This is a genomic window from Bacillus sp. FSL K6-1366, from assembly GCF_037976695.1.
GTDB lineage: Bacteria > Bacillota > Bacilli > Bacillales > Bacillaceae > Bacillus > Bacillus subtilis.
The window spans coordinates 3,180,172-3,294,726 of record NZ_CP150268.1 but is presented as its reverse complement, the minus strand read 5'-3'; the positions used below and the strand labels follow the sequence as shown (position 1 = coordinate 3,294,726).

The window sequence follows — 114,555 nt, the reverse complement described above, 5'->3', positions numbered from 1 at the left end:
CCTGCGCCGAGCAATTTTGTACTGATGCGTGATACAGTCGCTTTTGTCGTATTCATTTTTTCTGCTATCGACGTGACATTAATTGGTTCATTGTCCCCGACACAAGATAGAACATGAATTTCTGTCATCGTCAATTGAGATTTACTCCCGTGCTCTACATCCAGCTTCCTCAATTCGTCAGATAAAAAGGCTTTAATAAGCCCCTCCCATTTCTCCTGCTGATGAATGAGCTCCGCATACAATTCAAAAAGATTGCGTTTTGTATGATCTGTGTTCATCGGGTTTTCCATCCTTTTTCATTCGATTGTTTCTTCTATCATACCGTTTTGTTACAGATGAAACAATCGAATTGAATTATACTCGGCTGGTGACGGAAAACCAGCGGCTGATTCCTTTTTGAATCACCTCGGTACAATCGGGCGCTGAGGCATCCACCGCCCAGGCTACATGTCCATCGGGACGAATCAATATGGTATGCACATCCCGCAACTTTTCATTCGGTTCTGCAAGCGAGGCGGTTACCGTACGTAAGCCTTTCACTTCGATATGATCATCAGCTTCCTGCCTCAATGACAGCAAAACGAATGTCCCGTTTTGGAGAAAGCTGTACAGCCGTTCCGAATTGCCGTCGGAAAGAATCAGCTTCATGTCAGGGAGCCTTGCCCCGTTCAAACGATTCGGCGGCATGGTACGATCAGCTTCATATCTGACATCGAGCGCAGAAATTTGCCCCGCTACATATCGATTCACATCAGGGAAGGCCAGCAGCTCCGACATCATGCTTCGCAAATGGAGGCCTGCTTGAGTGAAATCGATCAGCTTTGTCTGTGCCTCCGTGTTTCTCAGGAGACCTTCAGCTGCCGGGTGCCGCTCGTCATGGTAGCTGTCCAAAAGCCATGAAGGCGCAGAGCCTTTGATGGCCGCCGCCAGCTTCCACCCAAGGTTCATCGCATCCTGAAGGCCGACATTCAGTCCTTGCCCGCCCGCCGGAAAATGAATATGCGCGGCATCACCCGCAAGAAAGATTCTGCCGTCCCGATACCGTTTCGCTTGGCGCGCGGCGTTCCCGAACCGCGACATCCACGAAGGGTCGCTTAAACCAAAGTCAGTTCCGCAAATTCGCAGGAGGTCAGCTTTCAGCTCTTCCTCAGTCATAGGCACATCTTTCGGTGTTTGCGTGCGATAAGGGCTGATCACAACGACACGATATCGGTCTGAAGATAACGGAACAATCATAACACCGCCCTCTTTTGTGCAAAGGGACAGCACGCCTGACGCCGGCGGAGAAAGGAGCGCCACATCCCCAAGCGCAGCGGTGACAGTGCTGTCTGTTCCCGGAAACTCAATTTTCGCCTGTTTCCGGACGGTACTCCCGGCGCCATCTGCCCCAACGGCAAACTTGCTTGTGATCGTCCGTACACTGCCGTCCCGATCCTTAAAAATTGTTTGGACCGCTTCCCCGTTTTGCGTAACCGCCAGCGCCTCGGCACCCCGAAACACCTCTGTTCCCAGGCTTCGTGCATGATCTTCAAGAAGCTTTTCTGTTTTGGACTGCGGGAGCAAAAGCGTGTAAGGACAGCTCGTATCCAAGCCTGAAAAATCCAGACGGGTATCCAGCATTGAAAAATGTCCGGTAGGTATCTTGCTTCCCTTGGATACGAACCGCTCTAAAATCCCTCTCATCTCAAGAAGCTCCAGCGTTCGGGGGTGCAGCGTCAACGCCTTGGAATGCGGAACAGGTTTTTCAAGCCGTTCAATCACACATGTTCCCACTCCGGCCATTGCAAGCTCAGAAGCCAGCATAAATCCAACCGGCCCTCCTCCTATAATCACTGCTTCATATTTCATCATCATTCACCACTCCTTTTGTTTCATGAAAAACGAACAAAAACCAATAAAAACGGCCCTCCAGTCAAAAAAATATATAAATTTTGTTACACAGGTAACAATTTTGATTATAGCTCCTTACAAATTTTTCTTCAACACATTTTTCCAAACGGCATACAAAAAGACGCCTCTTCAATTAGCGTCTTTTTATTCGGCATCAGAAATCACACCGACAATATTTTTTTCTCTTATCGGACCAAAATGCCGGCTGTCGAAGCTGTATATGCGATTATCTCCAACGACAAAATATTTTCCTTTCGGCACCTTGCTTGTTCCCGTCACATCTTTCAAAGAAAAATCACCCGTTACATGGCTGCCGGCAGAAACAGATTTCAAATGCTTCAAAAATGGCTCAGCAACCTGCTTTCCGTTCACATACAGCTGATCATCTTTATATTTGATCGTTTCACCGGGCAAGCCGATTACCCGTTTAATCAGCACTTTATGATCAGGGCCTTTAAAAAGGACGATGTCAAAACGATGGATGGTTTTAAATCGATGCGAAAATTTATTGACCAACAATTCGTTTCCTTCCTGGAAGGTCGGGTTCATACTGACGCCTTCTACCTTGTAATCAATAAAGACAGCATTTTTAACCTGAATGGCGAGAACAACGGACACTACACCGGCAAGAAACCAAAACCGTTTTTTCATGTTACTGTCTCCCTCCATCATGCTCACGCTGACTGGCTCTTACATGCAGATACCGCTCCACCTTTTTGCCGACATACCATAAGACAGTGATCACCAATACGGCGATGACCGTTCGAATCGGCTGTGTAATCAGCGCGTGCAGATCATATCCGATGAAGCTGATCATAAAAATCATGACAAGCTTCCCCGAGGCTGCCGCCAAAATAAACGGCCGCGTTCCGATCCTTGACAAACCGGCAACAACATTCACCGCGGCTGACGGTGTAAATGGAAAACAAAGCAGAAGAAACATGGGACCGAAGCCGTGTCTTTCCACCCATAACATCAGCTTTCTGACAGACGGATGACTGCGGATAAATCCAAGCAATTTTCTCTGTCCGTATTGACGGACAATCAAAAAGACGAGAATGGAACCAGCAGTTGATCCCGCCCAGGACAGGATGAATCCTTCCCACAAGCCAAACGAGTTCGTATTCGCCACCACAAACACGATCAGCGGCAAAAACGGGAGAAATGCTTCAATTAAAGGCAGCAGCACAGCAATGAGCGGACCGAAAGCCCTATAGCTTTGAAATAATTCAGTTAAATGTTCTTGTGTCAAATAGGATAAAAAATGCTCCAACATTTATACTCCTTACCGGGTTTGTCTATCCTTATTCTACACATTATCAGCAGAAAACTAAAAAGTTTTGGTGATTTTTTCTGTCTTGAAACATTTCACCAGCCGATATAGAATACAAATAGAACAAACGTTCCCTTAGAAAGAAGGAGTCAACATGCCAAATCTGCAGGAGGAAATATACGATTTAATTGAACGGGCTCTCTTTTTGCCCATGGCCATTACGATTTTTAACCGTGATCTCGCCGGAATTGAAGAAAGCACATTAAAATTGAAGCATCCTTATAAACAGCTTATCAGCGAATCATTAAAAATAGCACAAAAGGATTTGATGGAGGTCAGAAAAGAACTGAGGAAAAGAAAAATTGCAATCCGCGAGACGGAACGCGATGAAGCCTTTACGCTCTATACATTTGTCATCGACGGTTATGAAGAAAACCATCGCTATTTTAATCCGCGAATCCGTGAGCAGGTCAGCGAATTATTAACATACTATCTATTTGCCCCGGACAGACTCCGAGCCTTTTGAATCATACTGCCCGTTCCCTCTTCGGGCGATTCAGAGCATTAATTTCAGACAATTCACACTATACAAACAAAATAAATTTATTTATAATTCGAACCACAGCCTTTCACCCTAAAAAGTGACATGTTCTGCCATATCTGCGACATCATTTTCATTACGCTTAGGCTTGTACACCCCAATCCTAAATAGAAGGAGGATTCTATGAAACTGATTCACGTTCTTGCCGCTTTGCCCTTTATCGGAATCTTACTCGGCATCCCTTTTGCAAATAAGGTGACCCCCTATGTGTTCGGCATGCCGTTTATTCTTGCCTATATTGTGATGTGGGCTCTTTTGACCTCTGCGCTGATGGCGATTGTGTATGTCCTCGACAAGGAAAATAAAAAGGAGGAAGCAGAATGAATGCAGCTCTCATCATCATCTTCGGTGTCCTGCTCTTGAGTATTTTTCTCGGTATACGCGCCCAAAAAGGAAAAGACATGAACCTGGAGCAGTGGACGGTCGGAGGGCGCGGCTTCGGAACTGTTTTCGTCTTCCTTTTGATGGCAGGCGAAATTTATACTACTTTTACGTTTCTCGGCGGCAGCGGCTGGGCCTACGGAAAAGGCGGTCCAGCCTTTTATATCATCGCCTACGGATGTCTGGCCTACATCCTTTCTTACTGGCTTCTTCCAGCAGTTTGGACGTACGCGAAACAGCATAAACTGATGTCGCAGTCTGATTTTTTCACAAAAAAATACAACAGTCCGCTGCTTGGCATTCTCGTTTCACTGGTCGGCATCGCCGCACTCATTCCCTATCTTGTACTGCAGCTGAAAGGCCTCGGGCTGATTGTATCGGAAACCTCGTACGGCAAAATCACCCCGACCGCTGCCATCTGGATCGGCGCTGTTTCCATCACGGTTTATGTTATGGTTTCAGGCATTCACGGGTCTGCCTGGATATCGGTTGTGAAGGACATCATGATTCTGGTTGTCGTTCTGTTTTTAGGTGTGTATTTGCCAATTCATTACTACGGCGGATTTCAAGACATGTTTCAGCAGATTGAAACGGCAAAGCCTGGCTTTCTTACGCTACCCGAATCGGGACAAAGTGTAGCCTGGTTCAGTTCAACCGTACTCTTGACAGCGCTCGGGTTTTACATGTGGCCTCACACGTTTTCCGCCTCGTATTCAGCCGAAAACCCAAAAGTCTTTCGTAAAAACGCCATCATCATGCCTTTGTACCAGCTGGTCCTGCTCTTCGTCCTTTTCGTTGGCTTTGCGGCTATCCTGCAAGTTCCAGATCTGAATGGCGCAGACGGGGATTTGTCGCTTTTGAGACTGTCTCTGCAAGCATTTGACCCTTGGTTTGTCGGAATTATCGGTGCTGCCGGACTGCTGACAGCACTTGTGCCAGGGTCTATGATCTTAATGTCCGCCTCCACATTGTTTGCAAAAAATGTGTACAAGGTAATCGCGCCCCGCACGACAGAACAACAGGTATCGGCGCTTGCTAAGTTTTTAGTGCCGGTGATTGCGCTGATTTCGGTGTATTTTACCTTCAAAGGCGGGAATACCATCGTTACGCTGCTTTTGATGGGCTACAGCCTTGTCACACAGCTATTCCCCGCCCTTTTGTTCAGCCTGTTCAAGCATAATATGGTGACAAAGCAAGGAGCCTTCGCCGGCATTATTGCAGGTGTCGGAGCAGTTACTTATATTACAATGACGGAAACGACGATCGGCACTTTATTTCCGGCTCTGCCGCAAGCCGCAAAAGACTTGAATGTAGGAATCGTCGCCCTGCTTTTGAATATCACGGTCATGATGGCAGTCAGCCTTATGACAAGGAAGGCGAAAAGCGCTGCGGCCGATCAGGCGGCTTAAGCAATAGAAAAAGCAATCTGGACACCAGATTGCTTTTTCTTATTTACCGTTCACAGGCGATAAGATCTTTATCGCGGTCTTTCTTTTTATTGGCATCATAAAGGTCCTTAGAGACGTAAGGCTTGTACTTTGTTTTTCCGCCTTTGTTTTTCGCCTTCGAAGTGCGGGCCACTCCGCCTTTGTATACTTTGTTTAGCTCCTTGCAGTTCTTATAGACCTTCACCTTTGTTTTGGCTTCCGCCACATGGTCAGCTCCGTATGAAAAACCGAAAACGAGACCGAGTGACAGCAAAACCGCCGCCGCTTTTTTCATGACGATTCACTCCCCCAATACCCAATATTTAGTTGATTTATAGCTCGAATTTATCATAATTCATATAGTCTTATTTGACAAGATAAATATGGAAGAAGGCTTTGTTTTTTCTTGTTTTCTTTGGTCCTTCAGTGTTCAAACTGCCAAAACATGTTTTTCTGCTTATGCTCAGGGGTACACATACGAATGTACACCAAACAGAAAAGGAGCGTTGCTGATGTCTGATTCAAATCTTACGAATCCTATAAAAGCATTTTTTCATGATGAATTTCCCGAACAATATCAAGAATCGCCAGGACTGCAAAAGAACATGAAGCCTGTCCCTGATTGCGGAGAAAAAAGCTACAAAGGATCAGGTAAACTAACGGGTCGAAAAGCGCTTGTCACGGGCGGCGATTCCGGTATCGGCCGCGCTGCCGCGATTGCTTACGCCAGAGAAGGTGCCGATGTGGCCATTAACTACTTGCCCGAGGAACAGCCAGATGCTGAAGAGGTAAAAGAGCTGATTGAAGCAGAAGGCCGAAAAGCAGTGCTGATCCCCGGAGATTTGAGCGACGAATCCTTTTGCCAAGATCTAGTCAAACAGTCGCATCACGAACTCGGCGGACTTGATGTTCTAGCGCTCGTTGCAGGCAAACAGCAAGCGGTCGAAAACATCGAAGATCTGCCTACTGAACAAATCTATAAAACATTTGAAGTGAACGTCTTTTCCCTTTACTGGGTTGTAAAAGCGGCGCTTCCGTATTTGCCGGAGGGAGCTTCAATTATCACAACTACCTCAGTTGAAGGCTATAATCCAAGCCCGATGCTGTTAGATTACGCAGCAACGAAAAACGCCATTATCGGCTTTACCGTCGGACTGGGAAAACAGCTTGCTTCCAAAGGCATCAGAGTAAATTCAGTTGCGCCCGGACCAATTTGGACACCGCTGCAAATTTCCGGCGGACAGCCGACGGAAAACATCCCGAAATTCGGACAAGGCACGCCGCCAGCTCCATTAAATCGTGCTGGGCAGCCAGTGGAATTGGCCGATGTTTATGTATTTCTAGCTTCAGAGAATTCAAGCTATGTGACATCTCAGGTATATGGAATCACCGGAGGAATTCCGACGGCATAGGTTTATGAAAGGAGCTGCCCGGTGGGTCAGCTCCTTTCTATTTTCTAATACCGCTCCCCGAGCTCACGCAAAATAAAATCATAAATCATCTTCGTCCGCTCTTCCTTCGGGTACAGCATAAATTCCTGCCTTTTCGGCACGCGGTGGTCGATTCTGTCTTGGAATTTGGTTCTAAGCCACGCTGTTCGATATACCTGGTTCTCGAACGAATTATAAGAGATCGGCAGCTCCATCGTTTTCCCATTCGAAAACGTCACTTCCGTATCGTCGAATTCAGTCGCTTTGAATTCTTTTACATGCACATGGGAAATCCAGCCGCATTGGGGTCTTGTCGAAGAAAGTGTAGGGAATAAAAAGATTTGGTTCGAAGGGTCCACCATGATTGGCGGCTTGTGTGAAATTTTTGTCACTTCATAAGTTCCTGCTTTTCTTCCCGCATAGCTTGATCCAAAAAATCGGCAGCTTCTGTCGACAATTTGCAGCGGCTTCATGTTGACATAAAACACGCAATCTTTTTCAATAATTTTGGAACAGATTTTGCCGTCTATTTCTTCTGGCAGCACGGCAATTGTTGCGCCGTTCACTTCATACGATTCTAAAGGTGCGTCTGTTTTCTGACTCATATTATGGCCTCCATCCTTTTTCTGCAAAATTTATACTAATAATCTATCATCTGTTTTTATAAAACGACAGGTTTTTTTAACATTTAAGATAAAATCATCTTTTAATGATATTTAATGGTATTAAATGACTAGTAATAAATCGATTTTACTTTCATAAGACTTGCCGGTTTACGGCATTTTGCAGGATATGTCGATAGATTGCCAAGTATTAGTTGTCTAAAAATTATAAAAATTTATTGATTTTTTCGACCGTTATCCATATACTATAAAAAAGGCATTGGGGGGATTCTTTATGAAAGAGAAAAAATCGTACACTGAGCTCATGAAGTCCCGCAACACGCAAAAAACAAAAGAATTCGATGTCACAATGACGGATATCTACATTCAAATGGTGCTCGATGAATCCTTGTATAACCGTCGGCTTGCCATGCTGACGGACCAAATTAACAAAGCCTTGGACGAAAAAGATAAAGATGCGTTTCTTACGCTCTCTAAAGAATATGCAGCGCTCAAGCAGAGCGAATAAGCCAATCCTTCAAGGATTGGCTTTTTATTATCCGTTCACAATGGTTCCGCCATTGACGTGAATCGTCTGTCCTGTGACGTATGTGGAATCGTCGCTGGCAAGGTATAGATAGCTTGGCGCCACTTCGACCGGCTGTCCCGGGCGTTCCATCGGCACGTCTGAACCAAACACTTCCACGTCTTTTGCGGCAAAGCTGGCCGGGATAAGCGGTGTCCAAATGGGACCCGGTGCCACTGCATTGACCCGTATGCCCTGCTGAACAAGCGACTGGGAAAGGGACCTTGTAAACGTAACGATCGCGCCTTTTGTCGCTGAATAATCGATCAGCGTTTTATTGCCTTTATAGGCGGTAATTGAAGCGGTATTAATAATAGAGCTCCCTTTTTTTAAATGAGGCAGCACTGCCTTTGTTAAGTAAAACATGGAAAAAATGTTTGTTTGGAAGGTTCTGATCAGCTGGTGGCTGGTGATTTTTTCAATGCTGGGCTGGACATGCTGCTCAGCTGCATTGTTAACCAATATATCAATGGATGGAAACACTTGGCTTGCCTGCCCGACCACATCATTGCAAAACGCTTCATCCCCGACATCTCCTGCAATCAGCAGGCATTTTACCCCTTCCTTTTCTACATACTGCTTTGTTTCCTCGGCGTCCTGATGTTCATTCAAATACACAATGACCACATTAGCCCCTTCTTTTGCGAATAACACCGAGACAGCGCGTCCAATCCCGCTGTCTCCTCCAGTAATAATAGCGGTTTTGCCCTCTAATTTTTTCGCTTTCTTCGGCTTATCAAAAACCGGACGCGGGTCCATCAGATATTCAAAACCAGGCTGCTGGTTCTGGTGCTGAGGCGGTAATGTTTTCTTTTTTTGATTCGCCAATGAAATCACTCCTTTTCAACCTTATTATGTTATGAACAATGCCTGCTTCCTATGTATGAAAAGATAGAATATGGAAAAATTAAGAATAAATCTGATTGGAGGTATAACGGCTTGGCTAATCAACATTTTGCAAAGGAAGCACCTGAAACATACTGGAAAACATCAACTGACCTGCCTTCTTTTCCTGCGCTTCAAGAGGACACTGAATGTGACGTCACCATTATCGGAGGCGGGATTACGGGAATCACAACGGCATATGAACTTACGAAGAGAGGCTTCCGTGTCGTTTTGATTGAAGCAAATCAGGTTCTTAACGGAACCACTGCGCATACAACTGCTAAAGTTACCGCACAGCATGACATGATATACGACGAATTTATCCGCCATTTCGGATTAAACCATGCGAGGCTTTATTATGAAGCAAACCAAAACGCAATTGATTACATAAAAGGCATTGTGGATGAACATCAAATTGATTGTGAATGGATCGAGCAAGACGCATATCTTTATACGGCAAATGAAAACGCTGTTCAAAAAATCCGCACCGAGCATGAGGCATACACAAAGCTCGGAATTGAAAGAGACCTTATCAAGGATCTTCCAATTCCCTTAGGTTCTAAGCTGGCGCTTGTCATGAAGAATCAAGCTCAATTTCATCCGCTTCAATACTTAAAAGCGCTTCTGGAGCAAATTGTTCAAAAAGGCGGCCGAATTTATGAAGAGACCGTTGCGCTTGATATCAAAAAAGGCGAAAGGCCCGAAGTGGTAACAAAAAGCCGGCACGCCATTAAGAGCCGCTTTATCATATGCTGTTCCCACTTCCCTTTTTATGACGGAGGCGGATTATATGCTGCGAGAATGTACTCCGACAGATCTTATGTCCTTGCCATCAAGCCGAAGATCGAGTATCCCGAGGGCATGTATTTGAGTATCGATCAGCCGTCAGTGGCGCTCCGCTATACGGTTGTAAACGGTGAAAAGCTGATTCTCTTCAGCGGAGTAAGCCATAAAACAGGCCAGGGAAAAGCCATGTCTACACATTATGAAACACTGAGACAACTGGCCGAAAGCACAATCGGCATCGAAAGCATTCCATATTATTGGTCCACACAAGATCTAGTGACGATCGACAAAATCCCGTTTATCGGGCCGATGTCGGAAAATGAGGACAATATTCTAGTAGCGACCGGGTTCAAAAAATGGGGCATGACGTCCTCAGCAGTCGCAGCCACTCTATTGTCAGACCTTGTGGAGAAAAAAGACAATCCATACGAAAGCATTTTCACTCCGTCCCGTTTCCATCTGAATCCCGGGTTGCAGAAAGTGATTTCCTACAATGCCGATGTCGCCAAGCATTTGATTAAAGGAAAGCTTGAAAAGCCTGATGTCCAATTTGAAGACATTTCGCCAGGAGAAGGGAAAGCCGTCACCATAAACGGCAGGCGAGCGGGAGCATTTCGGGATGAGACAGGCTGCCTCCATCTCGTTGATACGACTTGTACCCATTTAGGCTGCGAGGTCGAGTGGAACGACAGTGAGCATACGTGGGATTGTCCGTGCCACGGATCACGCTTTAAGCCATCTGGCGAAGTTGTAGAGGGTCCGGCCATTAAACCATTAAAACAAATAGATCTCGATTAAACCGTTCATTTTAATGAACGGTTTTTCAAATATTTTTCATCTGCAGCTTCATTCATGTTTCCCTTGGCCGATAAAAAAGAAAAAGGCTTAAAAAGCCAAAAAGTAAAAATTATATTTTTCCCAAGGGGGATCATTGTATTGTTATTTAAAAAAGACAGAAAACAAGAAACAGCTTACTTTTCAGATTCAAACGGACAGCAAAAAAACCGCATTCAGCTCACAAACAAACATGCAGATGTCAAAAAACAGCTCAAAATGGTCAGGTTGGGAGATGCTGAGCTTTACGTGTTAGAGCAGCTTCAGCCACTCATTCAAGAAAATATCGTAAATATCGTTGATGCGTTTTATAAAAACCTTGACCATGAAAGCTCATTGATGGATATCATTAATGATCACAGCTCAGTTGACCGCTTAAAACAAACGTTAAAACGGCATATTCAGGAAATGTTTGCAGGCGTTATCGATGATGAATTTATTGAAAAGCGTAACCGAATCGCCTCCATCCATTTAAGAATCGGCCTTTTGCCAAAATGGTATATGGGTGCGTTTCAAGAGCTTCTTTTGTCAATGATTGACATTTATGAAGCATCCATTACAAATCAGCAAGAACTGCTAAAAGCCATTAAAGCAACAACAAAAATCTTGAACTTAGAACAGCAGCTTGTCCTTGAAGCATTTCAAAGCGAGTACAACCAAACCCGTGATGAACAAGAAGAAAAGAAAAACCTTCTTCATCAGAAAATTCAAGAAACCTCTGGATCGATTGCCAATCTGTTTTCAGAAACAAGCAGATCAGTTCAAGAGCTTGTGGACAAATCTGAGGGCATTTCTCAAGCATCCAAAGCCGGCACTGTAACATCCAGCACTGTTGAAGAAAAGTCGATCGGCGGAAAAAAAGAGCTAGAAGTCCAGCAAAAACAGATGAACAAAATTGACACAAGCCTTATCCAAATCGAAAAAGAAATGGTCAAGCTGGATGAAATCGCGCAGCAAATTGAAAAAATCTTCGGCATCGTCACAGGCATAGCTGAACAAACAAACCTTCTCTCGCTCAATGCATCTATTGAATCCGCCCGCGCCGGAGAACACGGCAAAGGCTTTGCTGTCGTGGCAAATGAAGTGCGGAAGCTTTCTGAGGATACGAAAAAAACCGTCTCTACTGTTTCTGAGCTTGTGAACAATACGAATACACAAATCAACATTGTATCCAAGCATATCAAAGACGTGAATGAGCTAGTCAGCGAAAGTAAAGAAAAAATGACGCAAATTAACCGCTTATTCGATGAAATCGTCCACAGCATGAAAATCAGCAAAGAGCAATCAGGCAAAATCGACGTCGATCTGCAAGCCTTTCTTGGAGGGCTTCAGGAAGTCAGCCGTGCCGTTTCCCATGTGGCCGCTTCCGTTGATTCGCTTGTCATCCTGACAGAAGAATAACCATCAAAAACCGGTCTGCCATACGGCCGGTTTTTTTGCGTTCATTATGTAAACTTAAATTAAAAATCAGTTGACATAATAATTACCTGCATTTATTGTATAACCATATTTGATTACTGTTTGGAGGATTTCACATGCTGAAATTAATCGACATGATGCATATTGCTATTTTCACCGCACTGATGGCAGTGCTCGGCTTTATGCCCCCTCTCTTCTTATCCTTTACACCCGTTCCGATTACATTGCAAACGCTTGGTGTCATGTTGGCAGGCAGCATCCTCAGGCCAAAGTCTGCTTTCTTAAGCCAGCTTGTCTTTTTGCTGCTCGTCGCCTTCGGAGCGCCGCTGTTGCCCGGCGGACGAGGCGGTTTTGGTGTGTTTTTCGGACCGAGCGCAGGCTTTTTGATTGCTTATCCCCTCGCTTCATGGCTGATCAGTTTAGCCGCTAACAGGCTGCGGAAGGTGACAGTATCGCGTCTCTTTTTCACTCATATCGTATTCGGCATCATCTTTATTTATCTGCTTGGTATACCGGTACAAGCTTTTATCATGCATATTGATTTGTCACAGGCCGCCTTCATGAGCCTTGCATATGTGCCTGGTGATTTGATAAAAGCGGCTGTATCTGCATTTCTGGCGATAAAAATCACTCAAGCCTTGTCTCTTTCTGATACGATGTTTACAAAAGGAGGATGACACTACATGACAATTACCCATACCTATTCATCTACCGCCGAAACATCGCCCGGCCGTGTAGCGATCCAGACTGAATCGGAGCAAATCACGTACCAGGATTGGGATCGGCTTGTCTCTCAAACCGCAAATTGGCTGCGGTCACAGCCGAGCATGCCGAATCGTGTGGCGATCCTGCTCCCAAATAGTCTGGCGTTTTTACAGCTGTTTGCCGGAGCCGCAGCGGCTGGATGTACGGCAATTCCCATCGACACACGCTGGAGCGCGGCAGAATGTAAGGAGCGGCTGTCCATAAGCAATGCGGATCTTGTGGTTACTTTAGCCTTTTTTAAAAACAAACTGACAGATAGCCAGACACCTGTTGTTTTGCTGGATAACTGTATGGCAGATATTTCTGAGGCAGCCGCTGATCCCTTGCCTACCATTGATCCGGAGCACCCTTTTTATATGGGATTTACGTCGGGCTCGACAGGAAAACCGAAGGCCTTTACGCGATCTCACCGCTCATGGATAGAGAGCTTTACCTGTACAGAAACAGATTTTTCAATTTCATCAAATGACACGGTATTGATTCCCGGGACGTTAATGTCCTCTCACTTCTTATACGGGGCAGTCAGCACTTTGTTTCTCGGAGGAACCGTTTGTTTGCTGAAAAAGTTTTCTCCTGCCAAAGCGAAGGAATGGCTGTGCCGTGAATCCATCAGTGTTCTCTATACCGTACCGACGATGACAGACGCCCTCACAAGGATTGAGGGTTTTCCCGACAGTCCCGTCAAAATCATTTCATCCGGCGCAGACTGGCCGGCAGAATCCAAGGAGAAGCTTGCCGCTGCATGGCCTCATCTCAAGCTGTACGATTTTTACGGCACATCAGAGCTTAGTTTTGTGACGTTTTCTTCACCGGAAGACAGCAAACGGAAACCGCATTCAGCGGGCCGCCCTTTTCATAATGTCCGGATCGAAATCCGCAACGCTGAAGGAGAACGCTGTCAGCCAGGCGAAGTCGGAAAAATATTTGTCAACAGCCCGATGCGGTTTTCCGGCTATGTGAACGGCAGCACACCAGATGAATGGATGACAGTGGATGATATGGGCTATGTTGATGAAGAGGGCTTTCTATACATATCAGGAAGAGAAAACGGGATGATCGTGTACGGAGGATTAAATATTTTCCCAGAAGAAATTGAACGTGTGCTTCTCGCCTGCCCAGAGGTTGAAAGCGCGGCTGTCGTTGGCATTCCCGACGAGTATTGGGGAGAAATCGCTGTAGCTGTCATTCATGGAAACGCTAATGCCAGAACACTGAAAGCCTTGTGTAAACAGAAATTAGCCTCCTATAAAATTCCGAAAAAATGGGTGTTTGCAGACAGCTTGCCGGAAACGAGCAGCGGAAAAATTGCCCGTTCCAGCGTGAAAAAATGGCTGGAAGAGAGTATACAGTATAAATGAATGCGGTTATTGTTGATGCAAAACGAACGATCTTTGGAAATCAAAACGGACTGCTGAAGCCCTTCCTGCCGGAGGATTTGTCAGCTCCCATCATCCGCTGTCTCAGCCGAAAGCTAGAGGATCAAATTGACGAGGTCATTCTCGGAAACGCTACCGGCAGAGGCGGCAACCTCGCCAGACTGTCAGCCCTTCAAGCCGGACTGCCTTTATCGGTTCCCGGAATGACAATTGACAGACAGTGCGGCTCCGGCCTTGAAGCTGTGCGCTATGCCTGCAGCCTTATTCAAGCGGGAGCCGGCACGATGTATATCGCGGGCGGCTCAGAAAGCAGCAGCCAATCCCCTTTTTCAGAACGGGCCCACTTTTCTCCAGATGCCATCGGCGATCCAGACATGGGCATTGCGGCAGAATATACGGCTGCACGCTATTCCATCAGCAGAAGCATGCAGGATGAGTACGCCCTTCTCAGCCATCAACGCAGCAGGAACGCGCATGATGGAGGATTTTACCGTGAAGAAATTGTTGCTCTTGGGGAATTGGAGATGGACGAAGCATTTTTGAAAACGCGGCCGATAGAAGCGATTATTCCCCGTGCAAAGCCGGTTTTCGACACCAGCTCCGGAACAGTCACAGCAGCCAACAGCAGCGGCATAGCAGACGGAGCAGCCGCTCTTTTGGTAATGGAAGAAGAAAAAGCGGCAGCCCTCGGACTTAAGCCTGTGCTTCGGTTTATCGGCAGCGCTGTCAGCGGCATTCACCCCAACTATCCGCCCGCGGCACCGGTTGATGCGATCCGTAACCTCTTACATACACACGATGTAACACCTGAGGATATCGGTTTATTTGAAATCAATGAAGCCTTTGCCGTCAAAATTTGTGTCTGCTCGCAAGAACTCGGCATTCCCTTTTCAAAAATCAATGTGCGCGGCGGCGCATTAGCTCTTGGCCATCCATACGGTGCATCAGGTGCAGCTCTGGTAACCAGATTGTTTTATGAAGCGAAAAGACGGACAGACTGTCAATATGCTGTTGCAGCCATCGGAAGCGGCGGCGGAATCGGGCTGGCGTTATTATTTGAAGTTCTTGCATAGGCTTTTTCATAGGATGCACGCTTTCGATTTAGTATAATAGTGATATGATAAAGTCAGGAAGGGGATTTTATGACAGCCGTTTGTTTAGTAAGACATGGAGAAACCGATTGGAACCTGCAGCAAAAATGCCAAGGCAAAACCGATATTCCGCTAAACGCAACAGGTGAACGCCAAGCCAGAGAGACCGGAGAATATGTAAAGGACTTTTCTTGGGATATTATTGTGACGAGCCCGCTGAAAAGAGCGAAAAGAACCGCGGAAATTATTAATGAATATCTGCATCTTCCGATAGTCGAGATGGATGATTTTAAGGAACGCGATTACGGCGACGCGGAGGGCATGCCGCTGGAGGAACGGACAAAGCGCTATCCAGATAACACCTATCCGAATATGGAAACGTTAGAAGAACTCACTGACAGGCTGATGGGCGGTTTGGCAAAAGTGAACCAGGCGTATCCAAACAAGAAGGTGCTGATCGTGGCGCACGGTGCGGCAATTCACGCCCTGCTGACGGAAATATCCGGCGGTGACCCAGAGCTTCAAAGCACCCGTCTCGTCAACGCCTGCCTCAGCAACATTGAATTTGCAGAAGAAAAATGGCGGATAAAAGACTATAATATTAACAGCCACTTATCCGGCTTTATCAAATAAGAAAAAGACAGGCGTTTGCCTGTCTTTTCTTTTATTTCTTAGCAGCCGGCATCTCTTTTTGAAGCTCGTCCAAAATGGCATTCGCCCCGTCTACACTGCGGCGCAGAGACCACACCGCACGATCCACGTGGTATACATGCCCGTTTTTCACTGCCTTCAGTTTTTTCCAAAGGACATTCTTTTCGATCGGGCGTTTACCGTCGGCGTCGAGGTCATCTGTTTTTCCTGTCATCAGGATGATCACATCCGGATCTGTTTTCAGCAGCTGCTCCAGTGTCATTTTCATATTCACAGAGTCGCCGCCATTGCTTGAATCGCTATTGCCTGACGTACTGATTGCATATCGATAGCCGACCTGTGTTAAAAGTCTCGATGTAAAGAAGTTTTCATCCCTGGCCATAATCGTATCATTTGTATTTCCGATCAAAAGCACGGACTGGCTGTTCGCGCTGATTTTCTGCTTTGTCTCGCTAAGCTTTTCTTCATGCGCCGTCAGCTTTTTCTCCATTTCCTTCTCCTTGCCGACTGCTTTTGCAATCGTAAGCGAAGCGTCAATTGTATCCTGATAATCAGCATTTAAATTATTAAGCGCAATCGTCGGCGCTATTTTTTTCAGCTGATCGTACACCTTCTTATGCCGGGTCGTGTCAGCAATAATTAAATCGGGTTTTAATGAAGCAATCTTTTCCATGCTTGGCTGTGAGCGAGTGCCGACAGATGTGTAGCCGTCAATTTTCTTCAGCACATCCTTGTTGATCAGCTGCTTCGCTTTGTTGTCATCGGCAACCCCGACAGGCGTAATGCCGAGATCAAGCAGTGTATCAATAAAACCTAGCTCAAGAACAACAACCCGCTTCGGATGCTCAGGCACATTTGTCTTCCCTAAATCATGTGTTACCGCCACTTTATGTTCTTTACTGTTTTGATTGCCGCTTGAAGACGAGCAAGCAGCCGTTAAGACAGAAAGAAGTAAAACTGTAAGAATAATCAGTGTTTTTTTCATATGTTCCAGTCTCTCCTGTTGGTAGTTTCTATGGTTAAGATGTCCAAGAGTAGTATAACACGGAATGAGAATCATTATCACCAATTATTTTTAAAATGAGAAGAGAAAGTTCGGCTTACAGGAAAATCTTGTTTCGCGACACAGCAGTTCAGCAGCTGATCATCCTGTCCACAAAAAAGCTTGCAGAAAAATAACATTCTCTGCAAGCTGATCCTGTTAAAGCTTCACAATCACTCTTCCTTGAATGCGATTTTGCAAAATATCTTTTAACGCACCCGGCGTTTCTTCCAATGATACTTCCCTGTCCACGATGGTCAGCAGCTGATCAGGCTTGAGATCAGAAGACATGCGCTCCCAAACAGCGGCTCTGACGTCCATCGGACAATATACTGAATCGATTCCGAGCAGGCTTACTCCGCGAAGAATAAAAGGATACACGGTTGCCGGAACTTCTCCTCCGCCGGTTAAGCCGCTCACTGCGACAGATCCGCCGTATTGAATTTTGCTTAAAAGCGAGGCAAGCTGTTTTCCGCCGACTGGATCAACCGCTCCCTGCCATTGCTGCTTGGACAGCGCCTTAAGCGTTCCGTCATAGACATCTTCCCTGCTGATTACTTCGCTTGCACCAAGCTGTTTCAAATAATCAGCCGCCTCCCGGTTTCCGGTACTTGCCACCACATCATAACCCCGCTTGTTCAGCATCGATACCGCAATTCCGCCGACACCGCCGGTTGCTCCTGTGACTAGCACGCTGCCTTTTTCCGGAGACAGACCGTTCTGTTCAAGCCGATGCACTGATAACGCCGCAGTAAATCCCGCCGTTCCGTACACCATCGCTTCTTTTAACGAAAGATTCTGTGGCAAAGGCACCAGCCAGTCACCAGGCACCGAAGCGTATTCACTTAATCCGCCATCACGGGAGACACCGAGCTCATAGCTTGTCGCGATCACCTCATCCCCCTCCGCAAAATGCGGATCATTGGAAGAGACGACCGTACCCGCAGCATCAATGCCTAAAATAAGCGGATACTCTCTGACGATATTGCCTCCTGCTTTTCCGGCCAGACCATCTTTGTAATTAATGCCGGAATAAGCAACTTTAATCAGGACACCATCCTTCGGCAAATCCTCTGTTGATATGGTTTTCACATGGACTGAAACATCATCGGCATTTTTTTCTGCCTGCAAGGCTTGAAATAACGTTGACATTCGGCACACTCCTTTTCATTTATATCGTAACCGAAGAACGTTCAAAAAACCAAATCATCAAGCCGCCATTTTCACTTCGCCGGCACATTGAGACAATAATGGACAAATCCGGTATCCTCTTCATAGCCGTTTTGCTCATACAAGCTTCTTGCCTTCCGGTTGTGGTGCTCAGTCTGAAGCGTGCCCCGTTTTCCCCTGCATAATCCTTTGCGGCAGAAAGCAGCCGGCCGCCGGCTCCCTTTGTACGCGCATGAGGAACGACAAATAAGTCATTTAATATGTAGATCCTTTTCATTGACACAGAAGAAAACGTTGGATAGAGCTGGGTAAAACCTATGAATTCTCCATTTTCTTCTGCTATCAAAATAACAGACTCGTGATTTTCCAAACGAGCTTTCAAAAAAGCCTCTGCCCCTTGCAAATCGGATGCCTGTCTATAAAATTCCCGATATTGGTTAAACAACGGCGCAATGTCGGCCGCATCTGATGTCTTTGCTTGGCGAATGTTCATCTTATTTCTTCCTCTCTCTCAATAATTTTTTCATTCTATCCCTTTTCTGTAAAGTTTATTTTTCAGAATACTTTTATCATCATGCTTTGAAAAAATATCACGATAATATCCATTGTTCTCACGGAAGCACACGCAGGTCATTTGAACGAATTTTTTCGACAGAAATTTGCCGGGACTCAGGAGCATTTAACCTAAAAAAGCATGACATTTCAGCATAATGAACATTTACTCATGTCTATTTTCGTTCTTTTCTGTATGAAAATAGTTATTTCGAGTCTCTACGGAAATAGCGAGAGATGATATACCTAAATAGAGATAAAATCATCTCAAAAAAATGGGTCTACTAAAATATTATTCCATCTATTACAATAAATTCACAGAATAGTCTTTTAAGTAAGTCTACTCTGAATTTTTTTAAAAGGAGAGGGTAAAGAGTGAGAAGCAAAAAATTGTGGATCAGCTTGTTGTTTGCGTTAACGTTAATCTTTACGATGGCGTTCAGCAACATGTCTGCGCAGGCTGCCGGAAAAAGCAGTACAGAAAAGAAATACATTGTCGGATTTAAACAGACAATGAGTGCCATGAGTTCCGCCAAGAAAAAGGATGTTATTTCTGAAAAAGGCGGAAAGGTTCAAAAGCAATTTAAGTATGTTAACGCGGCCGCAGCAACATTGGATGAAAAAGCTGTAAAAGAATTGAAAAAAGATCCGAGCGTTGCATATGTGGAAGAAGATCATATTGCACATGAATATGCGCAATCTGTTCCTTATGGCATTTCTCAAATTAAAGCGCCGGCTCTTCACTCTCAAGGCTACACAGGCTCTAACGTAAAAGTAGCTGTTATCGACAGCGGAATTGACTCTTCTCATCCTGACTTAAACGTCAGAGGCGGAGCAAGCTTCGTACCCTCTGAAACAAACCCATACCAGGACGGCAGTTCTCACGGTACGCATGTAGCCGGTACGATTGCCGCTCTTAATAACTCAATCGGTGTTCTGGGCGTAGCGCCAAGCGCATCATTATATGCAGTAAAAGTGCTTGATTCAACAGGAAGCGGCCAATATAGCTGGATTATTAACGGCATTGAATGGGCCATTTCCAACAATATGGATGTTATTAACATGAGCCTTGGCGGACCTTCTGGTTCTACAGCGCTGAAAACAGTCGTTGATAAAGCCGTTTCCAGCGGTATCGTCGTTGCTGCCGCTGCCGGAAACGAAGGTTCGTCCGGAAGCTCAAGCACAGTCGGCTACCCTGCAAAATATCCTTCTACTATTGCGGTAGGTGCGGTAAACAGCAGCAACCAAAGAGCTTCATTCTCAAGCGCAGGTTCTGAGCTTGATGTGATGGCTCCTGGCGTATCCATCCAAAGCACACTTCCTGGAGGCACTTACGGTGCTTACAACGGCACGTCCATGGCGACTCCTCACGTTGCCGGAGCAGCAGCGCTAATTCTTTCTAAGCACCCGACTTGGACAAACGCGCAAGTCCGTGATCGTTTAGAAAGCACTGCAACATATCTTGGAAACTCTTTCTACTATGGAAAAGGGTTAATCAACGTACAAGCAGCTGCACAATAATAGTAAAAAGAAGCAGGTTCCTCCATACCTGCTTCTTTTTATTTGTCAGCATCCTGATGTTCCGGCGCATTCTCTTCTTTCTCCGCATGTTGAATCCGTTCCATGATCGAAGGATGGCTGCCTCTGAAAATCTTCACAAGCACCGGAGGATCAACCTGGCTCAGCCCCGTCACGGCCAAATCCTGAAACGTTTTAACAGCGGCTTCTCTGTTCTCTGTCAACTCGATCCCATACTGGTCAGCCTTATTCTCCTGATAACGCGAGACAGCATTAGAAAAAGGCGTCACCGCAAAGCTCAAAACAGAAAACAAAAGCAATAACAGCGGAAGTGCCGCAAGATCATGCCGTCCTTCTAAATGAAACATGCTGCGGGTTAGGCGAACCGTCCGCTTGTAAAGCTTATCAATGACATAAAATCCGGCGAGCGACACGAGCAAATAACCAGCCAGACCGATGTAAACGTGCTTCATGACATAATGGCCCATTTCATGGCCCATAATAAACAGGATTTCTGAATCGTCAAGTTTGTTCAGCGTCGTATCCCACAATACAATCCGTTTATTGGCCCCAATTCCTGTAACATAGGCATTCAGCGCATTTGTTTTTTCTGACATGTTCACTTCATATACATGGTCAGCCGGAATATTGGCTTCATCTGCCAGCTCTAAAATTTTGCTTTCAAGCTCTTTGTTTTTCAGCGGATAAAAATCATTGTATAAAGGATCGATAATGACCGGCTGAATAAAAAACAGAAACAGCGAAAACGGCACTGTTAACAGCCAGGCGTATAACCACCATTTTTTTTCATGCCTTTTGATCAGCCAATAAAAAACGAGAACGCAAAGCGTAAAGATTGGAAAGCTGATCCAAAAGCTGATAACCTGATCCTTAGCCCAGCTGGCCGTTGTCTGTGTGGAAATGTTATAGTCAAGCGATACTTGATAGCCTATCCAATCTAAAGGCAGCGTCACCAATGTTGTAATCAGCGAAAGCACAAACACAAAACCAACGGTCTGCAAAAACCGAAAAGGCACGGCCGCTTCGATCCATTTCTTGATTTTCTTTGAAACACCGCTGACAAGCAGAACAAAAAACAGAAACCAATCAAGTGGTACCCCGATAAAAAATAAAAAATTCTTGACATTCGAATACTGCTCGGCCACTGCCAACTCAGACGGCTTCATGAAAGAAGCCGGATCAGCCTGCGTCCCTTTCACGGCTTCCGGTATTGCGGAATCACCCGACAGGAAAAAATACCAATAAAAAAACAGCCCGTACAGCACGTAAGCAAGTCCTGCTGCCGCAATCCACTTGCGCATAACGCCTCACTCCTCACATCAACCCGTTACTTCTATTGTAATCATAAATTCAAATTCTTAGAACCAAGCTGTGTTCCGCACTTTTCCACCCTTTTAAGCATGGAAAGCCCGATCGCTGGGAAAACTAACAATGTTTGGAGTGATGCAAATGAAAAAAATAGTGGCAGCCATCGTGGTAATCGGTCTTGTGTTTATCGCATTTTTTTATCTTTACAGCCGATCAGGCGATGTGTATCAATCGGTAGACGCGGATTTGATCACACTGTCTTCAAGCGGCCAGGAAGATATCGAGATTGAAAAAAGACAGCACGTCAAAGATATGCTGGATATTATGAATCAGGGAAAACAGGTGAAGACAGAAAAAACATCAGCCCCTGATTACGAAGGGACAATCAAGTTTCATAAAGACCGGTATGACTCATTCAGACTATGGATTGACGGCAGCCAGCAAGCCGTTTTTTTGAAGGATGGCACATACTACAAATTAAGCAAAAATGATACAAAGGCGCTGCTAAATATTATTAAAAAAGAAGCAAAGGATTGAAAATGAAAAAGCGAAGCTAACCGCTTCGCTTTTTCATTTTATTGGGGCAAAATATCTCTCAGTGCCCGTCTGAGCATTTTCCCCGTCGCATTTTTCGGAATATCGTCAAGAAACGTAATGGCGGCAGGCCGCTTGTATTTTGCCAGATGCTTTTCACAGTGCTGCATGATGTCCTCCTCTGTTACCCCAGAGCGTTTCGGCACCACATATCCCTTTACCGCTTCCCCGCTTTGGGGGTCCGGCACGCCGATGACAACCGCCTCCTTGACGTCCGGATGGCTGTACAGCACCTCCTCTACCTCCCGCGGATACACATTGTATCCTCCTACAATGATCATGTCTTTTTTCCGGTCAACAATGTAAAAATAGCCGTCCTCATCCCGTCTTGCCAAGTCCCCCGTATAAAGCCACCCGTCTTTTAATGCATGCTCTGTTTCCATCGGCATTTTATAATAGCCCTTCATCACATTGGGGCCTTTCACGATCAATTCGCCGACCTGGTGAGCGGGCAGCTCGCGTCCGAGCGGATCTACGACCTTGTTTTCGACATGTAAGATACTTGTCCCGATGGAGCCCGGTTTTCTGCCCCTGTCAAATGGGTTAAAGCACGTGACGGGTGATGCTTCCGAGAGCCCGTAGCCTTCCAAAATGGTAACACCGAATTTTTCTTCAAACGCCGTCAGCAACGCGACTGGCATGGCCGCGCCTCCCGAAATGCACAGCCGGATGGAAGAAAAATCATCTTTCTTTCCGTTTTCATGCTGAAACAAGTAGTTATACATTGTAGGCACACCGGCAAAAATGGTCGCCTGCTGCTGCTTAACAAGCTTAAAAACAGATGCCGGACTGAATTGAGGCTCAATCAAGACAGTTGCGCCGCTCATCAGCGGTGCATTCATGCAGACGGTTAAACAAAACACGTGAAACATGGGAAGAGCGCAGACCACATTGTCCCTCTCATCCATTCCCAAATAGCCTGCAACATCGTTGGCATTGCTGTACAAATTCTGATGAGTCAGCATCGCGCCTTTCGGTTTTCCAGTCGTTCCTGACGTATATAAAATAACCGCGGTATCATCAGGGACAAGTTCTTGATTTTGTTTAGCGACAGATGTCGGCCGCAATATTTTTGCAAACGTTGTCATTTTCATCCTGACCTCTGGGTCCGCCGCTTCCGGCTCGGCCTCCCCCGTCTGGCATAAAATGACGAGCTCAACCTTTGGCAGCGATTCATGCATGCTCTCATAAAGCGGCAAAAGCTGGCTAACGCCCACGATTGCCTTTACATCACCATTTGTCAGCATATAACCAATTTCTGTCGGCGTGTACAACGGATTGATGGGAACAACCACGATCCCAGCTTTTAAAGCGCCAAAAAACGCGATGATAAAATCAGGCGAATTGCCAAGCAGCAAAGCTAGATGGTCCCCTTTCTCCATACCGGCTTCCTGAAGGCCGTCCGCAAATCGCTGAATATGTTCATTCAGCTCTTGATACGTCATCATGTGATCTTTAAACCTGCATGCGATGCTGTCGGGCTTCTCAGATGCTGTTTCTTCCAATTTTGAAACAAGATTCATTCTCCCACCCCTTAAAGTGAATGAATAGTCATTCATTATTGAAGCAAGCTTTCTCCTCCATTATAGAGAAACAGAAAAAAACACTCAAGAGCAAAAAGCCCTGAGTGTCAGTACTGTCATAGTTTCTTCAATGCTTCGGCAATCGGCATATCTCCTTCTGTCAGATCAAAGGCCCGATTTTCCGTATTCTTCTCATCTAAAGAGGCAATGACCGTTTTTGCAACGTCATCACGGGAAATAAATCCCCGCTCCAGATCCTTCGCTGCTGAAACAGTTCCCGTTCCAGGCTCATTGCGAAGGCCTCCCGGACGGATAATCGTATAGGTTAAACCGCTCGCTTCCAGAATTTTATCAGCATAATGCTTGGCCACATAATAAGGCTTGAGTGCCTCATTCCAATTTTCACGGTTATGGGCTTGCAGGGCGCTGACCATAATAAACCGTTTGATTCCGGCAATGTCCGCAGCTTCAATGGCTTTCGCCGCTCCATCGAGATCCACCAGCAGTGTTTTATCATAGCCTGTGCTGCCACCGGAACCGGCTGTGAAAATGATCGCGTCACAGCCTTTTGCCGCAGCGGCGATTTCTTCCGGGCTGCCCTCCAGATTCGCAAGCACAGCTTCTGCACCGGCAGCTTCAAGAGACGCTTTCTGTTCTTCTTTTCTGACCATCGCTCTGATGGAATGATCAGGATTATCTTGGAATAAAGAGACGAGTCTTTGCCCGATTTGTCCGTTCGCTCCGATTAAAAACACTTTCATGTGAATCCCTCCTGCCTCCATTATTTCAAAAACACAACCGCTCTTTCAAACGATGTGTTTTGCCTTAATAAATCAGATCAAGGAAATCCTCTTTCGTAATGTTCCCAAAGTAATGCTTGAGATTCACACCTTCGAGCACATCAGCGATGACGCTGCGTTCGTATTGTTTTCCGGCCAGCAGGTTTTCAATTTCAGATACATCACCGACACCGAAGAAATCTCCGAAGATTTTGCAGTCCTCGATTTTGCCTTTCTTGACCTCTAGGCGCAAATCGATCGATCCAACCGGATAACGCTTCGAATGATTAAGGTTAAATTTCGGCGAGCGGCCGTAGTTCCAATCCCATTTCTGATAGCGCTCTTTCGAAATTTGATGAATGGTCTCCCAATCTTTTTCCGTCAGCTTATACTCCGGCACGTTTCCAATGTCGTTTGTGTTAAAAATATGGCGAAGCAAATGGCTGCGGAATTCTTCGGTGGTCATTTTATCATCGAGAAACTCACTGATGTTTGCTACTCGGCTTCTGATCGATTTGATGCCTTTTGATTCAATTTTATCCTTTTTCACCTTTAATGCTGATACAACATGATCAATGGCTGAATCAAACATGAGGGTGCCGTGGCTGAAAATACGGCCTTTCGTTGCAAACTGAGCGTTTCCGGATATTTTCCGGCCATCCACTACAATGTCGTTCCGGCCGCTTAATTCAGCTTCAACCCCAAGCTGATGTAACGCCTGAATCACCGGCTCAGTGAATTTTTTAAAGTTATGAAAGCTGTCCCCGTCATCCTTGGTAATAAAGCTGAAGTTCAAGTTCCCCAGATCATGGTACACAGCGCCCCCGCCTGATAAACGGCGGACGACGATAATCCCGTTTTCCTCAACATATTTTGTATTGATTTCTTCTATTGTATTTTGGTTTTTTCCAATGATAATAGACGGTTGATTCACATAAAAGAGCAAATATTGCTGTTCAGGGTCTAAATGCTTTACACAGTACTCCTCGATAGCAAGATTGATCCGCGGATCATTGATATTTTGATTGTCTATAAATAACATGGTGCTCCTCCTTTATCCTTCCCACACAAAACCTGATTTCGCAATATTCACTTCTCCGTTAAAAACGGTTTTCGCTTCTTTGCGAAGGTTGTCATGCACGCCAAAATGCGGCAAATGTGTCAGCAGCAGTTCTCCCGCTCCGGCTTCTTTTGCAATGCGCCCGGCTTCCAGGCTGTTCATATGGCCTGCACTTGTTCCGTCTTGATCGGCATAAAAATTGCATTCCGAGATCAATAAATCAGCATCTTTCGAAAACGGTATAAATGAATCCTGATAGCTGGAATCAGCAGTATAAACGACAGTGTGGCTGCCGTCAGTAATCCGCATGGCATAGCACGTCACCGGGTGAATTGTTTTTAAAAAGGTGATCGTAAACGGACCGTCAGCCAGCGGCTGATCCGGCTGATAGGCGATCCCTTTTGTATGTGTTTTATATGTAAGCTTTTGAAACTGTTCTATATCAGCATCATGTCCGTAAATCGGAAGCGTATGCTCTCCTTTGCCGAGAAACGAACCGACTTGCTTGGCAAATTGCAGCGGCCCGATATCAGCGATATGGTCATGGTGATAATGAGACAGAACGACCGCATCCAGCTTTTCCGCCGGCACATATCCGAACAGCTTAGACAATACGGCACTGCCGCAATCAACAAGCAGAGAGTAATCACCTGACTGAAACAAATAGCCTGACGTCGCTTCATTTGCGGCCGGAAAACCGCCATAGCATCCGATAACTGTAACTTTCATAATGTCCTCCTATCTTTTCAAAAAAATTGATCCTCCTTCAATATACCCATTTTTCTTGAAAAAAGCATGTTTTAAACATTGTATCAAAACAGTTATTGATTTTTGTGATCTGTTATATTACAATGAAATCACTACAAAGGGGAAAGAGGGATTGGTTATGCTGGGGAAAATCACAGAATTTTTTAGAAACCTGCCTTCGAAAAAGTGTGCGGAATGCGGAAAAAAGATAGAAGAGCAGCATGAGTGCTATGGTAATATCTGCAATGACTGTATAAAAGTAAACGATTTGTAATGAGCGAAAATCCCGCGCCTTACGCGTGGGATTTTCTTATTTTTTCACATATCTCTTAATTTTGAAACAATAGTCAGGTTAGGTCAAAGCTCACCTGTTTTTAGATAATTCTGGTGATTATCATAATGTCATTGAATATTCTTTATTTTCGAAATATAATTTACTATAGACGAATTGATTTCTTATCTATTATAATTTGATCTAATAGTGAGATTAAATATATGTCTATTCATGATATATGTTGATACTTTGTTTTTTGGGAGGTAATCTATGAAAAGAATTAAGTTTGGATTAGCCACACAAATATTCGTTGGACTTATTCTAGGTGTCATTGTTGGCGTCATTTGGTATGGCAACCCAGCATTGCCTACTTACCTGCAGCCAATCGGGGATCTCTTTTTACGCTTAATCAAAATGATAGTGATTCCTATTGTTGTCTCCAGCTTAATCATCGGTGTAGCCGGTGCAGGAAATGGAAAGCAAGTCGGTAAATTAGGCTTCAGAACGATTCTGTACTTCGAGATCATCACGACTTTTGCCATTATTCTCGGACTAGCCCTTGCAAACATCTTCCATCCGGGTACAGGAGTTAATATACACGAAGCTCAAAAATCGGACATCAGTCAATATGTTGAAACTGAAAAAGAACAAAGTAATAAATCAGTGGCAGAAACGTTCCTCCATATTGTGCCGACAAACTTCTTCCAGTCATTGGTCGAAGGGGATCTTCTAGCCATCATCTGCTTTACAGTACTATTTGCATTGGGTATTTCCGCAATCGGTGAAAGAGGCAAGCCTGTATTAGCCTTTTTTGAAGGTGTATCCCATGCCATGTTCCACGTTGTAAACCTTGTGATGAAAGTGGCGCCATTCGGCGTTTTCGCTCTTATCGGAGTGACTGTGTCTAAATTCGGACTCGGTTCTCTTATCTCTCTCGGAAAGCTCGTCGGATTGGTTTATGTCGCGCTTGCTTTCTTCTTAATTGTTATTTTCGGGATTGTCGCAAAAATTGCCGGCATCAGCATCTTCAAGTTCCTTGCTTACATGAAGGACGAAATCTTACTGGCGTTCAGTACGTCCAGCTCTGAAACGGTTCTTCCGCGCATCATGGAAAAAATGGAGAAAATCGGATGTCCGAAAGGCATTGTTTCATTTGTCATTCCGATCGGTTACACGTTTAACTTAGACGGTTCCGTTCTCTATCAATCTATTGCCGCACTCTTTTTAGCACAGGTATATGGCATTGATTTGACGATTTGGCACCAAATTACGCTTGTGCTCGTCTTAATGGTGACATCCAAAGGGATGGCTGCCGTGCCTGGTACTTCTTTTGTTGTCTTGCTTGCAACGCTTGGCACCATCGGCGTTCCGGCTGAAGGACTTGCCTTTATTGCCGGCGTAGACCGCATCATGGATATGGCACGTACAGTTGTCAACCTGACTGGTAACGCGCTTGCTGCCGTTGTGATGTCTAAATGGGAAGGCATGTTTAATCCTGCGAAAGCAGAAACTGTTATGTCCCAATCGAAAACAGAACAAAACGCAACCATTTCTGGTTAATGAAAAGCCTGCGGGGTTCTTGCCCCGCAGGCTTTTTTAATCTTTAACAAGCACAAACAGCTCTGTAATCAAAACAGTATCCTCATTCAGCTCCAGTTCACCGCTTTTGATCAGTTCCGCCCATGCCATCCGATGATCCTCTTGAAACTCCTCAATTCGGTCTCCATTGCCCTCTCCTTTGACTAACCTCATATCAGGCGCACCAAAGGTGGTTTCAAAGACATCTGTTACTTTTATATTGCATCTTGGATTGTCATGTTTATCATAAACGGTAACAAGCTGACCCGCTGTTTGATAAACGTCCCTCAATTCATCTTTTGAATACAATGATTTCGGCGCGCACGTGGCGTTTTTTTCTCCGGCAAGGATCTGCTGAATCAGCTGTTCTCCCAACCCGTCATCACCTTCCCAGCCGAATGTGCTTTTCAGCTTATAAATCTTCATTGGTCCTCCCCCTTATACCATTGGTGACTGTACATAGTAATACAGAAGCTTAGCGGTATGGCGAAGAGATGATTTATGGGTGCGTTCAAATGCATGGGAAGCGTCAATTCCCGGCCCTATGAGGCCATGCACAATATCATGCCCGGATTTGATCGCTGCTGACGCATCAGACCCGTAGTACGGATATATATCAAGCTTATAGTCAATATGATGCTTCTCGGCTAATTGAACTAAATGCTTTCTGAGCTGATAATGATACGGCCCGCTCGCATCCTTCACACAGATTGATACTGAATATTCATCTGTCGCCTGCCCGTCACCGATAGCGCCCATATCAACCGCCAAATATTCAACTGTTTCAGGAGGAATATTCGAATTCCCGCCGTAACCGATTTCTTCATTATTGGAAATAAGAAAATGGGTTGTATACGGCAGCTCAATGTCTTCTGTTTGAATTTCATGAATTAAGCGGAGCAATAAGGCGACGCTTGCTTTGTCATCCAAATGGCGCGATTTAATAAATCCGCTTGATGTGATCTCGACACGTGGATCAAACGACACAAAGTCTCCGACGCCAATGCCAAGCTCCTCCGTATCTTTCCGGCAGTGAACAGGTTCATCTAGGCGGATCTCCATATTCTCTTGATTCCGCTCAGCCTTTCCCGCGTCTTTGTATACGTGCACAGACGTTTGATGCATTAAGATTGTGCCTGTGTACGTTTTTCCTGAGGCGGTTTCAATTTGGCAATACTCTCCCTCAATCGAGTTGTAGCGGAACCCGCCGATTAAATCGATTTTCAGCCGGCCGTCCGCTTTAATTTCCTTCACCATAGCGCCGAGGGTGTCAACGTGCGCAGTCAGCATGCGATGCCGGGATGTGTCGCGTCCTGGAAGCGTTGCAATTAAGCCGCCCTTGTGGTTCCGAACCGTTTCTACCTTCCATTCTTTTAAAAGGCTTTCAATATAATTGATCACCTCATATGTATTTCCGGTCGGGCTTGGGATCGATACAAGTTCTTTAATGAGCTCCATCGTTTTACGTACGGACGTCATAGGGCATTCCTCCTTTTATTTTCTACTTAAAATATACTCTTTTCCCGAGGGACCCGTCCAATCTTTTCCTATCAATCTCTCATATGCTGTAGAGAGCATGGGAAGAGGAGGGATTTCTATGTGCTGTCGTCATTCACATGAACAGAAATGTCGTTGTCACGATTGGTTCGATGATTTTTGGTTCTTTGACGAGTGGTTCGATAAAGATTTCCACGACCATTGCAAGAAAAAGAAAGAATGCCATGACCCTTGCGAGAAGAAGAAAAAGAAACACCATTGTTTCTCTTGTAAAAAACACAGACATTCTTGCTGTCATTGCTAAAGACTGAATCAGAAATATTCTGATGACCCATGCTTAATGAATATTTCCATTCACATTTTTCCAAGCGGGCATTGCTGCTGCTTGGACCTTTTATTGAAACACCCTTTTTGCTTTTACAATCCAATAAACTGATAAAGCCGCTATAAGAGCAACAATGATTTCAACACCAGCAGCATGCTCTATGATTCCTCTCTGATATAAAACCGCCGGTACATTAAACAGTGCATGTAAAAGAATAGAATACAACAAAAACAGCGGCCGGCGGCTTTTAACCGCGTACAAAACAAGCAGAGACAGCCCAATTTGGACGGCAATGGCACTGATTCTTTCTATTCCGCCCAGCATCCATTCATACGAAGGAGTATGCAGCAGCTGCTCCTGTATCGGCAAAAGCGCCTGTTTGACGTCGCCATTGACCAAAAGCTGTTCAAACGTCCCGCTATTGATTGCAAATGCGTATACAATAAGTGAGATAGAGGACAAGCCTGTAATCAGGATGGCTTCAAGCCCGCCATGGCCGGCCCCGAAAGCCAGACCATCCGCCCAGGTATGATGGCGCTTCATAAAAAATCGCATCATCATATACCTTCCGCACTCCTCAAAAATGCCGGCCATCAAGCAGCCGTAAACGCCATACCATAATGGATGCTGCATCACTTCTTTCGTCATTTCATTCACTTGCAGCACATAAACATGAACGCCGCCTTCCAGCAGCTGAGCGAAGACAAAAAACGTGAGAGCGCCAATAAAAAACACTTTAAGCGAGGCGCCATACTTTCGCTTAAACCATACAATCAGCCCGATTGGCAACAGAAACGCAATAGCCCCGGATAATGCCAAAAAGACTACTGCTTCTTGACTGACCATTTTTCAGCCTCCTTTTTCTTTTTCATAGATTCCCTATTCTACACTTCTCTTTTTTTGTAAAAAAACCTTCTTTTTAGTACCAGATACTAATATCTAGTGTTATAATCTGACCATAAGGAGTGATTCATATGTCAAAAGCAAAAATTACAGCTATCGGCACCTATGCGCCGAGCAGACGTTTAACCAATGCAGATTTAGAAAAGATCGTTGATACCTCTGATGAATGGATCGTTCAGCGCACAGGAATGAGAGAACGCCGGATTGCGGATGAACATCAATTTACCTCTGATTTATGCATAGAAGCGGTGAAGAATCTCAAGAGCCGTTATAAAGGAACACTTGATGATGTCGATATGATCCTCGTTGCCACCACCACATCCGATTACGCCTTTCCGAGTACAGCATGCCGCATACAGGAATATTTCGGCTGGGAAAGCACCGGCGCGCTGGATATTAATGCGACATGCGCCGGGCTGACATACGGCCTCCATTTGGCAAATGGATTGATCACATCAGGTCTTCATCATAAAATTCTCGTGATCGCCGGAGAGACGTTATCAAAGGTAACGGATTATACCGATCGAACGACATGCGTTCTGTTCGGCGATGCCGCGGGTGCGCTGTTAGTAGAACGAGATGAAGAGACGCCGGGATTTCTTGCGTCTGTACAAGGAACAAGCGGGAACGGCGGCGATATTTTGTATCGTGCCGGACTGCGAAATGAAATAAACGGTGTGCAGCTTGTCGGTTCCGGAAAAATGGTGCAAAACGGACGCGAGGTATATAAATGGGCCGCAAGAACCGTCCCTGGCGAATTTGAACGGCTTTTACATAAAGCAGGACTCAGCTCCGATGACCTCGATTGGTTTGTTCCTCACAGCGCCAACTTGCGCATGATCGAGTCAATTTGTGAAAAAACACCGTTCCCGATTGAAAAAACGCTCACTAGTGTTGAGCACTACGGAAACACGTCTTCGGTTTCAATTGTTTTGGCGCTCGATCTCGCAGTGAAAGCCGGGAAGCTGAAAAAAGATCAAATCGTTTTGCTTTTCGGGTTTGGCGGCGGATTAACCTATACAGGATTGCTTATTAAATGGGGAATGTAACAAAAAAAGAACTTGTTTCCAAGGAAACAAGTTCTTTTTCTTTATGAAGCCGGCTGTTCTTCTGATGTTTCTTCCTTCCGGCTTAACATTGTAAAGTAAGTAATGCTTAGTGCAATCATGACGAGGGCAATGCCGATTAAGACGCCGGCCATCTGCCACATGTAGCCAAAGTCACCGTTTGAAATGACTGCTCTGAATCCGTTAATGCTGTAGGTCATCGGCAATGCGCCGTGGATGACCTGATAGAAATTCGGAAGCAATTCCAGCGGGAAGGTTCCTCCGCTCGCTCCCAGCTGCAGCACTAAAATAATGACTGCGATAAATCGCCCCGGGTTGCCCATCGTTGTAGCCAAAAATTGAATTATCGCCAGGAAAGCGAGACTCGTAATGATCGTAAACACGTAAAATCTCCACGTGCTCTCTACCTCAAGACCAATTCCCAATAGAAGAACCGTCGCCACAATCAATGATTGAATGATTCCTACAAGCATCATGACATTGAATTTGCTGAAGAACCACTCAAAACCGTTTCTCGGACGTCCTGACGCTTCCTTCAGCGGGAAGACAACCGTCAGCATGATGCCGCCGACATACAAGCCCATTGACAGGATATAAGGTGTCAGCCCTGTTCCATAGTTAGGAACGGAATGAATGGCATCATCTTTGGTTTTAACCGGATCCGCAAACATGCCGTATGTTTGATCATCAGCATCGATATCTCCTGTTTGGTCAGCCGCATCCTTCAGCTTACTAGACAGCTCTCCTGTGCCGTCCAATAGCTTGCCTAAACCTGTATCAAGTGATGCAGATCCGTCTGCAAGTTTTGATGATCCGCTTTGGACCTGTTTAGACCCGTCTAACAGCTTAAACAATCCGCCGGATACTTGGCTGCTTCCTGTCACCAATTGCTCTGAGCCCGCTTTTGCTTTTGCGAACTGCTTATTATATTCACCGATGCCCGCTGTCAGTTTAGTTTGGCCATCTGTCAGCTTCTGAGAACCATTGTATATCTTATCAGCTCCCTCAGTTAATCTGTCAATCGCATCTTGGATTGTTTTTGCGCCGTTATAAAGCTTAGATGTAGCTTCCGGCATGGCTTTCACCTGCGCCACCTGCGCTTTCACGTCTTCAAGAGAGCTTTTTATCGTTGCGATGTCAGGCAGCTGATCAGCTGTAGGTAGCTGGCTTAATATTTGATCAAAATCAGGCGCATCAACTTGCGGAAGCTTTTTCTCAACAGAATTAATCAGCTGGCTTTTTTGCTCCGCTGTTAAGAAGTCACTCGAATTGATGACATTTTTAAATGCCTGATCACGGTTTTTCAAACTGTTTTCAAAGTCAGTCAGCTGTTTTTTGAATTCCTTCATCGCAGTTTCTGACTTTTCCAGATTGTTTACAGCAGTTTCAAGCTTCGTTAAATCGAGCGCATTAATGATCTTTTCCGCTTTTGCCGCTTTCTCAGAACCTTCTTGGACTTTACTGTTGAGCTGATCCAACCCGTTAGTAAGTTTAGGCGTACCCTTCTGCACGTTTTGAAGTCCGGCAAGAAGTTCATTCATCTTGCTTGTCAGTTCGCCTGATCCTGCTGCAAGCTGACCAGATTTATCATAAATCTGGTTGCTGCTGTCCTGGAATTTACCGAGCGAGCTGTCAAGTGATTGGATGCCGCTCGTCACCTGAGCCGCTCCATCTGCAAGCTGCGCTGTTTTGTCACTGATGGTAGCGGTGCTTTCCTTCAGCTTCGCCAGATTTTCTTTCAGCTGGGCGCTTCCGTTTTTCGCATCCTTTGTGCCGTCATCAATTTTTTTCGCGCCGCTGCTCGCGTCGCTCAAACCTTTTGCGATATCTTTAAAGTTATCAAAAATAACTTTCGTATATTGCTCGGTCACTTCTTTTGAAACAGAGGCTTTCAGTTTATCAATCGCTTTTTCGCCGATCGTTGCCCCTACATAGTTAGAACCTGCATTTGTGTGGTATTTCAGATCCAATTTTTTCGGATTTTTGTCTAATACAGTGCTGGCATTCTTAGAAAAATCCTCAGGAATCTCGACAACTAAATAATATTTTTGATTCAATAAGTCCTTTAACGATTGGTCGAGATCATTGGAAAAATGCCAATCAAAGTTGTTATTATCCTTTAATTCTTTGACCAGATCATCACCGATTTGAAGTTTTTCTCCTTCATACGTTGCTCCCTTGTCTTGGTTGACGACAACGACAGGCAGCTGGTCAACTGTGCCGTACGGGTCCCAATAAGCCTTTAAGAATACGCCGCTGTAAATAAGCGGGACAAACAAAATGGCGATGATGGGAATCAATAATTTTTTACTTGTTACGATGTCTTTCCACTGACTTCGTATTGTGTTCATCCTGATGCCTCCATTCTAAAACTGACTCATCATGAAAAATGGTCATTTTCTTGCAAAGAGAAAGGATTATCTAGTTCGCTGACAATCCTTTGACAACATACAATTCAAGCAGTCCCGCAATTGTCTCTTTATCAAGCGGGGAGTGTTGTTTTTCCCAGTCAAAAATGAGCGCGATATAAAGCTTCAGCATCACAAAGGCTGTCAGCTCAGGGTCGCACGGCTTGATTGCGCCGCTTTTGATCCCGTCTTCAATCTTGCTTTTGATATAAGACAGTATGGCTCGCTCCATTTTCTGGATCACTTCCTGAACTGCCATTGTACCAATCTCGGCATTCTCTTGGAAAATTTTAATCGTCAGCTGATGTGTTTTCCTGAACTCCAGAATGGCAAACAGCGCTCTGTGCACATTTTCATGGAACGGAAGGTTCGGCTCCATCGCTTCATCCGCTTTTTGCTTCATTTCCTTTAATAAAGTAGTGAAAATCTCGTCAAACAGCTCTTCTTTGTTTTTGAAAAAAGTATAAATGGTCCCCTTCCCCACGTTCGCAAGTTTTGCGACAAGATCCATTGTCGTCGCTTTATACCCGAACTGCGTGAAAGACTTTGTAGCCGCCTCCAAAATGAGCTTTTTTCGATCTATTGACATTGTATTCACCTCAAAACTGACCGTTTGAACATTTTAGTCATTAAGTACATATGCAAATGTATCATAACCTGCTGTTCAATTCAATCATTTTTTTACACAATATTGCCATTGCACATCAAAAAAACCTCCGCGATAAAGCGGAGGTTTTAGCTGAATAAATAGGTAAGCGCGTCAGACACGGCAGCTTTTCCTTGATCAATGCAGTCGGGAATGCCGACACCTTCAAAAGAAGCGCCTGTCATATAAACACCAGGATACGCAGATGCAAGTGCTTCACGCAGCTCCTTGATACGCTGCTTATGGCCGACATGGTACTGCGGCATGCTTTCATGCCATCGGGTGACACATGTCATTTCCGGCTCGCCGTTTATGTTCATGACTTTCTTTAAGTCTTCTAACACAATGTTGATAATGTCATTATCTGATAGATCGACAATAGATTCGTCTCCGGCTTTTCCGACATATGCCCGAAGCAGCGTTTTGCCTTCCGGAGCTGCGTGCGGCCATTTTTTATTCGTCCACGTACAGGCAGTGATCGCAAAGTCACTGTTTCTTGAAATAACAAAACCCGTGCCCTCATGCTCCATCTCGACGGAGCCTTCAGGGAAACCTAAAGCGACATTTGCCACCGATGTGGAGTGCATATTTTTCAAATGAGAAATGGCAGGAAGCTCAGAAAGCATTCCCGCAGCCGCTTTATGCGGAGCAGTCACAATTACTGAATCAGCATCAAGTGTGACGCCGTTATCCAATTCGAGCGAGTAACCAGAGCCGCCACGGCTGAGCTTGGTCACTTTTGTGCCTTTATACACCTTCGTCAGCTTTAACTGCTTTTCGATCTCTTCAACAAGGGTTTGCAATCCGGTTGACAAAGTCTGGAACTGGCCTTGCTTCTTTGCCGTCAGCTGCTGGCCTGAGCCTTGAGGCCTTGTTTTTTTCATGCCGAGAATCAGGCTTCTATGCTTTTGTTCCGTCTGGTAAAATTGCGGGAATGTCGACATCAGGCTGAGCTTGTCAATGTCGCCTGCATAGATCCCTGATAGAAGCGGCTCGATTAAGTTCTCGACCACTTCATCTCCGACACGTCTGCGGAAGAATTCTCCCAATGACTGATCATCCTTTGTTTTGCTTGCAGGCAGGATGAAATCCATAGTAGCTCTCGCCTTCCCAGACAAAGAAAACAGACCCGTAGAAACAAACGGCGCAATTTTTGTCGGTATCCCCATTACAGCGCCCTTCGGCATTGGATGCAGGGTGCGGTTTACAAGCACATAGGATTGTCCGGTCGCATTGTTGACAAGCAAATGCTCAAGACCTAAGTCTTTAACAAGCTGCGGGGCGCTTTTCTTTCGTTCCAGAAATGAGTCTGGCCCTCTTTCGATGATATAGCCGTCCTTCTTGACAGTCTGGATTTTTCCGCCGACTCTCGGACTTGCCTCAACAAGCGTCAGCTCAAGCGGCAGATTCTTTTCTTTGATTTCTTTTTCCATATAGAAGGCGGCGGCTAAACCGGTAATGCCGCCGCCGATGATGACTACATGTTTTTTGTCGTCACTCATGTTCATCGCCTTCTTTAACGTCCTAATTTTTTTAATACGACTGTTGCCAAAGCATCAATAAATTCAGGCTTGGCATTTGGCATTTCCGGCCGGTAATAGCTTGCGCCGATATCGTCAGTAACCACTTTGCATTCATAATCATTATCATAAAGCACTTCTAAGTGATCCGCGACAAATCCAACAGGAACATATACAAATGCTTGATAGCCTTTTTGTTCGAATAAATCACGTGTTAAATCCTGAACATCGGGTCCGAGCCAAGGATCAGGCGTGTTCCCTTCACTTTGCCAGCCGACAGCATATTCGGAAACGCCTGCGCCTTCAGCAATCAATTTCGCCGATTCATGCAGCTGGTCCGGATACGGGTCTCCAAATTCTTTGATTTTTTCCGGCAGGCTGTGTGCGGATACGATGAGCATCGCGTTTTCTCTTTCATCCTCAGGCATTGACGCATATGTTTCCTTCACTCGGTCAACCCAATATGTCACGAACTTCGGTTCATCGTACCAGCTTTCAACTGACGTAATCGTTAAGCCGCCGAGTTTTTCAGCCTCTTCTTTGGCGCGTTTGTTGTAGGACTGAACGCTGAACGTGGAGAAATGCGGCGCCAGCACGATGCTGACTGCTTCTGTAATGCCATCCTTATGCATCTCTGCTACGGCGTCTTCAATAAACGGCTCGATATGCTTCAGTCCGATATACGCTTTAAACGTAATCTCATCCTGAATTTCATTCAAGTGCTGTTCCAGATTATGCGCCTGCTCTTCTGTGATTTTGGCAAGCGGTGAAATGCCGCCAATCGCTTCGTATCTGTCTTTCAAATCTTGAAGCATTTCAGGTTCAGGCTTTCTGCCTCTTCTGATATGTGTATAATAACGTTCAATATCTTCTTCCTTATAAGGCGTGCCGTACGCCATCACGAGAAGCCCCATTTTCTTTCTACTCACTGTTTACACCCTCTTTAATGATCTGATACAAACATTTTGACAGGATATCATTAAGATACCAAAAGATATGCTTAGGAATATTGACCCATTTTTTTGTTTTGTGAATATTCATGGACAAATGCTGTCAGTTTTTTCAAAACCTCGGGACTGACATCAGGAAATACCCCATGGCCAAGATTGAAAATGAAGCCGTCTGACTCCATACCCTGATCAAGTATTTCCTTTGTTTTCTTCTCAATGACTTCCCATGGCGCAAGCAAAATGGACGGGTCCAGGTTGCCCTGCACTGTTTTAGTAATTCCTTTTGATCTGGCTTCAGCAATGCCGAGTCTCCAGTCAAGCCCGACAACATCGAGAGGAAGGTCATGCCAATCTCCTGCAAGATGGCTTGCGCCAACGCCAAACATGATCAGCGGCACATTCTCCTTTGCGAGCTCTGAAAAAATCCGGTTCATTACGGGTTTGATGTATGTTCTGTAATCTGCCTGATTCAATGCGCCGACCCACGAATCAAAGATTTGAATCGCTTTTGCGCCTGCCTTAATCTGCGCTTTCACGTACACGATGATCATGTCGGCAAGCTTGGACATCAGCAGATTCCATGCATCCGGCATGCTGTACATGAAGGCTTTTGTTTTATTGTAGTTTTTCGATGGGCCGCCTTCGATCATATAGCTTGCAAGCGTAAAAGGCGCACCTGAGAAACCGATGAGCGGGACGTTCAGCTGCTCATTGACAAGCAGTTTAATCGTCTCAAGCACGTACGGCACGTCCTGTTCCGGATCAATCTGGCCGAGTTTTTCAATGTCCGCCAGAGACCGGATTGGCTGATCAATCACAGGACCGACCCCGTTTTTGATTTCAACATCCACACCGATTGACGGCAGCGGCGTCATGATATCTTTATAAAGGATTGCAGCATCGACTCCGTATTGCTCAACCGGCAGTCTTGTGACATACGCACAAAGTTCGGGCTGATGTGTGATCTCAAACAATCCGTACTTTTCCTTCAGCTTGCGGTATTCCGGCTGTGAGCGCCCTGCTTGCCTCATATACCACACAGGCGTGTGATCCGCTTTTTCTCCCCGCGCAGCTTTTAAAAACGTCTCGTTAAACGTTTCTCGTTTACTCATCTGATTTCCACCTTTCATACGGCAACCATACGTTCGTATTTCTTGACTTATTACACTATACCTTGTTTTAGGCAAATGGTATAGAAATGTAGCTCAAAGTTCAAAAAATCGCCGAATTCCATTAAGAGGAAAACAATTTTGGCTGAACGTAATCGGTTCCTTCCCCTTCTCTTTTTGTCTGTGTATTATAAGGCACAATTTTATAAGACGCGCCCGAAAATAAGTTGGCATAAGGAATTTCATAGCTTCCCTTCCCTTCAACCGAATCAAGAAGCGTCTCCTCGCCGTCCTTGTTTACATAAATTCTGTATACGGCCCGATCATCCTCTTGAGCGTCCCACTTTAATTCAATAGTAAAGAGCCCCGCTGCTTTAAATGTGTAATCGGCTGTGAGTGTTTTGACCGGCTTCAGCTCAATCGGGCTTTCCAGGTCTTTAACGTTTTTAGGCTTTGTGAACACATGACCGGTTTCTCCTGCCTGTGTCAAAATATCCTTAAACAGCCGCGTCGGGTATGAGCTCCCGGCTTTCAAATAATGGTTTTGATCCGTTTTGTCATAGCCCATCCAGACTGCCCCGGTTATTTTCGGCGTATAGCCTGCAAACCAGGCGTCCTTTGTCGCGCCGGAGACGCCTGTATAAGATGTAGAACCTGTTTTTCCCGCCAGGTCGCCGTGATAGGTGCCGGACGTGGCCGTTCCCTTTTTGACTACCTGCTGCAGCATTCTCGTCATATTCCAAGACGTCTGCTTGCTGAAAACCCGCTTTCCTTCTTCTTTATGATCGGCTATTGTTTCTCCGTCTTCATCTATTATGCTCGAGATAAAGAAGGGTTCAGTATACGTTCCATTCGCGGCAAATGTATGAAACGCGCCGGCAAGCTGGAGCGGCGAAACGCCTTTTTCCAAGCCTCCTAGAGCGAGAGCAAGGCCTTCATCAGGGATATCAATGCCGTTTGCTTTCAAATAAGATTTTCCTGTTTCGACGCCGATCTCATTCAGCGTCCAGACAGCCGGCGCGTTTTTGCTGTACGTAATGGCGTCCGACATAGTGACTTCGCCCTCATACCGGCTGTCATAGTTTTTCGGCGTATAATCTCCGTAGGACTGCAACTCATCCTTCAATAGAGAATATGGCTTAAATTTCTTTTCCTGCATCGCCGGTCCGTATACGGCAAGCGGCTTAAATGTGGAACCCGGCTGGCGGACAGCTGTGACACGGTTATATCCTTTGGATGTGTAATCCCTTCCGCCGATGGCCGCTTCTACACCGCCTGTCTTGTTATTAATAAAGACCGCGCTTCCCTCGGCATTCTGATCTGTTCCGGGATAATAGCTTCCCTCTTTCATCACCTGGTAAGCCGTCTTCTGCAGCTTCGAATCGAGCGGCACCTTGATCGTGTATCCGCCTTGAAGAAGCTGCTCCCCAGAAATGGAATACTTGTCCTCCGCCTCTTTAATCACAAGGTCAATGTAGCTGTCAAACCAAGGTGTTTCCGACTGTTTCTTCACGTGCAGCCCAAGCGTCCGGCCCTGCGCGGTGACAGCCTCTTTCGCACTGATATAGCCTTGGTCATTCATCATGCCTAGAATTGTATCACGCCGTTCCTTATTTTTATCAGGGTGCAAAATCGGAGAGTACGTAGAAGGCGCCTTCGGAATAGCGGCCAAAACAGCGCCTTCAGATACAGTCAAATCTTTTACTTCTTTATTAAAATAATAGTGGGACGCCGCTTGTATGCCGTAGACCCCGTGTCCGAAGTAAAGCTGGTTTAAATACATTTCAAGCAGCTTGTCCTTGCTGTAATCCCGTTCAAGATTAATCGCAATGATCACTTCTTTTGTTTTTCTTAGAAATGTTTTGTCATGTGTCAGAAAAATATTTTTGGCAAGCTGCTGGGTGATCGTGCTTCCGCCTTCCACCTTTCCGCCTGCTAATATATCGCGATACACTGCCCTTCCGACGGATTTTGCATCAATGCCGTGATGCTCATAGAACCTTTTATCCTCAACAGCGATAAACGCTTCTCTGACCTGCTTAGGAATCTCATTGATCGAGACCGGCTCGCGATTTTCTGTATACAGGCTTGCAACCTCATCTCCGTTTTGATCAACAATTTTTGAAGAAGCATGAAGAATAAGCTTTTTTTCATCTATGACATAATGGCCGAGAAAAATAATTGAAATATATCCTATTAAAGCGAGAAAAGCAGTTAACACTAAAATAATGATAGGTATAAAAAGTTTCTTTTTCTTTATCTTAAACATGAACTCACCTCGCCTTTCTAAAGGTAGTATGGGAAAAATTGTTTGGAATTATGTTCGAAGCACTCGCCAATAGAAACTTATACCATTGTTTTGATATACTAGCAAGCAGGAGGTGGCTGATATGAAGGTTTATATTACATATGGGACAGCCGATTTTTTAAAAACGATCGTAGAGAAGCATCCCTCAGAAAATATCCTTTTGATGCAGGGGCAGGAAAACGCCATTTTGATTCATGAAACAAACGGAGATACCGTTTTCCAGGCACCACACGCTTATGAAGTCATTGACCAAGTCGGAGAGATCAAACATCCCGGTTTTGCAGTATTGAACAATATTGCCGTCACTCAGGAAGGGCGTCCGCTGTTTGAAAACAGATTTAAAAACAGAGCGGGAAAAGTCGAAAACGAGCCTGGCTTTGAAGCAATTCGAGTGCTCCGTCCGCTTGACAGTGACACCTATGTCATTCTGACCTTGTGGGACACGGAAAGCGCCTTTCAAGACTGGCAGCAGTCCGGTTCTTACAAAGAAGCCCACAAAAAACGCGATACATCTGCCGGAATTGACACAACGTCGATCTTCTCCCGGCCTTCTTATGTCACCACATATTTCGCTGTCGAATAGCTGCCGGCATGTCCGGCAGCTTATTTTATTGGGAGGAAAGCAAAATGAAGCATACTTGCCCAGTCTGCGGGTTTAAGGGATTGGCTGAACCGCCATATGATCATGAAGGCAATCATTCTCATGAAATCTGCCCGTGCTGCGGTTTTCAGTTCGGATTTGATGAGTACGAGATGCAGCACGAGGATAACTCATATAGAGCCATCGGAAAGCATCATCGCCTATAGAAAAAACTGGCTTGCTGAAGGGTGCGTCATTTTTTCTCCTGAATGCTTCCCAAAACATCTGCAAAAAGCGAATAGAGGATTAAGGCATCATCTGATTGAGCAGCTGAAACAGATCAATGTTCATCTTCCATCATAACCCTCCCCTCTGTCCCGGCACCTTCCGCCCGCCTATGAATAATCTGTAGCGGAAGGAGTGATCGATGATGGAAGTCGGGATTTTGTCTGTCCATGTTCTGTATGTGTTTTTTATCGGAGTAATTATCCTATTTATGCTGCTGAGAAAAGACACGACATTTATTTCTCTATTCGGCATTTTTATCATATCGCTATGGGCCAGCCATTCACTTTCAGCTTCTGTCAGCAGTTTATTCCACAGCTTTATCTATGCGGCCGGCGAACTGCTGCCCACGATTTTCATCATTTGCTTTATCGTTTCAATGAGTGATTTGTTAACAAAAACAGGGATAAATGAAGCGATGATTTCTCCCTTTGCAAGCCTTATGAGAGGGCCTGTGACTGCCTATTGGCTGATTGGAGGCCTGATGTTCGCCATTTCTCTCTTCTTCTGGCCTTCTCCGGGTGTCGCTTTGATCGGCGCCGTCCTGCTCCCCGCAGCCGCGCGTGCCGGTTTGACGCCTCTTGCCGCGGCCATGGCCATGAACTTATTCGGACACGGTTTTGCCCTGTCAGGAGACTTTGTCATTCAGGCGGCGCCAAAGCTGACTGCGGATGCAGCAGGTATTCCAGTCGGTGATGTCGTCTCGGCCAGTATTCCGCTTGTGCTGATTATGGGTGTGACAACAACAACTGCTGCCTTTATCATGATTCAGCGCGAACGCAAAAAACAGGAGCATCCCGCTTCTTTTTCCCCCGTTCTTTCCGGCGAACAAGACAACTCGCTGTACTTGCCAAAACGCCTGCGGTCCATACTGGCTTTTTTGATTCCGCTTGCCTTTCTTGCAGATATCGCCTGCATGCTCTTGTTTAACCTACAAGGAAATGATGCAACCGCGTTAATTGGCGGGTCTGCAATTTGTATCCTCTTTACCGTTCATTTTTTCGTGTATAAGCATAAAGGGCTTGAAAAAATCACCGGCTATTTTATTGACGGATTTAAGTTCGGTTTTAAGGTTTTCGGCCCCGTCATCCCGATTGCCGCTTTCTTTTATCTTGGCGACTCAGGCTATGAAAGCATACTGGGCACTTCACTCCCTAAAGGTTCCCACGGCATTGTCAACGATCTTGGCATTGCTTTATCCCATATGATGCCTATGTCAAAGGAGCTTGCCGCCGCTGCATTAACTGTCGCTGGAGCCATAACAGGCCTTGACGGCTCAGGATTTTCTGGCATTTCTCTCGCCGGCTCCATCGCAAAGCTCTTTTCGTCCGCTCTCCATGCCGATCCCGCCGTTCTGACCGCGCTCGGACAAATCTCTGCCATCTGGGTGGGCGGAGGCACACTGGTCCCATGGGCGTTGATTCCCGCCGCGGCCATTTGCAAAGTTGATCCTTTTGAGCTTGCCAGAAAAAACTTCATTCCCGTCGCGATTGGCCTTTTGGTGACAACCCTCGCAGCTGTGATGATGCTTTGAAACAGCATGAGTTGAAATATTCAGACTTTTTCTATACAATCATGGAAAAGCATAGAAAAGGGGGAAGCGGCTTTGTCCATATCCACACTGCAGAAAGAGATAAACAAACAGCTCGACGGCTGTTTTGAAGAAATGGTTGAGATCAGGCGCCATTTTCATATGTATCCTGAGCTCTCATTTCAAGAAGAAAAAACCGCCGCATTTATTGCTTCCTATTATGAATCGTTAGGAGTCCCAATCCGCACAAACGTTGGCGGCAGAGGGGTTTTAGCATATATAGAAGGAAGCGAACCCGGCCCTACAGTCGCTTTGAGGGCCGACTTTGACGCTCTCCCCATTCAAGATGAAAAAGATGTCCCTTACGCCTCCAAAGTGCCTGGTGTCATGCATGCATGCGGCCACGACGGCCACACCGCAGCTCTTCTCGCAGTGGCCAAGGTCCTTCACCAAAACAGACATGAACTGAAGGGAACTTTTGTGATGATCCACCAGCATGCAGAAGAATATTATCCGGGAGGCGCAAAGCCAATGATTGATGACGGCTGTCTCGAAAACGCGGATGTGATATTCGGCACTCATCTTTGGGCAACTGAGCCGCTCGGAACCATTCTTTGCCGCCCCGGTGCCGTAATGGCGGCGGCAGACCGATTTACGATTAAAGTCTTCGGAAAGGGCGGCCACGGCGCTCATCCGCATGATACTAAAGACGCCGTCCTAATCGGTTCTCAAATCGTTACCTCTTTGCAGCACATTGTCAGCCGCAAAGTCAATCCGATTCAATCCGCCGTCATTTCGACAGGCTCCTTCATCGCCGACAATCCGTTTAATGTCATCGCAGACCAAGCAGTACTCATCGGCACAGCGCGTTCTTTTGATGAAAATGTCCGGGACATTCTGGAGAAAGAAATTGAAGCGGTTGTAAAAGGAATATGCAGCATGCACGGCGCGTCCTATGAGTACACCTATGAACAGGGTTATCCGGCGGTTGTGAACCATCCTGCCGAAACGAGCCACTTGGTGAGCACCGCAAAGAATACCGAGGGCGTTCAGCAGGTCATTGACGGTGAACCGCAAATGGGCGGCGAGGATTTTGCTTATTACCTACAAAACGTGAAAGGCACTTTTTTCTTTACAGGTGCCGCTCCCGAACAGCCAGATCGAGTTTATTCCCACCACCATCCGAAATTTGATATCAACGAAAAAGCCATGCTGACAGCGGCCAAGGTCCTTGCCGGCGCTGCGATCACCTATCATCAGCTATAAAAAAACAGCCGGAGTGTTTATTCTCCGGCTGTTTCCTTTAATATCCTCAGATGAAAAACATGTCTTGCCGTTTCTCCAAGCTGAGCAAGCAGCTTATAATTGGCAATTCCGCCGACTGCCGCTCCTACGCCCGGCAAAAGCTGAAAAAGCTTCACTACGTCGATATAATCGCGATATTCCTGCTGGAACACTCTCCAGTCGATGCTCTTTTTCTCCGTCTCCCAATTTTCGATGACAGAAAAAAGCGATTTACGGCCATCGTCACTCGAAAATGCAAGCTGAAACACGAGCAGCAAGAACATTCTTTCTTGTGCATCTTTCACATCAAAGCCGTAAATGGAAGACAAGGTAAATAAACACTTCATCTTAATTGAAAGCAGCAGCGGAAAATCAGCAATGCCTAAAAAAATGCCGCCCGCTCCGGTGCCGACTCCCTCAGCAGCTGCCACTTTCTGATAAGAAACAATCGTTTTTTTCGCCAATTCATTTTTTTCACTGAGCGACAGTGCACTTGTATCCTTTTTATAAGTGATGATATTGGAGCCGGCCATTGTCGCTTCTACCATTTTTCTCACACTCTCGGTGACGACCGTATGGATTTTCTCAGGAATCCGTTCATTCACCTTCGTCTGGACACGCTTCGAAAAGCGTTCAAACATGGAATCCTTTCGCAAAAAATGCATTTTCCATTCCAAAGCTTCCTGCATCAGCAGCTGATTATCTGTCATTTGATTACCTCTTTTCAGTTCACAGCTTTCCGTGCTTTTTCAGCCTGGTTGTCATATAAGCAGGCAAAACAACAAAAATCAGAACGGCAGAACCGATCAGCGCGTACAGAAAACCGGTCAAGCCGGCTGCATAGGCAGATGCAACAGACATCAGCAGCGCTTGAATACTAAGTGCAGTTTTTAATAGAGAGAAATAGCTTTTCAGCTTTGTTTCTTTTTTCACAGGGTACAGCTCTTGAAGCGCCAGATGGTCAAAGTGGCCAAAGAGCGGCAGAAGCTGAATGCCCGTAATGAAAATGGCAAACACAGTCAAAACAGCTGCAATCAGCGGGCTGGCTGAGACATACATAATGATCAGCGCGAAAACGATCGTTAATCTGACAAGAATGCCCAAATAATCGCTCGAACGCAAAAAGGCGCGGGTGAACATATAGGCAAATGTTTTGCGCTGTTCAAACGGCACAAGCCGCAGCAAAAAGTCGAGATAAGCTCTGCGTTTGGCTTGCTTTCGCAAATGCGGCACATCAGTAAACAGGTTGGCAATCCGATAGAAACGCTGCTTTCGTCTCAATTCGGACTCAATATGGCTCTCCCATTTAAATGTTTTCCGTTTTGCTGCGGAAGACATATACAGATAAAGAACAGCCATAATGACATAGACGAGAAGCGCATACATATAAACAGATTGGAAAACAAAATAAAGAACGAGTGTATTCGCCGCAAAGCGAATGATGACGTCCATCCGTTTCATGCTGCGGTCGTTTTGGAAAGTCGTTCGCCATTCCATTACCTGATTCCACGCTTTCAGCAGCAACAGTTGGACAAAGACCGCGGCATACGATACGAGCGAAGCCCCCGGTGTGACTGCGAAATAAAGCGGCATCGCAACGATGCTCAGCGCAATAAGCGGAAACAGCTGAGACACATAGCTGTAGACAAACGCCTGCTTCAAGTAAGGCTCCATTTTTGCTTCAAGAGGCAATAAGAAAACAAGGTCAGCCTCCTTCAAAAGCGTTCGCACATAAGAGCTTGTCAACACGAGCGAAAACAGCACGGCCATCACCCAAAAGGATGGAAAGTGAGCGGGAATGTCCCGTATCCATTTGCTGTACCAGCTTGCAGCGCCCGCTAGAAAAAAAATCAAAACAATGACGAGGTGATCATTGAGCATATATTTCATGTATGTTCTTGTTTCTTTGATATGCTCCTGCAGCCGCGACTGCCAAATATCAAGCATATTATTCATGGCCAGCGTCTTCCTTTGTAAGCTCAAGATACAAATCGTCCAGCGCCGCGTCCTTCATTCCAAACTGCTCTCTGAGCTCTGACAGCGTGCCGCGCGCCCGCACCTCGCCGTTATGTAAAATAATAAACGAATCGCAATAGCGTTCTGCCGTTGCCAAAATGTGTGTTGACATCAGCACGCTCGCCCCGCCTTTTTTCGCTTCATTCATCCGTTCAAGCAGCGCGTTAATGGCAAGCGGATCAAGCCCTAGAAAAGGCTCATCAATAATGTAGAGCGCAGGCTCTGCCAAAAATGCGCACATAATCATAACCTTCTGCTTCATTCCTTTAGAAAAATGGGCCGGGAACCACTTCAGCCTCTTTTCCATTCGGAATTCCTTTAGTAGCGGAGGCAGCCTTTTCTCCATCGTTTCTTTTGACAGTCCATATGCCATGGCTGTTAGTTCAAGATGCTCCATCAGCGTCAATTCTTCGTATAAAACAGGTGTTTCAGGTATATAGGTAAATTGTGAACGGTAGCCTTCCGGATCCTCAGCAAACGTTTTACCGTTTAATTCGATTGAACCTTTATGCGGGTCCATCAGCCCGATGATGTGTCTGATTGTTGTACTTTTACCAGCACCATTCAGCCCGATTAATCCGACAATTTGATTCGGTTCAAGGGTGAATGATACGTTTTTTAAAACCGGATTCCTTGTATATCCGCCGGTCAAGTCTTTTACCGATAGCAGAGACATAGTTTCTCCCCTTATAGTGTTTTTCTTCATAGTACCAAAAACAAGGCCTGATTTGAAACAATTCCCTTTTAACAAATGATGAATTTGCTGTCATAAAGAGACAGGGTTCTGGACATCATAATAGTTGTAGAGGAAAAGCATATCAACTGAAAAATGAGGTGTTTGTCAAAGACGTCTTAGAAACAGTTGGATAGAAAATAAACATGTCCAATGCTCAAACCATTTCTCTTCACTGAATTGATGAATTCTTCATGTATGAAGCAAATTGTCAAATGAGGTGTTTATCGCAGGAATCGTTAGGCATTAAACAAGTCTTCATTTTATTGACAAATGAGGTGCTTACCAAAGGCATAACACATTTTCTTCATATAAGCTCTTCCTCTGCATTCAGGGTGAACGCTCGCCGTTCATCCTGTTTTCTATTTTCTGCATTTCTGTGGTACGATGAGTGTATACATACTAAACAATTTCATAAGGAGGAACCCTCATGCATTGTGCAGAAAATTGTATCTTTTGTAAAATTATCGCCGGCGACATTCCATCCGCGAAGGTGTATGAAGATGAACATGTACTTGCCTTTCTTGATATCAGCCAAGTGACAAAAGGCCATACGCTTGTCATTCCGAAAACACATATTGAGAATGTATATGAATTTACAGATGAATTAGCAAAACAATATTTCCATGCTGTTCCGAAAATCGCCCGCGCTATCCGGGATGAATTTGAACCGATCGGCTTAAATACGCTGAACAATAACGGCGAAAAAGCTGGACAATCTGTGTTCCACTACCATATGCATATTATCCCTCGCTACGGAAAAGGAGATGGATTCGGAGCGGTTTGGAAAACGCATGCTGATGATTATAAACCGGAGGATCTGCAGAACATCTCTTCCTCTATCGCAAAACGCCTGGCCTCATCATAAGATGAGGTTATTTTATTTTGTGAACATTTCGCAAACATCCGTCAATTTCTTTTGATAATTCTAATTTTTTATCAAAAAACTGAATTTTTGTGATAGGATAATTGTATTATTTTATACATTAACGTGGAAAACAGGGAGAGATCATAATGGAACGTACAACGAATTTTAACGCAGGTCCTGCAGCGCTGCCACTGGAAGTTCTGCAAAAAGCACAGAAAGAATTTATTGATTTTAACGAATCCGGCATGTCTGTTATGGAGCTTTCCCACCGCAGCAAAGAGTATGAAGCGGTGCACCAAAAAGCGAAAAGCCTCTTAATCGAACTGATGGGCATTCCGGAAGATTACGATATCTTGTTTCTTCAAGGCGGGGCAAGCCTTCAATTCTCAATGCTTCCGATGAACTTTTTAACACCTGAAAAAACCGCACATTTTGTGATGACCGGCGCTTGGTCTGAAAAAGCACTGGCAGAAACGAAATTGTTCGGGAACACGTCTATCACCGCTACTAGTGAAACAGACAATTACAGCTATATTCCAGAGGTTGACCTTACGGATGTAAAAGACGGCGCATATTTACATATCACATCCAACAATACAATTTTCGGCACTCAGTGGCAGGAGTTTCCGAATTCTCCTATTCCGCTCGTAGCCGACATGTCCAGCGATATTTTAAGCAGAAAAATCGATGTGTCCAAATTTGATGTGATCTACGGAGGCGCCCAAAAGAACCTCGGCCCTTCCGGCGTGACTGTAGTCATTATGAAAAAAAGCTGGCTGAAAAATGAAAATGCGAACGTCCCAAAAATCCTGAAATATTCCACACATGTCAAAGCGGATTCACTCTACAACACTCCGCCGACATTTGCGATTTATATGCTGAGCCTCGTTCTGGAATGGCTCAAGGAAAACGGCGGTGTGGAAGCTGTTGAACAGCGCAATGAACAAAAAGCGCAGGTTCTCTACAGCTGTATTGATGAAAGCAACGGCTTCTATAAAGGTCATGCCAGAAAGGACAGCCGCTCACGCATGAATGTCACCTTCACGCTTCGGGATGACGAATTAACGAAAACATTCGTCCAGAAAGCAAAAGATGCGAAGATGATCGGCCTTGGCGGACACCGTTCGGTGGGAGGCTGCCGCGCTTCTATTTATAACGCGGTCTCTCTCGAAGACTGTGAAAAATTAGCTGCGTTCATGAAGAAATTCCAGCAGGAAAATGAGTAAAAAGTCTGGCTATGCAAACCGTCCGTTTGGTATACTGTTTGCATAACACATTCTGTAAAGCCTTCGCAATAAATGATGAGCATATTATTGGAGGGCAAAAAGCTTAGCAGAGGAGAGCATAGTTATGAAAACAAAAGAGTTAGTCATTATGGCTCTGTTTGCCGCAATCGGCGCAGCGCTTCATTCCATTATTCCGCCCTTTTTAGGCGGCATGAAACCAGATATGATGCTGATCATGATGTTCATGGGCATTCTGCTGTTCCCGCGGGTGCAAAATGTACTCGTCATCGGGATCGTGACCGGAATCATTTCCGCGCTTACAACCGCGTTTCCAGCCGGACAGATCCCCAACATCATTGATAAACCCGTATCAGCGTTTCTGTTCTTCTCCCTGTTTCTCTTGTTCAGAAAGAGCCGAAAAACAGGTGCAGCCGCTGTGCTGACAGTGATCGGGACCATCTTATCAGGAATTGTGTTTCTATCGTCAGCTTTATTGATCGTCGGTTTACCGGGCGGTTTCGCCGCATTGTTCGCGGCTGTTGTTCTGCCGGCCGCTGTGCTGAATACAATCTCAATGATCATTATTTATCCGATTGTGCAAACCATTTTAAGGCGTTCAAGCTTTATGGAAGCTGCTAAATAATTGTCACACAAAACCTCTTCCGCTTCCGGGAGAGGTTTTTTGAACAGAGCGTCCGCAGCATGTCAGCATGTTTTAAGCGAGGAGTTTTGTGAAAAAGATAAGACATAGTGTAAAGGCGGTTCCGGTTGAACAAACAAGCGCTTTCTGCCGGATAACCCTCTTGGGCGGATAAGAAGCAGCCTGGCTGAGAAGTCTGATATAGTAAACAGCGCCTGAAGCGAAGGCAAGGGTGATGCAGGATAATACAATCAAAAAGACAGACAACCTTCTCCCTCCTTTTCACTTAAAAAATATGCTAAAATAAAGCAAGCTATGTATAGAAGTTCAGGCTTTCAACAAAAATGAAAAATGCTGAATGAATCCTATTTTGAAGAAAAAGACGGGGTGATTGTAATGGCGAGCGGACGTTCTCTATTAACAGGACTATTCGTAGGCGGCATCATCGGAGGAGCAGCGGTTCTTCTTACTGCACCTTCCTCAGGAAAGCAGCTGCGTGAAAAAATGAAAACCAATTATGATTCTTTTGAAGAAACAATCAAACGCTTAAAGTCAGACGGGCTTGCATTAAAAGACCAGCTGATCAAAGCGGCAAAAGAAAGCACGGATGTTATTAAAGACGTGGGCGGCGAGCTCCAAACGTCAATTAAAAAATGGCAGGAAGAGATCAAGCCTCACCAGCAGGATCTGCAAAAAGAAATTGCCGATATCGAAGAGAAAATCAGACAGCTGGAGAAAACCTTACAAAACTAATATCCTATTCAAAAGAAAAAAATGCGGGCCAAAATTGGACCCGTATTTTTTTTTGGCCGAAAAACCCTTTCGTCGCAATGGTTTGTGAATTTATTAAAAAATTCTTACATTTTCATCTTTATTAATCTTTATTTTATTGGCATAATAGAGAAAAAGAAAAAGAGAAGCAGGTGACGTAATGAATCGAGTGGAACCGCCCTATGATGTGAAAGAAGCTCTGGTTTTCACCCAGAAAATGGCTCAGCTTAGCAAGGCTCTTTGGAAATCGATCGAGAAGGATTGGCAGCAATGGCTCAAACCGTATGACCTGAATATTAATGAGCATCATATTTTATGGATTGCGTATCAATTGAATGGAGCTTCCATTTCTGAAATCGCGAAATTCGGGGTCATGCACGTATCAACCGCATTCAACTTTTCAAAAAAGCTGGAAGAACGGGGATATTTAAGGTTCTCCAAACGGCTGAATGATAAACGGAACACATATGTCCAATTGACTGAGGAAGGTACCGAGGTATTCTGGAGCTTGCTTGAGGAATTTGATCCGACACGCAACGCTGTTTTTAAAGGTTCACAGCCTTTGTATCATTTATTCGGAAAATTTCCTGAAGTGGCAGAAATGATGTGTATGATACGCCATATCTACGGCGATGATTTTATGGAAATTTTCGAAACGTCACTCACCAATATTGACAATGACTTTGAAAGCGTAAACGGAAAACTGAAGAAAAAAGCAAAGGACAGTGCGGCGGATGAACCGGCTGAAGAGCTCGAACCTGTAAACAGTTAATCAAAATGCTTCATGATGTCGATAAAGACTTCCATCAGCTCTTGATAAAGCCCCTGCTCATACAGGGCAAAAATTGTTTCATGAACATCTAATTTTTCATTCAGCTGTCCGGCAAAAAGCGCAAGGAGCTTATCAAAGGTTACAAATCCTTGCGCTTTTTGTGTTGCCAGCTCTTCCGACAATTCGTCGCATATCCTCATAACCGCTTCCCCTTCTTCCTTGCTCAGCCCTTTATCAATGAGAAGCGCATAGAAGGGGTACCTGTCCATATCTACTGTTTTCACTAATAATTGTATGTAATATTCTAATCGCTCAATGCGATGATCCATCGAATCCATCCACACCACTTCTTTCTATCTTTAATCTTATTTTAGCTGATAATTCACTGAGAAGAAAGTTCTAACCCCATATTTCGCAGTTTGTTTGCTTGTTTCAAAAAAATACCTGCCGGATGATATTTTTTCTTAAAAAAGCATTGATTTTTTCTCTTGGGAGGAGTAAATTATTTTGAGATTCTATTCAAGATGTATGGAAGGATGACTTTGATGAATTGCTGGAAGACCATAAATCTCATGAAGGATTATGGCGCCGTTCGCATAATATTAACTGCTGTATGTTTTATGATTTTGGTTTTTATATCTACCTTTTTAGCTTTTGAGCTGCTGCGGCCTGGCACAAGCTTAAGCGATGAATATGTATCTTTATTCGGCGGTTTGCTCGTCGTTATTTTATTTGCACATAAAGTCATCCATGTCCTGCCAATCATCTGCAAAAAAAGAAAAATAGAAAAAAAGTTTTACATATTGCGCATGCGCACATGGAAACGCATACCAAAAACAACAATGCTGATTTCACTCGTCAGCCCGTTCTTGCTGATTACACCGGTATTGTTTTACGCAGCACTGGCATTTCCGAATCACGCTCATTATTTCTGCATGATCTCGGGCATTCACGCCGGCTACTGTCTGCCTGATTTCCTGCTGGCTCTCAAGCTGATAAAAGCACCGAAAACCGCTTTTATTGATCAGGAAGCTGACGGCTTGGATATTCTTGTTGAAAAGTAGTCAAACCCTGGTGCTGGTGGCGATTTTTCAATTTGCATTCTATCTTTTTTAATAAATATTTGGTAATGTAATATGGGACAGTTCAGAGAGAGGGGGAATCTCCCATCATTTTATTCTATTTTATCGTGGCTGCCGTGTTTATTTTATATTTCATAAACAGGCTCACCAATACATTATGCCTTGTCAGAGAGATTCCTGAAGAGCGGCAAGATAAGGTATTCCGATTTATTAATGTATCTATATTAATTTTACTGATCTCTTCGTTTGTGGAGATCTCCTTTACAGTGTAAATACGAAAGAAAGCATAGCTGCTGATTAAGCAGCTATGCTTTTTTATGTTGATTAGTACAGCCAAGAAGCGCCGATGATAATCAATAAAATAAATAACACAACCAATAAAGCGAATCCGCCTGCAAATACTTCACCCATCTTAAAAAGCACCTCCTGTAATAAGCTTTATTTACCAATTACATGTTATGCAATTCATGTTTGAAACGATTAGGCGCTAGTGAAAATAAAGGATCGCTTATGTTGCAAGCGATCCTCGGGCTGCTTAGTAGATGTAAGCTGCACCTACGATGATAAGCAAAATGAACAGTACTACGAGCAACGCGAATCCGTTAGAGTATCCTCCGCTCATGTTACATACCTCCTTTTCTTGATCAATATATAAGTATGTCATCAGCAAAAGTTTGACTAGACGAATGCCCTTTATTTAAAATCTTTTTACAGAAAGCCACAATATGTTATGATACGCATAGGTAATTTAATTTGGAATGATTAGGAGTGTTTGAAAACAATGAAGAAAATCGCAATAGCAGCTATCACTGCTACAAGCATCCTCGCTCTCAGTGCTTGCAGCAGCGGCGACAAAGAAGTTATCGCAAAAACAGACGCAGGCGATGTCACAAAAGGCGAGCTTTACACAAACATGAAGAAAACAGCTGGCGCAAGCGTACTGACACAGCTAGTGCAAGAAAAAGTATTGGACAAGAAGTATAAAGTTTCGGATAAAGAAATTGACAACAAGCTGAAAGAATACAAAACGCAGCTTGGCGATCAATATACTGCCCTCGAAAAGCAATATGGCAAAGATTACCTGAAAGAACAAGTAAAATATGAATTGCTGACACAAAAAGCGGCTAAAGATAACATCAAAGTAACAGACGCCGATATCAAAGAGTACTGGGAAGGCTTAAAAGGCAAAATCCGTGCAAGCCACATCCTTGTTGCTGATAAAAAGACAGCTGAAGAAGTAGAGAAAAAGCTGAAAAAAGGCGAGAAGTTTGAAGACCTTGCGAAAGAATACTCAACAGACAGCTCTGCTTCAAAAGGCGGGGATCTTGGCTGGTTCGCAAAAGAAGGCCAAATGGACGAAACATTCAGCAAAGCTGCATTCAAATTAAAAACAGGTGAAGTCAGTGATCCTGTCAAAACGCAATACGGCTACCATATCATTAAAAAGACAGAAGAACGCGGCAAATATGATGATATGAAAAAAGAACTGAAATCTGAAGTGCTTGAACAAAAATTAAATGACAACGCAGCTGTTCAGGAAGCTGTTCAAAAAGTCATGAAGAAGGCTGACATCGAAGTAAAAGATAAAGATCTGAAAGACACATTTAATACATCTTCAACAAGCAACAGCACTTCTTCATCTTCAAGCAATTCTAAATAATAAAAAAAGCTGTGCGGCTCATTGAGCCGCACAGCTTTTTTTATGCGATGGAATGGTTTTGATTTTCTTCTTCATGCTGCTGAGAACTGCGGCGTTCTCGCTCCTTTTCCATCCTCTCCATATAAATCTGTCCTTCTTTTTCAATAAAAGCCTGGTCTACTTTTTCTTCCTCTTTGGCTGCCGCCACAAGTTTATATGCGCTGAAAATGATGCCTACAATACAAAGATACACCCACCATGGAAAAAATAACACGGGCTCCTCCCCCTTTTGCATAGATTCTTTATTCTTAACCATATGCGGGAATGAGACGAGTTATGTGCGGGAAAGACGCATCAAAAAGGACTGAGCTGAATATGTCAGCATCAGTCCTTTTAAGTTATTTATGAAATGTCGGTTTATAAAAGGAACGGTTTTCCAGCGCAAATACACGTTCAGTATACTCGCCCGGCTTCACGCGCTCAAGCGCTCTGTCCATCATATTCATTTTTGCATCCAGATTGTCTATATAGTGAAGAATTTCCGCTTCTTTCACCATCGGTGGTTTCGGGCTGCCCCATTCTGCTTTGCCGTGGTGACTCAAAATCAAATGCTGAAGAATTAACACCTCTTCAGAATCGATTTGAAGCTCCTCAGCAGCTTTTGAAAGCTCTGTCACCATGATGGAAATATGGCCGAGCAAATTGCCTTCAACCGTATATGAAGTGGAAACAGGGCCGGACAGCTCCTTCACTTTTCCAAGATCATGCAGGATAACACCGGCGTAAAGCAGATCACGATCAAGAGAAGGATATAAATCTGCTATTGCTTTCGCCAGGTTCAGCATAGAGACAACATGATACGCCAAACCTGAGACAAACTCATGGTGGTTTTTCGTAGCCGCCGGATAATCCATAAACTCAGCTTCGTGTTTTTTAACCAAAAACCTTGTGATTCGCTGGATATTCGGATTTTTCATTTCAAATATATATTGAGTGATGGTATCCATCATTTCATTTTTCGGAATCGGCGCGGTTTCTAAAAAATCATCAATATTGACGTTTTCTTGCTCGCTTACCGGTCTGATATTTCTTAGCTTCAGCTGGGTGCGTCCGCGATAATGGTGAACATCGCCGACGACCTTGACAATCGTCTGCGGCGCATAGGTCACTTCATCACTTTGCTTGGCATCCCACAGCTTCGCTTCAATATCGCCTGACTGGTCTTGCAGCATCAGCGTCAGAAACGGTTTTCCATTGCTTGCAATCCCTTTCGTCGAGGATTTAATCAATAGATACTGGTCCACCTGTTCGCCAACCTCATGTAGCATAATCCCTTTAGCCATTCTATTAAAGCTCCCTCCGTATCTTACATAATACCAGTATATCACATACCGATTTTCAGCTATAGAACCTCTTTTATGACACCAAATGGATGATTTGGCTGCTATGAAATGCATCTTTTACGTGCTCATGGCATGTAAAATACAAAATCTGCCTACCGCCTTTGGATAAATCATACAGAACATGTAATACACGTTTCAGCCTTTCCTGATCAAAATGAACAAAACTGTCGTCAAGCTGGAACGGAAGCATTGACCCATCCTGGCGCGTAACGGCCAAAGCAAATCGGATCGCTGTATACAGCTGTTCACATGTCCCTTGTGACAGCTCTTCCGCATGATAGACAGTTCCATCGCGATGCATAACCATGATCGAATCATCCGTTTCGGAAAAATAAATGGTTTGGTAGTTTCCGTCAGTCAGAGGGCGGAAGAATTCTCCTGCCGTCTCCAGAAGGCGCGGAAGCTCGATTTTTTTATGCCGCTCCAATTTGTTTCTGATCACCTGTTTGACCATTTGTATGGAGGCCCATTTTTTAGCCGTTTCTTTCACACGTTCTTTTTGCATTTCGGTTTGAAGCTTGAGGTCTGAGACCAATCCCGAAGCCTCTAATTGTTCCTGTTTGACTGAGAGCAGTGCGATTTGGCTGCGGAGCTGCTCGATCTCCTCAGTCAGCCGCTCTTTTCTTTCATTCTCAACAAATTGCTTATCTTTCAATTCAGAAAGCGTATTGGAATCCGCCAGTTCAAGTTCCTCCGGGTGCTCGCCTTGAAGCTGTGCGTTTACGTGATGAAGCTTGTTCTCCGTATCCTTCAATTGCCTGCTGATGTCGGCTATGGCAAAAAACGCATCTCTGTCTTTTGCAGCAGCCGCGGCAAATAACTGTTCAATCTGTGCGTGGAAATACTGTATTTCTTGCTCAAGTTCAAGCATCTGTTCCTTTGTATAATGAATATCTGTTTCAATTTCCTTTTTTTGCTTCTCAATTTCTTTTTCACGTTCAATGTTTTTCCGCAATGTGTGAAGGGCGTCCGAAATGGAGATATCCTGACTCTGATTCACGGGACGAAGCATACTGACGCGTTCTTCGAATGTTCTCCGGTGCTTTTTCAGCCTGCCTGCTTCAATGGTCAGCTCATGCTTTTTCTTCACTTCTTTTTTAACATCCTTCATTAAGCTGTATGCATCAAGCAAAAATGATGGATCTTCCTTAAATCCGAGCTCTTTCATAAAACGCTCAACCTGTGTAAAGGACGGCGCCATTTCGGCTTCCCACTGTTCAAACTGCTGGATGACCCTTTCATACGCCGCCTCTTTTTGCTGGAGCGCTGCACGCTGTGTGAGAAGGTGCTGCTTATTGCGGTCATCCTCCCATAACGCTTCTCTAAGCATTTCAGCTTCTGCTGGTGAAATATCCGTCATGGGCTGTCTTGTCCCTCGGCTGTTTCGAGAAGACGATTTTCCTGATACAAGCCAATACACAATAAGTGCAGCGCCGAAACTTATGGCGGGAATCCATTGCTGCAGCAGAGAAAAGAGAACGATGAACAACATACCAGCTGCAATGACAGTCTTTTTCTGTTTAGCCTGCTGTCTTTCAAAAAACGTTAGCTGTTCTCTGAGCTTCGCTTGCTCTTGGTGCTGCCCCTGTGTTTCATCATATGCTCTAAGAGCTGCTTCTTTATCTTTTCTTTGGCTGTTTTCAAGAATCGCGGACGAAGCGGCATGAACGGCCTTTTCCGCGTCTTCCAGCTCTTGCCGGGCAAGTTCAAACGTCTCGTCAAGCTGCCGTTTTCTGTCTCTTGCCTGTACATATTGCTGCACCGCTTGCTGAAGCTGCCATTCATAATCATATGAGGTGTTCATATTCAGGAGCTCATTTTCATCCGTTTTATTGAGCTGTTCCAGCCCTGCCGCTGTCTGCGCAGACGTCTGGCGCAGCTGTGCCTGAATGGCGGCCAGCTGTTCTCCCCAGGATTGGTACATATGAAACCCTGCCGAAAGCTCTTGTATCAGCGTTTCTTTCGCCAATAGTTCTTTATTGGGGATAAGCTTTTGCCTCTGTTTGTCCAACTCCGCCATCTTCACCCGAAGCGCCTCAAGCTGTGCTGATTTCGGGTGCAGATGGGATTCATATTTTTCCAGCTGATGCAGTCCGTCAGCAGGAAATTGTCCTGCATGTTCCGGAAATTCTGCAATCACCTGTTCGAGTGTCGCTTTTTCATTTAGCAATGGTTTTCGCTCAATCGCTCCCTCAATCATTCGGATATGTCCCGCCGTCTCTTTCAATTCGGTTTCCGCGGCTGCAAGGCGGGCTTCAAGCGTTCGTTTTTCCTCGAGAAGCTGATGATAGCCCGCTTCCTCTGCTTCAGCCTGTTTTAGCTTAACTGCCAGCTGCTTAAGCGTTTCCAGCTCCTGATTCAATTGAGGGTTTCGCCCATTTGGTTTATAGAGCCTTTCGCTTTCCTTCGTCAGCCTTGAATCAAGCTTTGATACGGCTTCAGCACCAAACAAGCTGGAAAAGAGCAAAAATTCCCCTATCTTGTCCCGATTAAAGGCGTGAATTTCCTGCAGCCCGAATACGTCGAACGAATATATGGCTTTGTACAACGACCTGTCTGTGCCCTGGAACAGCTGCTTTAAAACATCTCCCTGCTTTACTTCGCCCTTTTCTGTGTACACGCTTAGTTTTTCGGCAGTCCCTTTCGTCCGTTCGATCTTCAGCACCCCATACTCAGGATGTTCAGCTTCAAGAACACCGCCGTAGACACCGCCTGTTTTCGGTTCATACTTTTTCGTTTTCGGAAAACCGAACAGCATGCTTTCAATGAATGACATCATCGTCGTTTTTCCTGCCTCATTTAATCCGTAGATGACTTGGACAGGAGAGGCGGAAAAGTCAAAGGTCCGATTGGAAAATTTTCCGTATTGGTAGATATGTAAAGATATAATTCGCAAAGCTGTCACCGCCTCATGTATCAAGCACCTTAAGCTGTCTTTTCAATATTATCTGTGCCTGCTCTTTTATTTCCTTTACCTCCTCTTGGCTAAACCGGTCCGCGTGCCTTCTATACACTGGATGCCGCTCAAGCCCTTCCAGCACGTCTGACAGATCGCTGCGATCAATGTCTTCAAATAAACCGCCAAAAAAAGGATCAAGGTTTGTTAGGTTTGCTTCGTTTTCTGTCTCATCGTCCAATCTAAGAGGCCAAACGAAATGTTCCTCTTCCGCTTCTTGTTCCTGAAGAGCTTCAAGAAACTCATCCAAGGTGCCTTTTGGCGCCTCCAGCAGCCATTCCGGCGCCGTCCCTTGTAAAACAAGCCTTACACAAACAGGGCTCCCCTTTTTCCGCAGCTTCGAAAACGTGTCCTCCACCATTTGGAAGAGGGCTGTCATATTCTTTGCCTCCGTCACATCAACCGCCGCTTTTTCCCACAGGACATCATGCGCTCTCTGAAATTCATAAGATATATCTCCGTTTGTCACATGAACGAGATAATAGCCTTTATCTCCCGTCTCCTTTATATGGCGTGCTTGCGTGTTTCCCGGGTAAATGACTGCCGGATGCTCGGCAGATAGAACCTGGCGTTTATGTATATGGCCAAGCGCCCAATAATCCATCCCGCTTTTCACGAGGTCGTCATGTGTAAACGGGCAATACGGATCGTGTCCTTCAGATCCTGACAGCGTGCCATGGAGCATGCCGATATGAAACGGTGCGTCAGTTGATCTCCGATAGAGGGCGGCTTGGTTTTCCGTCACTGCTCTGGCTTGATAGCTGAAGCCGTAAATGCTTGCTATGCGCCTGCCTTCTTTAAAAAACGATTTTTCTTCTGGAACAGCGGACGAAAAAATATGGACATTCTCAGGCCATTCAATCGGCGTCCACTCCCCGCCAAGATGATCGTGATTCCCAAAGATGACGTATACCGAAATCCCGCACTCTCTGAGTCTTTCAAACTGTTTTTTCAAAAAGAGCTGAGCCTTTAAGCTTCGATTGGCATCATCAAACAGATCTCCCGCCAGCAAAATGAAATCAACGTGCTCTCTCACTGCAGCGTCTATCATATGTCTCACGCTTGCAAACGTGCTTTCTTTAATCCGGGCAAAAATCGGCTCCGGCAGATGCGATATCCCGTAAAACGGGCTGTCAAGATGAAGATCTGCCGCATGAATAAAGGTTAGTTCAGTCAACATTCTGCTCCTTTCCAGGATGAAGTACCCTTATTTTAGCACCGAATTCTTGCGAATGCACGTTCTGTCAATAAAGAAACAGCCTGAGAATCCCCAGGCTGTTTTCCAATCAGTTTTTCGCTAAACGTAGCGCTTGTTTGATCGCTTTGAACGCGCTTGAATTGCCGTAAATTAATACACCGCCTTTATAAATTCTGGCGCCGATAACGGCCAGTATGACAATGGTGAGCAGTGTGATTCCGATTCCGACAGCCGCCTGCCAGAACGGAATATCAAGCATGCCGACGCGCAGGAACATAATCATTGGCGTAAAGAACGGAATAAACGAAGTTACCGTAATAAATCCTGCGTCAGGCGCATTCAAACCGAACATCGCGATCATAAAACCGGCGACAACCAAAAGCGTCATCGGCGTGATCGTTTGCTGCACGTCCTCTATTCTGCTGACGACACTGCCGAGAAACGCGGCAAGTGTCGCGTACAAAAAGTATCCGAGCAAAAAGAAAATGACAGCATAGATGACAGTGGTTGCAGATACGTCGGTCAAATTAAGGAATCCGCCGACAGATGAAGCCGTTTCGCTCTTTTGGTTCAGCTTAAGCGACAGAGAGCCGGCTCCTATAATAATAGCAAGCTGTGTGATCCCGACAAGCCCGATACCAAGCAGCTTTGCAAACATTTGCTGGATCGGCGGCATACTTGAGATCAGGATTTCCATAACTCGCGAAGATTTTTCGGTTGCGACCTCCATCGCTATCATGCTGGCATACATAATCACCGAGAAATAAATGACGAACAGCATAATGTAAACAAGCCCTACCGTCTGGCCAAGCTCTTCCTCAGACTTTGCCCCTTCTTTCAGCGCCTTCTGCCCCACAGTAACAGGCGCATAAAGGCTGCTAATCGTTTCCTGCGACACGCCGAGCTCCGCTGTTCCGACAGCTGTTTTGGTTTGCGTCAGCGCCTGCTGCAGTGTTTGATACGTGCTTTCATCAGAAATCGTTAACGCTTTATATGTTCCTGAAATGGTCCCTTTTTCATCTCGTTTGATGATGAGCATGCCATCGAGTGATTCATCTTTGACTTGCTTTGTGACCTCATCCTCCGATTGCTTCGACAGCTTCACATCAAGATCGCCGTCTGTATCCACCGCTTTCAGCTGCTTAGAAAAAACCGGATATAATTCGTTTGTTTCATCAACAACGGCGATTTTTTCTTTCGCATCGTCACCTTGAAACAAAGAAATGATCGACTCCAGATTCGTTACAACTAAAACAAGCAGCACCGTGATGACAGTCGAAATAATAAAGGATTTTGCCATAATCTTATTTTTGTATGTATGAGAAAGCATGATCCAAAATTTATTCATAGACGGCCCCCACCTTTTCTATAAAAATATCATGCAGTGACGGCTCTTCAAGCTCAAACTTTCTGATAAACCCTTTTCCTTGGAGCATCGCAAAAATCTCTTGAGAAATGTCTTCATTGGCAATCTGCAGCTTGACGCCGTCTGCCGTTTCCTTCCATTGAAGAATGCCTTCATGGGACTGCAAAAAGCGCAGATCGTCATCGGAGTGAATGGTAACATTCTTTTTACCGAAAGAACGCTTGATCTCCTTCAGCTTGCCTTGTACAACCGGTTTTCCTTTCTGCAATATGCAAAGGTTCTCACAAAGCTCCTCCACATGTTCCATCCGATGGCTTGAAAATAAAATAGAAACACCGCTGTTTTTCAGCGAGATCACGGCCTCTTTTAGCAGCTCAACATTGACAGGGTCCAAGCCGCTGAATGGTTCATCAAGAATCAGGAGCTCCGGCTTATGCAAAACTGCCGAAATGAATTGGATTTTCTGCTGATTCCCCTTCGAAAGCTCTTCCACCTTCTTATTCTCGTAATCTGTAATATTGAAGCGTTCAAGCCATGTCCCGAGCTCTTTTACAGCCTCTCGCTTCTCCATCCCTTTTAATCTGGCAAGATAGACGAGCTGATCCCTTACCTTCATTTTCGGATAAAGGCCCCGCTCTTCCGGCAAATAACCGATTTTGTTGCTGATATGATAATTCACAGGACGGCCCTTCCAGCTGATTGAGCCCTCCGTAATGCTTAATAATCCTAGGATCATGCGAAACGTTGTTGTTTTTCCCGCTCCGTTTGCGCCTAATAGACCGAACATTTGCTGTTCCGGAATATCTAAGTCCAATCCGTCAACGGCTTTATAATCTCCAAATGTCTTCGTTACGTGATCAATTGTAAGCACTGAATCTCCTCCTTCCCTGACCCATTATATACTAATTTTGGATAAAGCATAATAAAGGATTTTGATTTCCTTTTTAGAATATAAATGAAGAAAGACTGATAAACCTTAAAATGGAGGAGAAACCTGATGGCTGATTATTTCCTTACCGTATTTGATCCTTCGGGGAACACGCTGGTAAACGAGCAATTCGAGGCAGAACATGAAGAAGCGGCAAAAACGCATGGTGAAGCCCTCTTAAAAGAAAAAGAGCTTCATAGTCATACTCATCGTTTAGTCAATGCAGCCGGAAAGCTGATTTTGTTTCACAGATGATCAGCTTTCCGGCTGATCTGTTACGCTTGAAACTTCGGCTCCCGTTTTTCTAAAAAGGCACGGATTCCTTCTTGGTGATCCTTGGTCCTTCTCATTCTCTCTTGGGCGCTGCGCTCAAGGGATAGCACTTTTTTCAGTTCTTCAATTTGGAGGCTTTGAAAAATACCTTTCGTTTCGATCATCGCCAAAAGAGGGGAGGCCAACAGGGTTTCGATAATGGGTCTTGCGCCTTCGGCAGGGTCTCCGGCAAATGTCCCATCAAGAAGCCCCATATCGGCAGCTTCCGAGGCAGATAGTTTTTTTCCGCTCCAAATCAGTTTTTTCGCTTTTGCTTCACCGATTCTTTTCTTCAGCAAATAATGTCCTCCGCCGTCCGGAACAAGCCCAATGCCGATAAAATTCATCGCGAGAACGGCGTTTTTTTCAGCGAGCACAATGTCCGCACAAAGCGCCAAACTCAGGCCCAGTCCCGCAGCAGCACCATGAATGGCTGCAATTGTCACTTTCTTCATCTGATATAAATTCAGGGTGACAGCCTCAATCGTATCCATCAGCCGTTTAAATTGGTCAGGGTCATGCTCTGACGTCATCATCCTGATATCACCGCCGGCCGAAAAGCCTTTCCCGCTTCCTCTCAGGAGAACGATGAGCGCCTCGCTTGCAGCCGCCATTTCGACTGCCTCCTTCAATTCAGACAGCATCTGTTCATTCAGGGCGTGATGGGCATCAGGCCGATTCAGGATAATCTCTGCAACGGCCCCATTACATGCATATTGAACAAACTCCATTAAAAGCACCTCCATGTATGCGCTTACTTTTTTCTTTCTCCTATACATTCCCCGCCATCCCCAAATAAACCTTTTTATTTTTCAAGGTCAATAGATACTGAAAAATGCATATTGTTTGAATGGAAACATAAAGTTTTATATAGTGAAAAAGAAGGGATATCTTGATGAGAAGGGAGGAAAGGACATGGATAAATTGCTGATCAGTTTTCTGTTAAGTTTATTTATGGTGTACTTTCCCCCTTCGGACGTGGTTCTGCCTTCCCAGTTTGAAGCAAGCACTGACAGCTATGTGCCTATGTCCTCATATCCGCAGGAAACACAATCGGCAAAAACGCCGTCGCCGGGCAGCATTCACCCGGCTGAGCTGATCAAAGAGTACAGCCCGCTGGCACAGTCTGTCAGGCATCTCTCTGTCAAACCACTTGACGAACCGCTGATAAACAGGCTGGAAAAGGCTTGTGCTGTCCCTGTCAAATACCAGTCTAATTACCTCCGAATATAATTTGCTCAAGTTTTATTTGTAACTCACCCCATACTGCCAACACTACATTCGGAGGGATTTTCATTGAATATTAAAGAAAACGATCTGCCGGGCATCGGCAAAAAGTTTGAAATCGAAACAAGAAGCCACGAAAAAATGACGATTATCATTCATGATGACGGAAGAAGGGAAATTTACCGGTTTAATGACCGGGACCCGGATGAGCTTCTTTCAAATATTTCATTGGATGATTCTGAAGCAAGGCAAATTGCAGCTATTCTCGGGGGCATGGTCTATAAACCGCAAGCTCTGGAGTCCATCGAAATGGCCTTCAGCGATCTTATTATTGAATGGTTTAAGGTCGAAAAAGGCGCCAAATCGATCGGACGCACACTCGGTGAGCTTGATGTTCGCCAGAATTACGATGTCACTGTTATTGCGATTATCAAACACAACCAGGAAAAGCTCCTAAATCCCGGAGCGGATTCGATTATTGAAGAAAATGACACCCTTGTCCTCTCAGGTGAGAGAAAGCATCTGAAGAAACTGATTCACGATTTTCTTTCTGGAGAGGGCGTGTGAGCCCCGATGGACCATCTTGTATTTGAAGTCGGAACTGCACTTGTGCTTGTGGCAATCGCCAGTGTGATCGCCAATAAAATTAAATTTTCGATTATTCCGTTTCTGATTGTGCTGGGAATGCTTGTTGGACCGCACGCGCCGAAAATGGGGATTATTGATCTAACATTTATTCAAAGCAGTGAAATCATCGAGTTTTTCGGGCGAATGGGCGTACTGTTCCTCCTCTTCTATCTCGGACTCGAATTCTCTGTCGGGAAGTTAATCAAATCAGGAAAATCAATCGCGGTCGGCGGGACGATTTATATTTTGATTAACTTCAGCCTCGGACTGCTTTACGGGTTTATCACCGGATTTTCCTTTCTGGAAGTCCTCATCCTCGCAGGCGTCATCACAATCTCGTCAAGTGCGATTGTCGCAAAAGTGCTCGTTGATTTAAAAAGAACCGCCAACCCGGAAACCGAATTGATTCTCGGCATCATCATGTTTGAAGATATTTTCCTTGCCGTATATCTGTCCGTTGTTTCCGGCCTTATACTAGGTGATGCGACATCCGTAGGGAGTGCACTCTTGTCCATTTTGATCGCCTTCGGTTATATGCTGCTGTTTTTTATCGCAGCAAGAAAACTCCCGCCGCTGTTGAACAAACTGTTGGACATTCGCTCAAACGAAGTGTTTATTATCGTCATTTTCGCAGCACTCTTTTTTATCGCCGGGTTTTCAGAGACGATTCATGTAGCAGAAGCAATCGGCGCGCTGCTGCTCGGTTTGGTCTTTTCAGAAACAGAGCATTCCGATAGGATTGAACACCTCGTTGTTCCGTTTCGCGACTTCTTCGGTGCGATGTTCTTTTTCAGCTTCGGCCTCAGCATCGATCCGTTTTCGCTTGGTGAAGCGGTTTGGCTTGCGTTGGGTGCAGTGATTTTGACCATTCTGGGAAATTTTATCGCCGGAATGGTGGCAGGACGACGCGCAGGGCTTTCTCATAAGGCTTCATCGAATATCGGGCTGACGATCGTATCGCGGGGAGAATTTTCGATTATCGTTGCGAATCTCGGAATAGCCGGCGGACTGTCGGCCACATTAAAGCCGTTTGCCGCATTATATGTCCTCATTCTGGCGATTTTGGGACCGCTTGTCACAAAGGAATCAAAACGAATTTACCGCTTGCTGAACAAGGTATTTAAATGGAAGCCTGAGGTTCAGCCCGCAAAAAAACAGGGATAAAAAAAGCAGCACTGTAATCAGTGCTGCTTTGTCGTTTTTTCAAAAATCTGCTCTAAATATTTGATTTTTTCGTCCGTGTAGTGCTCGAAGCGCTCATTGTACGATTTCGGATCTTTCGGATTCGCAAAATGCGTAATTTTCCCTGTATCCCGATCAATAAATTTACTAGCAGCGCCGCAGCCGATGCCAATAATCGTCTGCACCTCTTCCATAATCATAATGTTGTAGATGCTTTCTTGTCCCGGCAAAGAGTATCCGACGTTTTCAAGGTTTCCAAGAATGTTTTCTGGCGGTATAAATAATAAGGCACGTACCCATGCTCTTTCGTCCAGGCTACCGCGTCTTCCATCATTTGAGAAACCTCTTCCCTGCCGGCAACTTTGTACTTATGCTTGTTTCTCGTCATTTCTGACGCCCGTTTAAATGAAAGAGTATGAACGGTAAGGGATTCCGGCATCAGTTTTTCTGTTTCTGAAAGACTGTGCCTGAACTCCTTCACGCCTTCCCCAGGCAAACCAATAATCAAGTCCATGTTAATATTATTCATGCCGTGCTGGCGTGACAGATGATATTTCTCAATGGTCTCTTCAACCGTATGGTGCCGCCCGATCGCCTTTAGCGTTTCGTTTTCGTAGGATTGCGGATTGATGCTGATCCGATCAATGTCATATTTGTTTAAAACGGCGAGTTTTTCTTCTGTAATCGTGTCAGGACGACCGGCCTCCACCGTAATCTCACGAATGTTTTTCACATCCGGGAATGAGCGGACCATTTCTTCATACAGCAGATCCATCTCCTCCGCTGTAATGCTTGTCGGCGTCCCGCCGCCAAAGTAAATGGTTGTAACCTTAACATCATGCTCCTTCAGCCATTCACCGATTTTCTGCATTTCGTAATGCAGTCCCCATAGGAATGAGCCGACTCTGCCTGCCTGTCCCTGGATGGCATACGCAGGGAATGTGCAATACGCGCATTTTGTCGGGCAGAACGGAATGCCGATATAAATGCTGACTTCATCCTTTACTCGGTACAAATCCGGAACTGCCGCCAGCTGACGGTCAACAATTTCCTGCATTAGCATGATTTTTTCATCATGAATTAAATAGTCTTTTTTCAACTCAGCATGCGCTTGCTCCTTGGACATTCCGCTTTGCAGTTTTTTATGAAGCAGCTTTGTGGGCCGGATTCCTGTGAGGATTCCCCACTTCTGCGTAATGCCCGTATGCGCCTGAAGAAGATTGAGATACACATAAGAAATTGTGTTTTTCACTTGCTTAAAAGCTTCTTTTTCATTCATGCCGGGAGAAAAGAATTTTGTATGCTGTTCCTTTATGCCAGTTCCCTTCACTTCTCCCGAAACCGTCACATGCTCATCCGTTTGTGACAACGCTAAAGAAATGACAAAATCTGCGGGCTCCTCTCCGCCATACGCAAGCTCGCACTCTTCATAAAACAAATTTGCAATATTTTGCAGAGGCCGATGCAGGCGGTCATCATGTATGCCTTCTATTTTAATTTGCAACTTCATCACCTAATTTATCAGATTCAAAACTTTCTTTAGTGTACAGAAATAAACTGCTAAAATCAATCCGGCAAAAAAGCCGCCGCACCTGTCAGGGTGCGAGCGGCTTATTTACACACGTTTCATGTGGAACTTATCAAGAAATCCTTTTCGCTGCTGCATTCGGAAATATTCCTTCATCATATAAGCGACACCTTGCTCGTCATTGGACCTTGTAACCCAATCTGCCTTTCTCTTAATTTCCGGAACGGCATTCCCCATCGCTACCCCAAGACCGGCAAGTTCGATCATCGGCAGATCGTCATACTGATGCCCAATGGCCACGACATCATCCATACTCAGGCCCAGCTCTGAAGCGACGAGGGCCAAACCCGCTTCCTTCGAGACACCTTTCGGGACGATATTCAGCTTCTCATCGTTTACGCGAATCACGTCCACCGCAGGGAAGGCTTTTGTAATCGTTTCTGTAATGTCATGCTGAATGTCGTGCTCCGTGTACACCTCGATGACGGGTGCACTCACCGGCTCATCCATGAGGAGATCGCTTAATGATTCAACGAACTGGACTGGATAAAAGATCGGGTCAGACGGATGAATGAGTGCTTTACCCAATAAATTCGAATTCACCTTTTTCTTGTTTCCGATGGAATACTTTTCGTGAAGAAGCCGAATATTACATTGATAGCTCTCCAGCACTTGAACAATGTTAAAGGTATGATCATCAGAAATTCTTTTTTCAAAAAACGGGGCGTCAATTTTCTCAGCGATATATGCCCCGCTATGGGTGATCAGCTTGGCATCAAGCTTTAGCGATTTCGCTATTTTCTGTGCTGAGCGAAAATGACGGTTGGTCACAAGTGTGACGTAAATCCCTTTTTTCTTTACATATTCAATCGCGTCTTTCGTTGCCTGATGAATCTTCCCGTTCGACCGAAGCAGCGCTCCATCTATATTTAAGGCAAGCAATTGTTTTGACACAGAGATGTCCCCCTCCTTGATGACTGTACTTGTGTATAGGATATGACCCTGTCTCTGTGTTTAGAACAACCTTTTCTTAAAGCAAAAAAAGCCTGGCTCAGCAGACTTTATGTATGGCTTGTTGATAGGATACGATCGAAGCAGCCATTCTCCCTAATATCGTTATTTCGATTTACGAAAAATCATGTATCAGGAACCCCTTGTTTGACCAATGATGCGCTCCGAACACTTACTCTCTGTTGCTTATCCCCTCTATATAACGGCATGATATGCGACCGTATCCATTTGAAATAGGTAAGTGTAGGCGCTTTCAATGTTATTATCTCAGTTTTCTTTTCCGATGACAAGGGTTTTTTTAACTAAAAAAAGTAACCAACTTTTGTATATCCGTGGTAGGATCAGTTGTTAATTTTTAGGACTATACACTTGATCCAGAACGTACATTCCCATACAATATAAATAATAAACGAAAAAGCGGTGTTTATATGGCTGATTTAAAAGAAATATATAATGAAGAACTGATATCTCAGTTGATCCATCATGTAAGGTCATCCTATCCTGATTTTAACAAAAACAGATTCTTGGATACTTTACGGCTGGAGGACTGGCCTGAACTCACTTTAAAAGAGCGGATGCGCCGCGTGACAGTTTCTTTATACGAAACTTTGCCAAAACAATACGTTGAAGCGCTCACAATTTTACGGGATACAGCCCCTCATTTTAAAGGACTCAGCGGAATTTTATTTCCAGATTATGTGGAACAGTACGGGTTAGCGCATTGGGAAGAATCAATAAAGGCATTGGAATACTTTACGCAATATTCGACCTCAGAATTTGCTGTAAGGCCTTTTTTGCTGTTAGATCAAGAAAAGATGATTGCACAATTGCTTGCATGGTCTGAGCATAAAAATGAACACGTGAGAAGACTTGCGAGCGAAGGCAGCAGGCCCCGCCTGCCATGGGGAAAATCGATACCGGCTTTGAAATCGGACCCTTCCCCCGTATTGCCGATCCTTGAGAAGCTGATGCAGGACGAGTCCTTATATGTAAGAAAAAGCGTGGCCAACAACCTTAATGATATATCAAAAACGCATCCTCATTTACTGAGAAAAGTCGCAGATCAATGGTACGGAACACATCCCCATACAGACTGGATTATCAAACACGCCTATCGGACCTTATTAAAAAAGGGTGATAAACAGGCCTTAGCGCTTTTTGGTTATGAAAATGCTGATTCGATACAACTACATGATTTAACATGCCAGCCCAAACGTATAGTTATTGGCGAAAGCCTTGAATTTTCTTTCTATATTCATTCAGACAGGGATCAAAAAGTAAGAATTGAGTACGCAATTGATTTTGTAAAAGCAAGAGGCCAGCGTCATCAGAAAGTATTTAAAATAACAGAAACAAATATACGAAAAAACGAAACGAAATCATACACAAGAATCCAATCCTTTAAGGATTTAACCACCAGAAAGCATTACAAAGGAATTCATACATTATCAGTGATCATCAAGGGAGAGGTAAAAGATTCATTGGATTTCCAAGTTTGCTGAATGAATAAAAAATCCCTTCTTATCCAAGAAGGGATTTTGCTTATTAGCCTTCAACACTGCCGTAAAGCTCTTCTAAAGGCTTCATAATGATTTTGTTCAATTCACCAATCAGCATGCTCATGCGCTGCTCCGCTTCCATCAGCTGAGAAATTTTTTCGTGCTGCTGTACAAGCGCAACTGTTTTTTGAGCCTGCGTCACTTCTTCTTGTGTAATCTCTTCTCCTGCCATTTGTTTTTGCTGGAGTCTAAGCTGTACATCACGGAAGTTTTCGAACATGCGCTTCGCTGATTCATCTGCGTTAACTTCGTCGTAAAGGTTTTTTAAACGGGTGAACTCTTCGCTCCCGCGTAATGCATTTTCCAGATCATATGCTACATCATAAAAATTAACAGCCATTGTAAATAGCTCCTTTCATCATTGCCGTTTGACATACCACTCCACTATAACAGACTATGGAGCTCCTTTCATTAATCAAAACCCATTTCTTCTTAAAAAAGGATGACAAACAATGCTTGAATCGCGCCTATAATTCCGCCGAGAAGCCCCCCCAAATAGGTAATCATTTTAAATTCTTTTTTTGAAATGGACAGCACCATTTCTTCAAGACGCTCCACCGGGAACTGATCCACCTGCTCCTTGACGATTTCCTCAAGATGCAACCGTTTTAAGGCACTTTCAAGGTTGGACGAAATCCCTTCAAGCAATTTGTCTAACAGTGCCGGCAGCATTTGCTGGGTCAGCTCAGATTCATAGCGGACGGTAAGCGTGCCAATCGTATTGTCGAAGAAAGGGGCAGTCGAAAATGCTTGCAGCACTCTTCGTTTCAAACTGAAAATGAGAGCCTTTGCATTCCATTTTTCATCTGCTTCATTAAACGTATACTCCCTCAGCTTGCCCCATTCGTTTTTTAAGAGATCAGAAAGCAATTTATTTGTTTCCTCATTGCGCAAGAATTTCAGCAGCTCCGGCAGCACGCGATCCGCAAGGCTTGAATTGCCAAGAAACATTTGCACCATGCTTCCAAGCATGCCGCGCTCTTTTAAAAAGTCATCAATCATATTGCCAAGACGGATTTTTCCTTCATCACTTTCAAAATAACGGACACTCCGTGACAATATATATCCTGAAATCATCGGAATTTTTTCCTCAAGCTTTTCCTGCACCTCTAAAGGCACCAGCTCTTTTAACGATTGATCCCCGTATTGGCGGAAAAGCTCATTCAGCTTATCATCGGTCCAGCTGCTGATCCATGCATCAGCAGCTTTTTCGGGGCGCTTCATCCCGGCTTTTTCAAGCGCTTCTTTTACTATCACTTCAGAAAGTGACAGCTTTTGAATCAGCTGTTCCCCCACGCGAAGAGCCTGCGTTTTGGCTGCATCAGAGACGAGCCGCTTTTTAATGCCTGCAGGGGTTAAGAGATGATTGACTACCATCAGTCCCATTTGTTTTGCAAGCTCATCTCGCCGTCTTGGAATCAGCCCGGGCGTAAAAGGAACTCGCTTCCCAAACAAATAGTACGCTTTATACGGCCTAAACAGCATTTGAATTGCTAAATGATTGGTCACCGCCCCAATGGCAGCGCCGATCACGATCATAAAAATAAAGGTTCCTGCAATACCCATTCCTATTCATCTTCCTCCATCTGTGCTTCAGCTTTTTTCATATAGATTATGTACCTATACGTATTATAGAGGCTCATGCAATCACTTAGCAAACGAGGAGACAAATTCCTGTTCTTAGAAAATCAGCTTGTTCTTTTGGAATAGGGCAAGGTGGAGAATCGTATTCTGTAAAGTAGAATACCGTCAGCTGCGTTCGTCTTACATGTATTTAGTGTAAAGCTGCGGACACCCGCCGGCAGCTTTTGAATAAAAGGGGGAGTCTCACCATGATAACACTCGGTTTTATGTCCTTATCCCGCCAGCATGAAGCGGATTATTCCGCAGAACTGGCCAAAAGAGCACCCGAATTCGGCATACGTTTCATCCGGTTTACACCATTTGATATTTCACCTGACACTTTGCGTGTCAAAGCATCGGTCTATCATTCGGCCAGCAGCACATGGAACGAAACTGAAATGGCGATTCCAGATTATATTTATGATCGCTGTTTTTACGGCAAGGATTCACATTCCCAAAAAGCAAAACCAATCGTTGAGTGGCTCAAAAAATATCCGAAAACGGAATTTATCGGGCGGGGTCTTCCCGATAAGTGGACCGTCCTTCACGATTTGCAGCAGCACTCTGTAATCAATCCCTATATTCCCGAAACGATAAAGGTGAGCCGCTACGAACAAATTCACTCCTTTTTATCCAAAGAAAAAGCCTGCATCCTTAAACCGGCATTCGGCGCGGGAGGCAGAGGCGTGATTCTTTTGAAGCTGGGCAAGAAAAACATCACTGCTACTTATCACATCGGAAAGGATAAGCAGACAAAAACGTTTTCCAACCAGACTTCTTTTAAAACATGGTGCAAAAAAGTGCTTCAGCATCAATATTTGCTTCAGCCTTACTTAAACATTCAAGATAAGGAACAATACCCTTGTGATATTCGTCTGTTTATGGAAAAAAACGAAGCAGGTGAATGGAATACAGTCGGAAAGGCAGTAAGACGCGGATACAAACACGGGCTGCTGGCCAATTTGTCAGGCGGATCTGATGCGCTGACATTTGACTCCTGGTTTGAAGATATACCGAAAAAACAGCAAGTGGTCTTACTAGATGATGTGTTTTCGATTACCCAATCGGTTCCGTATTATCTTGACGAGCGCTATGGGCCGTTGTTTGAACTCGGTCTTGATATATGTCTTGCTAAGGACGGGAGAATTTGGATTTTAGATATCAATTCCAAACCAGGCAGAAAGTCAATCCTGCGTGTCTCTCCCGAGCAAAAAGAACAGCTGTACACTTGTCCCCTAAAGCGCTGCCAATATCTGTTTTCTGAGCAAAGCCAGAAAGGAGTTCTTCCGCGTGAATCCTAAACGGTTTTTGATCGGCATAGACAAAACCAGTGAAAACACCCTGTTTCTGCCCTCTTCGCTGAAGCAAGACGGACTTTTGCATGCTGCATTCGGAACGAAGGTTGTCAGATGCCACGTTGCTTACAGACGGCATCTGGAACAAACCGTGCTTCTCTCTGAAAATCTGTTTCATGAGCTTTTGCTTCCCCACCGAAGCAGGGCAGATATACTGATTCATGATCATACAGTGCATATCGGGCCGTTAGTCGGCATCTTTACGGCAGGGTTTACTGTATCTCTTGAACGCCCATTTAAGGATCGTTCCCTCTTTTTTTCTAAGCTTGTCACGTTACACGAGCAAGCCGGGGGCTACTGCTTCGTTTTTGGCGCGCACCAAATCAATTGGGAGGAAGGCACGATTGAAGGCCTCCTTTACAGGGAAAACGGCTGGGAGAAAAAAATCGTTCCATTGCCGAACGTCGTTTATGACCGTTTGCCGAACCGAAAAATTGAAGATTCACTTCTCTTGCAACATACAAAAAAGAGGCTGATCGATGAATATCAGATCCCATGGTTTAATAAAACGTTTTTCAATAAATGGAACGTTCATCAATTGCTCGAAAAAGATCCAAGAACGGCACCCTTTTTGCCTAGATCCGAGCTGACACCGTCTGTGGAGCTGATAGATGAGCTCTGTGGCGCATACAAAAAAGTCTATATCAAACCGGCAAATGGAGCACTCGGCACCGGCATTTATCAGCTGACAAGAACAGATGGCGGCCTGACGGTAAAGCATACGAATGACGCCAAAACTTTTACATCAATTGATTATTCCGATGCCGCCTCATTCCTTGCAGAATTTCAAAAACATCACAACCCGTCCGACTTTCTCATTCAGCAAGGTGTTGATCTCATCGAATTTCAAGGCAAACCAGCGGATTTCCGTGTCCATACCAATAAAAACAGAAAAGGAAAATGGACAGTGACAGCAATCGCCGTAAAAATTTCCGGAAAGAACAGCATTACAACACATCTTTCTAACGGCGGCACTGTAAAGACACTTGCGGAAGTATACGATGATCCCGCTGAAAGAGTTGAGGTCATTAAAAAGCTTTCTGCAGCGGCACTGACGGCAAGCCATGTCCTTCATGATCATATCGAGGGGTTTATCGGGGAGATCGGTTTCGATTTTGGCATTGATCAGAACGGTAAAGTATGGATGTTTGAAGCGAATTCGCGCCCGGGCCGAAGCATTTTTTCTCATCCAAATTTGCATCATGTTGATTCTCTTACAAAACGAAGAAGCTTTGAATACGCGTCATATTTATCTGAGAAGGCAATCATATCTCCTGAAGCATTGTGGCCTTCGTAACCTGTCCGCTTTTTTAATAAAGCGGGCTTATCTTTATCCAAAGCTGGGACAAACTGCATATTTAGGCCTCTTCAATGATGTTCTGAAACAATGATACAATGAACATAAGCCGTTTTTATTTAGGTCAATTGATACCAAATGTAAGGAGCGTGGCCGTAATGATTTCTCATTTCAGCTGGAAACCTTTGTTCCCAAAAGAAAAGCTGCCCGGATGGAAAATTTCATTTTATTATAAAGGGACCCATTATGAAGGCATCTATCATAAGAGCGGTGAGATTGAATGGGGAGACTTGTTTCCCGCCCGCGCTGACGAGCCTGCTCTTACAAACGAGATACATGAACTGATGCTTTTTCATATTTATGACTAGCTTAGCCGCCTAAACGGCTAAGCTTTTTTTCTTTCTCAAGATTTACCACACAATTCTCCGCATGAGTTTCCGGACATTTTAACATAATACGTAGTAACAAGCCGGCAAAGCATTGGGTTACGCCGAGGCGGCAGTGACACCCGAGAAGGGTTCACAGATTGGTGCAACTCCAGTTAACCCAACCATACTAAACAAAAAAGGAGATTTTACACATGGCTAACCAAAACTCTTCAAATGACTTACTAGTTCCTGGCGCAGCTCAGGCTATCGATCAAATGAAACTTGAAATCGCTTCTGAATTCGGCGTTAACCTTGGAGCGGACACAACTTCTCGCGCTAACGGTTCTGTCGGAGGAGAAATTACAAAACGTTTAGTATCTTTCGCTCAGCAGCAAATGGGCGGCAGAGTTCAATAACAATTCAATATATGGCTATAGAGGGCGCGGTTTCCGCGCTCTCTTTATTTTGTCACCCTTTTTTCCTGCTCCACATATCCTAGAAAAAAAGGGAGGGAATCGGGGTGTCATTCATCACCATTGTGAATTGGGAGCTGGTTCAGTTCGTAAGTGTATCCATGATTCATGAATATGTTTCCCATCGTTCTGTTTATTTGTACAGGTATTCTTTCCCGCGCTGTTCAAACTGAGAACATCCTTTTATAATGAAAGGCGAGGAGGTTTTTTGATGAAAATCGCTTTATTAGGAGCCAACGGCCGCGTCGGACAAGCCTTTTTAACACAAGCTGCAGCAGATGAAAGATTTGATATTTTCGCTCTGACCAGATCTCAACATGCTGATCTTCCCCTTTCAAAAGACAGAACCGTCATGGGGAACGCCCGCCGCTTAGAAGATGTGAAAAAAATAATGGAGAATGCTGAAATCGTGATCAGCTGTCTAGGCACAGATGGTGATGATACCTTGTCAACTGCTATGGCACACATTATCTCCACTATGGAGGAACAGCATATCAAACGGCTTATTACGATCGGCACCGCAGGGATCCTAGATTCCCGATATGAACCGGGAAAATACCGGTTTGAAACAAATGAATCGAAACGAAAGCAGACCCGCGCAGCCAAGGAGCATGCAAAAGTATACGAAATGCTTAAAGAATCATCATTAGACTGGACAATCATCTGCCCCACTTACCTCCCGGACGGAACAGCAACCGGCGTTTATCGTACGGAGCGTAACGTTTTGCCTGAGGGCGGCACAAGCATTTCGGTCGGCGATACTGCGGACTTTTTATATCGTGAGCTCGTTACAGGTGAGTATGTCGGATACCGTGTCGGACTGGCTTATTGACTACATAAACCAAAAACCCAAAACACAATTGTTTTGGGTTTTTTGAGCATTATGCAATGGAATGTTTCTGTCCCTTTTGCAGTTCATACATTTGATAATATTGGCCTTCTAATGCCATCAATTCCTCGTGGTTCCCTTTCTCAACAATTTCTCCTTTATCAAGAACCAAAATCTGATCAGCATTTCTGATTGTTGAAAGCCGGTGAGCGATGACGAAGGTGGTGCGTCCTTGTTTGACGACATCAAGCGCCTTCTGGATTACGGCCTCTGTCTCTGTATCAATATGCGCCGTTGCCTCATCTAAAATCAAGATCGCGGGATCAAACGCCAAAGCTCTAGCGAAAGAAATTAACTGTCGCTCTCCAGAGGATAGCGTGCTGCCTTTTTCAATCACGGGCTCATTAATGCCCTTCGGAAGCTTCTTAAGAAGCGGCTCAGCACCGACTTGCCGCAGTGCATTTTTTATTTCTTCTTCAGTCATTCTTTCGTCATCCAGACTTACATTAGATCCGATTGTACCCGAGAATAAGTACGGGTCCTGAAGCACAATGCCCATATGGGATCTGAGTTCCTGTCTTGACATGTTGTAAATGCTTCTCCCATCAATCAGAATATCCCCTTTTTGCGCATCATAAAAACGAAACAGAAGATTCAAAATCGAGCTTTTTCCTGATCCGGTATGGCCGACGAGCGCTACGGTTTCGCCTTTTTGCGCTGTAAAGGAAATATGCTTTAATACCTCTTCACCTTCTTGATACGCAAATGACACATCACGAAATTCAACCCGCCCCAGCGCGCGCTCCTTCGCCGGTTGACCCGCTTCTTCCGTATTCTTTTCTTCAAGCAGTTCAAAAACACGCCCGGCGGAGACCCTTGCAAGCTCCAGCTTTGAAAACTGATTGACGATGCCTGTGATCGGCTGAAATAACCGGTTCAAATAATCGACAAACGCGTACAGCACACCGATAGAAACAATCCCCGCCGCATTCAGGCTCGCACCGCCAAAATGCCAGATCAGACAGACGAACGCAAGATTGCGGATGACATTGACCAGATTATGGGACATTAAGGAGTTTAAATTCAGCATCCTGTTTTGGAAATAAAAATGTGATTCATTTAATTCCTCAAATTCTCTCATTGTTTCCTTTTGATGGCGGAAAGCCTGAATAATGGTCATGCCTTGAATTGACTCATTCATTTTTGCGTTAATGTCACTGTTGATCGAGCGGATTTTTTGGTTGTAATATGACGCATATCTCCGGTATATGACCGACCACAGCCAGATAATCGGCACAATTGCCAGACATACAAACGCAAGCTTCACATCAAGCAGAAACAAAGCCGTGAATATCCCGAACATATAGATTCCGCTTGTCACAAATGTTGAAAGCACTGTGACATATAAATCCCTAATAGCCTCCGTATCATTGGTAATCCGCGCAACGACTTTTCCGGCCGGAAGGTTGTCAAAATAGCGAATCGGCATTTTCTGTATGTGCGAAAACACGTCCTGCCTCATCTTTTGAATAATCCGATTGGCGCTCATCTGCAGCAGATAATGCTGTCCGTATTGAAAGAATACCGAAAACACAAGCAAGCCCCCATACAGGCAGATCAGTAACACCATTCCCTTTATTTCCGGCTGATAGAACTGGAAAAGTTCCTGCTTAGTCAGCTTTTCGGCAGCATATGTCCGGCTCTTGTCTCCGTTTGTGATCGTCAGCTTCCCGTCAGAAACCGTTCTATTCCCGTCGAAGCTGACAGCCTGATCAACAAAATAGAACGCCATTCCCACTTGATAAATATGTGCTTCTTTTGCTTTTGAAACAGGCTCCTGCAATCGGTCCTCTCTGACATATGAGACGCCGTGAAACTGAACGGCATTTTTATCTTTTTCCGCAGCTTCATACCATGTTTTCTCAATGCCGAGGATATGGTCGTCTATCATTTTTTTGCCAATAAAGGGCCCAGTCAGTTCTGCACCGACGGCAACAGTTAGCAAAAGGACGGCTGTGATCAGCAATTTTCGATAAAGAAGTGCGTATCTCCATAACGTTTTTCCTATTTTCATGCCCCTGCTCCCCCTTCTTCCGCAGTGAACAGCTGCTGTCTTTCATATTGTTCCCGGTACCACCCATTATTGGCCAGCAGTTCTTGATGCGTGCCTCTCTCAGCAATGACGCCGCCGTCCATCACAAGGATCAGGTCAGCGTGCTCTACCGCGGATAATCGGTGCGTCAAAATAAATGTCGTTTTTCCTTTGCGGTTTTCTCTGATGTTCTTGATAATTGCAGCCTCTGTTTTGGCATCTACAGCGGAAAGTGAATCATCCAGAATCAAGATTTCCGGATTCGCCATGAGTGCTCTCGCAATCGAAATTCTTTGTTTCTGCCCGCCTGACAGTGCCACGCCTTTTTCACCGACCATTGTCTCCAGACCGGACGGAAGCATGTGCAAATCTTTTTCAAAATGTGCTTCGGCAATGGCTTGCTGAACCTCTTTATCAGTTGCATCCTGTTTTCCGTATAAAATATTTTCTTTTACAGTCCGTGAAAACAGTAAATGATCCTGCGGCACATATCCGATCCATCCGCGGAGCTGGTCAAGAGGGATTTGCTGAATCGGTACGCCTGAAAATGTAATGCTCCCTTCACCTGGAGGGTACTGGCGCAAAAGCTGCTTAATAATTGTCGTTTTTCCGCTCCCGGTTTTACCGGCAATCCCGACAGTCTGCCCTTTTCGCACCGTAAATGAAATATCCTGAAGATTGTCACTTGTTGAGCTTGGATATGTAAAGCTGACATGACTGAAAACGATATCTCCAGGCTCTTTAAGATCAGCGGGCTGTTTTGGATCTGTCACATCCGTTTCATAAGAAAGAGTTTCATTTACCCGATCTAATGACGCATTGCCGCGCTGCATCACGTTAATGAGTTCACCGATTGCAAACATCGGCCAAATCATCATGCCGAGATAAACGTTAAAGGACACTAACTCTCCAAGCGTCAGCTCGTTCCGGAATACAAGAAACGCTCCGTAGCCGAGCCCAATCAGATAGCTTGCGCCGACAAGCAGTTTTACCGTCGGCTCAAACAGTGAATCAATAAAAGCCACTTTCATATTTTTCTGATAAACATCAGCGGTCATTTCATTAAACCGGCGAACATCGTTTGTTTCCTGAACATACGCGCGAATCACCCGCACGCCTGAAACAGATTCCAGCACTCTGTCATTCAGCGCCCCGAACGCGTTTTGGGCCTCAGTAAACCGCTCATGAATTTTACTTCCATATAGACTGATTGCAATCGCCATGACTGGAAGCGGGATAATGGCGGCAAAGGTCAGCTTCCAGCTGATCAAAAACCCCATTGTCAAAAAGATCGTCATCATAAACATCGTAGAATCAACTAACGTCAAGATGCCAAACCCTGTGGTTAAACTGACGGCCTGAAGATCATTTGTCCCTCGTGCCATTAAATCGCCTGTTCGGTTTTTTTCATAAAACGGCGGCGACATAGTCAGCAAATGCCCCATCAGCTTCGTACGAAGAATTTTCTCCATCAGATTCGCTCCGCCAAACAGCTGATGCATCCAAAAATAAGACATGATATACACAGCCGCCGTCAGCACAAAAAAGATACCGATATAAAACAGCAGCCCTTCCGCAGTAAATGCCCCTGCTTTCATATCATCTATGGCGTTCCCCAAGAGCTTAGGCGGAAACATTTCAATGACATTGACTGCTAATAAAAGGACAATCGCAATCGTATAGCGCAGCCAGTACGCCTTAAAAAACCAGCCAAGCTTTTTCAAAACTGAAAACATCTATCCCCATCTCCTCATCAGCCGCCTTCTATTTTTTCCTTGCAGCTTTTTTCATCCAGTTTGGCACGAACTGCCCTCGCCTCTGTATTTGTCTTCACATCCCATACACCTGTCTTTCCTTAGATTTTGTATATAAAAAAGGCATGAAGCGTCAGCTCCATGCCTTTTTTAACCGATATGTTACGCACAGCGCTTTTCAGCGCGCGGTCCGACCTAAAAAACCGTTCACGAAAACAGAACAAAAGGTTTGCCGCGCCAATATGAAACTGTTTGATAAACACGCAAATTCCTTGGCATAGCAAACCCTCCTTCCATTCTGATTTCATCTTTTTATCATCATATAAACAAAACCTTTTATTGTCAATCATTACTTGAATAGGAAAAGGTTAATTGTGCTCAAATTCGGGTAGTAGTGTTGTAAGACGCTTTGAAAGGGTGAGAAGGATGTTCCATGCTGACCGTATCATTGTTGCGTTTGACGGAAGTGAAAATAGTAAGAAAGCGCTTCCGACAGCCATTGATCTTGCTAAAACCGTAAATGCCGCTATTACCGTCGCCCATTCACATGATATGAAAGACAATCAGACCGTCATCGACCCGCCCAGACCCGCAGCTGAGGCAAGCTATATCAGCGGAGGCATGACAAGTGTTCCTGATCCGCTGATATCTGATGTAACATCACCTGAGCCAATGATCTATGAAGACCGTACGGAAGAAGTCATCGCCGAAGCCAGAATGATGCTGAATGAACAGCAGGCAGATGGAGATATCGATATATTAGAAGGCGATCCGGCTGAATCAATTATCGAGCATGCAAACCGCATTTCTGCCGATATGATCGTAACCGGAAGCAGAGACCAAAACAGGCTGAAAAAGCTAATATTCGGAAGTGTAAGTGAAAAGCTTTCAGCGAAATCGGATATACCCGTCCTGATTGTAAAGTGAGCACGCCCTGTGCTCACTTCTTTTATATTCATAATTGTGAAAAAACATAGATTTTCGTTTTTTTCTGTTATAATGCTTTCGTGCCCAAAAGCACAAAAGCATTAAAGATAAATATGGGGTGTTATTTTGGATTCTCAAAAAAAGCTGACGTTTCCGTTAGCCGTCGGTTTATTTATATTCATGTTGTGCATTATTATTTCTTGCTTATTCTTGCTTCATGTAGAACCTCATATCCCGCTGTTTTTAAGTGTTGTCATGCTTTCAGCAGCAGCTTTATGGTTTGGATTTCCCTGGAAGAGCATTGAAAAAGGGATTGTAGACGGGATCAAAAACGGCGTACAGCCGATTATTGTTCTAGCGCTGATCGGCATCTTAATCGGCGCCTGGATGTACAGTGGCGCCATACCGACTGTGACAGTTTATGCCCTATCCTTTATTGAACCAAGCCATCTTCTGTTGACTGCTTTGTTTTCATGTATGATCATCAGCACACTTGTTGGCTCAAGCCTGACAACTGTAAGCACAATCGGGGTAGCGCTGATCGGCGTATCGAGCGCCGCTGGCGTTCCGCTTGAATGGACAGCAGGCGCAGTCATATGCGGCGCTTGTTTTGGGGATAAAATGTCGCCGATGTCGGACACAACCAACTTTGCAGCCGGAATAGGCGAAATACCAATCTTTGAACACATTCGCCATATGATGGGCACAACCATTCCAGCTTTGCTCATCACTGTCGTTCTGTTTTACTTTCTCGGTTCATCAGTGTCAGCGGACGCTGCTTCAACCGATAATATTCAGCAGGTCATAACCGGAATAAAAGATGCTGCAAACGTGACACCGTGGGCCCTTCTTTCTCCGCTCTTAGTCGTTTTGCTGGCAATGAAACGGGTATCAGTAATCCCCGTTCTGACTGCCGGAATTATTTCCTCGGGAATTTTGACTGCTATTTTTGTACCCGACAGCAGCCTGCAGGCGTTTATGACAGCTTTGCAAAATGGCACAACTTTCGAAACTGACAATGAGGCAGCCGCTAAAATTATTAACAGAGGCGGACTGCAATCCATGATGGGCTCTGTCTCTCTCATTATGATTGCTTTTGCACTCGGCGGATTGATGGAGAAAATCGGATTGATTTCTGCACTATTGGAAGGCGTCATGAAAGGCATCCGCTCAAAAGGTCGTCTTGTTGCAGCAACTGTCTGCTCAAGCATCGGCGTCAACTTGGCAACCGGCGAACAGTATTTATCGATATTAATACCGGGACAATCATTTAAATCCTTATATGACAAACAAAACATCCAGCGAAAATTTCTGACAAGGTCATTAGAGGACGGCGGAACATTAATTAACCCATTGATTCCTTGGGGCGTCAGCGGCGCATTTATGGCGAGCGCACTTGGTGTTCCAGTCATAGACTACATCCCGTTTACGTTCTTCCTCTATATATCGCCAATGATCTCCATTTTGATTGGATTTGTTAAAAAATAAAAAGAGCCCCGCTGTAAAAAGCGGGCTCTTTTCTTCGTTCATTTATGAAATGCTAGCAGCCTGTTGAATGCTTTCTTGAAAAGCAGCCTGAAGCTGTTTGGTCACCGGTCCGGGTTTCCCGCTTCCGACCGATTGTCCATCGAGCGTCACAACCGGAATAATTTCTGCCGTCGTTGACGAAATAAAGATCTCTTCCGCCTGTTTCAACTCTTCTTCACTGACAGGAGTCTCATCCAGTTTAATCCCATTCTTCTCAATCAGTCCTAAAATATTCATCCGTGTAATTCCATTGAGAATGAGCCGGTTAGCCGGATGTGTTCGCACCGTGCCGTTGATAACGGCATAAACGTTAGAGGATGTACCCTCCGTAACAACGCCGTCCCTAAGTAAAATGGCTTCAAATGCTCCCGCTTCATAGGCCTTTTGCTTCGTCATGACATTATACAGTAAATTCAGACTTTTGATATCACATCTTAACCAGCGAAGATCCTCATCTGTAATGGCCGCCACTCCGTATGCCTGCTCTTGCTCCGGTTTTTTCACCGTAAACGTATAGGCAGTAGTCTGCGGCTCGAGGCCGGCTTCATACTGGTGTTTTCGCGGGGCCACACCTCTTGTTGTCTGAATGTATACCGCTCCCTCACTGACCGCATTTTCCTGTACAAGCTTTTGCAGGTCCCACTCGAGATCTTCTATACTGAATGGCAGTGAAATTCCGATTTCAGCAGCACTTCTGAAAAAACGCTCTGCATGCTCACGTAAGCCGAACAATACTCCTTTGTACACCCTGATCACTTCATAGATGCCGTCACCAAACTGATAACCGCGATCTTCCAAATCGATTGATGCTTCACTGCGCCCAATCAGCCGGCCATTGACTAAAACCTTCATAAAAGCCCTCCCTTTTCGAGATGTCCCTGATGTCATTCAAGCTGTCATTATCACTAATTCTACCATATTGGACAAGCTGAAAAACAGAAAGATCAAGAGATCTATAGCGGAAAGGAGTTTATTTTTTCCTTAAAATCTGACATTTCGACAAATTTTCTATGTGCTTTCCAGTTTTATTCCTGTATACTTGACTGGTAATACATAGGTTGTAAACATAAGGCATCTTCATAAGCTGCCTGCTGTACAGCATTATGTAGAGATTTTATGCCAATGGAGAGATTGTTATGCGACAAACGAGAGGAGAGGCTTCTCCTTCTGCAGTTTCGCTTGCTTTTAAATTTGCAAGTTTAGCAGTTTTATGTGTGCTGCTTTTGCTTATGGTGATTTTGGGTTATTCCAACAGTTCAACGAAAGCAAAGGAAGTCACTGTCACAACAAACGGCCAGCTTCGAGATGAGAAGGAAAGCCTTAAGCTGAAAAACGACTCCCCCGATCTCCTGATAAAACATCTGCAGACAAAGCAGAACATGGGAGATAAAACGGTTTACTTAACCTTCGACGACGGCCCTTCAGCCGTTACAACCCGCTTGCTCGACGTACTGAAAAGCGCTGATGTAAAAGCGACGTTTTTTATGCTGTCACCGCGGATGAACGAATTCAAGCAGGCTGTGAAAAGAGCAGAAAAGGAAGGCCACGCACTCGGTTTACATGGCGTTACCCACAATAACAGATTGTTCTATCAAACACCGACATCTCCGCTAAAAGAAATGCAGGAGGCGCGTGACACGCTGCAGGACATTACAGGATATAAAACCGCTCTTGTCAGAACGCCATACGGAAGCAAGCCGTCACTAACCCCCTCACAAATCCGCAATCTTGAGAAAGACGGTTTTGTATACTGGGATTGGACGATTGACAGCATGGACTGGAAATACCGAAATTCAAAGTATGTGACGGCCGTGTTAGAGCAGCTTGAAAATATGGAACACAGCTCTTCAGGCCGCCCGAATGTGATTCTCATGCATGATCTTCCCGCTACCGTAAACGCGCTGCCGGTACTAATCAATAAATTAAAAGAAAAAGGCTATTCCTTCGGAGTGTTAGAGGACACAATGGTTCCTGTTCATGAATAAAAAAGTGAGGCGCATAAGGCGGCTCACTTTTTTATGCCCAAACTTCGGGCAAACTCACCGATTTTTTGATGGATGACCATGTCAAACAAGCTGTCGCAATACGTTGGTTCAAGGTTTATGATGACTTTCTTCATGCCGGGAATCAGACTTGCATCCTCAGGCACAAATCTAGCCGGAGCCACTTCGAGAGACGTGCCGATAACCAATAAAAGATCTGCTTGATCCAGCTTTTCATAAAGGGTGTCAAAGTGCATGACGGCGTCGCCAAAGAGAACAACATCGGTTTTTAATACCGTTCCGCAAATGTCCCCATTGTTTCCGGCCGCCGTGCACTCCGGCACCTCCCGCTCCAGCAAATGGGGAAGATCATATCGGGCGCCGCATGCCGGACAAGCTGCTGTCTGGATAGAACCATGCAGTTCGTATACATACCTGCTCCCCGCTTTTTTATGAAGACCGTCAATGTTTTGCGTGAAAATATCGACCTGCTTCCCTTGCTTCTCCAACTCAGCTAAAAGCAAGTGTCCTTCATTCGGTTCAAAGCTGCCGCTCATTTTCATCTGGAACAATTCTTTGAATTTGGGCCAAAACAGACGCGGATGACTTAAAAAATAATCAAGGCTCATCGCTTCCATTCTTGAGGCATCTTCCGTCCAAATGCCCCCTGCTGAACGAAAGTCGGGAATCCCTGATTCTGTGCTCATTCCCGCTCCTGTCAGCACAACAATTCGCTGTGCTTCATGTAGAATATTTTTGAATGCTTCCAACTCAACACCGCCTTTTTCTCTTATTTTACCATGAAAAAGACTCCGCCTCTGTCAGACGAAGTCTCTCTTTTAAGCCCGTTCCTTTTCCTCTTTATTTAGATTCACCTGGAATGGGTCGCTTTCGTGCTTTTGCTTGACAACAACCATTTGGCCGGGATATGCAAACTGGACACCTTCTGCACCTAAAATCTCAATAATTTTATAGTTGATATCCTCTCTAATATTAAGGTTTTCAGCCCAAACTGTCGTTTTTGTATAGAAGTTAAAAAATAAATTGTAGTAGCTGTCGGCAAACGTATCAAAGTTGACCATGATTGTTTCATTATCAACGCCCTCATGCTCTAAGAGCATTGTTCTGAGAGAATGAATGGAGCGTTCAAGGTTCTCAATCGGCGTAGCGTAGGACACATGGATGGAAAACGTAATCTGGCGTTTGGTCATTCTTGTCCAGTTCGTGATCGCTTCCATCGACAGCGTAGAGTTCGGCACCGTTACAAGCGCCCCCTGTGCTGTTCTGAATCTCGTGCTCCTAAAGGTAATATCCTCGACTGATCCTGTTACTGTCGACGTCTCCACCCAGTCACCAATTGTAAACGGCTTTTCAGTAATAATGATAATACCGCCGAAGAAGTTGCTGATGGTATCCTTCGCGGCAAGCGCAAAAGCCAGTCCGCCAAGACCAAGGCCCGCTACAAATCCGTTGACATCATAATTGAATTCCTGAGCGATCACACTGACACTGAGCGCAATGATCACAAAACGGAGCAATTTGGATAAAAACGGGGCCAGAATGTCATCCATGTCAAGCTCGAAGCGCTGGTTCACCTTATGGAAGATAAACGACGATGTTGCGGTCAAATTACAAAGACCCCAACACAAGAGCGCCACAATCAGTGAGCGGTATATTTTGCTGATGACCGGCATTTGCTCATCTAAAAACGGTGAATACCGGATCGCTAAAAACAGCCCAAGGGCAACAAAAAACCATCTGGCCGGCTTATCAAACGCCAGAACCACCTGTTTAAAAATTTCTGTTTTCGGCCGGTTTGTCAAATTAAAAAGCAGGTTAAAAAAATATCTTGTGAATAATTTTCTAAGTATAAGAAACACCAGCAAAATCGCCAAGCTGATGCCGATTTGTATGATGTTATCAAGCGTAAAATACTGCTGCAGATAATCCGGCATGACTGTCTCCCCTCTATCCCAATCAATTGTTTATTATACTAAAATATTCGTAAGGATGTTCATTTAAATGTCTTATGCAGCACAAAACCCCGGCGAAACGCCGGGGTCATTTCTCAATTCATCTATCAGCCAGATTCAATAGGGACAGTCACTTACCTTTTTTCGTTTGTGTCTGATCAAGGAGAGTTGCTTTTTGCATTTCAGCATCCGTTTCGGCTTTAATTCTTTCCTCCACTCTGATTCTCCCTTTTCCCATGATCTCGCCTCCTTTTTTGCTATTATAAAGGATCATATTTTGTTGTGAACATGTCGAAAGACCTAATTTTCTGACGAAATGTGTTCTGATACGCTGAGTGTCTTTTTTTAGTTATACGCATTCCTCAGCCCGGACCATTCCGATATGGCAGAAAAAATTCACCAGTTTGTATCGCGGTGCATATATGGATTTGATACAATAACAGAAATGCCCATACGAGGAGCTGACTTAGCTTGTACATCATTGCCCATCGCGGAGCATCCGGCTACGCTCCGGAAAATACGATTGCCGCATTTGACCTTGCGGTGAAAATGAATGCAGATATGATCGAACTGGATGTCCAGCTTACAAAAGACAGGCAGATTGTTGTGATACACGATGACAGGGTTGACCGAACAACAAACGGATCGGGCTTTGTTAAGGATTTTACCTTGGAGGAATTGCAAAAACTCGATGCAGGAAGCTGGTACGGTCCCGCTTTTCAAGGAGAGCGTATTCCAACCCTGGAAGCGGTGCTCAAGCGCTACCACAAAAAAATCGGCATTTTAATTGAACTAAAAGGCCATCCGTCTCAAGTCGGAATTGAAGAAGAGGTGGGACAGCTATTAGGGCAATTTTCTTTTTCTATCAATAATATTGTTCAATCCTTTCAGTTCCGCTCCGTCCAAAGGTTCCGCGAGCTTTATCCTTCGATTCCGACAGCGGTCATTACAAGGCCCAACTTTGGCATGCTGTCCAGAAATCAGATGAAGGCCTTCCGCTCTTTTGCAAACTATGTCAATATAAAACACACACGGCTTAACCGTCTGATGATCGGCTCCATCCATAAAAATGGCTTAAACATATTTGCATGGACTGTCAACAATCAAAAGACAGCGGCAAAATTACAAGCCATGGGCGTGGACGGCATCGTTACAGATTACCCGGATTTCATCATAAAGGATGGCAAACATGAAAATATATAGCGCGGTTTTTATCGGAGGCGCGCTTGGCGCCTGCCTCCGATACGGATTAAACTTATGGATACACACCGGTCAGTTCCCGGCGGCAACCTGGCTGGAAAATGCGGCAGGCAGCCTTCTATTAGGCATTTTGACCGGATTTTTTCTGATCGGGGCAAAACGGCCTCTGCTGTCGGCTTTTTTAGGCACCGGCTTTTGCGGAGGCTTCACAACAATGTCCACGTTTTCTAAGGAAACAGTGATGCTTTTGCAAGGACAACCCTCATTGGCTCTTTTATATGTGGCAGCCTCATTGATATCAGGGATCATATTTGCACTGATTGGTGTTTTTGCGGGACGGCGCATAGCAGGCATTCAGCAAAGAAAGGGGCTGCAGGAAAGATGACACTAGCGGGTATTTTCATAGGGGGCGGACTTGGCGCAATGCTTCGCTTCTGGCTTGGCAATGTCATAACCGCCAAAACCAAAGGTCTCAGCCTGCCCATTGGCATACTGACAGTCAATATTCTCGGAGCTCTCGGGCTCGGAATATTTACAGGACTTCACGTTGCAAATGCTTCGGTCTCGCTTATCATCGGCACGGGGTTTTTTGGCGCCTTTACGACCTTTTCCACCTTCAGCGTTGAAACTATTCAACTCCTTATGGCCAAACGTGTAATAGAAAGCATCTTGTACATCGCCCTGACACTTTGCGGATCGCTTTTGGCATTTTGGTGCGGCTGGACAATCACAATGTAAAAAAACCTTGAGCTTATTTCTCGCTCAAGGTTGCACTGTTCAGCATCACAGGCTCGGGCAGCGGCAGCTTGTGGTGCGCCGTAATCCCGGTTGTGCTGCCGGCTTCTTCTTTTATATCGATTTGCTTGATTAATCGGCCGTCCATCTTCAGCACCTTTATCGTATATGAACCGATGCGAATGGATTCACCAGCCTCAATATCGATGTTTTCTTTTAATATCAGCCCGCCGATCGTATCGACGTCTTCTTGAATCGATGCGCCAAGAAGGCTGTTCACCTGATCGATCCGAACCTTTCCATCCATCACATAATGGCCGTCGCCAAGCTTTTGGATCAGCGGCTGTTCATCTTCATCAAATTCATCTCTGATCTCTCCGACAATTTCCTCAAGAATATCCTCTGTCGTCACAAGTCCCGAGGTTCCTCCGTATTCATCCGACAATATTGCCATATGAATGCGCTCGCGCTGCATTTTAATCAGCAAATCATGAACCGGGATCGTTTCAATCACTTCGATGACCGGCCTCACATACGGATGGATCGTCATCTTCATTCGTTCTTCTTCTGTCATAAACAGCAAATCAGAAAACAAATGCTTCGTATTGACCAAACCGATCACACTGTCTTTGTCTCCATCTGTGACTGGCCAGCGCGTGTATTTTTCCTTCAGCATGACTTCAAGCATCTCGGCCATCGTCATCTCAGTTGACACAGCAGCCATTTCCTTCCGCGGTATCATAATTTCTTTGGCGATCCGATTATCAAATTCAAAAATCTTATTCACATATTTATATTCAGACGGATTAATCTCTCCGTTTTTTAAACTCTCAGATAACAGCATCCTGAGTTCTTCCTCAGAATGGGAACCATCATGTTCTGACGCAGGCTTCAAACCGAACATCCCGCATAAAAGCCGCGCCGATCCATTGAGGATCCAAATAAACGGAAACAGGAGCAAATAGAATAAACGCAAAGGGCCCGCTATCAGTAAAGTCAGCTGTTCTGCCTTTTGAATCGCGACCGTTTTCGGGGCAAGTTCACCTACAACAACGTGCAGGAACGTGATCAAGCCGTACGCGACTGCAAAAGAGGCTGCATGTGAAACCGAGTCCGGCAAGCCGAGCGGTTCAAACAGTGGATGCAGCAGCCGTTCAAAGGCCGGCTCACCCAGTACGCCAAGCCCGATTGATGTCAATGTAATGCCTAGCTGGGATGCGGATAAATATTCATCCAAATCTGTAATGACACGCCTTGCGAGTATCGCCCGTTTGTTTCCTTCTGTGATAAGCTGATCTATTCTGGATCTCCTTACTCTAACAATCGCAAACTCGCTTGCAACGAAAAACGCGGTTAAAGCAATGAGCACGCCAATTAAAATCAGACTGTCAATATCGTCCATTTAACCCTATCCTCTCAACAAAGGATAAGGAGTCACCTCCTGATATAATCATTTTTCCTTAACATTGAGGTACGCGGTGTATTGTTGCCTAAGCAGCGGGCCCCATCATACCACCTCCAAAAGTCAAAGTTTGATTATAAATTGTATATTTTATTGTAACACAACTCATTCCAAAAATGATTTTTAATTTTTAGACTTTTATCATGAAGAAAGACTTAACTGCATGCCTGCTTTTCAATTCCTGCCTGTCTGGATTGGAAGAGGAAGGTTTTTGCGGATATAAAAAGAAAACAGCCTTAAAAACTGTTTTCTTTTCTTTGCCTTCTTAAGCAAAATCTTTATATAAAGAAATGAAAATGTCCCGTGAGTTTTTAATCTGCTCGATCGGCACACTGAAGGATAATCGGAAATGCCCGCTCATTCCAAAACCGCTGCTCGGCACAATTAATAATTTGTATTTTTGGGCGGCATGCACGCAAAATGCAACTTCATCTTCAATCGGCGATTTCGGAAAAACAAAGAAACCTCCCTTTGGCATTTCAAATTCAAAACCGGCTTCTTTTAAAATGTCTACCATTAAATCCCGGCGCTCTTTATAAGCGCTCGCGTCTACTCTTAAATCATCCATTCGTGCCACAGCCCGCTGCATCATGACAGGGGCATTCACAAATCCAAGCGTTCGATTACAATACACAAAAGCGTTGATCAAAAGGTCCGCATCCGGCATTCGGCTGTCCAATCCGATATATCCGAGCCGCTCCCCGGCTATGCCGAGATCTTTACTGAATGAGCTAGCCAATATCACACGATGGTACGATTGAAACGGATTTGCCAGCTCTTCATCATAGATTAATTGACTGTACGGTTCATCAAACAGCACATAAATCGTCTGGCCGCTCTTCTCTTCTATTTCTTTTAATAAAGCGCCTAAATCGTCTATATTTTTCTGGCTGAGAACCGTGCCTGTAGGGTTATGCGGTGTATTGAGTATCAGCCCTTTCGTCTGTGGAGTGATCGATTGCCTTACCGCTTCAATGTCGATCTCAAACCGGCCTGTCAACGGGCAGCTGACGGCCTTTCCCCCGTAGTTCTCAATATACAACTTATATTCGGCAAAATAAGGTGCAAGAATAATGACCTCTTCCCCAGGGTTTACGATGCTTTTTAACGCAACATTCAAAGCGCCTCCCGCGCCCACTGTCATGACGATACGCTCCGCTGAGAAATCAGCTTCAAAACGCGCCCCCAGAAATTGCGCGACTTTTTCTCTCGCTGCAGGAAGCCCTTGGTTTTGTATGTATCCGTGGCTGCCTTTTTCAGCTTCCTCTATTAACGCTCTCTTAAAAGCTTCAGGCGGTTCAACAATCGGGTTGCCGAGTGAAAAATCAAATACCTGGTCTTCCCCGAACTCCTTCTTCAGCCTTGCACCTTCATCAAACAGCTTGCGAATCCATGATCCTTTATTTAAGTTTTCTTCAACTTCCCGGGATAACCCAGCCAATTTCATCTGTCCCTTCCGCATATAAAAATTTGAAAATTCTATCTTCCTATGTTACTTCAATCAGATGATGAATTCCACAACTTCCAATTCCGGTCTGAAAAAAACAATAAACTTGTGCAAGACACCGTTCATATATTAAACTATTCTCATAACTATAACGTGATGGTTGGGAGGGATATAGATGGGGCTGAGACTTATCGCATCAGTGAACTAGCGGCACTCGCCGGAGTAACGAAACGGACAGTTGATTATTATACGAATCTCGGTCTGCTTACGCCGGCCAGATCCTGTTCAAATTACCGTTACTACGACGAAAATGCACTCAAACGACTTATATTTATTGTAGATTGCAAGAAGCAGCGATTGGCCCTGTCCGATATTAAAGATCGACTGGAGAACCAGTTTCCCTCTTCAGCTAAACTTGATGATGAAATTGGAAATCTGGCATTAGAAATTGATCATATGAATCAAAACATCTCCGGAATCTTGCATCGGTTTGAACGGCTGAAGCCCGAGGATCGTGACAAGCTGAAAAGCAAACTCCCGCCTGAAAAGCTCGCCGTGTTCCAATCATTTATGCTGCTGTTAAGTTAAAACCATTTTATCTAACAGGAGGTGTTACCTTCATTCTCATTGCTAGAGTGAAGGTTCTAATTGGACATAGTGAATTTGATTTTAGTTGCTGTTTTAATCGCCCTGACGGCATTTTTCGTGGCATCTGAGTTTGCCATTATCAGAATCAGAGGCTCACGGATCGATCAGCTGATCGCGGAAGGAAATAAAGCAGCAATAGCCGTAAAAAAAGTGACCACGCATCTTGATGAATATTTATCTGCGTGTCAGCTCGGAATTACATTGACTTCCATCGGATTAGGGGTTTTAGGTGAATCAACGATCGAAAGGCTGCTTCACCCGCTTTTCGTACAAATGAACGTTCCAGGTTCCCTTTCACATGTCATATCGTTTATTTTTGCGTATGCCATTATCACGTTCTTACACGTTGTTGTCGGAGAACTTGCACCTAAGACAGTCGCTATCCAAAAGGCGGAAGCAGTGTCTATGCTGTTTGCGAAACCGCTGATTTGGTTTTACCGCATCGCGTTCCCATTCATTTGGCTTTTGAACAATTCCGCACGGTTATTGACCAAAGCATTTGGCCTGGAGACCGTTTCAGAAAACGAACTGGCACACTCAGAAGAAGAACTGCGAATCATTTTGTCTGAAAGCTATAAAAGCGGTGAAATCAACCAATCAGAGTTTAAATATGTGAATAAAATCTTTGAATTTGACGACAGGCTCGCGAAAGAAATTATGATTCCGCGGACCGAAATTGTCAGCCTTCCGCATGATATCAAGATTTCTGAAATGATGGACATCATTCAGATTGAAAAATATACCCGCTACCCTGTGGAAGAGGGCGATAAAGATAACATTATCGGGGTTATTAACATTAAAGAAGTGCTGACCGCCTGCATAAGCGGTGAGGTATCTGTTGATTCCACCATTTCTCAATTCGTCAACCCGATCATTCATGTCATTGAATCTGCGCCAATCCAAGACCTGCTTGTCAAAATGCAAAAAGAGAGGGTCCACATGGCCATTTTGTCTGATGAATACGGCGGTACTGCCGGGCTTGTGACGGTTGAGGACATCATTGAGGAAATTGTCGGTGAAATCCGCGACGAATTTGATATTGATGAAATTAGCGAAATCCGCAAAATCGGCGAAGGCCATTATATTCTTGACGGAAAAGTGTTAATTGACCAAGTAAACGACCTGCTAGGCATTCATTTAGAGAACGAAGAAGTCGACACAATCGGCGGCTGGTTCCTTACTCAAAAATACGATGTTGAAAAAGATGATTCCATCATCGAAGAGGGCTGCGAATTCATCATTAATGAAATTGACGGCCACCACGTGGCATATATTGAAGTGAAAAAGCTTCAAGAAGAAGAACTTCTGGAGACAGCTAACCAGCAGGAAGCATAATAAGAAAAGCACCTTGTATAAGGTGCTTTTCTTATTTTACAGTTCAGGGCATCTCTCAGAACGCCTTATAGCTGATCAAGTTTATTCTCTAGTTCTTTAATCCGCTGATTCAAAGCCTCTGTCATTGCTGCAAGTCTTTCCTTTGAAGGCAGGTGGGCAAAATCAGCCTGGTGAAGAGGCTCACCGATAATCAGCTTCATTTTTCCTTTTTTGAATAATTCTTTTCCGCTTGAAGGGCCCTGATATGCAGCGGGGACAAGCGGCGCTTTCCCCATTTGCGCAATCGTCACCGCACCTCTTTTCAAAGGCACATCCTCAGAGGTTCTTGTTCCGCTTGGGAAGATACCGACGATCTCTCCTTCTTTCAGCAGCTTAATCGGCGTTTTAATACTGCTTGGCCCGGGATTTTCCCGATCTACCGGAAAGGCATGAATTTTCTTCAGAAACGAACCGATCCATTTATTTTGAAAAAGCTCTTTTTTCGCCATGTAGTGTATTTGATAAGGAAGAATCCCGACTCCGAGTGTAATCACATCAACCCAGCCGGAATGTGTACACGCGATGACAAAACCTGAATCGGCCGGAAGGTTTTCTTTGTTATACACCTTCACTCCTCCGCGAAGAGAAAGAATAACTTTTAAAGCATTTGCACAAAACTTATACATATCGCACTTCCTTTGTCGTAATCAATGATTCTTTCTGTCATCTATTATAACAACATTTTTTATTACCTGGTACTAATTTTTAAGATTTCTCCCGTTTAAACGCCAAAAAGCTGAGAATTCATCCTCAGCTTTTTGATTGTTGATAAAATCATAAAATGGTTTTCATTTTATGATTTTGTCATCTATTCAGCGTGATTGAAAACCCTTGAGTCTAGGAAAGGCGAGCATGGAGCAGACTTTCACAGGATGTGATGACAGCGGTGTTTGAGCAGGACGCCTAAGCATTTAGCCGCTGTCCCTTCATCATTCGTGAGCACCGACGCGCAGGCCTGACAACGAACTCGAGGGTTTAGTCGACACGCTGAAAGCTGAGGATTCGCCCTCAGCTTTTGTTATATTTCCTCTCTGGTCGGCGGGGCCATAAACTCCGGTCCGACAGGGTCTGATATCGTATTTTCCAATATAGTATTGATATCTTTCTGATCTTCACTGTTCAGCGTCCAGCCTGTAATCTCAGATAGGGCCTCAAGCTGCCCAGGCTTTCTTGCCCCCCAAAGAGCGATATCCGCTCCCGGCTGATCTAAGATCCATCTGACAGCCAAGTGAATCACTGATTTTCCATAACGTGTCTTCGCCAGCTTATCCAATTGATTGACAGCAGAAAGATACTCTTTAAAGCGGGGCTTCTGGAATTTTGGATCGTGATTACGCAGATCATCGCCCTCAAATGTATACTCTTCGGTCATTTTGCCTGTTAACAGCCCTCTGCATAAACTGCCGTATAATAATGTTGTTATCTTGTTATCTTTCGCATAAGGAAGAACACTCTCTTCCATCTCTCTTTCAAACAGATTATATGGAGGCTGAATCGTATGGAGAGGTGCGACGGCGCGAAATGTATCCATTTGCTCAATTGAAAAATTGCTGACGCCAATCGCCCGGATTTTTCCCGCATCATATAATTCCTTCATGACTTCAGCCGTTTCTTCAATTGGCACAAGCGGATCGGGCCAATGCACCTGATAAAGATCAATATAGTCTGTTTGAAGCCGCTTCAAAGAATTCTCAACTTCCTCTACAATTCTCGCTCTGTTCGCATGGCGGAACAGCTGGTTGTTCTTCCAGTCCAGAGCCGTTTTCGTTGCGAGAATCACCTGGTCTCTTTTGCCGTACTCTTTGATTGCCTTTCCGACGATTTCCTCGGACTGCCCGAAGCCGTAAGCCGGCGCGGTGTCAATCATTGTAATCCCCTGATCAAGAGCGGCTCGGATTGTTTCAATCGATGTTTTTTCATCAGTGCCTCCCCACATCGTTCCGCCAATGGCCCATGTGCCGAGGCCGATTCTGGAGGCTTCTATTCCTGTATCTGCTATACTGGTATATTCCATTGTGCCACTCCTTCACTTTTTCACTATCTTTTCCCCTCTGGAAAAAATGTTAAACATTTCTCCGCACTATCTTTTGCGGGCATTTTTGGGTACTATATAGTAATGGTGTTTGATTAGGTATAAAAAAGCCGTTTGCATGTAATGTGCAACTTTAAACCTTTCTTATGCGTGTATAACATAGAGGGGAGAAAAGGCAGTGACGATCGATGAAATTTACCAAATGTACATGAATGATGTTTACAGGTTCCTGCTCTCCATGACAAAAGACAAGCATCTTGCTGAAGACTTACTGCAGGAAACCTTTATGCGGGCATACATACACATTCACTCCTATGATCACAGCAAAGTAAAGCCCTGGCTTTTTCAAGTGGCGCGAAACGCCTTCATTGATTACGTCAGAAAGCATAAGAAAGAAGTAACCATTTCTGATGACTTAATCGGAAGCCTCTTTCAAAATGCTGTTCAAAGTCCTGCCCATCAGGTAGAGATAAAGGAAGTGCTGACTGGTTATATGTCCGAGCTCCCCGATAATTATCGGGAGGCCTTAACGCTATATTATTTAAAAGAGTTAAACTACAAAGAAGCATCCCATATTATGAATATTTCAGAGGCGAATTTTAAAAGTGTTTTATTTCGTGCCAGACAGCGGCTGAAAGCACTTTATAATAGAGGTGTTAATGATGAATGAAGAATTTAAAAAGCGTTTTGATCAATATAAAAATGGGGAAATGAGCGACCAGGAAATGACTGCATTTGAGGAAGAACTTGAGAAGCTCGAAGTATATCAGGAACTGATTGAAAGCGAACTCGAGGACGATAACGATTGGGATCTCAGCATCAGTCCTGAAAAACAAAAAGCGATTTTAGCCTACGGCAAACGCAAGTCTTATTTGCGAATTTCTGTGCTTGCCGTCATTTCGACATTGATGATTTTGCCGCTTTGTACGCTGGGAAGCTACCTCTATTACGGAATGGGTGGAAAACACAGCACCGGCAATGAGTTTATGGAAACTGCCGCGGTCACTGTAGCCCTGACCATGCCGAATGTTCTTGTTGATACTTCCGGACTGAAAAGCCAAGTGAAGCTATTTGGAATGAATACGGAATTCCCGCTGCAAAAGCAGATTGGCACGAAGACGGCTGCCGTAGGGAATGAACGGGTTGAAATGTTTTATAACAAAGTAAAAGCACCGGCAGTAAACTACTATGACTTAGAAGTGAATAAAACCGGCCATTACTTTACACATCCTTCAAACAAGTCTGAACAAACGACCGCAAAAGCAGAAAAAACGTTAAGCACATTGCCTGAAGGAACGGTATCAGAGGTCTACCTTTCATATGACCGTGCATATCCGACAAAAGACGTGTATAACAAATTCAAAGGCTATGATGTGAGCTTTTTGTGGAACGCAATCGAAACAGAGAAAAACACAAATAAGACAGCTTCCACAGAACCTCTTGGCTATCCTGGAAAGGATTCAAAGTTCTTGGCCGCCCTTAATACAAAAGGCAAGTCGAATGGCGATCAGTTTATCAACGCCCTGAAATTCATGTCCAAACACGAAAAATGGGCTCAGGTCATTTCAAAACGGAAAGACCTGAATGTAGATAACCGATTAGATTATGTAGAGAAAAACGGTGTCAATGTATACGGTTCGGTCGTTACAGGGCCAACCAAGGAAATCCAGCGCATGCTGAAAAATAAATCTGTAAAATCAGCGAATGTCGGCGAGGTGGAATTATGGAACTGGTAAGAATTTTTAAAGAACACAATGTATTCGGCTGGATCTCTGTCGGGACAGCGGTTCTGTCCCTGCTGTTGCTGAATTTGGCCATTATCAGCAACGTCACGTTTTATTCCTATCAAATGCTTCCGTTCGCCATGGCTGCCGTTCCGTTCGGCGTTGTTGAACTCTTCATCAAGAGAGGGCGCACAGGTCCAGGCCTGCTCGGCGTCATCCTTAATCTCTTTGTGATTATTTGTGTGTATACCATTGTATCTGTAGATACGAATTTACAGTTTGGCTTTTAAAAAAGACGCCTTTTCAGGCGTCTTTTTTTCATTACACCGGTTTTTGGAACAAATAACTTTCTATAGTAAAACCCATTTTATCTGTATAAAATCGATGTGCGTCTTTACGCTGAAGGCCAGATGAAAGACTGACAAAACCAAGTCCGGCTTTTCTCGCCCAGTCTGAGGCATAATCCAAAAGCATTTTGCCGTATCCCTTTGATCGGCAAGGTGCCGTTGTAACAAGATCCGCAATCCACAAGTGCTCTCCTTTATGAATGGAAACTCTCGGCAGAGCCCCGCACAGCGCTCTGATTGCTGTATCTTCATATAAGGCAAACAGCATATACGATTCTTTCTGCACACAAGCTTCAAGCCTTTGTAGATATGTCTCGATATCCAGTTCTGTTCTCAATTCACCCATGACCGGATACGACTCAGCCCATTCTTCTATCGTGTTTAATTGTTTGATATGAATCATCTTCTCAATCCCCTTTCCTTTCGTTACAATGATCATAGCTAATAAATGGCATTTGCCAAATAGCCAATATCAGAAAAAATGACCATGCCAGCTACAAAGGAGCCACGAGATGGATATCACGCCGTTTCTTGATAAAAAGAGCAAAACACCGCTGTATGAGCAGCTTTATACCTTTTTTAAACAAGAAATTTCACATGCGCGAATCACAAAGGGAACAAGACTTCCGTCAAAACGCAGGCTTTCCAGCTTGCTCGATGTCAGCACGGCAACTATAGAACGAGCTTACGAGCAATTAACTGCTGAGGGCTATGTCAAAAGCAAGCCAAAAATCGGCTGGTTCGCGGCGGAAGTAGAACCAGGCTTCCCGACAGCCCCTGACCATTTTCATCAGTCTGCACAGCCGGGATTACTTGAAAAGAACGCACCTGCTATTGACTTCCATCAGGGCAGCGTTGATCCGACCCTCTTTCCCTTTAACGCATGGAGAAAAAGCATAGTAAAAAGTCTTGAGCGCTATTCCGGATTGTTTCACACCTCTGGCGACCCTCAAGGAGAATACGAACTCAGACACATGATTGCCCGATTCGTCAGGCTGTCTCGGGGAGTAAATTGCGAGCCCGGCCAGATTATCATCGGCGCAGGAACCACCGTGCTTCTGCAAATTCTTTGCCTTTCGCTAAAGCCAGGTACAAAAATCGGTTTTGAAGAACCAGGCTTTCACCGTTCAAGAAGGATGTTTGAAGCAAATCACATGGATGTCACTCCGATTTGTTCTGATGCAGAAGGCGTCCTGCCGGATGAGCTCTACCGTCAGAATCCTTATCTCATGTATACGACTCCTTCGCATCAGTTTCCGATTGGGACCATTATGACGATTACCCGCAGACAGGAGCTGCTGGCATGGGCGGCAGAAACAAATTCATTCATTATAGAAGATGATTACGATGGAGAATTTCGCTACAGCGGCCATCCCATTCCGTCTTTACAGGGTCTTGATCCGAATGGCAGAGTCATATATCTGGGCACTTTTTCAAAGTCACTTCTGCCTTCCTTGCGGCTCAGCTTCATGATTGTGCCCCCTGAACTCATGGAACCGATCAAAAGCAATGCTCAGTTAATGAAGCAGACCGTTTCTGCCCACTCGCAATTGGCACTGGCAGACTTCATCGAAACCGGAGAGTGGCAGAAACACATAAATAGAATGAGAAGCTTATACCGAAAAAAACACGCTATCCTGTTAGAAGCCATCCGCTCTGAACTGGGTAACACCGTTGAGATTCTCGGTAAGAACTCGGGGCTTCACATCCTGCTGCGCCTTTTGTTTCCAGCAAGTGAGGAAGAAGCAATACAAGCAGCCGCAGACCACGGTGTAACCATCTATCCCGTGTCTCCCTCATATAAAGAACAGACGCCTTTTGCTTCTGTCTTAATCGGTTATGGCGGTTTGTCAGAAGAGGACATCAGGCTCGGCATCCAAAAACTGAAAACGGCATGGGCACCGTTGATATCATCTTATTAAATAAAAAACAGGCCCCGGAAACGGAGCCTGTTTTTTAAAATGATAAAATTCCGATTAAATTTAAGAACACGATAATAATGGCAAGCGGCACGATAAAACGAAGCAAATAAAACCATGTGTAAAAGAATGCTTTACCTGCATTTGATCCATCTCGCATTTCAGCCAAGAGTTCGCTTTTCGAAATTTTAAGCGGGATAAATAGAGAAATTAACAGAGCGCCTGAAGGCATCAAAACATTGCTGACGGTAAAGTCGGCAATATCAAAAAATGTTTTGCCAAATAGGTGCACATCACTCAAAACGCCATAAGACAAGCAGCATGGGATTCCGACCAAAAAGATCAAAAGCCCGCTCGTCCATGACAGTTTTTTTCTCTTCTTTTCGTCCCCTTTTCCGATTGTGGCAACGATAATTTCAACCATCGAAAATGCTGAGGTTAAGGCTGCAAATAAAAATGCAACGAGAAAGCCGATAAAAAACAACGTGCCGAACGGAAGCTGTTCAAAAACGGCCGGAAGCACTGTAAACAGCAGTGTCGGTCCTTCATTTGGCTGAAAACCGAATGAGAAAACCGCCGGAAAAATAGCCAAACCTGCCAAGAGTGTCACAATGATATTCATCAAGACAATGGAGGCTGCCGAACGAGGGATATTTTGTGTTTTCGGCAAATAGGAGCTGTAGGTCACCATCACCGAAACCCCCAGTGTTAACGTAAAGAAGGCCTGTCCCAGCGCGAATAATATGGATTCCGGAGTCAGATCCCCGAAATGAGGCACAAGCAGAAACTTTACGCCTTCCATTGCACCATTAAGCGTAAGAGACCGAAGAACGAGCAGAATAAACAATAAAAACAAAATCGGCATCATCACCGCGCTTACCCGTTCAATCCCTTTTTGAACCCCTCTTGCGACAACGAGTACAGTCAGTGCCATAAAGACAAGCTGAGCCGCGAGCGTCTGCACCGGATTTTGGATAATAGAAGCAAAAAGAGCGCCATACTGTGCTTGAGAAAGCCCGGACAGTGAGCCTGACGCCGTTTTTACGATATACAGCAAAATCCATCCCCCAATTACACTGTAAAACGACAGCACTAAGAAACACGCGGCTACGCCGATCCACCCCGTAAGAAACCAAGCTGATCGCGGCGCTTCTTTTTTATATGCATCAATGGCATTCGTCTGGTTCCGTCTTCCAAAAATAAATTCCCCCACCAAAAGCGGATAGCCTAAGAGGATGGTAAATAACACGAAGATAAGAAAAAAGGCTCCTCCCCCATTGGTCCCCGCTACGTAAGGGAATTTCCAAATCGCGCCCAAGCCGATAGCCGAGCCGGCCGCTGCCATGACGAAACCAATTTTCGAAGCCCATTGGACTGGTTTTTGCTCAGACAATAAACGTCACTTCCTTTCCAGCCTATATTATCTCCTATTTTTGTCTTCATTTCTATAGATTCATTTGCCAAGAACAGAAAAGAGAGCGGCCTGTATGGACGCTCTCTTTATCAAAAGGTTATTGATTTAATTTTGAATGCTTTCTTGAATACAGAAAATAGATTACCAAGCCGATTAACAGCCACACTAGGAAGCGGACAATCGTCACCCATCCCAGATTTAAAATCAAGAACAGGCAGAACAGAATCGCCAGGCCTGGGATCACGGGAACTCCCGGGCATTTAAAAGCTCTCGGAAGATCAGGCTGTTTCTTTCTCAAAACGATAACTGCCACAGAAATCAGGACAAATGCCGACAACGTCCCGATGTTTACCAGCTTTGCAAGTTCATCCAGCGGAACAAGTGAGCCGAGAAGCGCCGACATCGTTCCGAAAAACCAAGTGGCTACATAAGGTGTTTTGTGCTTTGGATGCACTTTAGAAAGTGAACCCGGCACAAGTCCGTCACGCGACATGGCAAACATGACGCGGGTCTGCCCGTAAAGCATCACGAGCATAACTGTTGTCATTCCCAGCACGGCGCCAATATCAATGATGCCTGCCACCCAATTTTGCCCTGCGCTTTGAAGAACAAGAGAAACCGGATGATCCACACCCGCAAATTGAGCAAACGGGATAACCCCAGTCATGATGGCTGATACGGTGACATATAAAATCGTGCAGACCAGTAAAGAGAAAATAATGCCTTTAGGCAGATCCTTCGCGGGATTTTTCGTTTCTTCCGCAGCAGAGGATACAGCGTCAAATCCGATAAAAGCAAAGAATACGAGCGCCGCTGCACTGAACACGCCGCCAAAGCCCATTGGCATAAACGGCTGCCAGTTGTGCGGCTTCACGTAAACGGCTGCCACCGCGATAAACAGCAGAACAACCAGTATCTTCAAGATAACCATGATATTGTTGACTCTTTTTGATTCTTTGATGCCTAAATAAAGCAAATATGTGATCGCCATTACAATGACGAATGCAGGAAGATTAAACAGGGTAAAGGTGCCTTTCACTGCGCCCGGTGCCGCTGTTAAAGCAACCGGAAGATGAATGCCGAGCCCTGATAAAAACGATTGGAAATAACCAGACCAGCCGACCGACACTGCACTTACCGCCAGCATGTATTCTAAAATTAAATCCCACCCGATAATAAAGGCCATAAGCTCTCCCAATGTCGCATAAGTGAATGTATACACCGAACCTGAAACAGGCACACTTGACGCAAATTCCGCGTAAGACAGGGCGGCGAATAAACAAGCCAACGCCGCCACAACAAATGAAATCGTCAGCCCGGGACCGGCCGTGACTGCGCCTGTTCCCGTCAGAACAAAAATCCCTGTGCCAATAATGGCGCCGATTCCAAGCAACGTTAAATCAAATGCCCCTAATTCTCTTTTTAAAGACTTTTCCCCGCTCGTCGCAGCGATTAAATCCTGAATGCTTTTCTTCCTAAAAACGCTCCCTTTCATTCCCCTTCAACTCCCGATCATCTATTTTTATATATTTTATTTGAATTTTCTGAATTCATGAGTAACAATGGTCATTTTTCTTTTTTTCTACTATATTTGTACTGGTCGCGAATCATTCCTTTCTCCTACTCAATATTATATATAAAATTGCAAAAATGAAAACAAAATTGTTAGAAAAATCGACAAATTTTTTATTTTGAAATTTTTCATCACACAAAAAAACCAGCTCTGGAGCTGGTTTTTCGTTGATCACGTTGAAATAAAACGGCCGCCATTCACATGAATGGTCTGCCCTGTCATATAGGAAGATTCGTCAGACGCCAGCAGAACATAGGCGCCTGCATGCTCAACCGGCTGTCCCGGTCTTCCCATTGGGGTATCCAAGCCGTGCTGTTTCACTTTTTCCTTAGGGAATGTCGCCGGAATAAGCGGTGTCCAAATCGGACCGGGCGCCACCGCATTCACTCTGATGCCTTTATCTGCGAGCGACTTCGCCATGGAACGCGTAAAGGAAACAATCGCACCCTTTGTGCTGGAATAATCAATTAACGCCGTATCCCCTTCATAAGCGGTAATCGATGTCGTATTAATAATGGCACTCCCCTCTTGCAGGTGAGGCAAAGCTTTCTTCGTCATATGAAACATGGAAAAAATATTTGTGCGATAGGTTTTTTCCAGCTGTTCTGTTGAAATATTGAGAATGCTGTCCTGGGGATGCTGTTCAGCGGCGTTGTTCACTAAGATATCGAGTTTACCAAAATGGTCCACTGTTTGCTGCACAGCTTGTTCACAATGGTTCTCGTCCCCGACATCTCCCGGGATAAGCAGGCAGCGGACATTCTCCTTTTCGATCCGTTTGCGTGTTTCCTCTGCGTCCGAATGCTCGTCTAAGTATAGAATGGAGATATCAGCCCCCTCTTTAGCAAAGGCAATAGCTGCTGCTCTACCTATTCCGCTGTCGCCTCCAGTAATGATCGCGACTTTTCCTTTCAGTTTTCCGCTTCCTCGATAATCCTCGTCCTCTGACAGCGGCAGCGGATTCATTTTTGACTCAATACCCGGCTGTCTGTCCTGATGCTGCGGTTCTTGTCCTTCTGTTTGTCTGTCCATTGGGTTCACATTCATCACTCCTAGACATGTGGTTGATACTGAACGTTACCACATGAAAGAAATGAATAAACGCCAAAATATGTTATGAAAGAACTTCCTCGGGAATGGCACCGGTATATTTCGCTGACGGGCGGAAAATCATGTTGTTTTCTGCCTGTTCCAGCACATGGGCGCACCACCCTACCATTCGGCTTGCTGAAAAGGTCGGAGTAAACAATTCATCGTCAAAATCGATGGCCTTCATCACTGCAGCCGCGTAAAATTCAACATTTGTGTATAGCTTTCGTCCCGGTTTGTAGATTTCTAGCAAACGAATCGCTTCTGCTTCTACATGCAGCGCAAGATCAAGATCACGGTCATTGCCGGCCACCTGTTCTGCTTTCTGTCTCAAAGCTTCTGCCCGCGGGTCTTTTGTTTTGTACACCCTGTGGCCGAATCCCATCAAGCGCTCTCCTTTTTCGAGTTTTTCTTTCAGATATGCTTCAGCATGTTCTTTTTCTCCAATGTCTTCAAGCATTTTTGTCACCGCAGAAGGAGCGCCTCCGTGCAGCGGACCTTTCATCGTGCCGAGAGCAGCCGTGACGGCTGACACTAAATCACTCTCTGTTGATAACGTGACTCGTGCCGAAAAAGTGGATGCGTTCATGCCGTGCTCCATGGCCAGAATCATATAGGTTTCAAGCGCTTTCTTTTTTGCCTCTGAAGGCTGTTCGCCTGTGAGCATATAATAGTAGTTTTCGACATGTCCGTACTGGGAAGAAGGTGCAATTGCTTGTTCACCGCGCGTCCATCTTTTTCTGTATGCAATGATAGAAGGCGTGATTGCAATCAGCCGGATTGCTTCCTCTGTTTTCGGATGGAATGTGTACGTATTTTCCCCCAATGCTGAAACAACCGTTCTCAGCACCGACATATCGTCCATGTTGTTTGGCAGTGATTGAATCAAGCGCTCAATATGTTCCGGAAGATTCCGTTCCGCAGCCAGCTTATCTTTAAATACCTGCAATTCTTCAGTTGAAGGCAGTTTACCAAATAAAATCAAATAAGCCGCTTCTTCAAAGCTGTGATTCAGTGCGATGTCTTTTGCATGATGTCCTCTGTAAATCAGACGCCCTTTTTCACCATCAATATGGCTGATGGATGTTTCTACACATGTAATTCCCTTTAATCCGTAATGTACCATTTGTATTCCCCCTATCCTTTTCTGTTATTATAGTAAATATAATATTTAAAAAATAATGAATATTTTAAAGGGAATTAATTAAAAATATTAATCAGAGGGAGAATAGAAATGGATTTCAAATGGCTTCACACCTTTGTGACCGCTGCAAAATATGAGAACTTCCGAAAAACGGCGGAAACACTTTTCTTATCTCAGCCCACTGTGACCGTACATATCAAGCAATTAGAAAAAGAAATCAGCTGCAAGCTGTTCGAGCGTAAAGGCAGGCAAATCCAGCTGACTGATGAAGGCAGGGCGTATTTGCCGTATGCGCTCAGGCTTCTTGATGATTATGAAAACAGCATGGCAGAGCTTCACAGAGTGAGACAAGGCTACTCTCAAACCTTACAGCTCGCGGTTTCTCCGCTTATTGCAGATACTGTGCTTCCTTCTGTCATGAAGCGGTACACAGCAATGAATACGGAAACAGAAATGGCGGTTACGATTTTCGAATCAGCGGAAATCGCGTCACTGATTAAAGCCGGGGAAGCAGATATCGGACTAAGCTGTTTAAAGGTACAGTCTTCTTCTTTAAGCTGCCACTGCTTATACAAAGACCCTGTCGTCCTTGTTGCCCCGCCCGATAAGCGTTTCATAGAAGACAACGAAATTGATGCCAAAGAGGTGCTCGAACAATACCTGCTTTTGACCCACAATCATCCTGATTACTGGGACGACTTGCTCCGTCAAGTCAGAATGACTTTTCCATTTGTGAGAACAATGAAGGTCACTCAAACACATATAACGAAACGGTTTATCAAGGAAGGACTCGGAGTTTCATTTCTGCCTTTATCTACAGTAAAGCGTGAATTAGCAGAGAAACAGATGATCAGAATTCCTTATCAGTCTGTACAGCTGCCCTATGCCGGCGCTTACGCGATTGCCCTTTATGAAAATAAGAAAGAAAAAAAATTCTTGGATTTTTTATCACATTTTCATTTTTAGGAGCAACCAAAACGCCTGTGCTCCGTCTAATGAAAAAAACCCGTTCCAATGAACGGGTTTTCTCTAAAAATTAGAATCTTTTCGCACCGAGGTAACGAGGCTTCCAGTAGCTGTTGTTCAGGCTGCTGATTTGTACGCCGTCAGATCCTGCATGAATGAAATTGTTGTTTCCAATGTAAATCCCCATGTGAGAAGGGCCGGATTTATATGTTGTGAAGAAGACGAAATCACCAACAGACGGGCTGGCAATGCTCTTCATAGAACTCCAGTATCCTGCAGTGCTTGTTCTGCCCACACTTGTTTGTTTATTCAGTACGTACCAAATGAATCCGCTGCAGTCAAAGCCGGAAGTTGTCGTTCCGCCCCATTTATATGGCGTTCCGACTAACGCTTTTGCATCAGAAACCAGCTTGCTCACATTAAGTGATGTAGATGACGTTTTGCTGCTTGAAGACGATGAAGATGAAGCAGGTTTTGAGCTGCTTGTGCTTGTTCCTTTCACCTTCAATACTTGGTTGACATAGATTACATCTGATTTTAAGCCGTTTAAGCTTTTTAATTTGCTAACCGTAGTGCCGTATTTGCTCGCAATTTTAGAAAGGCTGTCTCCGCTCTTCACTTTATAAGTAGAAGTTGAAGACGATGACACTTTTGATGAGCTGGAGCTGCTTGAACTAGTTGAACCTTTCAGTTTCAGGACTTGTCCAACACGAAGCAAATCTGATTTTAAGCCATTCAGCTTCTTCAGTTCATTGATTGTCATGCCGTATTTTTTTGAAATTTTCCAAAGGCTGTCCCCGCTCTTTACTTTGTATGTAGAAGAAGAGGAAGAAGAACTGCTGCTTTTTGAACTTGTAGATTTGCCGTTAATCGATAAAGTTTGTCCCACATAAATAATGTCTGAACGAAGGTGGTTCTCTGATTTAATTTTACTGATCGTTGTGTCGTATTTTCTTGAAAGATCCCATAACGTGTCGCCTTTTTTCACCTTAATGCTTTGTGCAGATGCCGCTCCTGCAAATAACGTCGATCCTAAAACAACTGCTGTCGTAGCTGTAATGATTTGCTTTTTCATATTTTCCTCCCCAAATGTTAACTCTCTCTATATATGTATCTCTTTTTTTAATTAATCTTATTGATTTCTATTATAAGGATAGATTCCCATCAGAAATAGTCTTGACTTCATGTGACAAATTTCTTAATTATTCGTTCTAAAAAAAAGTTTTTAAGGGTATTAAATATTTCATTTTCGTTGCAAAGGTGACAAAAAACGAGTGCTTTTGTCATGTTTTATGGGATGTTTTTCAACATAAAGGAAATAAATGAAAAACTTTCGGGGTCGGCTCACATACCTGAAAAATGAGTGATAAAGAATATTCGAGGAGAGCTGCGGTTATCCGCAGTTTTTTTATTTAAACAAACATATCATGCAAAGACAGAGAGGTAAAGATTTTTCTGAAAAATGAATGCTTTACATCAAATAAGGCAAGATAACGAAAAGCGTTTTTTTATTTCCTTACAAGGCTTTACTTATTGTTTACATGATCAACAGCCGCATTTAACAAAATTTCCCTAACATGATAAACGGAATACATTAAAGGAGGCATGAAAAAAATGAGTTTGTTTCAAAATATGAAATCAAAACTTCTGCCAATCGCCGCTGTTTCTGTCCTTACAGCTGGAGTCTTTGCCGGAGCTGAGCTGCAGCAAACAGAAAAGGCCAGCGCCAAAAAACAAGACAAAGCTGAGATCAGAAATGTCATTGTGATGATAGGCGACGGCATGGGGACGCCTTACATAAGAGCCTACCGTTCCATGAAAAATAACGGTGACACACCGAATAACCCGAAGTTAACAGAATTTGACCGGAACCTGACAGGCATGATGATGACGCATCCGGATGACCCTGACTATAATATTACAGATTCAGCAGCAGCCGGAACAGCATTAGCAACAGGCGTTAAGACATATAACAATGCAATTGGCGTCGATAAAAACGGAAAAAAAGTGAAATCTGTACTTGAAGAGGCCAAACAGCAAGGCAAGTCAACAGGGCTTGTCGCTACGTCTGAAATTAACCACGCCACTCCAGCCGCATATGGCGCCCACAATGAATCACGGAAAAACATGGACCAAATCGCCAACAGCTATATGGATGACAAAATAAAAGGCAAACTTAAAATAGACGTGCTGCTCGGCGGCGGAAAATCGTATTTTAACCGCAAGGACAGAAACTTGACAAAGGAATTCAAACAAGCCGGCTACAGCTATGTGACAACTAAACAAGCATTGAAGAAAAATAAAGATCAGCAGGTGCTCGGGCTTTTCGCAGAGGGAGGGCTTGCTAAGGCGCTCGACCGTGACAGCAAAACACCGTCTCTCAAAGACATGACGGTTTCAGCAATTGATCGCCTGAACCAAAATAAAAAAGGATTTTTCTTGATGGTCGAAGGGAGCCAGATTGACTGGGCGGCCCATGACAATGATACAGTAGGAGCCATGAGCGAGGTTAAAGATTTTGAACAGGCCTATAAAGCCGCGATTGAATTTGCGAAAAAAGACAAACATACACTTGTGATTGCAACTGCTGACCATACAACCGGCGGCTTTACCATTGGCGCAAACGGGGAAAAGAATTGGCACGCAGAACCGATTCTCTCCGCTAAGAAAACACCTGAATTCATGGCCAAAAAAATCAGTGAAGGCAAGCCGGTTAAAGATGTACTCGCCCGCTATGGCAATCTGAAAGTCACATCTGAAGAAATCAAAAGCGTTGAAGCAGCTGCACAGGCTGACAAAAGCAAAGGGGCCTACAAAGCCATCATCAAGATTTTTAATACTCGCTCCAACAGCGGATGGACGAGTACCGATCATACCGGCGAAGAAGCACCGGTATACGCGTACGGCCCCGGAAAAGAAAAATTCCGCGGATTGATTAACAATACGGACCAGGCAAACATCATATTTAAGATTTTAAAAACTGGAAAATAAAAAGGATGCAGAACGCTGCATCCTCTTTTTTATAAATATCTGCGGTGAACACCTTTTCCGTCGTACGAAAACATGACTTCCTTATCCTCAAGCACAGACTCAATGTGCACGCTTCTTCCCCAAAGCTGGAATAAATAAGGGAGCACTTTCTCCAAATATTTCAAATCTAACTCTATTCCTTCATACCAATGCTTAATATAGAGCTCGTTATTTTTCATATAATCGCCGTCGTTTACTGTCAAATATGGAAAACCGCCATTTACCCGCATGCTTACGAGCTGGTCGCGCACCGACTTCCACTGTTTATCGATGATTTTATAATCTCGGCCCTGTTTTTGAAACAAATAAAGATCCTCGCGCATGACTAATTCTTTGGTTAAATAATTGCGGATGAAAGAGATATCGGATTCAATCTCCCTGACCTCAAACATTTTCTCCCGGCCGGAGTCAGGCTGCACGCCCATTTTCTTCATTTCCTCCGTCGGGTTGTTGTACCTCTCCTCAATGTCTTCAAATATTTTTAGCCCTAAATAATAAGGATTAATACCTGTTTTGGACGGCTGAACGACACCTGCATTCAGCTTGGCGAACTCGATCGCTTCATCAGAGGTTAAATCAAGCTCACGTATAATTCGCTGGTGCCAATAGGAAGCCCAGCCCTCATTCATAATCTTGGTTTCCAGCTGAGGCCAGAAATAAAGCATTTCCTCTCTCATCATCGTTAATATATCACGCTGCCATGGCTCAAGCTCCCGGGAATGCTCCTCGATAAAAAGCAGGATATCTTTTTCAGGCCGCGGCGGGAACGGTTTTTTCGATTTTTTCACTTGTTTTTTCGGTTTCTTTTCATCCAATGACCATAGATCATCGTAAGGCGTGGCTGCCTCTTCAATCTCCTCTTCCTCATCATCCACACTCCATTGGAGCTTTGGTCGGACCAACGACGGATCGATATGCTCCTGAATCGAAAGGATTGCATCTAAAAAAGATTCGACTTCTTTTATCCCGTGAACCTGTTCATAGTGTTTTATCCGTTCAGCTGTTGCCGCCATGCTTTCCACCATATCGCGCTTCGTGTTTTGGAAACGGCAGTTGTTTTTGAAGAAATCGCAATGAGCAAGAACGTGTGCGACAATCAATTTATTTTGGATCAGTGAGTTGCTGTCCAGCAAAAAAGCGTAGCATGGATCTGAGTTAATGACCAGCTCATAGATCTTACTTAACCCTAGATCATAGTGCAGCTTCATCTTGTGAAACTGCTTGCCGAAGCTCCAGTGGCTGAATCTTGTCGGCATCCCGTACGCGCCAAATGTATAAATAATTTCAGCCGGGCAGATTTCATATCTCATCGGGTAGAAATCAAGGCCGAATCCTTTTGCAATTTCGGTAATTTCCTCAATTGCCCGCTGTAATCCCTTCTTCTCCTCCGCGTTCAACCGAATCCCCCCTACTTGGACTTATCTATAATGTATGAGCCCGCCAGACAAAAGATGATAGTCTCACTCGGGCAAGAAAAAATTCCCCCGGCACATTCATCTGTTTGCTTATTGGATAAGTGGGTAAACACACACCATACTACGAAAAAGGAGCGATACCAATTGAATGTAGCAGACGTGTTTTCTTCTTATCTCAGTAAGCTGCCAAACGTAATCATTGCTTTACTCGTCTTATTAATCGGCTGGGCTATTGCTAAAATCATTGAAAAAGCGGTATACAAAGGACTCAGCAAAACAAAAATCGACGACAAGCTCTTTGCTGGGAAAAAGCCTTCACGCTATTCCTCGGAAAAAGTCATAAGCAAGGTCGTTTATTTTATCGCACTGATCATCGTCTTTATTTTATTCTTTAACATTTTGCACCTGACAACAGTGGCATCGCCGTTTGTCAGTATGCTTTCGGCGATTGCAGCTGCGATCCCAAGCGTGCTGAAAGCCGGACTCATTCTGCTGTTAGGATGGGCTGCAGCCTCTGTTTTGAGCTTCCTTGTCAAAAAAATCGGGATGAAGCTGAACACGAGTGACAAACTGCGCAAGTGGAATTTGGTGTCTGAAGGAAAAGATATTCACCAGGCTGTCAATACCGCTTCACAAATTGTCTTTTATCTCGTGCTGCTTGTTTTTCTGCCAGGGGTCTTATCTTCTTTGAAAATCAGCGGCATTTCAGGTCCTTTTACAAATATGATGGAAAGCGTGCTCGCTTTTCTGCCGAAATTATTTGCAGCGGCGCTTATCGTATTAATCGGATGGCTTGTTGCCCGCCTTGTCCGTGATATCATTACGAATTTCCTTGCAAGCATCGGCACGGAAAGATTCGCGGCACGTATGGGTTTATCAATTTACTTAAAAGATACAAGCCTTTCAGCAGTCATCGGAACAATCGCTTATGTGCTGATTATGATTCCGGTGGTCATTTCAGCGCTTGATCAGCTGGATGTCGCCGGCATTTCAAAACCGGCTGTCTCTATGCTGAATACGATTTTAAACATGCTTCCGAACATCATGATTGCCATCGTGCTTGTTTTAGCAGGTATCTGGGCAGGAAAATGGGTGAAATCCATGGTGTCCGGACTGCTCCATCGCGCAGGCTTTGATTCTGTCTTAGGGAAAATGGGCATGGAAGCCGGAACGCCTGCAAAGCTGTCCTTGTCTCAAGTTGTCGGTATGATTGCGCAAATCATTGTCATTCTGCTCTTTACAGCTGAGGCGCTTCAAATTGTTCGGCTGCACTTCCTCGTAGAAATTGCCACTGGTATCATCGCGTATCTGCCGAATGTCCTTGTCGCAGTATTCATTCTCGGACTCGGCCTTTACGCAGGAGAATTGGTGAGAAAAGTGCTCTCAAGCATGATAAAAGGCCAGGAATTCAAGTCTTTAGCGCCTATTGCTAAATATACGATTATCGCACTTGCTTTCTTTATGGCCCTGGATCAGCTTGGTGTCGCTGCGACAATCGTCAATTCCGCGTTCATCATCGTTCTTAGCGGCTTCGCACTCGCTTTCGGTTTATCCTTCGGCCTTGGCGGTAAGGATTTTGCATCACGTTATCTGTCTACATTTGAACGCAAAATGCAAAACACAGAAATCGAAAAAAACCGTAAAAACCAAAATCCGCCGAATGACATGTAAGCAAAAAACATGCACCCAGCTGGGTGCATGTTTTTTTAATTCCTTTTTTTTCATTTTTCAATCGATTATGATAAGATATAGAAAATGTCTTATTCTGAGGTCTTATTATGAAGTTAACCAATTATACAGATTATTCATTAAGAGTGTTGATTTTTCTGGCTGCAGAGCGTCCCGGAGAACTTTCAAATATAAAACAGATTGCCGAAACGTATTCTATTTCAAAAAATCATCTCATGAAAGTCATATACAGGCTCGGCCAGCTCGGCTACGTAGAAACGATACGCGGACGGGGCGGCGGCATACGATTAGGCATGGAACCTGAAGACATCAACATCGGTGAGGTTGTCAGAAAAACGGAGGACGATTTTAATATTGTTGAATGTTTTGATGCGAACAAGAATCTCTGTGTTATTTCCCCGGTTTGCGGCTTAAAACATGTGCTGAATGAAGCGCTTTTAGCCTACCTCGCAGTTTTAGACAAATACACACTGCGTGACCTCGTCAAAAACAAAGAAGATATCATGAAGCTTTTAAAAATGAAGGAATAGATTAAGATTCCTTCTTTTTTTATGCCCTTTTTCCCCCTTATTGTTAAGATAATTTGGCTATTTTTATAAAAAGGCAAAACGATGAGACAAATGTGCCGATATAAAAAAGAAACAGCAAATGCAAAATCATTGGGGGAAAAAGGAGAGCTAAGATGAAAAAGAAATTAGCAGCAGGGCTGACAGCATCTGCGATTGTCGGCACAACTTTAGCAGTGACACCAGCTGAAGCAGCAACGATTAAGGTCAAAAGCGGAGATTCTTTATGGAAACTGGCCCAAACCTATAACACAAGTGTGGCGGCCCTCACATCCGCCAATCATCTTTCGACTACTGTTCTGTCGATCGGCCAGACGCTTACTATTCCAGGCAGCAAATCCAGCACTTCTTCATCTACTTCAAGCTCAACAACCAAGAAGAGCGGAAGTTCTGTTTACACAGTGAAAAGCGGAGATTCACTTTGGCTGATCGCAAATGAGTTTAAAATGACCGTGCAGGAACTGAAAAAATTAAACGGACTAAGCAGCGATTTAATTCGTGCTGGGCAGAAATTAAAGGTGTCCGGTACTGTTTCTTCAAGCCCTAGTTCCAGTAAAAAAAGCAACTCTAATAAGAGTTCAAGCTCCAGTTCAAAAAGCAGTTCTAATAAGAGTTCAAGTTCCTCATCTTCTACGGGAACATATAAGGTGCAGCTTGGAGATTCACTCTGGAAAATTGCAAACAAAGTCAATATGTCCATCGCTGAATTGAAGGTCTTGAACAACTTAAAATCAGACACCATTTACGTGAATCAGGTGTTGAAAACAAAATCAAGCGGCTCTGATACGTCTTCTAAAGACACTTCATCCAAATCGAACCAAACTTCAGCAACAACTAAATATACCGTTAAAAGCGGTGATTCACTTTGGAAAATCGCAAACAACTATAACCTGACTGTACAGCATATCCGAAATATCAACAATCTGAAATCAGATGTGCTGTACGTTGGACAAGTATTGAAGCTGACAGGTAAAGCATCTTCAGGCTCTTCATCATCGTCGTCTTCTTCGTCAAATGCAAGCTCCGGCACGACGACTACATACACAGTGAAAAGCGGTGATTCCTTATGGGTGATTGCTCAAAAATTTAATGTAACAGCTCAGCAGATTCGTGAGAAAAACAATTTAAAAACGGATGTCTTGCAGGTTGGCCAAAAGCTGGTCATTTCCGGAAAAGCTTCATCATCGTCTTCATCCGGTTCTTCAAACACCACCAGCTCAACGAGTGCGAAGATTAACACAATGATTTCGGCCGCTAAAGCGCAGCTTGGGGTTCCGTATCGCTGGGGAGGCACGACACCGTCCGGGTTTGACTGCAGCGGATTCATTTACTATGTACTGAACAAAGTCACATCCGTATCTAGATTAACGGCAGCGGGATATTGGAACACAATGAAATCAGTTAGCCAGCCTGCTGTCGGAGATTTTGTTTTCTTTACAACATATAAAGCCGGCCCTTCCCACGTCGGAATTTACCTAGGCAACGGGGAATTCATAAATGCCAACGATTCCGGAGTTGTCATTTCCAATATGAACAACTCTTACTGGAAACAGCGCTATCTCGGTGCAAAACGATATTTCTAAAAACAGAAACTGTGCGGCCTTAACGGCTGTACAGTTTTTTATTAGAGCCTAAAGACGTTGATGCTGATCATATGATTTGTCACCGGATGAAAATAGACTTCGGCCCGAACAGAAAAAGTGTCATCTTTCTGTCTGACTGTCACCCGAAAGACATCTTTCGTCTGCTGATCATTCACCTCTGTACGCCCCATATAAGCATAATCAGAAAAAGAAGCGCCCTTATATTCATCCTGAATTTTGCTCCAGGCAAGCTGTTCCCACTTTTGAACGGACTCGTCTGTGTCCGTTGAATGACCTTTTGCAGCCATTGACACGATAATCAATCCGCAGAAAAACAGCGCGATGGTATACGGCAGGGATTTCATTTTTTCAGTCTCCTGTACCCAGAATATATTCCCTCATAGGTTTACCAAAAGCGATATCTTCATTCAGGCATTTTGATTTTATGTCTCCCTCATATTGCTACCCCTTTACTGACGCAGACGGCAAGTTTTGCCCCGTCAATAACAGAGGATGCGGCATAAACTAATCATGAACTTCTCACCCAAGAAAGGAGAAGCGATTCATGGATTATGCCGATTACGATAAAGCGCTTTATTACACCCATCGTTCTCAATGGGATAATTTATTAATTTTAATGGTGCGTACAGAGGACGATTTGTTATCAAAACGAATTGAGCATTTTCTGCATGCGTATCATTTTGAACAGGATTACGCCGTTTTAGAAAAGATGCTGTATTCCCTTCTCCGATATATTGATCATGCCACAGAGCTGACTTATGAAGATCAAATAGCCCTTCTCACATAAACAAATCCCGGCGTTTAGACGCCGGGATTTCCTGCTTTTGCGAACATGCTGAGTTCTTCGACAAGCTCTTTTATGCTTTCCTTAATGTTTTCAGCCACTGTAGCATTTTCAACATCAATATGCACCGGATCAAGCACCAGCTGCTTCGGAATGACATTGGCGTAGACACCCCGCATCACAGTTCTCATATTGTTCAGCGCATTGATGCCGCCTTTTCCGCCTCCCGCTACTGCCAATAATGCAACGGGCTTATATTTGAATTGTTCGCTGCTTAGAAAATCCAAGGCATTTTTTAAAGCGCCGCTCATGCCGCTGTGATATTCAGGCGATAATAATACAATCGCATCCGCTATCGTAACGCGTTGCTTAAGCTCCTGTACTTTCAACAGTTCAGATTGTTCCGCTTCACCGTTAAAAACGGGCAATACAAACTCGCTTAGATCAATCAAATCCGTGTGATACAGAGCTGAAATATAGGATGCTGCAATTCTTGTTCGGCCATGTTTTCTAGGCGTGCCATTTATGACTAACATGTTCATTTCGAGATCTCTCCATTCAGATTATATTTCA

117 protein-coding genes and 4 pseudogenes (2 of these 121 cut by a window edge) are annotated in these 114,555 nt (G+C 44.6%); 58 read left to right on the top strand and 63 right to left on the bottom strand.

Translation table 11 applies throughout. The features are described 5' to 3' along the window. From MHI44_RS17225 to MHI44_RS17210, 4 genes are all read right to left on the bottom strand, one after another. On the bottom strand, positions 1 to 278 hold the 5' portion of the coding sequence (locus MHI44_RS17225) for a MarR family transcriptional regulator (protein WP_015252419.1). The gene continues 250 nt to the left of window position 1, outside the view; only the first 278 of its 528 coding nucleotides appear in the window; its start codon is at positions 276 to 278; its stop codon lies off the left edge, out of view. A gap of 76 nt (positions 279 to 354) precedes the next feature. Further along, entirely contained in the window at positions 355 to 1,854 is a 1,500-nt protein-coding gene (locus MHI44_RS17220) for a monooxygenase (RefSeq protein WP_339202479.1), read from the bottom strand. A gap of 180 nt (positions 1,855 to 2,034) precedes the next feature. Then, positions 2,035 to 2,541: a signal peptidase I gene (gene lepB, locus MHI44_RS17215; protein WP_003233128.1), complete on the bottom strand. Its 507-nt coding sequence runs from the start codon at positions 2,539 to 2,541 to the stop codon at positions 2,035 to 2,037. 1 nt (position 2,542) lies between these two features. Then, positions 2,543 to 3,166 (bottom strand): VTT domain-containing protein, encoded by a 624-nt coding sequence (locus tag MHI44_RS17210; protein ID WP_010886465.1) that lies wholly within the window; start codon positions 3,164 to 3,166, stop codon positions 2,543 to 2,545. A 151-nt stretch (positions 3,167 to 3,317) separates the two neighbouring features. Here MHI44_RS17210 and MHI44_RS17205 point away from each other — a divergent pair, with 151 nt between their 5' ends. The 3 genes from MHI44_RS17205 (at position 3,318) to MHI44_RS17195 (ending at position 5,554) form a co-directional block, all read left to right on the top strand. Beyond that, complete coding sequence (locus MHI44_RS17205) at positions 3,318 to 3,689, top strand: hypothetical protein (protein WP_014476361.1); 372 nt, start codon at positions 3,318 to 3,320, stop codon at positions 3,687 to 3,689. A gap of 198 nt (positions 3,690 to 3,887) precedes the next feature. Further along, entirely contained in the window at positions 3,888 to 4,088 is a 201-nt protein-coding gene (locus MHI44_RS17200) for a DUF3311 domain-containing protein (RefSeq protein WP_003224377.1), read from the top strand. Beyond that, the gene (locus MHI44_RS17195; protein WP_015252422.1) at positions 4,085 to 5,554 is read left to right on the top strand and encodes a sodium:solute symporter; all 1,470 of its coding nucleotides are present in this window, start codon (positions 4,085 to 4,087) and stop codon (positions 5,552 to 5,554) included. The genes MHI44_RS17200 and MHI44_RS17195 overlap by 4 nt, the downstream gene beginning before the upstream one ends. Positions 5,555 to 5,597: 43 nt before the next feature. On the opposite strand, the gene MHI44_RS17190 is transcribed toward MHI44_RS17195, so the two are convergent. Then, positions 5,598 to 5,867: an excalibur calcium-binding domain-containing protein gene (locus tag MHI44_RS17190; RefSeq protein ID WP_003224373.1), complete on the bottom strand. Its 270-nt coding sequence runs from the start codon at positions 5,865 to 5,867 to the stop codon at positions 5,598 to 5,600. A 217-nt stretch (positions 5,868 to 6,084) separates the two neighbouring features. Between MHI44_RS17190 and MHI44_RS17185 the strand changes: the two genes are divergently transcribed. Then, on the top strand, positions 6,085 to 6,984 hold the full coding sequence (locus MHI44_RS17185) for an SDR family oxidoreductase (RefSeq protein WP_339202478.1): 900 nt from the start codon (positions 6,085 to 6,087) through the stop codon (positions 6,982 to 6,984). Positions 6,985 to 7,028: 44 nt separating this feature from the next. On the opposite strand, the gene comK is transcribed toward MHI44_RS17185, so the two are convergent. Further along, positions 7,029 to 7,607: a competence transcription factor ComK gene (gene comK, locus MHI44_RS17180; protein WP_003245329.1), complete on the bottom strand. Its 579-nt coding sequence runs from the start codon at positions 7,605 to 7,607 to the stop codon at positions 7,029 to 7,031. A 292-nt stretch (positions 7,608 to 7,899) separates the two neighbouring features. Between comK and MHI44_RS17175 the strand changes: the two genes are divergently transcribed. Beyond that, positions 7,900 to 8,133 (top strand): IDEAL domain-containing protein, encoded by a 234-nt coding sequence (locus MHI44_RS17175; protein WP_003233142.1) that lies wholly within the window; start codon positions 7,900 to 7,902, stop codon positions 8,131 to 8,133. 27 nt (positions 8,134 to 8,160) lie between these two features. Here MHI44_RS17175 and MHI44_RS17170 read toward each other — a convergent pair whose 3' ends face one another. Then, the gene (locus tag MHI44_RS17170; protein WP_003245662.1) at positions 8,161 to 9,018 is read right to left on the bottom strand and encodes an SDR family oxidoreductase; all 858 of its coding nucleotides are present in this window, start codon (positions 9,016 to 9,018) and stop codon (positions 8,161 to 8,163) included. A 111-nt stretch (positions 9,019 to 9,129) separates the two neighbouring features. Here MHI44_RS17170 and MHI44_RS17165 point away from each other — a divergent pair, with 111 nt between their 5' ends. The 6 genes from MHI44_RS17165 (at position 9,130) to phoE (ending at position 15,979) form a co-directional block, all read left to right on the top strand. Continuing rightward, on the top strand, positions 9,130 to 10,659 hold the full coding sequence (locus MHI44_RS17165; protein WP_015252423.1) for an FAD-dependent oxidoreductase: 1,530 nt from the start codon (positions 9,130 to 9,132) through the stop codon (positions 10,657 to 10,659). Positions 10,660 to 10,797: 138 nt separating this feature from the next. Beyond that, positions 10,798 to 12,096 (top strand): heme-based aerotactic transducer HemAT, encoded by a 1,299-nt coding sequence (gene hemAT / locus MHI44_RS17160; protein ID WP_015252424.1) that lies wholly within the window; start codon positions 10,798 to 10,800, stop codon positions 12,094 to 12,096. A gap of 134 nt (positions 12,097 to 12,230) precedes the next feature. Continuing rightward, positions 12,231 to 12,791, top strand: a complete 561-nt coding sequence (locus MHI44_RS17155) for a biotin transporter BioY (RefSeq protein ID WP_019712351.1) — start codon at positions 12,231 to 12,233, stop codon at positions 12,789 to 12,791. A 6-nt stretch (positions 12,792 to 12,797) separates the two neighbouring features. Beyond that, positions 12,798 to 14,237: an acyl-CoA synthetase gene (locus MHI44_RS17150; RefSeq protein ID WP_339202477.1), complete on the top strand. Its 1,440-nt coding sequence runs from the start codon at positions 12,798 to 12,800 to the stop codon at positions 14,235 to 14,237. After that, entirely contained in the window at positions 14,234 to 15,328 is a 1,095-nt protein-coding gene (locus MHI44_RS17145) for an acetyl-CoA C-acyltransferase (RefSeq protein WP_339202476.1), read from the top strand. The genes MHI44_RS17150 and MHI44_RS17145 overlap by 4 nt, the downstream gene beginning before the upstream one ends. Positions 15,329 to 15,397: 69 nt before the next feature. Beyond that, entirely contained in the window at positions 15,398 to 15,979 is a 582-nt protein-coding gene (phoE, locus tag MHI44_RS17140) for a phosphatase PhoE (RefSeq protein ID WP_339202475.1), read from the top strand. 31 nt (positions 15,980 to 16,010) lie between these two features. Here phoE and MHI44_RS17135 read toward each other — a convergent pair whose 3' ends face one another. From MHI44_RS17135 to MHI44_RS17125, 3 genes and pseudogenes are all read right to left on the bottom strand, one after another. Next, a complete protein-coding gene (locus MHI44_RS17135) occupies positions 16,011 to 16,982 on the bottom strand; it encodes an ABC transporter substrate-binding protein (RefSeq protein ID WP_003233159.1) in 972 nt (323 codons plus the stop codon). Positions 16,983 to 17,198: 216 nt separating this feature from the next. Then, positions 17,199 to 18,191, bottom strand: a complete 993-nt coding sequence (locus MHI44_RS17130) for an acryloyl-CoA reductase (RefSeq protein WP_339202474.1) — start codon at positions 18,189 to 18,191, stop codon at positions 17,199 to 17,201. Between the two features lie 71 nt (positions 18,192 to 18,262). Then, a pseudogene (locus tag MHI44_RS17125) lies at positions 18,263 to 18,702 on the bottom strand (GNAT family N-acetyltransferase). 434 nt (positions 18,703 to 19,136) lie between these two features. On the opposite strand from MHI44_RS17125, the gene aprE reads away from it, so the two are divergent. Next, positions 19,137 to 20,282 carry a subtilisin AprE gene (aprE, locus tag MHI44_RS17120; protein WP_015715621.1) on the top strand — a complete coding sequence of 382 codons (1,146 nt, stop codon included), beginning with the start codon at positions 19,137 to 19,139 and terminating at the stop codon, positions 20,280 to 20,282. A gap of 38 nt (positions 20,283 to 20,320) precedes the next feature. Here the strand turns inward: aprE and MHI44_RS17115 are convergent, their stop codons facing one another. Beyond that, positions 20,321 to 21,601, bottom strand: coding sequence for a M48 family metallopeptidase (locus MHI44_RS17115; protein ID WP_003233175.1), 1,281 nt, complete (start codon positions 21,599 to 21,601; stop codon positions 20,321 to 20,323). A gap of 148 nt (positions 21,602 to 21,749) precedes the next feature. Between MHI44_RS17115 and MHI44_RS17110 the strand changes: the two genes are divergently transcribed. Next, entirely contained in the window at positions 21,750 to 22,145 is a 396-nt protein-coding gene (locus tag MHI44_RS17110; RefSeq protein ID WP_003245187.1) for a hypothetical protein, read from the top strand. 38 nt (positions 22,146 to 22,183) lie between these two features. On the opposite strand, the gene lcfB is transcribed toward MHI44_RS17110, so the two are convergent. From lcfB to MHI44_RS17090, 4 genes are all read right to left on the bottom strand, one after another. Further along, positions 22,184 to 23,725 (bottom strand): long-chain-fatty-acid--CoA ligase LcfB, encoded by a 1,542-nt coding sequence (gene lcfB / locus MHI44_RS17105; RefSeq protein ID WP_029317566.1) that lies wholly within the window; start codon positions 23,723 to 23,725, stop codon positions 22,184 to 22,186. Positions 23,726 to 23,841: 116 nt separating this feature from the next. Continuing rightward, the gene (locus MHI44_RS17100; RefSeq protein ID WP_101172515.1) at positions 23,842 to 24,486 is read right to left on the bottom strand and encodes an SDR family oxidoreductase; all 645 of its coding nucleotides are present in this window, start codon (positions 24,484 to 24,486) and stop codon (positions 23,842 to 23,844) included. A gap of 64 nt (positions 24,487 to 24,550) precedes the next feature. Then, complete coding sequence (gene lplJ / locus MHI44_RS17095; protein ID WP_213414385.1) at positions 24,551 to 25,546, bottom strand: lipoate--protein ligase; 996 nt, start codon at positions 25,544 to 25,546, stop codon at positions 24,551 to 24,553. Between the two features lie 12 nt (positions 25,547 to 25,558). Then, positions 25,559 to 26,293, bottom strand: a complete 735-nt coding sequence (locus tag MHI44_RS17090) for an MBL fold metallo-hydrolase (RefSeq protein ID WP_339202473.1) — start codon at positions 26,291 to 26,293, stop codon at positions 25,559 to 25,561. Between the two features lie 157 nt (positions 26,294 to 26,450). Between MHI44_RS17090 and yhfH the strand changes: the two genes are divergently transcribed. Both yhfH and gltT read left to right on the top strand, forming a co-directional pair. Next, positions 26,451 to 26,585, top strand: coding sequence for a protein YhfH (gene yhfH / locus MHI44_RS17085; protein ID WP_003244802.1), 135 nt, complete (start codon positions 26,451 to 26,453; stop codon positions 26,583 to 26,585). A gap of 270 nt (positions 26,586 to 26,855) precedes the next feature. Further along, positions 26,856 to 28,145 (top strand): glutamate/proton symporter GltT, encoded by a 1,290-nt coding sequence (gene gltT / locus MHI44_RS17080; protein WP_003245579.1) that lies wholly within the window; start codon positions 26,856 to 26,858, stop codon positions 28,143 to 28,145. Between the two features lie 36 nt (positions 28,146 to 28,181). Here gltT and MHI44_RS17075 read toward each other — a convergent pair whose 3' ends face one another. After that, complete coding sequence (locus tag MHI44_RS17075; RefSeq protein WP_029317563.1) at positions 28,182 to 28,589, bottom strand: ASCH domain-containing protein; 408 nt, start codon at positions 28,587 to 28,589, stop codon at positions 28,182 to 28,184. 12 nt (positions 28,590 to 28,601) lie between these two features. Further along, positions 28,602 to 29,642 carry a M42 family metallopeptidase gene (locus MHI44_RS17070; protein WP_014479351.1) on the bottom strand — a complete coding sequence of 347 codons (1,041 nt, stop codon included), beginning with the start codon at positions 29,640 to 29,642 and terminating at the stop codon, positions 28,602 to 28,604. 137 nt (positions 29,643 to 29,779) lie between these two features. On the opposite strand from MHI44_RS17070, the gene MHI44_RS17065 reads away from it, so the two are divergent. Next, positions 29,780 to 29,971, top strand: coding sequence for a hypothetical protein (locus tag MHI44_RS17065; RefSeq protein ID WP_003245634.1), 192 nt, complete (start codon positions 29,780 to 29,782; stop codon positions 29,969 to 29,971). 83 nt (positions 29,972 to 30,054) lie between these two features. On the opposite strand, the gene MHI44_RS17060 is transcribed toward MHI44_RS17065, so the two are convergent. Beyond that, complete coding sequence (locus tag MHI44_RS17060; protein ID WP_339202472.1) at positions 30,055 to 30,831, bottom strand: YhfC family intramembrane metalloprotease; 777 nt, start codon at positions 30,829 to 30,831, stop codon at positions 30,055 to 30,057. A gap of 128 nt (positions 30,832 to 30,959) precedes the next feature. Here MHI44_RS17060 and fabHB point away from each other — a divergent pair, with 128 nt between their 5' ends. After that, positions 30,960 to 31,937, top strand: coding sequence for a beta-ketoacyl-ACP synthase III FabHB (fabHB, locus tag MHI44_RS17055; RefSeq protein WP_033883065.1), 978 nt, complete (start codon positions 30,960 to 30,962; stop codon positions 31,935 to 31,937). 41 nt (positions 31,938 to 31,978) lie between these two features. Here fabHB and MHI44_RS17050 read toward each other — a convergent pair whose 3' ends face one another. The 6 genes from MHI44_RS17050 to MHI44_RS17025 form a co-directional block, all read right to left on the bottom strand. Beyond that, complete coding sequence (locus MHI44_RS17050) at positions 31,979 to 34,306, bottom strand: YhgE/Pip domain-containing protein (protein WP_015252436.1); 2,328 nt, start codon at positions 34,304 to 34,306, stop codon at positions 31,979 to 31,981. A 70-nt stretch (positions 34,307 to 34,376) separates the two neighbouring features. Further along, a complete protein-coding gene (locus MHI44_RS17045) occupies positions 34,377 to 34,952 on the bottom strand; it encodes a TetR/AcrR family transcriptional regulator (protein ID WP_339202471.1) in 576 nt (191 codons plus the stop codon). A 146-nt stretch (positions 34,953 to 35,098) separates the two neighbouring features. After that, positions 35,099 to 36,511 (bottom strand): protoporphyrinogen oxidase, encoded by a 1,413-nt coding sequence (gene hemY / locus MHI44_RS17040; protein WP_339202470.1) that lies wholly within the window; start codon positions 36,509 to 36,511, stop codon positions 35,099 to 35,101. 14 nt (positions 36,512 to 36,525) lie between these two features. Then, the gene (gene hemH, locus MHI44_RS17035) at positions 36,526 to 37,458 is read right to left on the bottom strand and encodes a ferrochelatase (protein WP_014663414.1); all 933 of its coding nucleotides are present in this window, start codon (positions 37,456 to 37,458) and stop codon (positions 36,526 to 36,528) included. A 71-nt stretch (positions 37,459 to 37,529) separates the two neighbouring features. Further along, positions 37,530 to 38,591: a uroporphyrinogen decarboxylase gene (hemE, locus tag MHI44_RS17030; RefSeq protein ID WP_046380901.1), complete on the bottom strand. Its 1,062-nt coding sequence runs from the start codon at positions 38,589 to 38,591 to the stop codon at positions 37,530 to 37,532. Positions 38,592 to 38,712: 121 nt separating this feature from the next. Next, a complete protein-coding gene (locus tag MHI44_RS17025) occupies positions 38,713 to 40,857 on the bottom strand; it encodes a transglycosylase domain-containing protein (protein WP_163182313.1) in 2,145 nt (714 codons plus the stop codon). 121 nt (positions 40,858 to 40,978) lie between these two features. Between MHI44_RS17025 and hmoB the strand changes: the two genes are divergently transcribed. From hmoB to sndC, 4 genes and pseudogenes are all read left to right on the top strand, one after another. Further along, the gene (gene hmoB, locus MHI44_RS17020; RefSeq protein WP_339202469.1) at positions 40,979 to 41,479 is read left to right on the top strand and encodes a heme-degrading oxygenase HmoB; all 501 of its coding nucleotides are present in this window, start codon (positions 40,979 to 40,981) and stop codon (positions 41,477 to 41,479) included. Between the two features lie 44 nt (positions 41,480 to 41,523). Continuing rightward, positions 41,524 to 41,839 (top strand): annotated as a pseudogene (locus MHI44_RS17015) (hypothetical protein). A 64-nt stretch (positions 41,840 to 41,903) separates the two neighbouring features. After that, entirely contained in the window at positions 41,904 to 43,295 is a 1,392-nt protein-coding gene (locus MHI44_RS17010; RefSeq protein ID WP_131227274.1) for a hypothetical protein, read from the top strand. Between the two features lie 72 nt (positions 43,296 to 43,367). Continuing rightward, on the top strand, positions 43,368 to 44,558 hold the full coding sequence (gene sndC / locus MHI44_RS17005) for an N-acetyl amino acid acetylase SndC (protein WP_069837400.1): 1,191 nt from the start codon (positions 43,368 to 43,370) through the stop codon (positions 44,556 to 44,558). Between the two features lie 17 nt (positions 44,559 to 44,575). On the opposite strand, the gene MHI44_RS17000 is transcribed toward sndC, so the two are convergent. Genes MHI44_RS17000 through ecsA form a run of 3 tightly spaced genes read right to left on the bottom strand, consistent with a single transcriptional unit; the run spans position 44,576 to position 47,268 of the window. Beyond that, positions 44,576 to 45,286, bottom strand: a complete 711-nt coding sequence (locus MHI44_RS17000) for an EcsC family protein (RefSeq protein WP_046160232.1) — start codon at positions 45,284 to 45,286, stop codon at positions 44,576 to 44,578. A 19-nt stretch (positions 45,287 to 45,305) separates the two neighbouring features. Then, the gene (gene ecsB / locus MHI44_RS16995) at positions 45,306 to 46,532 is read right to left on the bottom strand and encodes an ABC transporter permease EcsB (RefSeq protein ID WP_017695369.1); all 1,227 of its coding nucleotides are present in this window, start codon (positions 46,530 to 46,532) and stop codon (positions 45,306 to 45,308) included. Then, on the bottom strand, positions 46,525 to 47,268 hold the full coding sequence (ecsA, locus tag MHI44_RS16990) for an ABC transporter ATP-binding protein EcsA (protein ID WP_003233230.1): 744 nt from the start codon (positions 47,266 to 47,268) through the stop codon (positions 46,525 to 46,527). The genes ecsB and ecsA overlap by 8 nt, the downstream gene beginning before the upstream one ends. A 487-nt stretch (positions 47,269 to 47,755) precedes the next feature. Here ecsA and MHI44_RS16985 point away from each other — a divergent pair, with 487 nt between their 5' ends. From MHI44_RS16985 to trpP, 3 genes are all read left to right on the top strand, one after another. Next, the gene (locus MHI44_RS16985) at positions 47,756 to 48,193 is read left to right on the top strand and encodes an HIT family protein (RefSeq protein WP_003233231.1); all 438 of its coding nucleotides are present in this window, start codon (positions 47,756 to 47,758) and stop codon (positions 48,191 to 48,193) included. Between the two features lie 146 nt (positions 48,194 to 48,339). After that, positions 48,340 to 49,419: a 3-phosphoserine/phosphohydroxythreonine transaminase gene (gene serC / locus MHI44_RS16980; protein ID WP_014479338.1), complete on the top strand. Its 1,080-nt coding sequence runs from the start codon at positions 48,340 to 48,342 to the stop codon at positions 49,417 to 49,419. 124 nt (positions 49,420 to 49,543) lie between these two features. Beyond that, positions 49,544 to 50,062, top strand: a complete 519-nt coding sequence (gene trpP, locus MHI44_RS16975; RefSeq protein ID WP_003233236.1) for a tryptophan transporter TrpP — start codon at positions 49,544 to 49,546, stop codon at positions 50,060 to 50,062. 72 nt (positions 50,063 to 50,134) lie between these two features. Here the strand turns inward: trpP and MHI44_RS16970 are convergent, their stop codons facing one another. Further along, positions 50,135 to 50,326: a hypothetical protein gene (locus tag MHI44_RS16970; RefSeq protein WP_024571664.1), complete on the bottom strand. Its 192-nt coding sequence runs from the start codon at positions 50,324 to 50,326 to the stop codon at positions 50,135 to 50,137. 129 nt (positions 50,327 to 50,455) lie between these two features. On the opposite strand from MHI44_RS16970, the gene MHI44_RS16965 reads away from it, so the two are divergent. Both MHI44_RS16965 and MHI44_RS16960 read left to right on the top strand, forming a co-directional pair. Further along, complete coding sequence (locus tag MHI44_RS16965; protein WP_003245875.1) at positions 50,456 to 50,812, top strand: YtxH domain-containing protein; 357 nt, start codon at positions 50,456 to 50,458, stop codon at positions 50,810 to 50,812. A gap of 178 nt (positions 50,813 to 50,990) precedes the next feature. Then, entirely contained in the window at positions 50,991 to 51,602 is a 612-nt protein-coding gene (locus tag MHI44_RS16960; RefSeq protein ID WP_003239501.1) for an HTH-type transcriptional regulator Hpr, read from the top strand. On the opposite strand, the gene MHI44_RS16955 is transcribed toward MHI44_RS16960, so the two are convergent. Continuing rightward, on the bottom strand, positions 51,599 to 51,940 hold the full coding sequence (locus MHI44_RS16955; protein ID WP_009966921.1) for a YhaI family protein: 342 nt from the start codon (positions 51,938 to 51,940) through the stop codon (positions 51,599 to 51,601). The two genes, MHI44_RS16960 and MHI44_RS16955, sit on opposite strands and share 4 nt — an antisense overlap. 207 nt (positions 51,941 to 52,147) lie before the next feature. Between MHI44_RS16955 and MHI44_RS16950 the strand changes: the two genes are divergently transcribed. Together MHI44_RS16950 and MHI44_RS16945 are read left to right on the top strand one after the other, a co-directional pair. Continuing rightward, the gene (locus tag MHI44_RS16950) at positions 52,148 to 52,666 is read left to right on the top strand and encodes a DUF3267 domain-containing protein (RefSeq protein WP_014479336.1); all 519 of its coding nucleotides are present in this window, start codon (positions 52,148 to 52,150) and stop codon (positions 52,664 to 52,666) included. 107 nt (positions 52,667 to 52,773) lie between these two features. Beyond that, positions 52,774 to 52,956, top strand: a complete 183-nt coding sequence (locus MHI44_RS16945; RefSeq protein ID WP_024571667.1) for a hypothetical protein — start codon at positions 52,774 to 52,776, stop codon at positions 52,954 to 52,956. Positions 52,957 to 53,008: 52 nt separating this feature from the next. On the opposite strand, the gene yhzE2 is transcribed toward MHI44_RS16945, so the two are convergent. Both yhzE2 and yhzE1 read right to left on the bottom strand, forming a co-directional pair. Further along, positions 53,009 to 53,095 carry a sporulation protein YhzE2 gene (gene yhzE2 / locus MHI44_RS16940; protein ID WP_003155248.1) on the bottom strand — a complete coding sequence of 29 codons (87 nt, stop codon included), beginning with the start codon at positions 53,093 to 53,095 and terminating at the stop codon, positions 53,009 to 53,011. Positions 53,096 to 53,219: 124 nt separating this feature from the next. Continuing rightward, positions 53,220 to 53,306 carry a sporulation protein YhzE1 gene (gene yhzE1, locus MHI44_RS16935; protein WP_003327753.1) on the bottom strand — a complete coding sequence of 29 codons (87 nt, stop codon included), beginning with the start codon at positions 53,304 to 53,306 and terminating at the stop codon, positions 53,220 to 53,222. Between the two features lie 159 nt (positions 53,307 to 53,465). On the opposite strand from yhzE1, the gene prsA reads away from it, so the two are divergent. Then, complete coding sequence (prsA, locus tag MHI44_RS16930) at positions 53,466 to 54,344, top strand: peptidylprolyl isomerase PrsA (RefSeq protein ID WP_003245079.1); 879 nt, start codon at positions 53,466 to 53,468, stop codon at positions 54,342 to 54,344. Positions 54,345 to 54,384: 40 nt separating this feature from the next. Here prsA and yhaL read toward each other — a convergent pair whose 3' ends face one another. From yhaL to MHI44_RS16900, 6 genes are all read right to left on the bottom strand, one after another. Further along, positions 54,385 to 54,597 (bottom strand): sporulation protein YhaL, encoded by a 213-nt coding sequence (yhaL, locus tag MHI44_RS16925; RefSeq protein WP_003233252.1) that lies wholly within the window; start codon positions 54,595 to 54,597, stop codon positions 54,385 to 54,387. Positions 54,598 to 54,721: 124 nt separating this feature from the next. Then, a complete protein-coding gene (gene yhaM, locus MHI44_RS16920; RefSeq protein ID WP_003245698.1) occupies positions 54,722 to 55,666 on the bottom strand; it encodes a 3'-5' exoribonuclease YhaM in 945 nt (314 codons plus the stop codon). 73 nt (positions 55,667 to 55,739) lie between these two features. Then, positions 55,740 to 58,631, bottom strand: a complete 2,892-nt coding sequence (gene sbcE / locus MHI44_RS16915; RefSeq protein WP_339202468.1) for a DNA repair/recombination ATPase SbcE — start codon at positions 58,629 to 58,631, stop codon at positions 55,740 to 55,742. 4 nt (positions 58,632 to 58,635) lie between these two features. Then, positions 58,636 to 59,862, bottom strand: coding sequence for an exonuclease SbcCD subunit D (locus tag MHI44_RS16910; protein WP_339202467.1), 1,227 nt, complete (start codon positions 59,860 to 59,862; stop codon positions 58,636 to 58,638). 106 nt (positions 59,863 to 59,968) lie between these two features. After that, the gene (locus MHI44_RS16905) at positions 59,969 to 61,228 is read right to left on the bottom strand and encodes an ABC transporter permease (protein WP_003244912.1); all 1,260 of its coding nucleotides are present in this window, start codon (positions 61,226 to 61,228) and stop codon (positions 59,969 to 59,971) included. Continuing rightward, on the bottom strand, positions 61,221 to 62,117 hold the full coding sequence (locus MHI44_RS16900; protein ID WP_003233262.1) for an ABC transporter ATP-binding protein: 897 nt from the start codon (positions 62,115 to 62,117) through the stop codon (positions 61,221 to 61,223). The genes MHI44_RS16905 and MHI44_RS16900 overlap by 8 nt, the downstream gene beginning before the upstream one ends. 126 nt (positions 62,118 to 62,243) lie before the next feature. On the opposite strand from MHI44_RS16900, the gene MHI44_RS16895 reads away from it, so the two are divergent. Then, positions 62,244 to 62,429: a YhzD family protein gene (locus MHI44_RS16895; protein ID WP_003233264.1), complete on the top strand. Its 186-nt coding sequence runs from the start codon at positions 62,244 to 62,246 to the stop codon at positions 62,427 to 62,429. Between the two features lie 20 nt (positions 62,430 to 62,449). Here the strand turns inward: MHI44_RS16895 and MHI44_RS16890 are convergent, their stop codons facing one another. Then, positions 62,450 to 63,217, bottom strand: coding sequence for an enoyl-CoA hydratase (locus tag MHI44_RS16890; RefSeq protein WP_003245167.1), 768 nt, complete (start codon positions 63,215 to 63,217; stop codon positions 62,450 to 62,452). 164 nt (positions 63,218 to 63,381) lie between these two features. Here MHI44_RS16890 and khtS point away from each other — a divergent pair. From khtS to khtU, 3 genes and pseudogenes are all read left to right on the top strand, one after another. After that, positions 63,382 to 63,719, top strand: a pseudogene (khtS, locus tag MHI44_RS16885) (K(+)/H(+) antiporter modulator KhtS). A gap of 63 nt (positions 63,720 to 63,782) precedes the next feature. Next, positions 63,783 to 64,280, top strand: a complete 498-nt coding sequence (gene khtT / locus MHI44_RS16880; protein ID WP_003233269.1) for a K(+)/H(+) antiporter subunit KhtT — start codon at positions 63,783 to 63,785, stop codon at positions 64,278 to 64,280. A gap of 6 nt (positions 64,281 to 64,286) precedes the next feature. Beyond that, entirely contained in the window at positions 64,287 to 65,504 is a 1,218-nt protein-coding gene (gene khtU, locus MHI44_RS16875) for a K(+)/H(+) antiporter subunit KhtU (protein ID WP_003233272.1), read from the top strand. A 17-nt stretch (positions 65,505 to 65,521) separates the two neighbouring features. Here khtU and MHI44_RS16870 read toward each other — a convergent pair. Then, positions 65,522 to 67,026 (bottom strand): annotated as a pseudogene (locus MHI44_RS16870) (coproporphyrinogen III oxidase). A 111-nt stretch (positions 67,027 to 67,137) separates the two neighbouring features. Beyond that, on the bottom strand, positions 67,138 to 68,004 hold the full coding sequence (locus MHI44_RS16865) for a Cof-type HAD-IIB family hydrolase (RefSeq protein WP_003233277.1): 867 nt from the start codon (positions 68,002 to 68,004) through the stop codon (positions 67,138 to 67,140). A gap of 485 nt (positions 68,005 to 68,489) precedes the next feature. On the opposite strand from MHI44_RS16865, the gene MHI44_RS16860 reads away from it, so the two are divergent. Further along, a complete protein-coding gene (locus tag MHI44_RS16860) occupies positions 68,490 to 69,563 on the top strand; it encodes a DNA alkylation repair protein (protein ID WP_339202466.1) in 1,074 nt (357 codons plus the stop codon). Between the two features lie 43 nt (positions 69,564 to 69,606). On the opposite strand, the gene MHI44_RS16855 is transcribed toward MHI44_RS16860, so the two are convergent. Both MHI44_RS16855 and MHI44_RS16850 read right to left on the bottom strand, forming a co-directional pair. Further along, on the bottom strand, positions 69,607 to 69,960 hold the full coding sequence (locus MHI44_RS16855; RefSeq protein WP_003224239.1) for a YlbF family regulator: 354 nt from the start codon (positions 69,958 to 69,960) through the stop codon (positions 69,607 to 69,609). A 92-nt stretch (positions 69,961 to 70,052) separates the two neighbouring features. Then, entirely contained in the window at positions 70,053 to 71,186 is a 1,134-nt protein-coding gene (locus MHI44_RS16850) for a DUF445 domain-containing protein (RefSeq protein ID WP_339202465.1), read from the bottom strand. Positions 71,187 to 71,452: 266 nt separating this feature from the next. Between MHI44_RS16850 and spaC the strand changes: the two genes are divergently transcribed. The 6 genes from spaC (at position 71,453) to MHI44_RS16820 (ending at position 75,568) form a co-directional block, all read left to right on the top strand. Continuing rightward, entirely contained in the window at positions 71,453 to 72,544 is a 1,092-nt protein-coding gene (spaC, locus tag MHI44_RS16845) for a spore coat associated protein SpaC (RefSeq protein ID WP_003245845.1), read from the top strand. Continuing rightward, positions 72,534 to 73,895: a spore coat associated protein YheD gene (gene yheD / locus MHI44_RS16840; RefSeq protein ID WP_015715592.1), complete on the top strand. Its 1,362-nt coding sequence runs from the start codon at positions 72,534 to 72,536 to the stop codon at positions 73,893 to 73,895. Before spaC ends, yheD begins: the two co-directional genes overlap by 11 nt. Before the next feature lie 149 nt (positions 73,896 to 74,044). Further along, positions 74,045 to 74,263, top strand: a complete 219-nt coding sequence (locus tag MHI44_RS16835; RefSeq protein ID WP_010886462.1) for a YheE family protein — start codon at positions 74,045 to 74,047, stop codon at positions 74,261 to 74,263. Positions 74,264 to 74,475: 212 nt separating this feature from the next. Beyond that, positions 74,476 to 74,679 carry a beta type acid-soluble spore protein SspB gene (gene sspB / locus MHI44_RS16830; RefSeq protein ID WP_003233287.1) on the top strand — a complete coding sequence of 68 codons (204 nt, stop codon included), beginning with the start codon at positions 74,476 to 74,478 and terminating at the stop codon, positions 74,677 to 74,679. A 104-nt stretch (positions 74,680 to 74,783) separates the two neighbouring features. Beyond that, positions 74,784 to 74,909: a hypothetical protein gene (locus tag MHI44_RS16825; RefSeq protein ID WP_003245136.1), complete on the top strand. Its 126-nt coding sequence runs from the start codon at positions 74,784 to 74,786 to the stop codon at positions 74,907 to 74,909. A gap of 38 nt (positions 74,910 to 74,947) precedes the next feature. Beyond that, the gene (locus MHI44_RS16820) at positions 74,948 to 75,568 is read left to right on the top strand and encodes an SDR family oxidoreductase (protein ID WP_339202464.1); all 621 of its coding nucleotides are present in this window, start codon (positions 74,948 to 74,950) and stop codon (positions 75,566 to 75,568) included. A 49-nt stretch (positions 75,569 to 75,617) separates the two neighbouring features. Here the strand turns inward: MHI44_RS16820 and bmrD are convergent, their stop codons facing one another. The 3 genes from bmrD to MHI44_RS16805 all read right to left on the bottom strand — a co-directional run bounded on the left by bmrD (position 75,618) and on the right by MHI44_RS16805 (position 79,674). After that, a complete protein-coding gene (gene bmrD, locus MHI44_RS16815) occupies positions 75,618 to 77,639 on the bottom strand; it encodes a multidrug resistance ABC transporter ATP-binding protein/permease BmrD (protein WP_088325507.1) in 2,022 nt (673 codons plus the stop codon). Next, positions 77,636 to 79,393: a multidrug ABC transporter ATP-binding protein BmrC gene (gene bmrC, locus MHI44_RS16810; protein ID WP_273797432.1), complete on the bottom strand. Its 1,758-nt coding sequence runs from the start codon at positions 79,391 to 79,393 to the stop codon at positions 77,636 to 77,638. The genes bmrD and bmrC overlap by 4 nt, the downstream gene beginning before the upstream one ends. A 119-nt stretch (positions 79,394 to 79,512) precedes the next feature. Then, the gene (locus MHI44_RS16805; protein WP_010886461.1) at positions 79,513 to 79,674 is read right to left on the bottom strand and encodes a hypothetical protein; all 162 of its coding nucleotides are present in this window, start codon (positions 79,672 to 79,674) and stop codon (positions 79,513 to 79,515) included. 163 nt (positions 79,675 to 79,837) lie between these two features. Here MHI44_RS16805 and MHI44_RS16800 point away from each other — a divergent pair, with 163 nt between their 5' ends. Beyond that, a complete protein-coding gene (locus tag MHI44_RS16800) occupies positions 79,838 to 80,338 on the top strand; it encodes a universal stress protein (protein ID WP_339202463.1) in 501 nt (166 codons plus the stop codon). Between the two features lie 126 nt (positions 80,339 to 80,464). Next, on the top strand, positions 80,465 to 81,826 hold the full coding sequence (nhaC, locus tag MHI44_RS16795) for a Na+/H+ antiporter NhaC (RefSeq protein ID WP_033883042.1): 1,362 nt from the start codon (positions 80,465 to 80,467) through the stop codon (positions 81,824 to 81,826). A 42-nt stretch (positions 81,827 to 81,868) separates the two neighbouring features. On the opposite strand, the gene dat is transcribed toward nhaC, so the two are convergent. Then, positions 81,869 to 82,717: a D-amino-acid transaminase gene (gene dat / locus MHI44_RS16790; RefSeq protein WP_015483020.1), complete on the bottom strand. Its 849-nt coding sequence runs from the start codon at positions 82,715 to 82,717 to the stop codon at positions 81,869 to 81,871. A 284-nt stretch (positions 82,718 to 83,001) separates the two neighbouring features. Between dat and MHI44_RS16785 the strand changes: the two genes are divergently transcribed. After that, entirely contained in the window at positions 83,002 to 83,850 is an 849-nt protein-coding gene (locus MHI44_RS16785) for a polysaccharide deacetylase family protein (RefSeq protein ID WP_072175827.1), read from the top strand. 23 nt (positions 83,851 to 83,873) lie between these two features. On the opposite strand, the gene srtN is transcribed toward MHI44_RS16785, so the two are convergent. The 3 genes from srtN to MHI44_RS16770 all read right to left on the bottom strand — a co-directional run bounded on the left by srtN (position 83,874) and on the right by MHI44_RS16770 (position 86,058). Further along, positions 83,874 to 84,617 carry a sirtuin NAD-dependent deacetylase gene (gene srtN / locus MHI44_RS16780; protein ID WP_101172526.1) on the bottom strand — a complete coding sequence of 248 codons (744 nt, stop codon included), beginning with the start codon at positions 84,615 to 84,617 and terminating at the stop codon, positions 83,874 to 83,876. A 69-nt stretch (positions 84,618 to 84,686) separates the two neighbouring features. Further along, positions 84,687 to 85,802: a small-conductance mechanosensitive channel protein MscY gene (mscY, locus tag MHI44_RS16775; protein WP_015252461.1), complete on the bottom strand. Its 1,116-nt coding sequence runs from the start codon at positions 85,800 to 85,802 to the stop codon at positions 84,687 to 84,689. A 148-nt stretch (positions 85,803 to 85,950) separates the two neighbouring features. Then, a complete protein-coding gene (locus tag MHI44_RS16770; protein WP_009966908.1) occupies positions 85,951 to 86,058 on the bottom strand; it encodes a YhdX family protein in 108 nt (35 codons plus the stop codon). 233 nt (positions 86,059 to 86,291) lie between these two features. Here MHI44_RS16770 and MHI44_RS16765 point away from each other — a divergent pair, with 233 nt between their 5' ends. From MHI44_RS16765 to crcB, 3 genes are read left to right on the top strand one after another with little or no spacing between them, the layout of a single operon-like run. Beyond that, positions 86,292 to 87,023, top strand: a complete 732-nt coding sequence (locus MHI44_RS16765) for a glycerophosphodiester phosphodiesterase family protein (protein WP_338382080.1) — start codon at positions 86,292 to 86,294, stop codon at positions 87,021 to 87,023. Next, complete coding sequence (locus MHI44_RS16760) at positions 87,010 to 87,405, top strand: CrcB family protein (protein ID WP_029317545.1); 396 nt, start codon at positions 87,010 to 87,012, stop codon at positions 87,403 to 87,405. Before MHI44_RS16765 ends, MHI44_RS16760 begins: the two co-directional genes overlap by 14 nt. Further along, a complete protein-coding gene (gene crcB / locus MHI44_RS16755; protein WP_015252464.1) occupies positions 87,402 to 87,758 on the top strand; it encodes a fluoride efflux transporter CrcB in 357 nt (118 codons plus the stop codon). The genes MHI44_RS16760 and crcB overlap by 4 nt, the downstream gene beginning before the upstream one ends. Before the next feature lie 13 nt (positions 87,759 to 87,771). Here crcB and MHI44_RS16750 read toward each other — a convergent pair whose 3' ends face one another. Together MHI44_RS16750 and MHI44_RS16745 are read right to left on the bottom strand one after the other, a co-directional pair. Next, a complete protein-coding gene (locus tag MHI44_RS16750; protein WP_339202462.1) occupies positions 87,772 to 89,157 on the bottom strand; it encodes a hemolysin family protein in 1,386 nt (461 codons plus the stop codon). Between the two features lie 325 nt (positions 89,158 to 89,482). Then, on the bottom strand, positions 89,483 to 90,664 hold the full coding sequence (locus tag MHI44_RS16745; RefSeq protein WP_216999699.1) for a pyridoxal phosphate-dependent aminotransferase: 1,182 nt from the start codon (positions 90,662 to 90,664) through the stop codon (positions 89,483 to 89,485). A gap of 156 nt (positions 90,665 to 90,820) precedes the next feature. Here MHI44_RS16745 and cueR point away from each other — a divergent pair, with 156 nt between their 5' ends. Both cueR and MHI44_RS16735 read left to right on the top strand, forming a co-directional pair. After that, complete coding sequence (gene cueR / locus MHI44_RS16740) at positions 90,821 to 91,252, top strand: Cu(I)-responsive transcriptional regulator (RefSeq protein ID WP_010886460.1); 432 nt, start codon at positions 90,821 to 90,823, stop codon at positions 91,250 to 91,252. A 60-nt stretch (positions 91,253 to 91,312) separates the two neighbouring features. Beyond that, positions 91,313 to 92,647, top strand: coding sequence for a hemolysin family protein (locus tag MHI44_RS16735; protein WP_009966903.1), 1,335 nt, complete (start codon positions 91,313 to 91,315; stop codon positions 92,645 to 92,647). 65 nt (positions 92,648 to 92,712) lie between these two features. On the opposite strand, the gene MHI44_RS16730 is transcribed toward MHI44_RS16735, so the two are convergent. Together MHI44_RS16730 and akrN are read right to left on the bottom strand one after the other, a co-directional pair. Next, positions 92,713 to 93,312 (bottom strand): 1-acylglycerol-3-phosphate O-acyltransferase, encoded by a 600-nt coding sequence (locus MHI44_RS16730; RefSeq protein ID WP_003233335.1) that lies wholly within the window; start codon positions 93,310 to 93,312, stop codon positions 92,713 to 92,715. Between the two features lie 392 nt (positions 93,313 to 93,704). Next, positions 93,705 to 94,700 (bottom strand): aldo/keto reductase AkrN, encoded by a 996-nt coding sequence (gene akrN / locus MHI44_RS16725; RefSeq protein WP_003233337.1) that lies wholly within the window; start codon positions 94,698 to 94,700, stop codon positions 93,705 to 93,707. Between the two features lie 196 nt (positions 94,701 to 94,896). Between akrN and sigM the strand changes: the two genes are divergently transcribed. The 3 genes from sigM to MHI44_RS16710 are packed head-to-tail and all read left to right on the top strand — an operon-like array spanning position 94,897 to position 96,732. Beyond that, positions 94,897 to 95,388 carry an RNA polymerase sigma factor SigM gene (sigM, locus tag MHI44_RS16720; RefSeq protein ID WP_003224177.1) on the top strand — a complete coding sequence of 164 codons (492 nt, stop codon included), beginning with the start codon at positions 94,897 to 94,899 and terminating at the stop codon, positions 95,386 to 95,388. After that, complete coding sequence (locus MHI44_RS16715; RefSeq protein ID WP_015252469.1) at positions 95,378 to 96,454, top strand: anti-sigma factor; 1,077 nt, start codon at positions 95,378 to 95,380, stop codon at positions 96,452 to 96,454. The genes sigM and MHI44_RS16715 overlap by 11 nt, the downstream gene beginning before the upstream one ends. After that, positions 96,442 to 96,732: an anti-sigma-M factor gene (locus MHI44_RS16710; protein ID WP_003233341.1), complete on the top strand. Its 291-nt coding sequence runs from the start codon at positions 96,442 to 96,444 to the stop codon at positions 96,730 to 96,732. Before MHI44_RS16715 ends, MHI44_RS16710 begins: the two co-directional genes overlap by 13 nt. Positions 96,733 to 96,763: 31 nt before the next feature. On the opposite strand, the gene MHI44_RS16705 is transcribed toward MHI44_RS16710, so the two are convergent. Further along, positions 96,764 to 97,192: a GNAT family N-acetyltransferase gene (locus MHI44_RS16705; RefSeq protein ID WP_088325500.1), complete on the bottom strand. Its 429-nt coding sequence runs from the start codon at positions 97,190 to 97,192 to the stop codon at positions 96,764 to 96,766. Positions 97,193 to 97,301: 109 nt separating this feature from the next. On the opposite strand from MHI44_RS16705, the gene MHI44_RS16700 reads away from it, so the two are divergent. Further along, the gene (locus tag MHI44_RS16700; protein ID WP_167560067.1) at positions 97,302 to 98,711 is read left to right on the top strand and encodes a PLP-dependent aminotransferase family protein; all 1,410 of its coding nucleotides are present in this window, start codon (positions 97,302 to 97,304) and stop codon (positions 98,709 to 98,711) included. Between the two features lie 34 nt (positions 98,712 to 98,745). Here the strand turns inward: MHI44_RS16700 and MHI44_RS16695 are convergent, their stop codons facing one another. The 4 genes from MHI44_RS16695 to citA form a co-directional block, all read right to left on the bottom strand. Then, positions 98,746 to 100,101 (bottom strand): sodium-dependent transporter, encoded by a 1,356-nt coding sequence (locus MHI44_RS16695; RefSeq protein ID WP_038427557.1) that lies wholly within the window; start codon positions 100,099 to 100,101, stop codon positions 98,746 to 98,748. A gap of 118 nt (positions 100,102 to 100,219) precedes the next feature. Beyond that, positions 100,220 to 101,617, bottom strand: coding sequence for a branched-chain amino acid transporter BcaP (bcaP, locus tag MHI44_RS16690; protein ID WP_003245791.1), 1,398 nt, complete (start codon positions 101,615 to 101,617; stop codon positions 100,220 to 100,222). 249 nt (positions 101,618 to 101,866) lie between these two features. Then, a complete protein-coding gene (locus MHI44_RS16685) occupies positions 101,867 to 102,736 on the bottom strand; it encodes an SDR family oxidoreductase (RefSeq protein ID WP_212060147.1) in 870 nt (289 codons plus the stop codon). A gap of 73 nt (positions 102,737 to 102,809) precedes the next feature. Continuing rightward, positions 102,810 to 103,910 carry a citrate synthase CitA gene (gene citA / locus MHI44_RS16680; RefSeq protein ID WP_047182345.1) on the bottom strand — a complete coding sequence of 367 codons (1,101 nt, stop codon included), beginning with the start codon at positions 103,908 to 103,910 and terminating at the stop codon, positions 102,810 to 102,812. A gap of 108 nt (positions 103,911 to 104,018) precedes the next feature. Here citA and citR point away from each other — a divergent pair, with 108 nt between their 5' ends. Then, positions 104,019 to 104,894, top strand: a complete 876-nt coding sequence (gene citR, locus MHI44_RS16675; RefSeq protein ID WP_003233357.1) for a transcriptional regulator CitR — start codon at positions 104,019 to 104,021, stop codon at positions 104,892 to 104,894. A 70-nt stretch (positions 104,895 to 104,964) separates the two neighbouring features. On the opposite strand, the gene lytE is transcribed toward citR, so the two are convergent. Next, a complete protein-coding gene (lytE, locus tag MHI44_RS16670; protein WP_072175834.1) occupies positions 104,965 to 105,969 on the bottom strand; it encodes a peptidoglycan endopeptidase LytE in 1,005 nt (334 codons plus the stop codon). A 530-nt stretch (positions 105,970 to 106,499) separates the two neighbouring features. Between lytE and phoA the strand changes: the two genes are divergently transcribed. After that, positions 106,500 to 107,885 carry an alkaline phosphatase PhoA gene (gene phoA, locus MHI44_RS16665; RefSeq protein ID WP_339202459.1) on the top strand — a complete coding sequence of 462 codons (1,386 nt, stop codon included), beginning with the start codon at positions 106,500 to 106,502 and terminating at the stop codon, positions 107,883 to 107,885. Between the two features lie 29 nt (positions 107,886 to 107,914). Here the strand turns inward: phoA and spoVR are convergent, their stop codons facing one another. Beyond that, positions 107,915 to 109,321 carry a stage V sporulation protein SpoVR gene (gene spoVR, locus MHI44_RS16660; RefSeq protein ID WP_014479295.1) on the bottom strand — a complete coding sequence of 469 codons (1,407 nt, stop codon included), beginning with the start codon at positions 109,319 to 109,321 and terminating at the stop codon, positions 107,915 to 107,917. A gap of 30 nt (positions 109,322 to 109,351) precedes the next feature. Between spoVR and MHI44_RS16655 the strand changes: the two genes are divergently transcribed. The 3 genes from MHI44_RS16655 to lytF all read left to right on the top strand — a co-directional run bounded on the left by MHI44_RS16655 (position 109,352) and on the right by lytF (position 113,177). Beyond that, complete coding sequence (locus MHI44_RS16655; RefSeq protein WP_072592518.1) at positions 109,352 to 111,010, top strand: mechanosensitive ion channel; 1,659 nt, start codon at positions 109,352 to 109,354, stop codon at positions 111,008 to 111,010. A 107-nt stretch (positions 111,011 to 111,117) separates the two neighbouring features. Beyond that, positions 111,118 to 111,558: a nitric oxide-sensing transcriptional repressor NsrR gene (nsrR, locus tag MHI44_RS16650; protein WP_014479293.1), complete on the top strand. Its 441-nt coding sequence runs from the start codon at positions 111,118 to 111,120 to the stop codon at positions 111,556 to 111,558. 152 nt (positions 111,559 to 111,710) lie between these two features. Beyond that, entirely contained in the window at positions 111,711 to 113,177 is a 1,467-nt protein-coding gene (gene lytF, locus MHI44_RS16645) for a peptidoglycan endopeptidase LytF (RefSeq protein ID WP_339202458.1), read from the top strand. Positions 113,178 to 113,218: 41 nt separating this feature from the next. Here lytF and MHI44_RS16640 read toward each other — a convergent pair whose 3' ends face one another. Beyond that, positions 113,219 to 113,542, bottom strand: coding sequence for a YqzG/YhdC family protein (locus MHI44_RS16640; RefSeq protein WP_339202457.1), 324 nt, complete (start codon positions 113,540 to 113,542; stop codon positions 113,219 to 113,221). 200 nt (positions 113,543 to 113,742) lie between these two features. On the opposite strand from MHI44_RS16640, the gene MHI44_RS16635 reads away from it, so the two are divergent. Then, complete coding sequence (locus MHI44_RS16635) at positions 113,743 to 113,985, top strand: YhdB family protein (protein WP_003233373.1); 243 nt, start codon at positions 113,743 to 113,745, stop codon at positions 113,983 to 113,985. A gap of 14 nt (positions 113,986 to 113,999) precedes the next feature. Here the strand turns inward: MHI44_RS16635 and yhdA are convergent, their stop codons facing one another. Then, positions 114,000 to 114,524: an FMN-dependent NADPH-azoreductase gene (yhdA, locus tag MHI44_RS16630; protein WP_339202455.1), complete on the bottom strand. Its 525-nt coding sequence runs from the start codon at positions 114,522 to 114,524 to the stop codon at positions 114,000 to 114,002. Then, on the bottom strand, positions 114,521 to 114,555 hold the end of the coding sequence (gene yhcZ / locus MHI44_RS16625) for a two-component system response regulator YhcZ (protein WP_015252479.1). Its footprint extends 613 nt past the window's final position; only the last 35 of its 648 coding nucleotides appear in the window; the start codon falls outside the window, past its right edge; its stop codon occupies positions 114,521 to 114,523. Before yhcZ ends, yhdA begins: the two co-directional genes overlap by 4 nt.

Bases quoted from the DNA above. Each gene is read 5' to 3' on its own strand.
- akrN (WP_003233337.1), bottom strand. From the start codon at position 94,700: ATGGAATATACCAGTATAGCAGATACAGGAATAGAAGCCTCCAGAATC.
- MHI44_RS17195 (WP_015252422.1), top strand. From the start codon at position 4,085: ATGAATGCAGCTCTCATCATCATCTTCGGTGTCCTGCTCTTGAGTATT.
- MHI44_RS16715 (WP_015252469.1), top strand. From the start codon at position 95,378: ATGATGAATGAAGAATTTAAAAAGCGTTTTGATCAATATAAAAATGGG.
- yhdA (WP_339202455.1), bottom strand. From the start codon at position 114,524: ATGAACATGTTAGTCATAAATGGCACGCCTAGAAAACATGGCCGAACA.
- bmrC (WP_273797432.1), bottom strand. From the start codon at position 79,393: ATGTTTTCAGTTTTGAAAAAGCTTGGCTGGTTTTTTAAGGCGTACTGG.
- MHI44_RS17200 (WP_003224377.1), top strand. From the start codon at position 3,888: ATGAAACTGATTCACGTTCTTGCCGCTTTGCCCTTTATCGGAATCTTA.
- hmoB (WP_339202469.1), top strand. From the start codon at position 40,979: ATGAAGGTTTATATTACATATGGGACAGCCGATTTTTTAAAAACGATC.
- sspB (WP_003233287.1), top strand. From the start codon at position 74,476: ATGGCTAACCAAAACTCTTCAAATGACTTACTAGTTCCTGGCGCAGCT.
- gltT (WP_003245579.1), top strand. From the start codon at position 26,856: ATGAAAAGAATTAAGTTTGGATTAGCCACACAAATATTCGTTGGACTT.
- khtU (WP_003233272.1), top strand. From the start codon at position 64,287: ATGGACCATCTTGTATTTGAAGTCGGAACTGCACTTGTGCTTGTGGCA.
- nsrR (WP_014479293.1), top strand. From the start codon at position 111,118: ATGAAGTTAACCAATTATACAGATTATTCATTAAGAGTGTTGATTTTT.
- dat (WP_015483020.1), bottom strand. From the start codon at position 82,717: ATGAAGGTTTTAGTCAATGGCCGGCTGATTGGGCGCAGTGAAGCATCA.
- MHI44_RS16950 (WP_014479336.1), top strand. From the start codon at position 52,148: ATGAATTGCTGGAAGACCATAAATCTCATGAAGGATTATGGCGCCGTT.
- MHI44_RS17070 (WP_014479351.1), bottom strand. From the start codon at position 29,642: ATGACGTCCGTACGTAAAACGATGGAGCTCATTAAAGAACTTGTATCG.
- MHI44_RS17190 (WP_003224373.1), bottom strand. From the start codon at position 5,867: ATGAAAAAAGCGGCGGCGGTTTTGCTGTCACTCGGTCTCGTTTTCGGT.
- MHI44_RS16965 (WP_003245875.1), top strand. From the start codon at position 50,456: ATGGCGAGCGGACGTTCTCTATTAACAGGACTATTCGTAGGCGGCATC.
- MHI44_RS16860 (WP_339202466.1), top strand. From the start codon at position 68,490: ATGGCTGATTTAAAAGAAATATATAATGAAGAACTGATATCTCAGTTG.
- MHI44_RS16705 (WP_088325500.1), bottom strand. From the start codon at position 97,192: ATGATTCATATCAAACAATTAAACACGATAGAAGAATGGGCTGAGTCG.
- MHI44_RS16700 (WP_167560067.1), top strand. From the start codon at position 97,302: ATGGATATCACGCCGTTTCTTGATAAAAAGAGCAAAACACCGCTGTAT.
- bmrD (WP_088325507.1), bottom strand. From the start codon at position 77,639: ATGAAAATAGGAAAAACGTTATGGAGATACGCACTTCTTTATCGAAAA.
- MHI44_RS16895 (WP_003233264.1), top strand. From the start codon at position 62,244: ATGGCTGATTATTTCCTTACCGTATTTGATCCTTCGGGGAACACGCTG.
- lepB (WP_003233128.1), bottom strand. From the start codon at position 2,541: ATGAAAAAACGGTTTTGGTTTCTTGCCGGTGTAGTGTCCGTTGTTCTC.
- lytE (WP_072175834.1), bottom strand. From the start codon at position 105,969: ATGAAAAAGCAAATCATTACAGCTACGACAGCAGTTGTTTTAGGATCG.
- phoA (WP_339202459.1), top strand. From the start codon at position 106,500: ATGAAAAAAATGAGTTTGTTTCAAAATATGAAATCAAAACTTCTGCCA.
- citA (WP_047182345.1), bottom strand. From the start codon at position 103,910: ATGGTACATTACGGATTAAAGGGAATTACATGTGTAGAAACATCCATC.
- MHI44_RS17115 (WP_003233175.1), bottom strand. From the start codon at position 21,601: ATGCGCAAGTGGATTGCGGCAGCAGGACTTGCTTACGTGCTGTACGGG.
- MHI44_RS16635 (WP_003233373.1), top strand. From the start codon at position 113,743: ATGGATTATGCCGATTACGATAAAGCGCTTTATTACACCCATCGTTCT.
- MHI44_RS17220 (WP_339202479.1), bottom strand. From the start codon at position 1,854: ATGATGATGAAATATGAAGCAGTGATTATAGGAGGAGGGCCGGTTGGA.
- MHI44_RS16855 (WP_003224239.1), bottom strand. From the start codon at position 69,960: ATGGCTGTTAATTTTTATGATGTAGCATATGATCTGGAAAATGCATTA.
- yhfH (WP_003244802.1), top strand. From the start codon at position 26,451: ATGCTGGGGAAAATCACAGAATTTTTTAGAAACCTGCCTTCGAAAAAG.
- prsA (WP_003245079.1), top strand. From the start codon at position 53,466: ATGAAGAAAATCGCAATAGCAGCTATCACTGCTACAAGCATCCTCGCT.
- MHI44_RS17185 (WP_339202478.1), top strand. From the start codon at position 6,085: ATGTCTGATTCAAATCTTACGAATCCTATAAAAGCATTTTTTCATGAT.
- spaC (WP_003245845.1), top strand. From the start codon at position 71,453: ATGATAACACTCGGTTTTATGTCCTTATCCCGCCAGCATGAAGCGGAT.
- cueR (WP_010886460.1), top strand. From the start codon at position 90,821: ATGGTTGGGAGGGATATAGATGGGGCTGAGACTTATCGCATCAGTGAA.
- yhzE1 (WP_003327753.1), bottom strand. From the start codon at position 53,306: ATGAGCGGAGGATACTCTAACGGATTCGCGTTGCTCGTAGTACTGTTC.
- comK (WP_003245329.1), bottom strand. From the start codon at position 7,607: ATGAGTCAGAAAACAGACGCACCTTTAGAATCGTATGAAGTGAACGGC.
- MHI44_RS16910 (WP_339202467.1), bottom strand. From the start codon at position 59,862: ATGTTGACTGAACTAACCTTTATTCATGCGGCAGATCTTCATCTTGAC.
- MHI44_RS17130 (WP_339202474.1), bottom strand. From the start codon at position 18,191: ATGTCAACGTTATTTCAAGCCTTGCAGGCAGAAAAAAATGCCGATGAT.
- ecsA (WP_003233230.1), bottom strand. From the start codon at position 47,268: ATGTCTCTGCTATCGGTAAAAGACTTGACCGGCGGATATACAAGGAAT.
- lplJ (WP_213414385.1), bottom strand. From the start codon at position 25,546: ATGTTATTTATAGACAATCAAAATATCAATGATCCGCGGATCAATCTT.
- phoE (WP_339202475.1), top strand. From the start codon at position 15,398: ATGACAGCCGTTTGTTTAGTAAGACATGGAGAAACCGATTGGAACCTG.
- MHI44_RS16730 (WP_003233335.1), bottom strand. From the start codon at position 93,312: ATGTATAAGTTTTGTGCAAATGCTTTAAAAGTTATTCTTTCTCTTCGC.
- MHI44_RS17050 (WP_015252436.1), bottom strand. From the start codon at position 34,306: ATGAACACAATACGAAGTCAGTGGAAAGACATCGTAACAAGTAAAAAA.
- MHI44_RS17110 (WP_003245187.1), top strand. From the start codon at position 21,750: ATGAAAAAAATAGTGGCAGCCATCGTGGTAATCGGTCTTGTGTTTATC.
- MHI44_RS16770 (WP_009966908.1), bottom strand. From the start codon at position 86,058: ATGGGAAAAGGGAGAATCAGAGTGGAGGAAAGAATTAAAGCCGAAACG.
- crcB (WP_015252464.1), top strand. From the start codon at position 87,402: ATGACACTAGCGGGTATTTTCATAGGGGGCGGACTTGGCGCAATGCTT.
- MHI44_RS16890 (WP_003245167.1), bottom strand. From the start codon at position 63,217: ATGGAGTTTGTTCAATATGCATGTAATGGGGCCGTTGCAGAGATTATC.
- MHI44_RS17210 (WP_010886465.1), bottom strand. From the start codon at position 3,166: ATGTTGGAGCATTTTTTATCCTATTTGACACAAGAACATTTAACTGAA.
- MHI44_RS16655 (WP_072592518.1), top strand. From the start codon at position 109,352: ATGTATGAGCCCGCCAGACAAAAGATGATAGTCTCACTCGGGCAAGAA.
- MHI44_RS16785 (WP_072175827.1), top strand. From the start codon at position 83,002: ATGCGACAAACGAGAGGAGAGGCTTCTCCTTCTGCAGTTTCGCTTGCT.
- MHI44_RS16750 (WP_339202462.1), bottom strand. From the start codon at position 89,157: ATGGACGATATTGACAGTCTGATTTTAATTGGCGTGCTCATTGCTTTA.
- MHI44_RS17205 (WP_014476361.1), top strand. From the start codon at position 3,318: ATGCCAAATCTGCAGGAGGAAATATACGATTTAATTGAACGGGCTCTC.
- MHI44_RS17000 (WP_046160232.1), bottom strand. From the start codon at position 45,286: ATGACAGATAATCAGCTGCTGATGCAGGAAGCTTTGGAATGGAAAATG.
- MHI44_RS16985 (WP_003233231.1), top strand. From the start codon at position 47,756: ATGCATTGTGCAGAAAATTGTATCTTTTGTAAAATTATCGCCGGCGAC.
- citR (WP_003233357.1), top strand. From the start codon at position 104,019: ATGGATTTCAAATGGCTTCACACCTTTGTGACCGCTGCAAAATATGAG.
- ecsB (WP_017695369.1), bottom strand. From the start codon at position 46,532: ATGAATAATATGCTTGATATTTGGCAGTCGCGGCTGCAGGAGCATATC.
- MHI44_RS16960 (WP_003239501.1), top strand. From the start codon at position 50,991: ATGAATCGAGTGGAACCGCCCTATGATGTGAAAGAAGCTCTGGTTTTC.
- MHI44_RS16640 (WP_339202457.1), bottom strand. From the start codon at position 113,542: ATGAAATCCCTGCCGTATACCATCGCGCTGTTTTTCTGCGGATTGATT.
- MHI44_RS16800 (WP_339202463.1), top strand. From the start codon at position 79,838: ATGTTCCATGCTGACCGTATCATTGTTGCGTTTGACGGAAGTGAAAAT.
- hemE (WP_046380901.1), bottom strand. From the start codon at position 38,591: ATGAGTAAACGAGAAACGTTTAACGAGACGTTTTTAAAAGCTGCGCGG.
- MHI44_RS17060 (WP_339202472.1), bottom strand. From the start codon at position 30,831: ATGGTCAGTCAAGAAGCAGTAGTCTTTTTGGCATTATCCGGGGCTATT.
- MHI44_RS17045 (WP_339202471.1), bottom strand. From the start codon at position 34,952: ATGTCAATAGATCGAAAAAAGCTCATTTTGGAGGCGGCTACAAAGTCT.
- MHI44_RS17155 (WP_019712351.1), top strand. From the start codon at position 12,231: ATGCTGAAATTAATCGACATGATGCATATTGCTATTTTCACCGCACTG.
- MHI44_RS17090 (WP_339202473.1), bottom strand. From the start codon at position 26,293: ATGAAAGTTACAGTTATCGGATGCTATGGCGGTTTTCCGGCCGCAAAT.
- MHI44_RS17175 (WP_003233142.1), top strand. From the start codon at position 7,900: ATGAAAGAGAAAAAATCGTACACTGAGCTCATGAAGTCCCGCAACACG.
- MHI44_RS16905 (WP_003244912.1), bottom strand. From the start codon at position 61,228: ATGAATAAATTTTGGATCATGCTTTCTCATACATACAAAAATAAGATT.
- fabHB (WP_033883065.1), top strand. From the start codon at position 30,960: ATGTCAAAAGCAAAAATTACAGCTATCGGCACCTATGCGCCGAGCAGA.
- MHI44_RS17145 (WP_339202476.1), top strand. From the start codon at position 14,234: ATGAATGCGGTTATTGTTGATGCAAAACGAACGATCTTTGGAAATCAA.
- serC (WP_014479338.1), top strand. From the start codon at position 48,340: ATGGAACGTACAACGAATTTTAACGCAGGTCCTGCAGCGCTGCCACTG.
- MHI44_RS16955 (WP_009966921.1), bottom strand. From the start codon at position 51,940: ATGGATTCGATGGATCATCGCATTGAGCGATTAGAATATTACATACAA.
- hemY (WP_339202470.1), bottom strand. From the start codon at position 36,511: ATGAGTGACGACAAAAAACATGTAGTCATCATCGGCGGCGGCATTACC.
- MHI44_RS17100 (WP_101172515.1), bottom strand. From the start codon at position 24,486: ATGAAAGTGTTTTTAATCGGAGCGAACGGACAAATCGGGCAAAGACTC.
- lcfB (WP_029317566.1), bottom strand. From the start codon at position 23,725: ATGAATCTTGTTTCAAAATTGGAAGAAACAGCATCTGAGAAGCCCGAC.
- MHI44_RS16745 (WP_216999699.1), bottom strand. From the start codon at position 90,664: ATGAAATTGGCTGGGTTATCCCGGGAAGTTGAAGAAAACTTAAATAAA.
- MHI44_RS17075 (WP_029317563.1), bottom strand. From the start codon at position 28,589: ATGAAGATTTATAAGCTGAAAAGCACATTCGGCTGGGAAGGTGATGAC.
- MHI44_RS16760 (WP_029317545.1), top strand. From the start codon at position 87,010: ATGAAAATATATAGCGCGGTTTTTATCGGAGGCGCGCTTGGCGCCTGC.
- mscY (WP_015252461.1), bottom strand. From the start codon at position 85,802: ATGCCGGATTATCTGCAGCAGTATTTTACGCTTGATAACATCATACAA.
- MHI44_RS16850 (WP_339202465.1), bottom strand. From the start codon at position 71,186: ATGGGTATTGCAGGAACCTTTATTTTTATGATCGTGATCGGCGCTGCC.
- MHI44_RS17010 (WP_131227274.1), top strand. From the start codon at position 41,904: ATGATGGAAGTCGGGATTTTGTCTGTCCATGTTCTGTATGTGTTTTTT.
- MHI44_RS17025 (WP_163182313.1), bottom strand. From the start codon at position 40,857: ATGTTTAAGATAAAGAAAAAGAAACTTTTTATACCTATCATTATTTTA.
- yhaM (WP_003245698.1), bottom strand. From the start codon at position 55,666: ATGGCTAAAGGGATTATGCTACATGAGGTTGGCGAACAGGTGGACCAG.
- trpP (WP_003233236.1), top strand. From the start codon at position 49,544: ATGAAAACAAAAGAGTTAGTCATTATGGCTCTGTTTGCCGCAATCGGC.
- lytF (WP_339202458.1), top strand. From the start codon at position 111,711: ATGAAAAAGAAATTAGCAGCAGGGCTGACAGCATCTGCGATTGTCGGC.
- MHI44_RS17065 (WP_003245634.1), top strand. From the start codon at position 29,780: ATGAACAGAAATGTCGTTGTCACGATTGGTTCGATGATTTTTGGTTCT.
- bcaP (WP_003245791.1), bottom strand. From the start codon at position 101,617: ATGAAAGGGAGCGTTTTTAGGAAGAAAAGCATTCAGGATTTAATCGCT.
- MHI44_RS17135 (WP_003233159.1), bottom strand. From the start codon at position 16,982: ATGAAAAAAACACTGATTATTCTTACAGTTTTACTTCTTTCTGTCTTA.
- yhzE2 (WP_003155248.1), bottom strand. From the start codon at position 53,095: ATGGGTGAAGTATTTGCAGGCGGATTCGCTTTATTGGTTGTGTTATTT.
- MHI44_RS16820 (WP_339202464.1), top strand. From the start codon at position 74,948: ATGAAAATCGCTTTATTAGGAGCCAACGGCCGCGTCGGACAAGCCTTT.
- MHI44_RS17150 (WP_339202477.1), top strand. From the start codon at position 12,798: ATGACAATTACCCATACCTATTCATCTACCGCCGAAACATCGCCCGGC.
- MHI44_RS16710 (WP_003233341.1), top strand. From the start codon at position 96,442: ATGGAACTGGTAAGAATTTTTAAAGAACACAATGTATTCGGCTGGATC.